92 protein-coding genes, 1 tRNA gene and 1 pseudogene (1 of these 94 only partly in view) are annotated in these 115,343 nt (G+C 51.1%); 49 read left to right on the forward strand and 45 right to left on the reverse strand.

Annotation, left to right across the window (positions count from 1 at the left end):
* Positions 1-298 precede the first annotated feature (298 nt).
* Both HAV38_RS13380 and HAV38_RS13385 read left to right on the forward strand, forming a co-directional pair.
* Positions 299-2,662: a phosphoketolase family protein gene (locus tag HAV38_RS13380; protein WP_168055878.1), complete on the forward strand. Its 2,364-nt coding sequence runs from the start codon at positions 299-301 to the stop codon at positions 2,660-2,662.
* 5 nt (positions 2,663-2,667) lie between these two features.
* Positions 2,668-3,939, forward strand: a complete 1,272-nt coding sequence (locus HAV38_RS13385; RefSeq protein ID WP_168055879.1) for an acetate/propionate family kinase — start codon at positions 2,668-2,670, stop codon at positions 3,937-3,939.
* Positions 3,940-4,026: 87 nt separating this feature from the next.
* Here the strand turns inward: HAV38_RS13385 and HAV38_RS22295 are convergent, their stop codons facing one another.
* From HAV38_RS22295 to mutL, 4 genes are all read right to left on the reverse strand, one after another.
* On the reverse strand, positions 4,027-4,233 hold the full coding sequence (locus HAV38_RS22295) for a DUF927 domain-containing protein (RefSeq protein WP_168055880.1): 207 nt from the start codon (positions 4,231-4,233) through the stop codon (positions 4,027-4,029).
* A 453-nt stretch (positions 4,234-4,686) separates the two neighbouring features.
* Positions 4,687-4,763, reverse strand: a tRNA-Met gene (locus tag HAV38_RS13395).
* An 83-nt stretch (positions 4,764-4,846) separates the two neighbouring features.
* On the reverse strand, positions 4,847-5,839 hold the full coding sequence (miaA, locus tag HAV38_RS13400) for a tRNA (adenosine(37)-N6)-dimethylallyltransferase MiaA (RefSeq protein WP_245182353.1): 993 nt from the start codon (positions 5,837-5,839) through the stop codon (positions 4,847-4,849).
* Between the two features lie 183 nt (positions 5,840-6,022).
* Positions 6,023-7,915 (reverse strand): DNA mismatch repair endonuclease MutL, encoded by a 1,893-nt coding sequence (mutL, locus tag HAV38_RS13405; protein ID WP_168055882.1) that lies wholly within the window; start codon positions 7,913-7,915, stop codon positions 6,023-6,025.
* 294 nt (positions 7,916-8,209) lie between these two features.
* Between mutL and HAV38_RS13410 the strand changes: the two genes are divergently transcribed.
* A complete protein-coding gene (locus tag HAV38_RS13410) occupies positions 8,210-8,860 on the forward strand; it encodes a VTT domain-containing protein (RefSeq protein ID WP_168055883.1) in 651 nt (216 codons plus the stop codon).
* A gap of 228 nt (positions 8,861-9,088) precedes the next feature.
* Here HAV38_RS13410 and HAV38_RS13415 read toward each other — a convergent pair whose 3' ends face one another.
* Both HAV38_RS13415 and tsaE read right to left on the reverse strand, forming a co-directional pair.
* Complete coding sequence (locus HAV38_RS13415) at positions 9,089-10,462, reverse strand: N-acetylmuramoyl-L-alanine amidase (protein ID WP_168055884.1); 1,374 nt, start codon at positions 10,460-10,462, stop codon at positions 9,089-9,091.
* On the reverse strand, positions 10,426-10,911 hold the full coding sequence (tsaE, locus tag HAV38_RS13420) for a tRNA (adenosine(37)-N6)-threonylcarbamoyltransferase complex ATPase subunit type 1 TsaE (RefSeq protein ID WP_168055885.1): 486 nt from the start codon (positions 10,909-10,911) through the stop codon (positions 10,426-10,428). Before tsaE ends, HAV38_RS13415 begins: the two co-directional genes overlap by 37 nt.
* Before the next feature lie 41 nt (positions 10,912-10,952).
* On the opposite strand from tsaE, the gene queG reads away from it, so the two are divergent.
* A complete protein-coding gene (gene queG, locus HAV38_RS13425) occupies positions 10,953-12,080 on the forward strand; it encodes a tRNA epoxyqueuosine(34) reductase QueG (RefSeq protein WP_168055886.1) in 1,128 nt (375 codons plus the stop codon).
* Here the strand turns inward: queG and HAV38_RS13430 are convergent.
* Entirely contained in the window at positions 12,077-12,967 is an 891-nt protein-coding gene (locus tag HAV38_RS13430) for an AEC family transporter (protein ID WP_168055887.1), read from the reverse strand. The genes queG and HAV38_RS13430 overlap by 4 nt on opposite strands.
* Positions 12,968-13,479: 512 nt before the next feature.
* Between HAV38_RS13430 and HAV38_RS13435 the strand changes: the two genes are divergently transcribed.
* Both HAV38_RS13435 and HAV38_RS13440 read left to right on the forward strand, forming a co-directional pair.
* The gene (locus HAV38_RS13435; RefSeq protein WP_245182354.1) at positions 13,480-15,837 is read left to right on the forward strand and encodes a peptidase domain-containing ABC transporter; all 2,358 of its coding nucleotides are present in this window, start codon (positions 13,480-13,482) and stop codon (positions 15,835-15,837) included.
* 95 nt (positions 15,838-15,932) lie between these two features.
* Complete coding sequence (locus HAV38_RS13440; RefSeq protein ID WP_483413862.1) at positions 15,933-16,493, forward strand: beta-barrel domain-containing protein; 561 nt, start codon at positions 15,933-15,935, stop codon at positions 16,491-16,493.
* A 125-nt stretch (positions 16,494-16,618) separates the two neighbouring features.
* Here HAV38_RS13440 and HAV38_RS13445 read toward each other — a convergent pair whose 3' ends face one another.
* Positions 16,619-17,005 (reverse strand): hypothetical protein, encoded by a 387-nt coding sequence (locus tag HAV38_RS13445; RefSeq protein ID WP_168055888.1) that lies wholly within the window; start codon positions 17,003-17,005, stop codon positions 16,619-16,621.
* Between the two features lie 22 nt (positions 17,006-17,027).
* Between HAV38_RS13445 and HAV38_RS13450 the strand changes: the two genes are divergently transcribed.
* The 5 genes from HAV38_RS13450 (at position 17,028) to HAV38_RS13475 (ending at position 22,539) form a co-directional block, all read left to right on the forward strand.
* The gene (locus HAV38_RS13450) at positions 17,028-17,585 is read left to right on the forward strand and encodes a hypothetical protein (RefSeq protein ID WP_168055889.1); all 558 of its coding nucleotides are present in this window, start codon (positions 17,028-17,030) and stop codon (positions 17,583-17,585) included.
* 148 nt (positions 17,586-17,733) lie between these two features.
* Positions 17,734-18,201: a hypothetical protein gene (locus tag HAV38_RS13455; protein ID WP_168055890.1), complete on the forward strand. Its 468-nt coding sequence runs from the start codon at positions 17,734-17,736 to the stop codon at positions 18,199-18,201.
* Between the two features lie 231 nt (positions 18,202-18,432).
* A complete protein-coding gene (locus tag HAV38_RS13460) occupies positions 18,433-18,915 on the forward strand; it encodes a hypothetical protein (protein WP_168055891.1) in 483 nt (160 codons plus the stop codon).
* An 874-nt stretch (positions 18,916-19,789) separates the two neighbouring features.
* Positions 19,790-20,101 carry a hypothetical protein gene (locus HAV38_RS21650; protein ID WP_184013420.1) on the forward strand — a complete coding sequence of 104 codons (312 nt, stop codon included), beginning with the start codon at positions 19,790-19,792 and terminating at the stop codon, positions 20,099-20,101.
* A complete protein-coding gene (locus HAV38_RS13475) occupies positions 20,098-22,539 on the forward strand; it encodes a calcium-binding protein (RefSeq protein WP_168055894.1) in 2,442 nt (813 codons plus the stop codon). The genes HAV38_RS21650 and HAV38_RS13475 overlap by 4 nt, the downstream gene beginning before the upstream one ends.
* 69 nt (positions 22,540-22,608) lie before the next feature.
* Here the strand turns inward: HAV38_RS13475 and HAV38_RS13480 are convergent, their stop codons facing one another.
* Both HAV38_RS13480 and HAV38_RS13485 read right to left on the reverse strand, forming a co-directional pair.
* Positions 22,609-23,226, reverse strand: coding sequence for a response regulator transcription factor (locus tag HAV38_RS13480; protein WP_168055895.1), 618 nt, complete (start codon positions 23,224-23,226; stop codon positions 22,609-22,611).
* Between the two features lie 82 nt (positions 23,227-23,308).
* Positions 23,309-25,351, reverse strand: coding sequence for a sensor histidine kinase (locus tag HAV38_RS13485; protein WP_168055896.1), 2,043 nt, complete (start codon positions 25,349-25,351; stop codon positions 23,309-23,311).
* 397 nt (positions 25,352-25,748) lie between these two features.
* Here HAV38_RS13485 and HAV38_RS13490 point away from each other — a divergent pair, with 397 nt between their 5' ends.
* The 10 genes from HAV38_RS13490 (at position 25,749) to lpdA (ending at position 38,986) form a co-directional block, all read left to right on the forward strand.
* On the forward strand, positions 25,749-26,711 hold the full coding sequence (locus HAV38_RS13490) for a TRAP transporter substrate-binding protein (RefSeq protein ID WP_245182365.1): 963 nt from the start codon (positions 25,749-25,751) through the stop codon (positions 26,709-26,711).
* A gap of 765 nt (positions 26,712-27,476) precedes the next feature.
* Positions 27,477-27,995, forward strand: coding sequence for a methylated-DNA--[protein]-cysteine S-methyltransferase (locus HAV38_RS13495; RefSeq protein ID WP_168055898.1), 519 nt, complete (start codon positions 27,477-27,479; stop codon positions 27,993-27,995).
* Positions 27,992-29,104, forward strand: a complete 1,113-nt coding sequence (locus HAV38_RS21660) for a site-specific tyrosine recombinase XerD (protein ID WP_168055899.1) — start codon at positions 27,992-27,994, stop codon at positions 29,102-29,104. Before HAV38_RS13495 ends, HAV38_RS21660 begins: the two co-directional genes overlap by 4 nt.
* 354 nt (positions 29,105-29,458) lie before the next feature.
* Positions 29,459-29,665 (forward strand): hypothetical protein, encoded by a 207-nt coding sequence (locus tag HAV38_RS13505; protein ID WP_168055900.1) that lies wholly within the window; start codon positions 29,459-29,461, stop codon positions 29,663-29,665.
* A 146-nt stretch (positions 29,666-29,811) separates the two neighbouring features.
* The gene (locus HAV38_RS13510; RefSeq protein ID WP_168055901.1) at positions 29,812-30,306 is read left to right on the forward strand and encodes an aminoacyl-tRNA deacylase; all 495 of its coding nucleotides are present in this window, start codon (positions 29,812-29,814) and stop codon (positions 30,304-30,306) included.
* Positions 30,307-30,466: 160 nt separating this feature from the next.
* Positions 30,467-31,102 carry a glycerol-3-phosphate 1-O-acyltransferase PlsY gene (gene plsY / locus HAV38_RS13515; protein ID WP_168055902.1) on the forward strand — a complete coding sequence of 212 codons (636 nt, stop codon included), beginning with the start codon at positions 30,467-30,469 and terminating at the stop codon, positions 31,100-31,102.
* 636 nt (positions 31,103-31,738) lie between these two features.
* On the forward strand, positions 31,739-34,435 hold the full coding sequence (aceE, locus tag HAV38_RS13520; protein WP_168055903.1) for a pyruvate dehydrogenase (acetyl-transferring), homodimeric type: 2,697 nt from the start codon (positions 31,739-31,741) through the stop codon (positions 34,433-34,435).
* A 200-nt stretch (positions 34,436-34,635) separates the two neighbouring features.
* The gene (gene aceF / locus HAV38_RS13525; protein ID WP_168055904.1) at positions 34,636-36,303 is read left to right on the forward strand and encodes a dihydrolipoyllysine-residue acetyltransferase; all 1,668 of its coding nucleotides are present in this window, start codon (positions 34,636-34,638) and stop codon (positions 36,301-36,303) included.
* A gap of 209 nt (positions 36,304-36,512) precedes the next feature.
* A complete protein-coding gene (locus HAV38_RS13530) occupies positions 36,513-37,082 on the forward strand; it encodes an Ntn hydrolase family protein (RefSeq protein WP_168055905.1) in 570 nt (189 codons plus the stop codon).
* Between the two features lie 104 nt (positions 37,083-37,186).
* Entirely contained in the window at positions 37,187-38,986 is a 1,800-nt protein-coding gene (gene lpdA / locus HAV38_RS13535) for a dihydrolipoyl dehydrogenase (RefSeq protein WP_168055906.1), read from the forward strand.
* Between the two features lie 110 nt (positions 38,987-39,096).
* On the opposite strand, the gene cadR is transcribed toward lpdA, so the two are convergent.
* The gene (cadR, locus tag HAV38_RS13540; RefSeq protein ID WP_168055907.1) at positions 39,097-39,552 is read right to left on the reverse strand and encodes a Cd(II)/Pb(II)-responsive transcriptional regulator; all 456 of its coding nucleotides are present in this window, start codon (positions 39,550-39,552) and stop codon (positions 39,097-39,099) included.
* Positions 39,553-39,698: 146 nt separating this feature from the next.
* On the opposite strand from cadR, the gene HAV38_RS13545 reads away from it, so the two are divergent.
* On the forward strand, positions 39,699-42,056 hold the full coding sequence (locus tag HAV38_RS13545; RefSeq protein WP_168055908.1) for a heavy metal translocating P-type ATPase: 2,358 nt from the start codon (positions 39,699-39,701) through the stop codon (positions 42,054-42,056).
* Between the two features lie 125 nt (positions 42,057-42,181).
* On the opposite strand, the gene HAV38_RS13550 is transcribed toward HAV38_RS13545, so the two are convergent.
* Together HAV38_RS13550 and ypfJ are read right to left on the reverse strand one after the other, a co-directional pair.
* On the reverse strand, positions 42,182-42,415 hold the full coding sequence (locus HAV38_RS13550; protein ID WP_168055909.1) for an RNA-binding S4 domain-containing protein: 234 nt from the start codon (positions 42,413-42,415) through the stop codon (positions 42,182-42,184).
* A gap of 180 nt (positions 42,416-42,595) precedes the next feature.
* Positions 42,596-43,474: a KPN_02809 family neutral zinc metallopeptidase gene (gene ypfJ / locus HAV38_RS13555; RefSeq protein WP_168055910.1), complete on the reverse strand. Its 879-nt coding sequence runs from the start codon at positions 43,472-43,474 to the stop codon at positions 42,596-42,598.
* Positions 43,475-44,003: 529 nt separating this feature from the next.
* Here ypfJ and HAV38_RS13560 point away from each other — a divergent pair.
* A complete protein-coding gene (locus tag HAV38_RS13560) occupies positions 44,004-46,523 on the forward strand; it encodes an acyl-CoA dehydrogenase (RefSeq protein ID WP_168055911.1) in 2,520 nt (839 codons plus the stop codon).
* Positions 46,524-46,813: 290 nt separating this feature from the next.
* A complete protein-coding gene (gene speG / locus HAV38_RS13565) occupies positions 46,814-47,350 on the forward strand; it encodes a spermidine N1-acetyltransferase (protein ID WP_168055912.1) in 537 nt (178 codons plus the stop codon).
* Between the two features lie 165 nt (positions 47,351-47,515).
* Here the strand turns inward: speG and sbcB are convergent, their stop codons facing one another.
* The gene (gene sbcB, locus HAV38_RS13570; protein ID WP_168055913.1) at positions 47,516-48,949 is read right to left on the reverse strand and encodes an exodeoxyribonuclease I; all 1,434 of its coding nucleotides are present in this window, start codon (positions 48,947-48,949) and stop codon (positions 47,516-47,518) included.
* A 467-nt stretch (positions 48,950-49,416) separates the two neighbouring features.
* Here sbcB and HAV38_RS13575 point away from each other — a divergent pair, with 467 nt between their 5' ends.
* From HAV38_RS13575 to HAV38_RS13590, 4 genes are all read left to right on the forward strand, one after another.
* A complete protein-coding gene (locus tag HAV38_RS13575; RefSeq protein ID WP_168055914.1) occupies positions 49,417-49,623 on the forward strand; it encodes a hypothetical protein in 207 nt (68 codons plus the stop codon).
* Between the two features lie 273 nt (positions 49,624-49,896).
* Positions 49,897-50,361 (forward strand): Hsp20/alpha crystallin family protein, encoded by a 465-nt coding sequence (locus HAV38_RS13580; protein WP_168055915.1) that lies wholly within the window; start codon positions 49,897-49,899, stop codon positions 50,359-50,361.
* Positions 50,362-50,394: 33 nt separating this feature from the next.
* The gene (locus HAV38_RS13585) at positions 50,395-50,799 is read left to right on the forward strand and encodes an Hsp20/alpha crystallin family protein (RefSeq protein WP_168055916.1); all 405 of its coding nucleotides are present in this window, start codon (positions 50,395-50,397) and stop codon (positions 50,797-50,799) included.
* A gap of 517 nt (positions 50,800-51,316) precedes the next feature.
* On the forward strand, positions 51,317-51,541 hold the full coding sequence (locus tag HAV38_RS13590) for a DUF3563 family protein (RefSeq protein ID WP_168055917.1): 225 nt from the start codon (positions 51,317-51,319) through the stop codon (positions 51,539-51,541).
* A 276-nt stretch (positions 51,542-51,817) separates the two neighbouring features.
* Here the strand turns inward: HAV38_RS13590 and HAV38_RS13595 are convergent, their stop codons facing one another.
* Positions 51,818-52,120: an antibiotic biosynthesis monooxygenase family protein gene (locus HAV38_RS13595; RefSeq protein ID WP_168055918.1), complete on the reverse strand. Its 303-nt coding sequence runs from the start codon at positions 52,118-52,120 to the stop codon at positions 51,818-51,820.
* Positions 52,121-52,576: 456 nt separating this feature from the next.
* Between HAV38_RS13595 and HAV38_RS13600 the strand changes: the two genes are divergently transcribed.
* Positions 52,577-53,374, forward strand: coding sequence for a transporter substrate-binding domain-containing protein (locus HAV38_RS13600; protein WP_168055919.1), 798 nt, complete (start codon positions 52,577-52,579; stop codon positions 53,372-53,374).
* A gap of 221 nt (positions 53,375-53,595) precedes the next feature.
* Here the strand turns inward: HAV38_RS13600 and HAV38_RS13605 are convergent, their stop codons facing one another.
* Positions 53,596-54,300, reverse strand: a complete 705-nt coding sequence (locus HAV38_RS13605; RefSeq protein ID WP_168055920.1) for a glutathione S-transferase N-terminal domain-containing protein — start codon at positions 54,298-54,300, stop codon at positions 53,596-53,598.
* Positions 54,301-54,485: 185 nt separating this feature from the next.
* Between HAV38_RS13605 and HAV38_RS13610 the strand changes: the two genes are divergently transcribed.
* Positions 54,486-55,127 carry an FMN-binding negative transcriptional regulator gene (locus HAV38_RS13610; protein WP_168055921.1) on the forward strand — a complete coding sequence of 214 codons (642 nt, stop codon included), beginning with the start codon at positions 54,486-54,488 and terminating at the stop codon, positions 55,125-55,127.
* Positions 55,128-55,311: 184 nt separating this feature from the next.
* Positions 55,312-55,830, forward strand: coding sequence for a DUF1269 domain-containing protein (locus tag HAV38_RS13615; RefSeq protein ID WP_168055922.1), 519 nt, complete (start codon positions 55,312-55,314; stop codon positions 55,828-55,830).
* 175 nt (positions 55,831-56,005) lie between these two features.
* Here the strand turns inward: HAV38_RS13615 and HAV38_RS13620 are convergent, their stop codons facing one another.
* On the reverse strand, positions 56,006-57,040 hold the full coding sequence (locus HAV38_RS13620; protein WP_245182355.1) for a catalase family peroxidase: 1,035 nt from the start codon (positions 57,038-57,040) through the stop codon (positions 56,006-56,008).
* 533 nt (positions 57,041-57,573) lie between these two features.
* Between HAV38_RS13620 and HAV38_RS13625 the strand changes: the two genes are divergently transcribed.
* The gene (locus tag HAV38_RS13625) at positions 57,574-58,872 is read left to right on the forward strand and encodes a solute carrier family 23 protein (RefSeq protein WP_168055923.1); all 1,299 of its coding nucleotides are present in this window, start codon (positions 57,574-57,576) and stop codon (positions 58,870-58,872) included.
* 191 nt (positions 58,873-59,063) lie between these two features.
* Here HAV38_RS13625 and HAV38_RS13630 read toward each other — a convergent pair whose 3' ends face one another.
* From HAV38_RS13630 to HAV38_RS13655, 6 genes are all read right to left on the reverse strand, one after another.
* Positions 59,064-59,528 (reverse strand): type IV pilin protein, encoded by a 465-nt coding sequence (locus HAV38_RS13630; RefSeq protein WP_168056005.1) that lies wholly within the window; start codon positions 59,526-59,528, stop codon positions 59,064-59,066.
* A 63-nt stretch (positions 59,529-59,591) separates the two neighbouring features.
* On the reverse strand, positions 59,592-62,987 hold the full coding sequence (locus HAV38_RS13635) for a pilus assembly protein (protein WP_168055924.1): 3,396 nt from the start codon (positions 62,985-62,987) through the stop codon (positions 59,592-59,594).
* Positions 62,988-63,223: 236 nt separating this feature from the next.
* A complete protein-coding gene (locus tag HAV38_RS13640) occupies positions 63,224-63,874 on the reverse strand; it encodes a pilus assembly PilX family protein (RefSeq protein WP_168055925.1) in 651 nt (216 codons plus the stop codon).
* Positions 63,858-64,919, reverse strand: a complete 1,062-nt coding sequence (locus HAV38_RS13645; RefSeq protein ID WP_168055926.1) for a PilW family protein — start codon at positions 64,917-64,919, stop codon at positions 63,858-63,860. Before HAV38_RS13645 ends, HAV38_RS13640 begins: the two co-directional genes overlap by 17 nt.
* Positions 64,916-65,494, reverse strand: a complete 579-nt coding sequence (gene pilV, locus HAV38_RS13650; protein WP_168055927.1) for a type IV pilus modification protein PilV — start codon at positions 65,492-65,494, stop codon at positions 64,916-64,918. The genes HAV38_RS13645 and pilV overlap by 4 nt, the downstream gene beginning before the upstream one ends.
* An 11-nt stretch (positions 65,495-65,505) precedes the next feature.
* A complete protein-coding gene (locus HAV38_RS13655) occupies positions 65,506-66,129 on the reverse strand; it encodes a pilus assembly FimT family protein (RefSeq protein ID WP_168056006.1) in 624 nt (207 codons plus the stop codon).
* Between the two features lie 465 nt (positions 66,130-66,594).
* On the opposite strand from HAV38_RS13655, the gene HAV38_RS13660 reads away from it, so the two are divergent.
* Both HAV38_RS13660 and HAV38_RS13665 read left to right on the forward strand, forming a co-directional pair.
* Positions 66,595-66,834 (forward strand): type II toxin-antitoxin system Phd/YefM family antitoxin, encoded by a 240-nt coding sequence (locus tag HAV38_RS13660; RefSeq protein ID WP_168055928.1) that lies wholly within the window; start codon positions 66,595-66,597, stop codon positions 66,832-66,834.
* Between the two features lie 2 nt (positions 66,835-66,836).
* Positions 66,837-67,223 (forward strand): type II toxin-antitoxin system VapC family toxin, encoded by a 387-nt coding sequence (locus HAV38_RS13665; RefSeq protein WP_184013419.1) that lies wholly within the window; start codon positions 66,837-66,839, stop codon positions 67,221-67,223.
* A gap of 61 nt (positions 67,224-67,284) precedes the next feature.
* Here HAV38_RS13665 and HAV38_RS13670 read toward each other — a convergent pair whose 3' ends face one another.
* Complete coding sequence (locus tag HAV38_RS13670) at positions 67,285-68,685, reverse strand: MATE family efflux transporter (RefSeq protein ID WP_168055929.1); 1,401 nt, start codon at positions 68,683-68,685, stop codon at positions 67,285-67,287.
* A gap of 287 nt (positions 68,686-68,972) precedes the next feature.
* Between HAV38_RS13670 and HAV38_RS13675 the strand changes: the two genes are divergently transcribed.
* Positions 68,973-69,359, forward strand: a complete 387-nt coding sequence (locus tag HAV38_RS13675) for a type II toxin-antitoxin system VapC family toxin (protein WP_245182356.1) — start codon at positions 68,973-68,975, stop codon at positions 69,357-69,359.
* Positions 69,360-69,404: 45 nt separating this feature from the next.
* Here the strand turns inward: HAV38_RS13675 and arsH are convergent, their stop codons facing one another.
* From arsH to HAV38_RS13690, 4 genes and pseudogenes are all read right to left on the reverse strand, one after another.
* Positions 69,405-70,106, reverse strand: coding sequence for an arsenical resistance protein ArsH (gene arsH / locus HAV38_RS21930; protein ID WP_245182368.1), 702 nt, complete (start codon positions 70,104-70,106; stop codon positions 69,405-69,407).
* A gap of 147 nt (positions 70,107-70,253) precedes the next feature.
* Positions 70,254-70,586 (reverse strand): annotated as a pseudogene (arsC, locus tag HAV38_RS21935) (arsenate reductase (glutaredoxin)); the annotation flags it as partial.
* A gap of 258 nt (positions 70,587-70,844) precedes the next feature.
* Complete coding sequence (locus tag HAV38_RS21940; RefSeq protein ID WP_168056008.1) at positions 70,845-79,817, reverse strand: glycoside hydrolase family 94 protein; 8,973 nt, start codon at positions 79,815-79,817, stop codon at positions 70,845-70,847.
* Positions 79,818-80,622: 805 nt separating this feature from the next.
* On the reverse strand, positions 80,623-82,134 hold the full coding sequence (locus tag HAV38_RS13690; protein ID WP_168055932.1) for a leucyl aminopeptidase: 1,512 nt from the start codon (positions 82,132-82,134) through the stop codon (positions 80,623-80,625).
* A gap of 37 nt (positions 82,135-82,171) precedes the next feature.
* Here HAV38_RS13690 and lptF point away from each other — a divergent pair, with 37 nt between their 5' ends.
* The 4 genes from lptF to HAV38_RS22115 all read left to right on the forward strand — a co-directional run bounded on the left by lptF (position 82,172) and on the right by HAV38_RS22115 (position 85,430).
* Complete coding sequence (gene lptF / locus HAV38_RS13695) at positions 82,172-83,305, forward strand: LPS export ABC transporter permease LptF (RefSeq protein WP_168055933.1); 1,134 nt, start codon at positions 82,172-82,174, stop codon at positions 83,303-83,305.
* The gene (gene lptG, locus HAV38_RS13700) at positions 83,302-84,432 is read left to right on the forward strand and encodes an LPS export ABC transporter permease LptG (protein ID WP_168055934.1); all 1,131 of its coding nucleotides are present in this window, start codon (positions 83,302-83,304) and stop codon (positions 84,430-84,432) included. Before lptF ends, lptG begins: the two co-directional genes overlap by 4 nt.
* A gap of 58 nt (positions 84,433-84,490) precedes the next feature.
* The gene (locus tag HAV38_RS13705) at positions 84,491-84,889 is read left to right on the forward strand and encodes a sirohydrochlorin chelatase (RefSeq protein WP_280730152.1); all 399 of its coding nucleotides are present in this window, start codon (positions 84,491-84,493) and stop codon (positions 84,887-84,889) included.
* 409 nt (positions 84,890-85,298) lie between these two features.
* Positions 85,299-85,430 (forward strand): hypothetical protein, encoded by a 132-nt coding sequence (locus HAV38_RS22115; protein ID WP_260326421.1) that lies wholly within the window; start codon positions 85,299-85,301, stop codon positions 85,428-85,430.
* A gap of 276 nt (positions 85,431-85,706) precedes the next feature.
* Here HAV38_RS22115 and HAV38_RS13710 read toward each other — a convergent pair whose 3' ends face one another.
* Complete coding sequence (locus tag HAV38_RS13710; RefSeq protein ID WP_168055936.1) at positions 85,707-85,988, reverse strand: hypothetical protein; 282 nt, start codon at positions 85,986-85,988, stop codon at positions 85,707-85,709.
* 149 nt (positions 85,989-86,137) lie between these two features.
* Between HAV38_RS13710 and HAV38_RS13715 the strand changes: the two genes are divergently transcribed.
* Positions 86,138-86,539 (forward strand): hypothetical protein, encoded by a 402-nt coding sequence (locus HAV38_RS13715; RefSeq protein ID WP_168055937.1) that lies wholly within the window; start codon positions 86,138-86,140, stop codon positions 86,537-86,539.
* 566 nt (positions 86,540-87,105) lie between these two features.
* On the opposite strand, the gene cobA is transcribed toward HAV38_RS13715, so the two are convergent.
* The 7 genes from cobA to HAV38_RS13750 form a co-directional block, all read right to left on the reverse strand.
* Complete coding sequence (cobA, locus tag HAV38_RS13720; RefSeq protein ID WP_168055938.1) at positions 87,106-87,939, reverse strand: uroporphyrinogen-III C-methyltransferase; 834 nt, start codon at positions 87,937-87,939, stop codon at positions 87,106-87,108.
* Between the two features lie 60 nt (positions 87,940-87,999).
* A complete protein-coding gene (locus HAV38_RS13725) occupies positions 88,000-89,331 on the reverse strand; it encodes a sulfate adenylyltransferase subunit 1 (protein WP_168055939.1) in 1,332 nt (443 codons plus the stop codon).
* Positions 89,331-90,266: a sulfate adenylyltransferase subunit CysD gene (gene cysD, locus HAV38_RS13730; RefSeq protein WP_168055940.1), complete on the reverse strand. Its 936-nt coding sequence runs from the start codon at positions 90,264-90,266 to the stop codon at positions 89,331-89,333. The genes HAV38_RS13725 and cysD overlap by 1 nt, the downstream gene beginning before the upstream one ends.
* Positions 90,267-90,336: 70 nt before the next feature.
* Positions 90,337-91,068 (reverse strand): phosphoadenylyl-sulfate reductase, encoded by a 732-nt coding sequence (locus tag HAV38_RS13735; RefSeq protein WP_168055941.1) that lies wholly within the window; start codon positions 91,066-91,068, stop codon positions 90,337-90,339.
* A gap of 4 nt (positions 91,069-91,072) precedes the next feature.
* On the reverse strand, positions 91,073-91,633 hold the full coding sequence (locus HAV38_RS13740; RefSeq protein WP_245182358.1) for a DUF934 domain-containing protein: 561 nt from the start codon (positions 91,631-91,633) through the stop codon (positions 91,073-91,075).
* Positions 91,626-93,320 carry a nitrite/sulfite reductase gene (locus HAV38_RS13745; protein ID WP_168055943.1) on the reverse strand — a complete coding sequence of 565 codons (1,695 nt, stop codon included), beginning with the start codon at positions 93,318-93,320 and terminating at the stop codon, positions 91,626-91,628. Before HAV38_RS13745 ends, HAV38_RS13740 begins: the two co-directional genes overlap by 8 nt.
* Before the next feature lie 45 nt (positions 93,321-93,365).
* The gene (locus HAV38_RS13750) at positions 93,366-94,139 is read right to left on the reverse strand and encodes a sulfite exporter TauE/SafE family protein (RefSeq protein ID WP_168055944.1); all 774 of its coding nucleotides are present in this window, start codon (positions 94,137-94,139) and stop codon (positions 93,366-93,368) included.
* A gap of 332 nt (positions 94,140-94,471) precedes the next feature.
* Between HAV38_RS13750 and HAV38_RS13755 the strand changes: the two genes are divergently transcribed.
* Positions 94,472-95,413, forward strand: a complete 942-nt coding sequence (locus tag HAV38_RS13755) for a CysB family HTH-type transcriptional regulator (RefSeq protein ID WP_168055945.1) — start codon at positions 94,472-94,474, stop codon at positions 95,411-95,413.
* Positions 95,414-95,478: 65 nt separating this feature from the next.
* Here HAV38_RS13755 and HAV38_RS13760 read toward each other — a convergent pair whose 3' ends face one another.
* From HAV38_RS13760 to HAV38_RS13765, 3 genes are all read right to left on the reverse strand, one after another.
* Positions 95,479-95,682: a hypothetical protein gene (locus tag HAV38_RS13760; RefSeq protein ID WP_168055946.1), complete on the reverse strand. Its 204-nt coding sequence runs from the start codon at positions 95,680-95,682 to the stop codon at positions 95,479-95,481.
* A 69-nt stretch (positions 95,683-95,751) separates the two neighbouring features.
* Positions 95,752-95,874: a hypothetical protein gene (locus tag HAV38_RS22120; protein WP_260326420.1), complete on the reverse strand. Its 123-nt coding sequence runs from the start codon at positions 95,872-95,874 to the stop codon at positions 95,752-95,754.
* 267 nt (positions 95,875-96,141) lie between these two features.
* The gene (locus HAV38_RS13765; RefSeq protein ID WP_168055947.1) at positions 96,142-97,737 is read right to left on the reverse strand and encodes an MFS transporter; all 1,596 of its coding nucleotides are present in this window, start codon (positions 97,735-97,737) and stop codon (positions 96,142-96,144) included.
* A 289-nt stretch (positions 97,738-98,026) separates the two neighbouring features.
* Between HAV38_RS13765 and HAV38_RS13770 the strand changes: the two genes are divergently transcribed.
* Together HAV38_RS13770 and HAV38_RS13775 are read left to right on the forward strand one after the other, a co-directional pair.
* Complete coding sequence (locus HAV38_RS13770) at positions 98,027-99,370, forward strand: chloride channel protein (RefSeq protein WP_168055948.1); 1,344 nt, start codon at positions 98,027-98,029, stop codon at positions 99,368-99,370.
* A complete protein-coding gene (locus HAV38_RS13775) occupies positions 99,363-100,019 on the forward strand; it encodes a class I SAM-dependent methyltransferase (RefSeq protein ID WP_168055949.1) in 657 nt (218 codons plus the stop codon). The genes HAV38_RS13770 and HAV38_RS13775 overlap by 8 nt, the downstream gene beginning before the upstream one ends.
* Here HAV38_RS13775 and HAV38_RS13780 read toward each other — a convergent pair.
* The 5 genes from HAV38_RS13780 to HAV38_RS13800 form a co-directional block, all read right to left on the reverse strand.
* Entirely contained in the window at positions 100,011-100,259 is a 249-nt protein-coding gene (locus HAV38_RS13780; RefSeq protein ID WP_168055950.1) for a type II toxin-antitoxin system RelB/DinJ family antitoxin, read from the reverse strand. The genes HAV38_RS13775 and HAV38_RS13780 overlap by 9 nt on opposite strands.
* A gap of 199 nt (positions 100,260-100,458) precedes the next feature.
* Complete coding sequence (locus HAV38_RS13785) at positions 100,459-102,654, reverse strand: mechanosensitive ion channel family protein (protein ID WP_168055951.1); 2,196 nt, start codon at positions 102,652-102,654, stop codon at positions 100,459-100,461.
* Between the two features lie 272 nt (positions 102,655-102,926).
* The gene (locus HAV38_RS13790) at positions 102,927-104,066 is read right to left on the reverse strand and encodes a porin (RefSeq protein ID WP_168055952.1); all 1,140 of its coding nucleotides are present in this window, start codon (positions 104,064-104,066) and stop codon (positions 102,927-102,929) included.
* A gap of 359 nt (positions 104,067-104,425) precedes the next feature.
* Positions 104,426-105,832, reverse strand: a complete 1,407-nt coding sequence (locus HAV38_RS13795; protein ID WP_168056009.1) for a sensor histidine kinase — start codon at positions 105,830-105,832, stop codon at positions 104,426-104,428.
* Positions 105,822-106,496 (reverse strand): response regulator, encoded by a 675-nt coding sequence (locus HAV38_RS13800; protein ID WP_168055953.1) that lies wholly within the window; start codon positions 106,494-106,496, stop codon positions 105,822-105,824. The genes HAV38_RS13795 and HAV38_RS13800 overlap by 11 nt, the downstream gene beginning before the upstream one ends.
* 383 nt (positions 106,497-106,879) lie before the next feature.
* Here HAV38_RS13800 and HAV38_RS13805 point away from each other — a divergent pair, with 383 nt between their 5' ends.
* From HAV38_RS13805 to HAV38_RS13815, 3 genes are all read left to right on the forward strand, one after another.
* Complete coding sequence (locus tag HAV38_RS13805) at positions 106,880-107,860, forward strand: ABC transporter substrate-binding protein (RefSeq protein WP_245182370.1); 981 nt, start codon at positions 106,880-106,882, stop codon at positions 107,858-107,860.
* Positions 107,861-108,111: 251 nt separating this feature from the next.
* Complete coding sequence (locus HAV38_RS13810; RefSeq protein ID WP_168056010.1) at positions 108,112-108,897, forward strand: ABC transporter ATP-binding protein; 786 nt, start codon at positions 108,112-108,114, stop codon at positions 108,895-108,897.
* A gap of 158 nt (positions 108,898-109,055) precedes the next feature.
* Complete coding sequence (locus tag HAV38_RS13815) at positions 109,056-109,910, forward strand: ABC transporter permease (protein ID WP_168055955.1); 855 nt, start codon at positions 109,056-109,058, stop codon at positions 109,908-109,910.
* 160 nt (positions 109,911-110,070) lie between these two features.
* On the opposite strand, the gene HAV38_RS13820 is transcribed toward HAV38_RS13815, so the two are convergent.
* Positions 110,071-111,606 carry a glycosyltransferase family 39 protein gene (locus tag HAV38_RS13820; protein WP_168055956.1) on the reverse strand — a complete coding sequence of 512 codons (1,536 nt, stop codon included), beginning with the start codon at positions 111,604-111,606 and terminating at the stop codon, positions 110,071-110,073.
* Positions 111,607-112,079: 473 nt separating this feature from the next.
* Here HAV38_RS13820 and HAV38_RS13825 point away from each other — a divergent pair, with 473 nt between their 5' ends.
* The 3 genes in view from HAV38_RS13825 to HAV38_RS13835 are tightly spaced (each overlapping or abutting the next) and all read left to right on the forward strand, a layout consistent with a single transcriptional unit that may run on beyond the window.
* Positions 112,080-113,483 carry a TolC family protein gene (locus HAV38_RS13825; protein WP_168055957.1) on the forward strand — a complete coding sequence of 468 codons (1,404 nt, stop codon included), beginning with the start codon at positions 112,080-112,082 and terminating at the stop codon, positions 113,481-113,483.
* Positions 113,480-114,550 carry an efflux RND transporter periplasmic adaptor subunit gene (locus HAV38_RS13830; protein WP_168055958.1) on the forward strand — a complete coding sequence of 357 codons (1,071 nt, stop codon included), beginning with the start codon at positions 113,480-113,482 and terminating at the stop codon, positions 114,548-114,550. The genes HAV38_RS13825 and HAV38_RS13830 overlap by 4 nt, the downstream gene beginning before the upstream one ends.
* Positions 114,547-115,343 carry the start of an efflux RND transporter permease subunit gene (locus tag HAV38_RS13835; RefSeq protein ID WP_168055959.1) on the forward strand. It continues 2,248 nt past the right edge of the window, so 797 of the gene's 3,045 nt are visible here — the first part of the coding sequence; the start codon lies at positions 114,547-114,549; its stop codon lies off the right edge, out of view. Before HAV38_RS13830 ends, HAV38_RS13835 begins: the two co-directional genes overlap by 4 nt.

Genomic DNA, 115,343 nt, shown 5'->3' on the forward strand with positions numbered 1-115,343 from the left:
TCCATCACGCAATTTTTGTTCTTACGGATCAAAAAGAGGTGCTGTTTGTCGATAAGTATGGTCTGCAGTTAGTGAGATTGATGTTGCAGCTGTCAAAGCAGGTATATCATAACTTCAGGTAAATGCCTGGAACGGCCGGGCTTCGTTACGCTAACTATCGTTCCATAAAACAATTTTTAACGCGTTACGCTTTGCTGTGAAGCATGGAAGTGTCGACCGTATCCTCCTCAGACAAATAAACTATCCTTATCGACCCAGTACACGGCGCGCATACGACAAACCATCATGGAGGCTCCTGATGCCCAACTCTTTGTCACCCGATCTGCTTCAAAAAATGCATGCTTATTGGCGTGCGGCAAATTACCTCTCCGTCGGCCAGATCTATTTGCAAGATAATCCGTTGCTTGACTCTCCGCTCAGACTGGAACATATCAAGCCTCGTTTGTTAGGGCATTGGGGCACCACACCGGGATTAAACTTTCTGTATGTCCATCTTAATCGCCTGATCAATGAAAACGATCTGAACATGATGTATGTGATCGGTCCGGGTCACGGCGGTCCGGGAATAGTGGCGCAGACCTACCTGGAAGGATCGTATACGGAGCGTTATCCCGCCATTGAACGTAACCGAAACGGGCTACAAAAGCTATTTCGTCAGTTCTCATGGCCTTCTGGAATTCCCAGCCACGTATCACCAGAAACGCCCGGCTCCATTCATGAAGGCGGGGAATTAGGCTACTCACTGGTCCACGCCTATGGGGCTGCCTTTGATAATCCAGACCTGATCGTGGCCTGCATTATTGGCGACGGCGAGGCAGAAACCGGGGCGCTTGCGGCTAGTTGGCACTCTAATAAATTTTTGAATCCCGCACGCGATGGCGTTGTGCTGCCGATTCTTCACCTGAACGGTTTCAAGATCGCCAATCCAACGGTGCTGGCCCGGATCAGTCGTCAGGAGCTAACGGACCTGATGCGGGGTTACGGTTACGAGCCGCATTTTGTTGAAGGCGACGATCCGGCGCTCATGCATCAATCGCTGGCTGGCACGCTGGATACGGTTCTGGCCAAAATTCGCCAGATTCAGGATGTGGCTTGCTCTCTCGGACCTGCCGAAACTCAAAAACGACCACGCTGGCCCATGATTGTCTTGCGCACACCCAAAGGCTGGACTGGCCCGAAAGTCGTCGACGGCAAGGCGGTCGAAGGCACTTGGCGCGCACATCAGGTACCGATAGCGGACTTCAAAAATCCAGAGCACCTGCGGCAGCTTGAAGAGTGGATGAAAAGCTATAACGTGCATGAGTTGTTCGACGAACAGGGTCAATTTCGTGGAGAGTTGGCCGCACTCGCGCCGACCGGTCATCGCCGTATGGGTTCCAATCCGCACGCTAATGGCGGCGAGTTATTAGAACCTCTGACGATGCCGCACTTCCATGATTACGCCCTGGAAATGCTGCAACCGGGCAGCGTAAAGGCGGAAGCCACGCGCGTCCTCGGGAGCTTTCTGCGAGACGTAATGAAGCACAACCTCGACAAGAAAAATTTCCGGCTCTTTGGCCCGGATGAGACTGCATCGAACCGGTTAGAGGCAGTCTTCGAAGTGTCCGGCAAGGAATGGATGGCCGATATTGAAGCGCTCGATGTTGATCTTAGTGTTGATGGTCGCGTCATGGAAGTGTTGAGCGAACATCTATGCGAGGGCTGGTTAGAAGGTTACCTTCTAACCGGGCGCCACGGTTTATTCTCATGCTACGAAGCTTTTATCCACATCATCGACTCAATGCTCAATCAACATGCAAAATGGTTAAAAGTCAGCAAGGGTATTCCATGGCGCAAGCCGATTGCATCATTGAATTATCTGCTCACGTCGCATGTCTGGCGGCAAGATCATAATGGCTTCTCGCATCAGGACCCCGGCTTTATCGACCATGTCGCCAATAAAAAATCCGACATCGTGCGCATCTATTTGCCGCCCGACGCAAACTGCCTGCTGTCGGTTGCCGATCATTGCTTACGCAGTCGTCACTACATCAACGTGATCGTCGCCGGAAAACAACCGGAGTGGCAATGGCTTGATATGGATGCAGCCGTCCGACATTGCGCTGCAGGTGCCGGTATTTGGCACTGGGCCAGCAACGAGAGCGGCGATCCAGATGTGGTCATGGCTTGTGCCGGTGATGTGCCCACTTTGGAGACGCTTGCGGCTGTAAGCGTGTTACGCACGTACGTCCCTGATATTCGTATCCGGGTCGTCAACGTGGTGGATTTGATGGTATTGCAGCCTGTGTCCGAACATCCTCATGGACTGGAAGATCATGATTTTGATGCGTTGTTTACAATAGATAAGCCTGTAATCTTCGCCTTTCACGGTTATCCCACGATGATTCATAAGCTGACCTACCGACGGCACAATCATCACAATATTCACGTGCGCGGCTACAAGGAGGAGGGCACCACCACCACTCCCTTCGACATGGTTGTGCTGAATAATCTCGATCGCTATCAGCTCGCGCTGGACGCTATCGAACGAATTCCCCGGCTTAACCATGAAGTGGAGACGGCGAGGGCGCGTTACCGGAACACCATTGAGCGGCACAAACGCTATATCGGAGAGCACGGCGATGACATGCCGGAAGTCCGCGACTGGCGGTGGGAATTATGAGTACGATGGCTTCCCCTGACTCACGCAACGCGGAACTTGAACTTGAGCCTGAACCGGAACCTGATTATCATGTGCTCGCCTTGAATAGCGGTTCGTCCTCGCTCAAATTCGGGTTGTATCGCGTCGGCCCATTGCAAGCGGAGGTGATGCTTTCGGGGGAGGCGGACGCGATTGGTGATGAAAAAGGAACATTTTGCGCCCGTGATTCGCGGCAAAATAAGCTGATCTCCGAAACAGTCTGGTTCGCTAGTCAACGCGAAGCCTTTGTACGTATTGCAAAGCTGCTCGCCGAGTCCGACCTGCCGGTGCCGTCTGCGGTCGGACATCGCATCGTGCATGGCGGAGCGCGTCTCCGTCAACATTGCGTCATTGACGATTGGGTCGTGCGGCAACTTGCGGCAGCCGTGTCTTTCGCGCCATTACATATTCCCTCAGCACTGTCGGTCATTCAGTTCGCACAAGAACATTTTCCCGGAATTCCGCAGGTGGCGTGCTTTGATACCACTTTTCATGCTGAGCTAGCGGAAGTGGCGCGGGTTCTTCCCGTCCCCAGGGAGTTGCAAGCAGAAGGCATTCAACGCTACGGATTTCACGGCCTGTCGTGCGAGTCGATCGTGCATCAACTAGTGCACCAACTTGCGCATAATCTGCCCAAACGTCTGGTGATCGCCCATCTTGGCAATGGTGCCAGCGTCACCGCCGTCAGAGACGGTAAATCGATCGATACCAGCATGGGACTGACACCTACCGGTGGCGTGATGATGGGCACCCGTAGCGGCGATCTTGATCCCGGCGTCCTGATTTATCTGATGCGAGAGAAGAAGTTCGATGTTGCTGCGCTTGAAGAGATGGTCGATCATCGTTCTGGTTTGCTGGGAGTGTCGGGTATCGGTAGTGACATGCGCCGTCTGCGTGAGGCCGCATCCGTGAACGCCGACGCGCGTCTGGCCGTTCAAATGTTTTGCTATGCCGTGCGCAAACAGGTGGCAGCAATGATCGCTGCGCTTGATGGCGTTGACCTGATTGTATTCACCGGCGGTATCGGAGAAAACGATTGGGAATCAAGGGCAGAAATCTGTCTTGGTTTGTCGTGGATTGGCGTCACGCTCGATCAGGCGCGGAACCGGTCAGCAAACAAGCCGATCTCCGATGCGCTTCAAAATACGCTTCAAAATACGATCCACGATCCAGCATCACGCTGCGCGGTGCTGGTTCTGGCGTCGGAGGAAGACGAGCAGATCGCACGTCATACGTGGACAATATTGCATCCTGAATAAATTTAACGTGAGGGGATAACTCCTCTCAGCAAAGATAGCGTTTAAAAGTAAAATTTCTTAATTGTAATTTTGCTGATTTATTTACTTTTAAACGAATAACAACCGAAATGAACTTAAGCGATCAATGGGCATAACTAGAAACGTTAATGCCTGGCAACTTTGCAGGATCAGCGCCGCGTCTTTATGTAGGGCGCATGTGCCTTCCAAAGCATTGCCGGTTGCGCGCCAGCTTTGTTTCAAGGAGTGACTGTCATACACGGAGTAATTGCGCAGTACTTTTACCGGTTGAAACACCGACGATTCCCTGTGTTCTCGTTCGCACGGCAAACGTCGGTATTGGAAATGGTGAACCCATACGGCAGGCCGGTTTTTCTCTTCATCTCCTTTCTTGAGTCTGCCTGTAGTACATCAGTCGGGACGTTCACAGTTGCCTTCGACTTGGTGCAGGTCCTTAAAATCCGTGTGCGTCACATCAGCGCCTTGAAATAAAGGAATCGCCGCCGTCCGCTAGCTTATAAGACTTGTCTTTAGATTTTGCGCTTTTAGCCTGCATATCAGTGAGCGGCGTAACGGTTTTAGGCATTTTGGGGACATCCGATTTGGGTTGTTGGGGGCATGCCACCTAGAGTGCCCCAAAAATAGTGGAAGTCAACAGACGTTAAAAGCGCTCAGACAACAAAAAACCCGCATCAGCACTGGGCTAGAAGCGGGTCTCTGTACGTTCCTGTACTACCTAGAACATGTTCGTGGTGGTGATAGGTGGATTTGAACCACCGACCCCAGCATTATGAGTGCTGTGCTCTAACCAACTGAGCTATATCACCAAAGAAGCCCGCTAGTATGATGTATGGTGGCGATTCTTGTCAAGCGTATTGGGGGTCCTATTTGCGCTGAAGTCGATAATTTTTTATTCTCTATCATTCCGAGTCACGATAACAGTATTCAATACCTTTTTAGCAACGCTATCGCCTATGCAATCGATGACGATACGGTCCGGCATTGCGCGTAACCAGGTAAGTTGTCGCTTGGCAAGTTGACGGGTGGCGATGATACCTTTTTCGCGCATTTCTTCGAAATCATATTGGCCGTCGAGATATTCCCATGCCTGGCGATAGCCGACGCAGCGCATTGAGGGTAATCCCGGATGCAGGTCGCCGCGGGCGCGGAGCGATTCTACTTCGGCTATCAGGCCACCGTTTTTGTTTTCCAGCATCAGATCAAAGCGTTGTGCGATGCGGCCATGCAGGACGCTGCGGTCAGATGGTTCCAGTGCGATTGGTAATACATCGAACGGTAGTTGCGGCGGCGCTGGGTTGGTCAACAGCGAAGACATAGTCTGGCCGCTTAGTTCGATGATTTCGAGGGCGCGCTGGATGCGTTGACTGTCGTTGGGTTTAAGGCGCTCTGCGGTAATTGGGTCTAGTAGCGCTAGCTTGGCGTGCATGCCGGGCACGCCAATGATGGCGGCTTCAGCATCTAGTCTGGCGCGCAATGCCGGGTCGGCTTGCGGTAGCGTATCCAGACCGTCGCGTAGCGCTTTGAAATAGAGCATGGTGCCGCCGACCATCAGCGCCAGTTTGCCGCGGGCGTGGATTTGTCCGATCAACGCGAGCGTGTCGGTACAGAACTGCATGGCCGAATACGATTGCGTCGGCTCTATGATGTCGATCAAATGATGTGGCGCTGCGTCGCGTTCGGCGGCGGTGGGTTTGGCCGTGCCTATATCCATGCCGCGATAGACCAGTGCAGAATCAACGGAGATGATTTCAGAAGGAATATGCCGTACAATTTCCAGCGCCGCGGCGGTTTTTCCGGAGGCGGTGGGTCCCATGATGGCGATTACTAATGGTCGTTTTTTTGAATCTTGATTCATGCGTTGTGTGTCGTCGACTTGCGTCATTGTTCAGTTTAAGGCTTCAGTTTAAGGCCATGCCTGGCGGCTGGAAGGCGAAGGGTTCATCATCTCACGCACGGCTTGAAGTAGGGGCTTGGCTTTCGAGGCAAAATTGCGTGCCCTGCATCGGTGGGTGCGCTATATGCCGACGCCGCGGCTCCTCTCACTATCCGCTTATTGGTCGGTCACCTATTGCCCACGCAAAAAAAGTTTATTCAGATCGGACATGGCAAGCTGGCTCCACGTCGGGCGCCCATGGTTGCATTGGTCGGCGCGGTCGGTCGCTTCCATCTGGCGCAATAGCGCGTTCATTTCTGGCACGGTCAAATGGCGATTGGCACGCACGGCTGTGTGACAGGCGAGGGTGCCTAGCAACTCGTTGCGGCGTTCTACCAATACCCGCGATCCGCCGAATTCACGTACATCGCGCAGGACATCTCGGGCTAGCGTTTGGGCGTCGGCATTCTTTAGTAGCGCAGGAACCGCGCGCACGGCTAGCGTGGTCGGCGACATCGCGGCGATGTCGAAGCCTAACGATTGGAGGATTTCTTGATTTTCTTCGGCGGTGCCGACTTCTACGCCGTCTGCATAGAATGTCACGGGGATGAGTAACGGCTGCACTTGCATCGCGTTCTCATCGAGGGCATCTTTTAACTGCTCGTATAAAATCCGTTCGTGCGCGGCGTGCATGTCGACCAGCACGAGACCTTTGGTATTTTGCGCGAGGATGTAGATGCCATGCAATTGCGCCAGCGCGAACCCGAGTGGAAACTCATCGTTAGAACTCGCCTGCTGCGCCGTTGGCATTCCGAAACCGGGGCTGTGGGAGGGCGAGTTTGCTGGAGAGCTTGAGGGAGAGTTAGCATGCGAGTCGGCAAACAACGCGCCATAGTTGGAGGCCGACTGCGCTACGCCAGGATAAGTATTGCCCCTGAATTGCGCGCCGAAGGCAGTTTGATGTTGGGGTTGCTGAGCAGCTTGCGGCTGCAAAATAGCCTGCAGGTGTTCCGCCGATCCTCGCATCCACGGCATAGCGCCGCTGGGCGCGGGCAAAGGCGCTGGCGTCGTGCCAAATGATGTTGCAGAAGTGAGCGCTAACGCGCGATTAACTGCGTGATAAATAAATTGATGAATAGATCGGCTATCGCGAAAACGGACTTCAATTTTGGACGGATGGACGTTCACATCCACCAGCGCCGGGTCTAGATCCAGCGCCAGCACATATGATGGAAAGCGGTCGCCGTGCAGCACGTCCTGATACGCCGCGCGTACCGCATGCATAAGCACTTTGTCGCGGACAAAGCGCCCATTGACATAAAAATATTGCGCATCGCCGCGTGCTTTGGAGGCGGTAGGCAGGCCCACAAAACCGTGCAGTCGCAATGGTCCGGCGCTTTCGTCCAGTGCTAACCGGGCTTCGGCAAATTCTGTCCCAAGTATGCTGGCGCTGCGTTTGGCGCTCTCGGTGACCATCCAGTGATCGACGGTTTTACCGTTATGGGTCAAGGAGAAGGCGACATCCGGGCGTGATAATGCAATGCGACGGACCACCTCGGCGCAATGGCCGTATTCGGTCTGGTCAGACTTCAAAAACTTGCGTCGGGCGGGCGTATTAAAATACAAATCCTGCACATTGACCGTGCTACCTTGCGCGCCGGATGATGGCGTGACGACCAGCGTGCTGCCATCGATTTCGGACGCGTGCGGGGCTTCAGCGGTGCGCGAGGTGAACGTCATTTGTGAGACTGATGCAATCGACGCCAGCGCCTCGCCTCTGAAACCGAGCGTCGCGACGTTCTCAAGATCATACAATGAAGTGATTTTGGAGGTGGCGTGTCGGGCTAACGCCAGTGGTAACTGCTCCGGCGCGATTCCACGGCCATTATCTGTGATCGAGATGCGCTTTATGCCACCTTGTTCAAGGCGGACGGTGATCTGGTTAGCACCGGCATCCAGTGCATTTTCCAATAATTCTTTAACAACGGCGGAGGGCCGCTCGACCACCTCCCCCGCAGCAATTTGCGAAATCAGATTATCTGGCAGGGGCAAAATAGCGCGGAAAGAAGGTATTGGAGCATTCATTTGATGATTATACCGAACGTATGCAAAATCGCCGCAGCGACGTTACGCCTTCCTCACGGTCCCCGTGGCCCGGTACTGGCATGCTGCCTTTGTTGGTAAGGCAAGCCGATATCGGGATTATTTTGGACAGTCCTGATATTTTTAGTCGTTGAATTAATCCCCCTGCAATGAGCGATTTTTGATGTTTCCTTCAGCAATAGTGGTTTACCTACTGTCAGGACTACCTTTTTTATCATTATTGGCTTTTTCTGTGCACGGGGTAGTGTATTATTTCGCGCAACCATTAGGAGAATTATGGACTTTATGCAATTCTTTGACGTGATACTGCACGTCGACAAATCCTTAGGATTCTTGATTAAAGAATACGGTACCTTAATCTACATGGTGCTATTTTTAATTGTTTTTTGTGAGACCGGATTAGTCGTATTTCCGTTCTTGCCCGGGGATACATTGCTGTTCATTGGCGGTGCGTTTTGCGCAATGGGTGAAATGAATATATGGGCGTTGATGGGATTGTTGATCCTGGCAGCGACGACGGGCAATACTTTAAACTATTGGATAGGTAGCAAGATAGGGGAGAAAGTATACTCCCACGATTATCGTTGGCTGGATCAAAAGGCGCTCCAAAGAACGCATGCTTTCTATGAGCATCACGGTGGTAAAACCATCATTTTGTCGCGTTTTATACCGATCGTACGGACCTTTGCGCCTTTTGTCGCCGGGGTATCGAAGATGACTTTTTCCAAGTTTCAGTTTTTTAATATCGCTGGCGCGTTGTTGTGGGTAATCGGTTTGGTATCGGCAGGTTATTTCTTTGGAAATATGCCGATTATCCGTGATCACCTGAACACCATCGTTTTACTTGGGGTTGGCGCTGCGGTCATCCCGGTGGCGCTGGGTGCTATATGGAAACTATATCGCAAGCTCAGAGGGCAGAAGGCTTAACGCCCGCCTCAGTGGCTTGTAAACTGCGGGCGGTCTGCAGGCGAAATAGTAAAAAATTACTGTAATTAAAAAGGGTATGGCGCATAAGATTGCGCCATACCCTTTTTAGTTTTAATGCAAAATCGGTATCAAGTATCGACTAAGCGTCACTATCCAGCGTCAATATCAAGCATCGATATCAATAGCAGCGTCAATATCAAGCGTCGATGTCATAAATCCATGCCGCCATCAGGTCAACGGATTCTTCGATAACGGTGGATTGTGCGAGAAATATTTTTTGATCCCAGCCAGGATCGCATCGGCCATTTTGTCCTGATAGGCATTATCGGTCAGTTTGGCCTCCTCTTCAGGATTGGAGATGAAGGCCGTTTCGATCAAAATACTGGGAATGTCAGGCGCTTTTAGCACTGCAAAACCGGCCTGTTCCACGGCACCCTTGTGTAGTTTGTTGATGCCGCCGATTTCATTGAGGACGGCGCTGGCAAGCTTCATGCTGTCGTTGATTTGTGCGGTGGTCGACAGGTCGAGCAGCACGCTGGCAAGTTGACGATCATGACCCTTGATATTAACGCCACCGATCAAATCGGCCGCATTTTCTTTGTTCGCCATCCAACGCGCAGCCGTCGAGCTGGCGCCTTTTTCGGATAGCGCAAATACCGACGAGCCACGCGCGGTCGGCGTCACAAAAGCATCGGCATGGATCGAGACGAACAAATCAGCCTGTACCTTGCGCGCTTTTTGTACGCGCATGCCTAGCGGGACGAAAAAATCGGCGTCGCGAGTGAGCATGACGCGCATGTTTGGTTGCTGTTCGATTTTACCTTTGAGGCGTTTGGCGATAGAAAGCACGACGTCTTTTTCTCGATTGCCGCCGCGCCCGGTGGCCCCCGGATCTTCGCCGCCGTGACCGGGATCAAGGGCGATGGTAATCATCCGCGTCATGGTCGGCTGTTTGTCAGCTTTATTATCTGCCTTGTTGTCAGCGCGTCTATCCGGCTTAGGTTCCAGGCGTGCCAGCGGCGGGTCCGGCGGTCGCAGCGGGGTCGGCTTGGTCACTGCGACGGGTGGCACGATTTCGCCCGGCTCAGCCGTTGGCCATTCGCCTTTTTGGATCATGATCGCAATCGGATCGGGCGGCACCAGCGGATACAGATCGAACACCAGACGGTATTTGTAGTTACCGATAGGATCGAGCGTAAACACTTGCGGGTTCACCTGATCTTTCAGATCAAATACCAAACGGACCACGTTAGGGCGGTTTTGACCCACCCGTACCTGTTTGATATAAGGATCGTTCGATTGAATTTTGGCGACCAGCTCTTTTAGGGCTGGGTTCAACTCAATACCCTCGATGTCGACCACCATGCGGGCAGGATTTTGTACCAGAAAATGGGTGACTTTTAGTTCGGCATCATTCTCTAGCGTCACGCGGGTATAGTCGTCTGCTGGCCAGACCCGGACCGCAAGAATTTGTGCAGCGCGCGCGGATGGCGAAGCCAACGGTGCGATAATTGAAATAAGGAGCGTTCCGCCTGCTTTGAGCAGAGTACGACGACGTTTGGATTTTATAAGTTTGGTGCAAATTTCAATCGAGCGAGACATTGATGACCTTTTTCTGATACGCCGCACAATTTTACATCACGACCATCACCTGAAACACTCAGGATCACGTTAATGTCAGGTATCGGCAAAACCTTTTCTGCCTTTTCAGGCCATTCGACGATGCATATATTGGTTTCGTTAAAATGCTCGCGGAATCCGGCCTCCAGAAATTCTTCCGCACATCCCATCCGATAGAGGTCAAAATGCATCACTTCTACCGGTTTTTGATTAATATTGACGGTATAAGGTTCCACCAGCGTGTAGGTTGGACTTTTGACGTGACCGGCATATCCTGCTGCATGCAGTAAGGCCCGCGTCAGCGCCGTTTTGCCTGCGCCAAGATCGCCGTGTAAATATATCGTCAGGCCCGGTGCCAACGCCCGCGATAATGCAGCACCAAGGGCCATCGTGCCAGCTTCGTCATGTAGATGGAGCGTAATGTCTTGCATCTCGTAAAATAGTCCTCTGTCATTGATGAATTGATGTTTCCATGTCTCAACCGCATTTAATTGAAACAGATAGTAACCCTACTGCCGAGACTGCGCTCGCTACGCTTGCGTTCACCATTAAGGCGTGGGGGCGGGAGCTTGGGTTTGCCGACGTGCGGATTACAGATGTCGATCTGGCGCAACAAGAAGCCGGGTTTGAGGCCTGGCTTGCCCATGGTTATCACGGTGAGATGGATTATATGGCAGCCCACGGTTTGAAGCGCGCCCGACCTGCCGATTTAGTGCCCGGCGTTATTCGGACCATCAGCGTACGTATGAATTACTTGCCACAAGACAGCGACGCAGCCTGGCGCCAGCGCGAGAAAAATCGGCTTAGTTCAGATGCAGCCTCCACCGCGACAGTCTCGTTGTATGCACGCGGACGCGATTATCACAAGGTGCTGCGCGGGCGCTTGCAGCAACTGGCGGATCGCATCGTGGCTGAAATCGGCCCCTTTGGTTATCGTGTGTTCACCGACTCGGCTCCAGTGATGGAGGTGGCGTTGGCACAAAAAGCCGGACTTGGGTGGCGGGGAAAGCACACCTTATTACTCAATCGAGAGGCAGGTTCGCTGTTTTTTCTGGGCGAAATGTTGACCGATTTGCCACTGCCTGTTGACGCCCCGATAAGCGGGCATTGTGGTCAATGCAGCGCGTGTATAGACGTTTGTCCGACCAAGGCTATCATTGCACCCTATACGCTGGATGCACGACGATGTATTTCTTATTTGACCATAGAGTTAAAAGGCAGTATTCCGCTAGAATTCCGACCATTAATTGGCAATCGCGTCTACGGTTGCGATGATTGTCAGTTATTTTGTCCGTGGAACAAGTTTGCCCAACCTTCCGCGCTGGATGACTTTGATGTACGTAACGGACTGGATCAGGCCACCTTGGTAGAATTATTCGGCTGGACCGAAGACCAATTCAATCTACGGCTGCAAGGTAGTCCGATACGCCGGATCGGATACGAGCGATGGCTGCGAAATATCGCGGTGGGATTGGGTAATACGGCCGCCGCCGGTGCTGGTTCAGCCGAGATTATTGCGGCGTTGCAAGCGCGTGCGGACAACCCTTCCGCGTTAATTCGTGAGCACGTTTTGTGGGCGTTGCAACAACATGTCATTTAATGCGATAGCCACAACCACAATGGCAACGTCAGCATCGACAGCACCGTACCCACAGAAATCAAGAATGCCACCAGCGGACCATTTCCGCCGAGACGGGCCGCCAGAATATATGCACTGGAGGCCGTTGGCAGGCCGCAGAACAACACGACAATTTGCAACTGGCGATCACCCAGACCCACCCAGCGTCCTAACACCAAAGCGACCGCCGGTAACGCCAACAATTTCACAGCAAGAAAAAATCCCGTCATTAACTTAGCCTGATGTACGCCCGCAAGGCGCAATCCCGCCCCGACCAGGAGCAAGCCGATTGCCAGCGCAGCATTACCGAGCCGCGACAATACTGCTCCCGCGACCTCCGGCAGCGGAAGGCCAGACAAGCTATATAACAGTCCGCATGCCGTCGCAATCAGCAATGGATTTCTGGCCAGTTCTTTTAACAAGCCACCATTTTTATGCACCAGCGCATGGACCGCAGCCAAATTGCACAATGGTACGCCAAAACCGATCAACAACGCCATCCAACCGGTGCCTTCCTCGCCCGCCATGCGCGATGCCAGCGCCAACGCCATATAGGAGTTGAAGCGATAGCCAGTTTGCATTCCGGACTCGTAATCCATCGGCGTTGCTTTTAAAAATGGCTTGCCGATCCAGGTCAGCAAAATAGCGGCACCGAGGGACGTCAACCCGACCAGCAACATTTTGCCCGTGGTCTCAAAATGCAGCGGCGTCCGTGCTGTGGAATAAAACAGCAACGCGGGAAATAGCAGGTAATAGACTAGCTTTTCTGCACCGGTCCAGAACGCATCACCCCAATCGGTCATGCGCCGCAAAATGACGCCTAAAAGTATGAGGGTGAAATCGGGGAGAAGCAAGTTGACGATGTACATTTAGGTTTGTATTTCAGGCACGAGGGGTGAATGGCGATAACGGTAATTGATTTGCGCGTTTTCTGCCCTCATTTAAAGATTGTTAAGGCATCTGAAGAATTCTGAACCGGCGCGGTATTCGTCTATGCAGCCCGACCTGTGCGGCTGAAACTATGGGACCCGATTATACCTTCAGCACTCGCCTTGTGAAAATAATAGTGGCTACAGAACATCTTTCTGCCATATTTTTATAAGAATTATCTGAGTGATATATAGATTTATCTGTGCCATTTAGAGAAAAATCTCCTATTAATTGACCTGCACATTTTGTAGAATTACCCACGACTAATACAAATAAATACACAATTTGGAAGACACTTTAATAATCGCGACATGATTGCAGCGAGATGGCCAAGCGATGGTCAAGTGATGGCCGAGCGCGTCAGTATGGCTTCGTGCAACGCTTCAGATTTTGCAGACGAACAAAATAGAGATCGTACTGACGCACAGATATATAAAGAGAGCCGCAATCGATGCGCAATAAGAAGGTCGATACCCATGCGTTTTTCTGGGCTTTAGAAAGTGTCTGCGAACTGCACCGCAAGCCGTTTTCGATGGAATTGGCAACGCAACAATTAGCGGCACCGCATACCGTTCAATCGTTGACTGGCGCAGTCATGGCATACGGATTCAATGCCGAATTAAGTCCATGTGCGACCGACCAGCTTGAGAAAGAAACTTTTCCCGCAGTCGCCTGGTTAGGACCAAAGCCTCCTCCGCAAGAAGATGCAGCATCAGTGGTGGATAGCCAGACTATAGATACCAAAGACGCCGAAGAATACCCCGTCGTGGACACGGGAGGATACCCGGAGAAACCAGCGCTGCGTGCCTCTGCGATTGACGGCGACCTTATCACCACGCCTTCAGTGCCTAGCTCTGCAGGGGCAATTGCCTTGCCAGACCAGACAGCGGAAAATCTGCATCTGCTACCGGCGCTGATCATGCACGCCGATGCACGCCATATCGTACTTCTGCAACATCGTGAAATGGCACCCCAAACGCTATCGCACGCGGATTTCACTGATCGTTATCAGGGCTATCTCACCCGTGTGATCGCCCAAGAAGACGCAGGTCAGGACATCGATAGCGAGGCTGAGGCGCGACAAGCGCGGTCATTTGGATTTCGTTGGTTTATTCCCGAGCTACTGAAGCACAAAAAATTCTGGCAAGAAATCCTGCTGGCCTCGTTAGTGATTCAACTGATAGCCCTCGCCACGCCATTGTTTACGCAAACAATCATCGACAAGGTCGTTGTGCATCGCACCGAGAGCACGCTGATTGTGATTGCCATCGGCATGGCCATTTTTATGTTGTTCTCGGCGATCCTGTCGTGGCTGCGGCAATATCTGGTTTTACACACTGGCAACCGGGTCGATGCGGTGTTGGGCGCATCGGTATTTGAGCACCTGTTTAAGCTACCGCCGGTATATTTTCAGCATCGTCCCACCGGCGTCATTGCGGCGCGCCTGCACGGGGTGGAGATTAACCGTGAGTCCATTGCCGGTGCAGCCGTAACGCTCATACTCGATCTGCCGTTTCTGTTGATTTTTGTGGCCATAATGTTTCATTACAGCGTGATGTTGACGCTGATTGTACTGGCCATTCTGCTACTGATTGCAGGCCTCAGCCTGATCGTTGCACCGATGTTTCAGACCCGGTTGCAACAACAGTTTCAGATGGGAGCGCGCAATCAGGCTTTTTTGACCGAATATGTATCCGGGCTAGAAACAGTTAAATCATTGCAACTGGAACCGCAACTCAACAGTAAATACAGCGACTATCTTGCCAGCTATCTGCAAGCCGGGTTCTCTACCAAACAACTCGCCAACACCTATAACAGCGCAGCCAATTTCCTTGAACATTTGCTCAGCCTGCTGATTCTGGGCATCGGTGCATATACCGTGATGCACTCCAAAGAATTCACTATTGGCATGCTGGTCGCGTTCCAGATGTTTGCAGGCAAACTATCCCAACCGATGTTGCGACTGGTCGGTCTATGGCAACAATTTCAGCAAGCCAGGTTGTCGGTAGCAAGGCTAGGCGATTTGATGAATGCGGTGGCTGAACCTTATTCAGTCATTCCGGCGCGCGACACGGACCGTCATGGCTTTATTCAAATAGAGGAGATCGCTTTTCGCTACGCAGATCATTTGCCGCTGGTTTACCAAAATGTGTCCGTTGCCATTCCCCCGGGACAAACGATCTGCATCATGGGGCCGTCCGGGTGCGGCAAAAGTACTTTGGCTAAAGTGCTGCAAGGATTCTACCAACCTAGCGCTGGCCGTGTACTCGTCGACGGCGTCGATATCCGCTATCTTTCTTCCAATGAACTGCGCTGTTACATGGGCGTCGTGCCGCAAGAAACGACACTTTTTTCCGGCACCATTTACGATAACTTGCTGATGGCCTGTCCTGGTGCCAATTTTGAACGGATCGCCAGGGCCTGCAAAATGGCCGAAATTCACGACGTGATAGACGCGTTGCCGCAAGGCTATCAGACCGAAATCGGCGAGCGTGGCGCTGGCCTCTCGGGTGGGCAAAAGCAACGGATCGCCATTGCCCGCGCCTTATTAAAGCAACCTAAAATTCTCATTTTCGACGAGGCCACCAGCGCCCTTGACGTTGACACCACGGAAAAATTTGCCGCTACCATTAATAGTCTGAAGGGCCAGATCACCATGGTTTTTATCACCCATGGTTTGCCCAAAGGACTTAAGGTCGACGCCATTTTGTCGCTTACCGCCAATGGGATGGAACACCTTCCGATTGATCCTGGCAATCGCAGTGATGATGTGCCGCAATTAACGGACGGTCTATCGTCGCGTCCCTGAACGCCACCATCGCCGCGCAACAACAACGCATCAAGCAATTACGCCACGCCTATCACGCCGACCTGCAAACTGAACTCGCCGATATCCGTGCGCGCTTGTCGCAGTTGCAGCCGACACTGGATAAGTCCACCTACAAGCAAAGCCTGATGGCATTACGCGCTCCTCAGGATGGCGTCATTAATGACCTCGCCACCACTACCGTCGGCGCAGTGGTGCAGCCCGGAACCGTCATCATGACGCTGGTGCCGCAAGACGAACAACTCTACGCCGATGTGTCGGTAAAAAATGAAGACGTCGGCTTTGTACAAGTAGGACAAACCGCGCAAATCAAACTCGCCACTTATCCATTTCAAAAATACGGCATGTTGACCGGCAAGGTAACGCGCATCAGTGCAGACGCAGCCGAGGCCGAGCGGCGCAATAACAACGCCAGCGAAGGTGGCAATGCCAATGACGACAGCAACAGCGTCACGTCAACTTATAAAGCGCGGATAAAATTGTCCGACCAAAGTCTGGTTGGACCGCAAGGTAACCGTTTACACATGACCGCGGGCATGCAGGTCGTTGCCGAAATACATCAGGGCAGGCGCACGGTATGGGAGTATTTATTATCGCCTGTAAAAAAGACCCTGCAAGAATCTGGACGCGAGAGATAAGACCGTGGCGCGGGCTTCGGGTGTCCGCCTACATACCTTAAATTGCGCAAGCGCGACACGCAAAATGACAAATTCAAAAAATATAGAAAAGTCTCGGCGAGAAATAGAATTGTCTGGTATCTATTTTAAAATTCGTGCTGTACGGTTGATGGCAAGCAAATAAAAAAGATAAGTTTGTCCCGCTTGATGGCGGCCCAAACATTAAAAAGACAAAGATCTGATTGTGATTCCAGAGTCATCGACGACTCTCCGCTTCCCTCCAAAATTCTATTGAGATAACCGATGACAGAACTACACAACGCACGATCACGACCAAATATTAACTTGAATTTATTTTTGTTGGCCAACGTGAATATACCTACCCCCGCAAGCAGGGGGCGCAAGAGTTCTGCGGTAAAACCACCATCCTCCACAATCCTCCATAAACTACAAAACAGGCGATCACCAAAGCGCTTATATCTCAGGGTATTGTTGATTACCACGGTGATTACTACGGCGGCTTTTATTCTCACTGCTTGCGGCAGGCATGATCCGATGAAGCAGCTTCACACAACGGATGGCCGCGCCACATTTACTTTGCCATCCAACTACCTGTACAACGATTCCAGCGAGGACATGATTACTTTTGCTTTCCATTATCCCGGGATGCAGTCGATAGCGCCGGGTAAAATTCACGCCGAAGATCAAATCAGAATTTATTTGCGTCCGCTTGATTCCAACAATTTGCCATGGATCACAGCACCTGCCTCCCTGCGCGACAACGCGCTCCAACATTTCGATCCCGATCATCCTGGACGGGTTTATCAGACAGGTCAGCAAGGCTTGTATCGCACCTATCAACAAGGCGATCCCGATATCCCGCGTTTGTTAAGAACGACTTACAGCTTTCAGGCAGCGGATGGGCAGACGGTAACGATCACAGACCCCGCCCCGATAGCCGCAATGTACAGGGCGCATAGAACAATTAAAGATCGCTTCGTTGTGGAATACACCATCGTCAAATCGGTAGGAAGAAATTTTCGTGAAATTGATGATGTTGTAACGAGCTTAATTAATCAACACACAACCACGCGTGGCGTCCCGAAGGAATAGCTGATATTCATTGCAGCAATATTTGACGCAGAACGTGAACGGTTACTCAAACTCAACTCGCTCTAAGGGCCTACTTAGAGAAGCTTAGCGAGCATGTTTCGTGTCTTTTTTTAAGTCAATTTGCTCAACTTCAGACGGAGAAATATTAGTGCCAAATAAAAGAATCGGATCGTTTTTGTTAATCTTTATTTTTATTGATCTGATTGCATGGAATTTTTTTCAGGAAGAAATTTATATCATTGGAGGTTGGGGGACGACTTTTTTGAATATTGATGACCATGCCTCAAACAAAGTTTTAGTGTTTTCTGTTGTGTTAGCTATTCCAATAAAAATATTCAAATTATTGAGCCACTTTAAAACTGAAAGTACCCTCCTGGGAACCGCTATTATTTTAGGAGACCTGGAGATACGCCTCCCCCTGCTCGTAAAAGAATTTACGCTGACGGTAATAGTAGGCGGTGCGATTTTAGCGTTGCTTTCAATCAGCGGTGAGGCAGAACCGCAACTTTCATTGGTGAGATTCATGATAATTACAATGCTGACGTATGGCGTTGTATGCGCATTCCTTGGATTTATAAAGTTTATTCCGTTGCTGCGTGAAGAACGTTTTGATTGACGGGGCCAAATAGTCGATGACGTTTGGTATAGCGGCCTGCGCTATACCACAAGGAAATATCGAAAATCAAATCAAGCTGCAATAATTAATACTGAAAGAAAAAGGCAGATATTTTTGCAACGTCGACAAAGTTGCCAATGTATCGCTTTGCCTAAGTTTGTCATCTACTCGTCCTCAAAGGAGACGACACATGACGATACGTACAGAAATAACCTTTAAGGACCCGATGTGATGACTATAAAAATATTCGTTGAAAAAGCAATTCGCGACATCGGAGGGCCGTGCATTCTTATAGGACCTTGCTGCCTATTCTACTTAGCATTTTTTGTAAGAAATTCTACCGACTGGTTTCCTGTCGAAATAATTTATGCCATAGCGTTCGTATTTTTCGGAACGATTTTATCGATGGTTGCGATCAGCAAAGACAGATTTTCACGCGCAGGGAATTTCTACAGAAAAATAAAAGAAGGCGCGGATGATAAAAATTATTTTAATTGTTTGAAGAGAATCTGGTGGATATGTTTGGGCGTGCTTCTTCTATTAATACCTTACGGTGACGGTGCTTACTTTTCGCTACCTTCACTCGTAGAAAGCAATTTATTTTATTTTTTCTCTCATGCGTTATTTTTATTATTTTTCTGCCTTAGCACCGCAACAGTAACGATCAGCAGATTGGAACGTCAAGAAAATAATGCTGATCAAAAGTTCGAATGAATATCGTTTTCTTTAAAATAAAATTTAATATTTATATTAATTCTTTGACTGTGTTTTCTACGCATTTTGATCAGTCCGAACGGAAGACCGATTCCATGGAAAAGCGTGTAAATGGGGTAAGTGTTGCTCAAAACCCACAATATTTTTTCGAATTCAGAAAATATTTTAACGCGCCCCGATTTACCGACGTGATGGGGCATTAAACCTACTAATCAGAAGGGTCGCTGCATGACGAAAAGCAAACAATTCTGGCTGCGTACTTTTTCTATTTTATTGATGGCAGTACCGCTTTTTATACTGTGCATTTTTTATATGGTGGCGACATTTTTTTAGTCGGTCATTACAGTAAGGACGACTCGGTGAAACAACTGCACTCAAAAGATGGGAAAGCGACGTTTACTTTGCCTGTCAAATACAAACCAAGTACTGCTGATAAAGACCGGATCACTTTTTCATTTCATTATCCGAGTATGGAACCGATAAGGCCAGGAAAAGCGCCGGAAGACGATGAGATAACAATATATTTGAGCCCTACGAAAGCATCTGATCGCTCCAGTGAGAATTACGCAAAAAATTTGGAACATTACGCGATAGATCGCTTTAATCCTGCGCGCCTTGGATTGCAGTATCGGATAGGGCAACAGGGCATTTATCGCATGTATCAAATGGGTAATCCCGACGAACCGAAAGATTTAAGTACGTACTACATCTTTCAGGCAGCGGATGGACAACTCATCTATATCAAAGACCCAGTGCCATTTATTGTTCTTTTTACGGCACATCGCACTATAGCGTATCGCTTCGACGTGCAATATACGATTGCAAAAAAAATAGGAAAAGACTTTGTCAAAATAGATGAAGTCGTCACAGCGCCGTGGAATCCCTCGGCGGTCAGGCCATCACCGATGATGATGCCGGTCGCGCCCTCGTTGCCGCGTGGGAAAAGAAACTCCATATTCTGGAAGCGTTCAACGGGCAATATTATTTTACGATGCAAAATTTGACGGGCGGGAGCCACAACGGCTTCAGGATGATCGAAGGTAAAAACGGTCAGCCCGGCAGCATTACCGTCGTTATGTATCCCGAACAAATCGACAGCCTCAACCAGGCCTATGAGGTGTTGCAGGAATCGGTTTATGGTTCACTATTATTGCAGACGCGACCGACGTTCATGCCGATGCATTGAAAGGTCTGCGCCGTATCGACGACGATCTGATTGTGGATTATGGCGATGGTGACAGCATCACGATCAGTCATTATTTTAATAGCCAGACCTTTCAAATTAATCAGTTTCGTTTCGCTGATGGCAAGACGTTGACCGGTACAGAGTTATTGGTAGCGTATCCGATCGTCTTGCTGAATGCCGGGAGAAAGACATTTACCGACGCGTCAGAAACCATTCATGCCGGTACTGGTAATGACGCCATTTATGGCAAGGGCGGCGATGACGTGATAGATGGTGATGCGGGAGACGATGTCCTTTATGGCGATACAGGCGATGATATGTTGTCCGGCGGGATGGGAAATGACAAACTTGACGGCGGTGACGGTAACGACATCCTGACCGGCGGCAAAGGGAACGATACGCTTGATGGCGGTGCCGGTGACAACATCTATCAGTTCAGTACTGGCGACGGACAGGACACCGTCAGCTATAGTCGGATTGTCGAGGTTGTATTTACCGATGTTCGTGCCGATGCCGTGAAGGGCCTGCGGCGGGTCAACGACGATCTGATTGTGGATTATGGCAATGGCGACAGCATCACGTTCAGTTATTATTTTCCCAGGGAGACCTGTCAAATTCAGTTCCGGTTTGCCGATGGCAAGACGCTAACCGCTACAGAGTTACTGGCGGCGTATCCGATCGTCTTGGGGAATCCTGGGCATAAAAATTTTACCGATGTGTCAGAAACGATTCATGCCGGTATTGGAACTGATATCATTAATGGCGGTGGCGGCGATGACGTGATAGACGGCGATGCGGGAGACGATTTCCTTGATGGCGGTAGGGGCAATGACGTGCTGACCGGCGGAATAGGAGATGACTACCTGGACGGGAGTCGCGGTAACGATACCTATCAGTTCAGCACCGGTGACGGTCAGGACACCATCTGCAACGAAGATTACGGCACCGATGACGATGGCGGAGGTCGTACCGATGTCATTGTTTTTACCGACGTTAATGCCGATGCATTGAACGGTCTGCGATGTGTCGACGATGATCTGATTGTGGATTATGGTAATGGTGACAGCATCACAATCAGTCATTATTTTAGCAGCGCGGTCTATCAAATTAATGAATTCCGGTTTGCCGATGGCAAGACGTTGACCGGTGTGCAGTTGCTGGCAACCTATCCAATCCAATTAACGGACGATGACGACGACCTTCGTTTTACGGCTGCATCTGAAACAATTCATGCCGGTGCTGGCAATGACAGAATTTTTGCAGGCGCTGGCAATGATGTAATTGATGGTGACGCCGGCGATGATCAGCTGTCGGGCGGCGCAGGCAACGACAAGTTGACCGGCGGCGCGGGCGATGATCTCCTCTATGGTGACGTAGGCAATGATTATCTGGAAGGCGGCACCGGCAACGATACCTACCTGCTACGCACCGGCTCCGGTCATGACACTATTTTCAATAACGATTCATCCGCACAACGCTGCGATGGTTTGATGTTTTACGACGTGGCTTCCACCGGATTGACCGCAGTGAAATGGCTTGGCGATGATCTGGTGCTGGAATACGGGACTGCCGACAGCGTGACGGTAAAAAATTATTTTTTCAGTAAAGATTACCAGTTGGATGCTTTTGAGTTTGCCGATGGAGTAACGTTGACTTCTGAGCAATTACTGGCGGCGTATCCGATTCAGTTGGCGGAGAGTGCGGACTTACAACAGGTTACGCGGTCGGCGGTGGCTGGCGTTGGGGATATCACCGCCACTGGTGACAATGAAGTGACCGCGCAACAGGGTGCTGCGGATAAACTTGTTACTGCTGCGCAGGGTGCGGAGGCTGTCGGCGCTGCAAACGTTGCACCAGCTGCCAACCCGGCATTCCATTACGATGGCCTGCGTACCCATGACGGCACGCCGGTTTATATGGACGAGAACAATATGTATTATCCGCGTGGTAATCAGCCGAAGACCGAAGGCAACCTGATTGCGGAGACGTATTTTCCGAAGCGCAAGGCACCTGAGAAGCCTGATTATGACAACTGGTTTACGTGTTCCAAGAACGTCAGACCGTTGGTCGCGCAGCGGGCCGCGGAGGCGGCGGCACACGCTATCCAGGTCGCCCAACGGGCGAACGGCGCACAAGGAATGGGCGCGGCGATGGCGGATCATACGCATGATCCTGATCAGCAAAAAACCGCCGCCACGACCTCCGATCAGTTGGAAAAAAATCCCGTAACGCCGTCATCTAAAGGGTTGATATTAAGCCCATGGCTGATGGCAAAGTATGTGATGGATTACCATTTAAAGCACAGCGATGCGGCGGCCTTGGGGGGAGAAATCGCGGAAATGCATGCGGCGCAATCGTCCGGTGCGTCATTGACGCCAGCGTCAGGAATGCTGGCCGCGCCGCACTTTGACTTGCATGGTAAGAAAACCCGGCATTAAAAATCGTAGTGACTCAGAAGCTTGGCATCGCGAATTTAATCTTGATCCCAATCCTTGCGTGGAATCGCCTTAATCCAGCAACCGCGCAAGTTCAACCGCCGTTTTAACATGCATTTTGTCAAAGATATGCGCGCGGTGGACTTCTACCGTGCGCATGCTGATGCCGAGTTGATCGGCGATGACTTTGTTCATTTTGCCGATCAGGATCAAATCCAGCACGGCCCGTTCGCGGGTAGATAAGCTGTTGAGGCGGCTATCGATAATCCTGCGTCCCATGGCAACGCGGGATGAGAGTAGCGCTTCTTGCACGCGGTCCATCAGCTTATTGTCGTTGAACGGTTTTTCAAAAAAGTCAAACGCGCCGCGCTTGAGGGTATCGACTGCCATCGGCACATCACCGTGCCCGGTGAGAAAAATGACGGGAAAACGCTGCGTTAATTTGCGCGCCGATAGGATATCGAATAGCGCGACCCCGCTCATTCCTGGCATGCGGACATCGAGCAGCAAGCAATCGCCTTCTGCGGCTTGCGCGTCGTTTTTTTGACTGGCCAGATCGCCAGCGCATAGATCAAGCGAGTCCAGAAAATGTTGCCCGCTGGGATAGCACAGCGCGGGGATGGCACGTGATTGGGCTAGCCAGCTTAAGGCGTCCCGGATGACTTCTTCGTCGTCAATGATGTGCAACATGGCGGTCCGATGGTGAGCGTTAAGGCGGATTTTGCGGCAAAATACAGGCGTCGGTAAACGTTAATAGTTAATCCTGAATTAGTTAATCCTTAATAGTTGCTCGCTGGCTGTGTAAAACGTTTGCGGGCAACGAAAACTGAAAGATTGTACCGCCCCCGCCATTGTCGGTGTGGCTGAGCGTGCCGCCATGAAACTCAATGGCCGTGCGACAAATATTGAGCCCCATGCCCATGCCATCGGCTTTGGTCGAGTAGAACGGCGAGAACAGGCCTACCGCAACGGCTTCCGGGATGCCATGTCCCTGATCGATGACCGAGACCATGACGTGCGGCGATTCAGTGTCAAGGCCGAGCGCGGCGGCGTTGATGCGCAGAATGCGTCGGTTGGCGGGATTTTCCGACATTGACTCTATCGCGTTTCTGGTCAGGTTTAGCAGCACTTGCTCCAGCATCATACGGTCGCCCGATATCCACGGCAGTGCTGGCGAAATCTCAACCCGGACGGCGACGTTAAACGCCTGCGCCTGCAATTCTACTAAAGGCATGATGTTATCCACCAACGTCAGAATTGCTAAAGGTTCCCGAATCGATTCACGCTTTTTAACAAACTCGTGCACGCTGCGAATAATCTGGCCGGCGCGCTGGGCCTGCGTGTTGACTTTGCCTAACGCCAGTTTGAGTTGCGGGGCGTTGATAGTCCCCGCTTCGAGCATATTAATCGCGCCGGTCGTATAGCTGGAAATCGCAGCAAGCGGTTGATTGAGCTCATGCGCCAGCGTGGACGCGATTTCACCCATGCTGGCGAGACGCGCGCTGGATTGCAGCTTTTCTTGCTGTTTGCGATGCATTTCCTCGGCGCGGCGTGGTTCGGAAATGTCCAGTATCGATCCCATCCAGCCGGTTTGCTGGCCTTGCGCGTCCACCAGGGCGGACTCGAATACCAGTACCGGAAACCGTTCGCCGTTGGCGCGCAAAAAGACGGTTTCAAATTGCGGCGTGACTTCGCCCTCCAGCACCTTGGTGAAGCGTTCCTGAAACTCTTCGAGTCCTTCGGGTGCCCAGTAGGGCATCGGCGGGAGTTTGCCGACCAGTTGGTCTGCGCCCAGCCCGACCATGGCGCAGAAAGCGGGATTAACGTAGGTCACGCGACCTTGCAAATCGCGCGCGCGCAATCCGGTGACCAGCGAGTTTTCCATAGCGGTACGAAAAGCCACTTGCTGGCGCAGCGCGTCTTCTGCGGCCAGGCGGCGGTGAATATCGCGCCATAACGCGAGCAAACTCCACAACAGGCCAAGCGATAACGCGATGACCGAGCCGACCAGTAAATTGGGCAAGAATTTGGGTGCGCTCTTAGTACTATTGGTGCGTAATATTAGCGAGAGGCCGGGCAAATCAAGCGGGCGACGTTGGGTATAGACATCGTGGCCGCGTCCGCCAGATGCGCGTTTGGCGATCGTGACCTCATCGCTATCGGTGATAGAGATTTCATTATCCTGCGCAAACCACCATGGGACCAGTTCATCGAGAATTGCGCCGACAGAGTAGGTGCTGACCAGGCTGCCAAGGTACCGATGCCTCTGATTGCCGTCGCGCTCGTCATATAGCGGCACGCTATAGTCGAGGTAGGTCGCATTGGCCGTGTCGATCAACTTGTACGGTGGCGCAAATTGGGGAATTTTGGCGTCTTTTACTTGTTGCGCTGATTTAACTGCTTGCGCAATATAGTCTTGACTTGTGCTTCCCAAGCCCTCGGTCGACGCAACAATTTGATTATCGGCATCAAGCCAGGTGATTTTGCGCAGTTCCCTACTATTTTTTAACAATGGCCTTAGCCGGTCGATAAAATCGCCTGCAAGAAGATGGTTTGAAGTGATCTCGCTGGCGATCAGGCGCACGCTTTCAGCATCGCGATTTAGCTGAAAAGTGATCGCCTGCTCAACCCATAGCGTATCGGCGATGAGCTGATCCTGCTTGTCGCTGGCCTCCATTTGCCGCGATTGCCATGGAAGCCAAAATAATACGGCCAGAAATAACAGCACCAAAAAAATCGGAATCAGCCATCGCCAACTGCGTTGCTTTCCCGGGGCGGTGAGAGTGGAGAGCCGCTGTAATGGTGTTTGAGGCATAAGGAAAAATAGTGACAACTTAACGCGTTCTTGCTGCGTAGGTGTGCGTGATGAGTATTAGCGAGAGCGACTAGTGTAGCCGAGCCTCGCTGATCGCAAGGGTTTTGTATTATTTTTGATACGTGAATAGTAGCGGCGCTGGTTTGGGCAGTTTCTTCGCCGACATCTTATAAGTGTCGTTTTCGGCATCACTAACCCTGACCGCCAAGAACATGCAAAGCGCGGGGCAGGCCCTTTTGCCGTCCAATGCGGTTATCCACACTTGTGAGCGCCGTCAGGCTTGTGCACACTGCCGCCACATCAGGCAAATAACGCATTTGGCGATCATCGGATAAGCATGAAACAAACACCTTTTGCCGTAAAAGTAATCATAGCTTTAGTCGCGTGTGGGTTGCTTATGGTTGGTGAAAACGCCTTCGCACAACAAACCATTGTTCTTAAGTTCAGTCACGTGGTGGCCAGTGATGCGCCTAAAGGCAAGGCCGCGCAACGCTTTAAAGAATTGGCAGAAAAGGCCACCAATGGACGTGTCAGGGTCGAGTTATATTCCAACAGCACGTTATATAAAGATAAGGAAGAGCTTGAGGCGTTACAGCTAGGCGTGGTGCAAATGCTGGCGCCGTCCCTGGCAAAATTCGGTCCATTGGGGATGAAGGAGTTTGAGGTATTTGATTTACCCTATATTTTTCCTGATTTGCAGGCTGTACATCGGGTGACTGAGGGCCCGATTGGCAAAAAGCTTTTTAACAAGTTGGAATCGCGGGGAATCATCGGTCTGGCATATTGGGACAACGGTTTTAAGGTGATGTCCGCGAATAAGCCATTGCACCTGCCCAGCGATTTCAAAATGTTAAAAATGCGTGTTCAGTCATCCAAGGTACTGGATGTCCAAATGCGTGCGCTAGGAGCGTATCCGCAGGCGCTGGCTTTTTCTGACGTGGTCGAGGCCTTGAAGACTGGGGCGGTGGATGGGACAGAGAATCCTCCTTCTAATTTGTACACGCAAAAAATGTACGAAGTCCAAAAAAATATCACTGTCTCAAACCATGGATATCTTGGCTACGTCGTCATTGTTAATAAAAAGTTTTGGGATGGTTTGCCGTGGGACATCCGCGCCGCTTTAACGCAGGCTATGGCAGAAGCCACCAAATACGGAAACAAAATCGCACAAGACGAAAACACCGCTGCGCTCGCCAGAATCAAAAAAACGGGTAAAACTGCCATTTATTATCTAAATGACGATGAAGGTGCCGCATGGAAGGCGGCCCTTTTACCCATACAAAAGGGAATGGAAGCACGGATCGGCAAAGAATTGATCGATGCAGTCCACCTTGAAACACTCGGTGCGCAAATTGATTAGCATATTTATAAAGATCCTGCCAATTTAGAGCGGTCTGTGGTAGGTATTGGCATGCGTCAACCAATAATGCTATTTGGCAATATAAGTCGCTAAAAGAGCGCAACTTACGATTAAATATCTCAACCGCAAATCATCGCTAAAAAATTCTGATATTCTTATCGGAAAGTAATTTCCTGGCGGAAAAAAATTTGGATAAAAACTTAGTTCTTGTAGCGAGTTAGGTTAAAACTATCTAATGAGGGTGCATTGATTCGTTAAAATTATTTGTAAAATCTAGTTAAGTCCTGTTAAAGTTCGTCACCCATTGAATTTTGCCCTTTAGCCCCAAATGGGTGCGAAGCGGTAAAATATGTCCGACTTTGGGACAGAATTGAATATAGGTGGTGGTGCATAAAAACGGTATTGATACCGGGGATACTGAGGAGATAGTGCGTTTCAAATGAAGCCGTTTAAACGGCCGGGAATGCATGTAGACGTATTTGGGGCGCATCGTGAGATGCGCCTTTTTTATTGTTCGTTTTCCTTTGTCCCCCCTGCCTTTTGTTGGTGCAGCTGCCATAATTTGGATTGTCACGCATGCTATGTGTTCCAAATCGGATCGTTTCATAAACGTACACTTTATGAATTCACTCTATACCAGCTACACCTTGCGGTGGAGGTGGTGTAGAGTGATAGTCGCTTATATTTGTAACATAGCGAGCAAATAACAAGAGCCCAAAAAGAGCATAAGTGATGACCACTTGACTCTGGGCTTGACCCGAGTACATGAAAAAAAATTCTGATCATTCATTGTCTACGCCGATTTTCGTCGCACCATTTTCTGGCATTGTGGCTGCCCCCTTTGGTGCAGTCGGGATTCGGGTGCAGGGCGCAGCGATAGGCGAACTGGTCTTTTTGCCCGATTCATTTGCCCCGCAGGATCCCGCAGATGCGTTGGCAGCGAAGGCTACGCGGCAAATACTCGCCTATTTTCTTGATCCCAATTTCCGTTTTGATTTGCCATTATTCCGTGCCGGGACCGTATTTCAACGAAAAGTCTGGTCGCAAATTGCTGAAATCCCACGTGGTGACGTGCTTACTTACGGAGAGGTGGCCCGCTTGGTGCAGTCGGCACCGCGGGCGGTGGGACAGGCATGCGGCGCTAACTTGTTTCCACTAGTGATTCCGTGCCACCGGGTGACGGCCGCTGGCGGTCTTGGGGGCTTTGCCAGTCATAATGCTATTGATGGGTTTCATATAGGCGTAAAACGCTGGTTATTGCAGCACGAAGGAGTTTCAATGTGATCGCAGTGCTTAATCCACTACAAGGCGCTGCCGAAAAAGCAACGTCAAGCCAGACGCTGAATGAACCCTTTAAAACCCCCGCTGAAAAGGGGCGGCTAAACCCGGGGAACCAAAGCGCGATCGATACATTTTGCGATACGCTCTGGCTAGAAGACGGGTTGGCGAAAAACTCGTTAGAGGCTTATCGACGCGATATGACGTTGTTTGGGTTGTGGCTGCAAGCGGAGGGGAAAAATTCGGTGTTGACGGTCAAAGCCGAAGACTTGAAAAACTATCTGGCCGCGAAAAGTAAAAACGATACCACCGGCAAAACCGTCAATACAAGCGACGAACAGGACGACAGCCAACTTCTGGTCTCCGCCCAGCAACAGGTGTTAAGTCAAGAGGAGCAAAGCGAGCGCGACCATCAAAGCAAAGTTACGTCATCAAATCGACGTTTGTCAGTGTTCCGGCGGTTTTACATGTTGGCGCTGCGTCAGAATCTCATCTCTGCGGACCCTTGTCTTGCTTTGCGCGCTGCTAAGACACGGCCAAGAAACATAGATACGTTGTCAGAATTGCAAGTTGAAGCGCTGCTGGCGGCCCCTGACGTCAATACTCCGTTAGGCCTGCGCGACCGGACAATGCTCGAACTCATGTACGCGAGCGGATTGCGCGTATCAGAGTTAGTCCTGCTGAAAACGGTCGAAGTAGGCATGAACGAAGGCGTTCTTCGTATTACCGGTAAAGGGGACAAGACGCGACTGGTACCGTTTGGGGAGGAGGCACGCTCGTGGATCGTGCGTTATCTGGCGCGGGCGCGGGCGGTGATTTTATCGGGTCAGATCAATGACGCTTTATTTGTGACTGCGCGCGGTGGTCCTATGACTCGGCAAATGTTTTGGACGCTAATTAAGAAAAATGCGCGCCAAGCGGAAATATACGCGCCTTTGTCGCCACATACTTTACGCCATGCTTTTGCCACGCATTTGCTCAACCATGGTGCGGACTTGCGCGTAGTGCAACTGTTGTTAGGACATACAGATATTTCCACTACGCAAATATATACCCACGTGGCACGCGAACGATTGAAAAAATTACATACCGAACATCATCCCCGAGGGGGGTGATTCATAGGGGTTTGATCCATAAATGTTTGATTCATAGCGTTGGATTCATAGGGTTTGATTACATCCGTGACTGTCACTCCGCTTGGTCCTCTGTTGGCGTTATGATCGTGAAGTAGGTCAACTTTCACCTGGTCGTTGGTCGGTGGTTTTGATAGTGGCTAATTATTGGTGCGGATTGCAGGCTTGTAATCCGCCCATGCCGCACATCCCGATCGGGCACCTGTAGAGGCGTTCAGGCGGAATTCTGCTTCATGGCATTTGTTTCTACTGTATCCTGTGGCTACTAGACACAGTCTATTTAACGGCATCAACAGCATTTATAGCAGTTAATGGCAATTACTTAAGGGGGCCAAATTGGCAAAAACAAATTTTCAGTACGAAAAGCGTCAAAAAGAGCTTGAGAAGAAAAAGAAAAAAGAAGAAAAGCTAAAGCGCAAAGCCGACAAGGGTACTGTCGACGAGGTTACCGGCGAGTTAATCGCTGATGAGTCGGACGAGGATTCCGAAACAGCGGCCGATACACCGCCGGATGCTACGCCAGGATCAATAGCAGCGTCGTAATCTGGATCAGGTCGGACTAATGACTTCTTCAGACGGATTCAATTTCGCAGGAACCATGGTCAATCTAGTCCCCTTCGCACTTGTCATTATTCGATGGTCCGAGTTGTTGTTCGGGCCATTTTTGCGCTTTTAGTCCTTTAATCACTATGGCCAAAAAAGAACATGTATCAGAAACTCCCGCCACGCAGTTCTTGCGTCAGCGCGGCCTGTCTTTCTCAGAGCATCCCTATCCTTATGAAGAGCGTGGTGGCACTGCGTCGTCGGCACTGGCCTTGGGGGTTGATGAACATTCGGTGGTGAAAACGCTAATCATGCAGGACGAAGGCGCGCGGCCTCTAATCGTTTTGATGCATGGGGACTGCAAGGTTTCAACTAAAAATCTGGCCCGGCAAATCGGATGTAAGTTGGTGGAGCCGTGCAAGCCCGAGGTTGCGCAGCGTCATTCCGGCTATATGATTGGGGGAACGTCTCCATTTGGCACGCGTAAAACTATGCCCGTTTATATCGAGCAAAGTATTTTGCAGTTGCCGGTTATATATATTAATGGCGGACGACGCGGATTTCTGATCGGCATCGCGCCCCATATCACTACCCATCACCTTGCCGCGCAGCCAGTGGTATGCGCGCTGAAGGATGCGTGATGTTTTAGCCAAAGTTTTACTAAGACACCGAATGCAACGCCTGTATGTTTGATCAAGCAGGCGAATGCAATGCGTTCATAACAATGTCAGAACCCATTACAGATTACTGAAAGCCGCGCCATACCGCTTCGCTTAATACGAATTAGGAGAAAGAAAAAGCATGAATATTGTTTTATTTGCAGTCGCCGCTTATTTGATTGGTTCAATCTCGTTTGCAGTCGTGGTCAGTAAATTGTTCGGGCTAGGCGACCCCCGCACTTATGGATCAAAAAATCCCGGCGCGACCAACGTACTTCGCAGTGGCAATAAAGTGGCCGCAATCGTGACCTTGATAGGCGATGGCTTTAAGGGTTGGATAGCGGTCTGGTTAGCTCAGAAATTCGGCCCGCAATTTGGGATCGACGACGGCGGAATTGCTCTGGTTGCTATCGCTGTATTTTTGGGCCATTTGTGGCCGATATTTTTTCGTTTTGTAGGCGGCAAAGGTGTAGCAACAATGTTTGGCGTGCTGATTGGCATCAACCCGTGGCTGGGTCTGGGCGCGCTGGCAACCTGGGGAATCATTGCGTACGCTTTCCGGTATTCGTCGTTAGCGGCGCTCGTTACCTGTTTATTTGCGCCATTTTTTTATACCTTGCTAAAAGGTCCGGACATCATTTTGCTAATGATAGTGGTGATGAGCGTGTTGTTGGTTTATCGGCATGCGAAGAACATTGGAAATTTGCTTGCAGGTAAGGAAAGCCGTATTGGCGCCAAAAAAAGTGAGACTAATTCAAAAGCCCCTAAGGCACATTAATAATATGTGAAATACACCTGGCTTGCGCGACGCCTGTTTAGAATTCATTAGCGGATCGCATTGTTCGAGAAAGTAAACAAGGTGACTGTCGGGTGGTTTTTTGATTTCGTGGGCCTGTTAATTTTGACCACTTTGCACTTTTAGTTGTATTTTGTAATTAATTTATAAATGAAAATACCGTTTCGTGGTCGCATTGTTGCAATGCATCACGATTTTTTTTGTCTATTTTTTACTTATATTGCCTATACAGCCACTCTACACTTCTGCAAAAAGTATTTTTTTAATAAAAATTATGCTGCCACGCCGCAAAATTTCATATTATGAAAATGAATATCACCATTTGAAAGTGTAAAAGGTCTCTGTTAGAATTCCGGCATCGCTTATATTTAATGTATGTAGATTGTATTTTTTATCACAGGATTTACGCAAAACCGTCCCGCAACGCCTATCAACGCTATCGCCGAACGCATATGCTAGTACCGGTCCAACTTAGCCGGGAGGCGCAAGGTGCTGGGTAAGGCACAACGCCGCAGGGGATTTTGGGTAGGTCCGACACCAGATTGATGCAAAGCCCGGCCTTCATCCGATACCATAAGATATCGGTGCAAAGCACTTAATTAACTCAGGAGACTCCATATGTCAGCTCAGTTCGATCAGGTTTTGGCGCAAGCCACCAACGATCCCGATGTCATCGAAACCAAAGAATGGTTGGACGCGCTTGAAGCCGTCATTGAAACTGAAGGGCCTGAACGGGCGCATTATCTGATGGAGCGCATGCTGGATCTGGCACGTCGTCGGGGCGCACAGGTACCTTTTTCAAGCAACACTGCCTACGTCAATACTATTCCCGCGCATCTTGGCGAGCATTGTCCGGGCAATCTTGAGATCGAAGAGCGTTTGCGCTCATGGATGCGCTGGAACGCGATGGCGATGGTGGTCAAAGCCAATCGTCTGGATGGCGATCTGGGCGGTCATTTGTCAAGTTTTGCATCGCTGGCAAACATGCTGGGTATCGGCTTTAACCATTTTTGGCATGCGCCGTCCGAGAACCACGGCGGCGATCTGCTATACATTCAAGGCCATTCATCGCCCGGCGTGTATGCACGTGCGTACCTCGAAGGACGTTTAACCGAAGAGCAAATGCTCCATTTCCGTCGCGAAGTCGATGGTAAGGGCTTGTCATCGTATCCGCATCCAAAACTGATGCCGAATTTCTGGCAGTTTCCAACGGTATCGATGGGTTTAGGACCGCTAATGGCGATCTATCAAGCGCGTTTCTTAAAATATTTGCATGCGCGCAGCATTGCCGATACAGCCAACCGTAAGGTCTGGGCATTCTGCGGAGATGGTGAAATGGACGAACCGGAATCGATGGGTGCCATCGGTATGGCCGGTCGCGAAAAACTGGATAATCTGGTCATCGTCGTCAACTGTAATCTGCAGCGTCTAGACGGCCCTGTGCGCGGTAATGGCAAGATTATTCAGGAACTCGAATCCGATTTCCGTGGCGCTGGCTGGAACGTGGTTAAAGTCATTTGGGGTGCTGGTTGGGACGATCTGCTGGCCCGCGACAAAGAAGGTATCCTGCAACAGGTCATGATGGATACCGTCGATGGCGAATACCAGAACTACAAAGCTAAAGATGGCGCGTTCGTGCGTAAGAACTTCTTCGGTAAACACCCTAAATTGCTGGAACTTGTCAGCAAAATGTCCGACGATGACATCTGGCATCTGACCCGCGGTGGTCATGACCCTCACAAGATTTACGCCGCTTTCAAAGTTGCGCAAGAGCACAAAGGTCAGCCGACAGTATTACTGGTCAAGAGTATTAAGGGCTACGGTTTCGGCAAATCAGGCGAAGCACGCAACACGGCACATAACACCAAGAAGCTGGACGATGAAGCGATCAAGGCAATGCGCGACCGCTTCCAGCTGCCGATCCCCGACGATCAGCTGGCCGACGTGCCGTTCTTCAAGCCAGCCGACGACACGCCAGAAATGATTTATCTGCACGAGCGCCGCAAGGCGTTAGGCGGATTTTTGCCGCAACGTCGCATGAAGGCAGACGAAGAGTTGATCGTGCCACCGTTGGAAACGTTTAAGGCAGTGTTGGAGCCAACCGCCGCCGGTCGTGAAATATCGACGACGCAAGCCTATGTGCGGATGTTGACAACATTGTTACGCGATCCTAGTCTGGGTCAGCGTATCGTGCCGATTATGGTCGATGAGTCCCGTACCTTCGGTATGGAAGGCCTGTTTCGTCAAATCGGTATTTTCAGCCAGGTTGGTCAGCTCTACGAGCCGGTCGATAAAGATCAGGTCATGTATTACCGGGAAGATAAAGCCGGTCAGATTCTGCAAGAAGGTATTAATGAAGCCGGTGGCATGAGCTCATGGATCGCCGCGGCGACTTCTTACTCGACCAATAATCGCGTCATGATCCCGTTCTACACTTACTACTCAATGTTCGGTTTCCAGCGTATCGGCGATCTGGCGTGGGCGGCGGGCGATATGCGTGCACGTGGCTTTTTGATCGGCGGCACTGCGGGACGTACGACATTGAACGGCGAAGGCCTGCAGCACGAAGACGGTCATAGCCATATCATTGCGTCGACGATTCCCAATTGCGTACCTTACGATCCGACCTTCTCGCACGAAGTAGCAGTCATCATGCATGATGGTTTGCGTCGCATGGTGACCAATCAGGAAGACGTGTTTTACTACCTGACGCTAATGAATGAAAACTATAGCCACCCAGGTCTGAAGCCGGGCAGCGAAGAAGGCATCATCAAGGGCCTGTATCTGTTGCAAGAAGGTGGAAAGAATAACAAGCAGCGCGTTCAGCTGATGGGTTCCGGCACCATTTTGCGCGAAGTCATCGAAGGTGCCGCTTTGCTGGAACAAGACTGGGGCATTGACGCCGACGTCTGGTCAGCACCGTCGTTCACACTGCTGGCCCGCGACGGTCAGGATATTGAGCGTTGGAACATGCTGCACCCTACCGATGCACCACGCGTGGCACACATCACTGCATGTCTGCAAGACACCAGCGGCCCGATTATTGTGTCGACCGACTATATGCGCACCTATGCAGAGCAAGTCCGCGCGTTTGTGCCAAATGGTCGTACTTACAAGGTGTTGGGCACTGATGGTTTCGGTCGTTCCGATACCCGCGCCAAACTACGTGAATTTTTTGAGGTAAATCGCTACTTTGTCGTGATTTCCGCATTGAAAGCACTCGCCGATGAAGGTAAGATCAAAGCCACGGTAGTTGCTGAAGCCATTACCAAGTATGGTATTAATCCAGAAAAGCTTAATCCGGTCACACAATAAGCACTTCCTGCGCGCCTGCAGACGGTAGCGCAATGGTAAGGTCAGGTGGCAGCTTAACCGCTGCGCCTGATCTTGCGACTGAGCGTCCTCTGCATGCTAGTGTGGAATACCAAACTACAAATTAACTCGTATGCATCGCACGGTCACGCTCCATAGAGCGTGGCGCGATGAGCAGCGAGTAGAACGAATGGAGTTAAGCGATGAGTATGGTGGAAATAAAAGTACCGGATATCGGCGACGTCAAAGACGTGGAAGTCATCGAAGTAATGGTCAAGGTCGGCGATACGATCAAGATCGACCAGTCGCTTGCGACGCTGGAGACTGACAAGGCCAGCATGGAAATCCCGTCGACTCAGGCGGGCGTCGTGAAAGAATTGAAACTCAAAGTGGGCGATAAAGTCAGTGAAGGCTCGCTCATCCTGATCCTGGAAGCTGAAGGCGCTACTGCCGCACCGGTTGCCGCGGCACCAGCGGCACCAGCGGCACCAGCACCAGCACCAGCTATCGCCGCAGCACCGGCTGCTCCCGCTCCTGCTGCAGTCCCGGCCGGACTGGTCAACGTCAACATACCGGATATCGGCGACGTTAAAGACGTGGAAGTCATCGAAGTAATGGTCAAGGTTGGCGATACGATCAAGATCGATCAATCGCTGGCGACGCTGGAAACCGACAAAGCCAGCATGGAAATTCCATCGACTCAGGCTGGTGTTGTTAAGGAAGTAAAAATCAAAGTGGGCGATAAAGTCAGCGAAGGTTCGCTCATTTTGGTAGTGGAAACAGCCGGCGCGGCACCCGCAGCGGTGGCAGCAGCACCGGTGAGTGCGCTAGCCGCAGCGCCAGTCATGAATGCGGCACCGGCGGCTCCAGCAGCAGCACCTGCAGCGGTATCCGCACCGACCGCTTCAGCGCAAGCGACTTCGGGTGGCGCCGTCCCGCATGCATCGCCATCGGTACGTAAATTTGCGCGAGAACTCGGCGTAGAGCTGAGCCGTGTAACCGGCACGGGTCCCAAGGCACGGATTGTTCTGGACGACATACAAAATTACGTCAAGGGTGTCGTCGCCAACGCGATCGCTCAACCGGAGGGTGCTACCAGTGCAGCTAAAAAAGGCAGCGGCATCGGACTAGAATTGTTGCCATGGCCATCACTCGACTTCGCTAAATTCGGCACCACCGAATTGCTGCCTCTGTCGCGCATCAAGAAAATCAGCGGTCCTAATCTGCATCGCAACTGGGTCATGATTCCACATGTGACACAATTTGATGAGGCGGACGTGACTGAGCTGGAAGAGTTCCGCAAAGACGCTAACGCCTCCTATGCGAAGTCCAAATCCAGCGTCAAACTCACCATGCTTGCGTTTGTTATCAAGGCCAGCATCGCGGCCCTGAAGAAATTCCCTGCGTTCAATGCATCGCTGGACGGAGCGGGAGAAAATCTGATACTGAAGCAGTATTACAACATCGGTTTTGCCGCAGACACACCCAACGGTCTGGTCGTTCCCGTCATCAAAAATGCTGATCAAAAAGGCATTGCGCAGATCGCACAGGAGATGGGCGATTTGTCAGCGCAAGCCCGTGATGGCAAATTAAAAGGCCCCGATATGCAAGGTGCCAGCTTCACCATCTCCTCTCTGGGGGGAATCGGTGGGACCGCATTTACACCAATCATTAATGCACCGGAAGTGGCAATTCTGGGCTTGTCCAAGGCGGCTATCAAACCGGTGTGGGATGGCAAACAATTTATGCCGCGGTTGATGATGCCGATGTCGTTGTCTTACGATCATCGGGTGGTAGACGGCGCGATGGGCGCACGCTTTAGCGTGTATCTGGCAGAAGTGCTGGCGGATATGCGTAAAACATTGTTGTAAAAAGTTTAGTATGAAAAATTAGTACGAGAAGTTTAGTACGAGAAGTTTAGTAGGAAAGGGGCAGTACCAGAGGGTCAGTACGATAGGTTGAGTACGGGTATTCACCGTCTATTTACTTAGCAGGCACGGTGACAGTGAGCGGATGACGAGACTGCAACAGCGGCGCGTTGTCCGCTCGCCCTGATGGGCTTTTCAGTTGGAGAACAGACATGACTACCTGTGTTGTTGTTAAGAAAAATAACCAGATTGCAATAGCTTCCGATTCTCTGATGACATTCGGTGATACGCGTCTATCGCATGCCTATGAAGTCAACAATAAAATCTTTCAGGTCGGAGAGTCGTTTATCACCATGGCTGGGACTGCGGCGCATTTTCCTGTGATGCGCAAGCTGATGCTGGCAATGGGAGACGATTGCAAGCTCGATAACCGAGAAGACATTTTCGAAACTTTCTCGCGTATTCATACAATACTGAAAGATCAGTATTTTTTGAATACCAAAGAAGACGAAGATGATCCGTATGAGTCATCCCAGATCACTGCACTAATCGCTAATCCTTCCGGTATTTTTGGGATTTATTCTTATCGGGAAGTGTTCAGTTTTGAACGTTTTTGGGGTATCGGAAGCGGCCGAAATTTTGCATTAGGCGGAATGTACGCGGTCTATGATCAGGATCTTAGCGCGCATGAGATTGCCGAGATTGGGGTGCAGGCTGGCGTAGAGTTTGATAAAAGTTCGGCGGCGCCGGTACGGATTCATAGTTTTTCGATGGTGGATTAATTGCTTTGTCTGCGTAGCAGATTCAGAGAACGCCCGGCTAAAAATAGTGCGAAGTGACACCACCCAATCCCCACGTGGGCAGACAAAATAATGGAGCAATCTTTATGAGTATGGTCGAAGTCAAGGTCCCGGATATCGGCGACTTCAAGGAAGTTGAAATCATCGAATTACTGGTCAAAGTAGGCGATACCGTTAAGGTGGATCAGTCGCTCATCACCGTTGAATCCGACAAGGCCAGCATGGAGATTCCATCAAGCCACGCCGGTGTAGTCAAAGAACTAAAGGTCAAAGTTGGCGAAAAAATCGCCGAAGGATCTATTATTTTGACAGTGGAAGCGAGCGGTGCTGGCCCTAGTCCTGCGGCCGCACCTGCGGCAGCCTCCGTGCCGGCTTCCACGGCACCGACGGCTCCCGCTGCTGCCGCGGCACCGGCTCCTACAAGTGCGCCAGCATCAGCAAGCTTTTCAGGTAATGCCGATATTGAATGCGACACAGTCGTTCTCGGCGCTGGTCCAGGCGGATACACCGCGGCTTTCAGGGCAGCCGATTTGGGTCAAAAAGTCGTGCTGATTGAACGCTACGCTGATCTCGGCGGTGTTTGTCTTAACGTTGGCTGCATTCCATCGAAAGCATTGTTGCACGCTGCCAAGGTTATTACTGAAGCAGAAGAAATGGCCCATTTTGGGGTCAAGATGTCAGCGCCGGAAATCGATATCGATGCATTGCGCGGTTGGAAAGAAAGCATCATCAAAAAGCTGACCGGTGGCCTGACCGGCTTATCCAAAGCACGCAAAGTACAAGTAGTCTCAGGCAAGGGCGAGTTCAGTTCCGCCAATACTATCGTCGTCCAAACAGCAGAAGGTCCGAAAGTTGTAGCGTTCAAAAACGCGATCATTGCCGCCGGATCGTCAGTCGCAAAGATACCCGGATTTCCTTACGATGATCCGCGCCTGATCGACTCAACCGGTGCGCTGCAACTGAGCCAGATTCCAAAGACGTTGTTAGTCATTGGTGGCGGTATTATTGGTTTGGAAATGGCTTGTGTGTATGATGCACTGGGCTCTAAAGTGACCGTCGTAGAATTTGCCGATGGCCTGATTCCTGCCGCTGATCGCGACTTGGTCAAGCCACTACAAAAGCGGATTGAAAAACGTTATGCCGCGATCTATTTAAAAACCAAAGTCACCAAGCTGGAGGCGTTGCCAGAAGGCTTGCGCGCCACTTTTGAAGGTGCGGATGGCAACACTACTGCGCCGACAGAACCACAATTGTTTGACATGGTACTAGTCGCAGTTGGTCGTCGCCCTAACGGCAAAGAATTTGCAGCGGAAAAGGCGGGCGTCATCGTCAATGACCGCGGTTACATCCCAGCCGATAAACAGCAACGCACCAACGTTGCCCATATTTTTGCAATCGGGGATGTGTGCGGTGAACCGATGCTAGCGCATAAAGCCACCAACGAAGCCAAAGTCGCAGCCGAAGTTATTGGCGGGCACAAGGTGGCGTTTGACGCGATGACGATTCCGTCAGTCGCCTACACCGACCCGGAAATTGCCTGGATGGGTTTGACGGAACTAGAAGCCAAGGCCAAGGGTATTCCCTACGAAAAAGCTAATTTTCCATGGGCCGCCAGCGGTCGCGCACTGGCAATGGGGCGTGATGATGGCATGACAAAATTGTTATGGGATCCAAAGACCAAGCGCATTATCGGTGCCGGTATCGTAGGCGTGAATGCGGGTGAATTGTTAGCAGAGACGGTGCTGGCGATGGAAATGGGCGCGGATCTTGAGGATCTTGCGCTGACGATCCATGCGCATCCTACGCTATCCGAGACGCCGATGTTTGCAGCGGAAATGGGTTTAGGGACGATTACGGATTTGTTTATTCCGGCTAAAAAGAAGTAAGTATTATTGGGACCAATTTGGACAAATTGGGATTAATTTGACCTAAGCGTGGCATCGTATCTTGCGGTACGGTGCCACGTTTTACGTTGTACGCCAATCGATGACCGGCCTCAATGACACCCACCCCCATGGCTCCCCAAATTAACCACTCCCTCATCCTTCATATCCGCCAAGCCCTGCAAAATTCCACAATCCTTGGCCGCTTGAGCGCTATGGCATTGTTTCCTCAACACTTTTAACTGCGATTGCAGCGCTTTCAGTTCAGCAATGCGACTTGCTACATGCTCGATATGATGATCCAGCAACGTATTGACTTGTTCGCAATTTTCTTCGGGAAGATCACGAAATTGCAACAAGCTCCGCACTTCATCCAACGTCATATCCAGTGACCTGCAATGGCGGATAAATTGCAGCCGCTCGACGTGACCCGGCCCGTACAGTCGGTAATTACCAAGCGACCGTGCTGCCGCTGGCAGTAAGCCCTCCTTTTCGTAATAGCGAATGGTTTCAATCGGACAACCCGCAAAAGTTGATAATTCGCCGATTTTAAGTGTAGTGGTGGTCATGGATTATTCTCCTCTGGTTGTGAATGTTCCATTCTTATTGGCTAAAAGGCGCTTTAAAGCCTTTTTTACAGCTAACGCTTGACTCTATAGTAGCTACAGGGTTTTAAATACGCAAGATGATTCAATAATCAATTAAGGAGAGCTGCATGGCAAGTTGTGAGCACGACCATAAGCACGACGAAAAACCTGAGCACGCGCACAGCCATGAGGCACAGGGCGATCATGCGTGTAACGACTCTCACGATCATGGCCATTCGCACGCGCATGGACCAGCGCCAGTCGCGGTCCCTTTCCTGAGTGCCCAGATGCCAAATGGCAGCGCTGAAGCGGTCTTCCTGATTCAGAAGATGGATTGCCCCACAGAGGAGAAGTTGATTCGTGATCGATTTAAAAGCATGGCAGGCATCGTCGGGATGCAATTTAACCTGATTCAGCGAGAGTTGACGGTCCAGCATCATCTGGATTCGGTGGCGACCATCATTAGCTCCCTGAAAGCGCTTGACCTTGACCCCGCCCTGAAGTCCGATACGCTCACCGGCACCGCAGGACTGAGCGCTGAATTGGGCGATGGCGTGTTCAAAATTGCGCGTAGCAAGTGGCTGTTGATGGCGGTTTCCGGGGTTGCCGCGATAGGCTCCGAGGTAGTCGCCTGGACTGACGGCAATGAAACCTCATGGCTGGTCATTGGATTGGCGTTGCTGGCGATATTGACGGGCGGTCTGGATACTTTAAAAAAGGGCTGGATTGCGCTTAAAAACCTATCGCTAAACATGAACTTTTTGATGTCGCTGGCCGTGATCGGTGCGGCGATAATCGGTCAATGGCCCGAAGCGGCGGTGGTGATTTTTCTGTTTGCGCTAGCTGAAATGATTGAGGCGCTGTCATTAGACCGCGCCCGCAACGCAATCAAAGGCCTGATGGCGATGGCACCCGATCGGGCGACGGTACAGGCCGCCTCTGGTGAGTGGATTGAGGTCGTCACAGCACAGGTGGTTATGGCGGCGCTGGTGCGGGTCAGACCGGGTGAACGGGTGCCGCTGGATGGGATCGTCATGGATGGTCAAACCACGATTAATCAGGCACCGATTACCGGCGAGAGTATGCCGGTAGTCAAGCAGCCTGGCGATCAGGTGTTCGCCGGTACAATCAACGAACGCGGCGCTTTTGACTATAGAGTGACTGCCCTTCAGGCTAATTCTACGTTGTCACGCATTATCAAAAGCGTGCAACAAGCGCAGGGTCAGCGTGCGCCCACGCAACGCTTTGTCGATCAGTTTGCGCAGTATTACATTCCGGCGGTAGTCCTGATGGCAGTGCTGGTGGCGGTATTGCCGCCATTGGTGCTCGGCACCGGGTTTTATCCATGGCTGTATAAAGCGCTGGTGTTGCTGGTGATTGCCTGCCCTTGTGCATTAGTTATTTCTACCCCGGTGACGGTGGTCAGCGGACTTGCGGCGGCGGCTAAACATGGTCTGCTGATCAAAGGCGGGGTTTATCTGGAAATGGGGCGCAAGATCACGGCGCTGGCGCTGGATAAAACGGGTACCCTGACTATCGGAAAACCTGCAGTTACCGATATTCAGTTAGTGCAACCGGAAGATCCGATAGAAGTCGCCCGCCTGATGGGTTACAGACGCCTTGCGGCCAGTTTGTCACATCGTTCGGATCATCCGGTCTCAACGGCAGTCGGGGTACATTGGCGTGCAAATAGGGGGCAAAGTGCTGAGCCTACTAACAATGACGCCGCCGGTTTGATCGATGTCAGCGATTTTGCCGCACTGACCGGGTTGGGCGTAAAGGGCCGCATTAATGGTCAGCTTTTTTATTTGGGCAATCACCGGATGGTCCACGATATGGCTATTTGCAGTGCCGCACTGGAGGCCCAACTGGAAGCTCTGGAGGTGCAGGGAAAAACCACCATCGTGCTGTGTTCTGCGACCGCGCCATTATTGATTCTGGCAGTTGCAGACACCGTCCGCGACACCAGTGTAGAGGCGATTGCGCAATTGCGCGCAATGGGCATTACGGCATTGATATTAACCGGCGACAACCCGCACACGGCCCAGGCGATTGGTGCCAAAGTCGGCATCACGGATGCCCGCGGCAACTTGCTGCCGGAGGATAAGTTGAACGCTATCAACGAGCTGGTCCGACGCCATGGTTACGTTGGTATGGTGGGGGATGGTATTAATGATGCGCCTGCGCTGGCCAAGGCGAACATTGGGTTTGCCATGGGGGCCGCCGGGACCGACACTGCGTTAGAAACCGCCGATGTCGCGCTGATGGATGATGATTTGCGGAAGATTCCGGACTTCATCCGTCTCAGCAAAAAAACGCATAATGTCTTGATGCAAAATATTGTTCTGGCACTTGGCATCAAGGCAATATTTTTGGTCCTTGCATTAAGCGGCGAGGCAACCTTATGGATGGCTGTATTTGCCGATATGGGTGCCAGTTTGCTGGTGGTATTTAATGGATTGCGATTGTTGCGGGCGCTGCGGTAGGGGCATTTGCGCAGGCGTTGCACCAAAAACCGCCTGACCGCGCCGTCGTTTAGTCATCATCTTTATCCTGTTTTCTACGCAGTATGGCTATAACGATAGCGGCGATTAGCCGTCTCGGCTGTACTTTACTCGGAGGCGGGGTCAGCGGCCAGCACCCGGATTTTGACATCGCCCAGAGTGACGATCTGGCCAGCACGAATCTTACAGGTTTTGCGGAGTTCAACTTTGCCATTGACCGATACGGCACCGCTGGCAACGATCGCTTTGCCCGCGCCGCCGCTGTCGCACACGCCGGTCAGCTTAAGTAGCTGGTTCAGTTCGACGTATTCGCCGTCGATATTAAATTCAAGTTGTTGCATACATATTCCAGTAAATTAAAAAGCTTGACGCGATTGTCGTCCGTCGCAGTTGCGGCATCGTCGCAAAAGTAATCGCTTAAAAGTAACGCTTAAAAGTAACGCTTACTACGCTTGATCGGGACACGTAATGGGCTTTTGCTGCGATGCTTTTGCGATAGCAACCGTCGAGGTTCCGGCAGGTTACAGCATTTGTGCGTCAAACGTATTACAGGATGCAACCTGACCGTTAGCGATGCCTTGCTTGAACCAGCGCACGCGTTGCGCTGAGGTGCCGTGCGTGAAGGAATCAGGCACGATGTGTCCCTGGGCTTTTTGCTGCAGGGCATCGTCGCCGATAGCATTGGCCGCATTCAATGCCGTCTCGACATCGCCTTGTTCCAGAATATTGCGGGCTTTGTTGGCATGGAAGGCCCAGACTCCGGCCAGGCAGTCGGCCTGTAATTCCAGTTTTACGGATAGGGCGTTCGCTTGTGTTGGGCTAGATTGGCGGCGCACTTTGTCGACTTTCGCCATGATGCCCAGCAGATTTTGAACGTGGTGGCCGACTTCGTGCGCAATCACGTAAGCTTGGGCGAAATCGCCCGAGACGTTAAAGCGCTGTTTCATCATCTGAAAAAAAGTCAGATCGATATACACTTTTTTATCTTCCGGACAATAGAAAGGTCCCGAAGCGGTTTGCCCTGTGCCGCAGGCAGTAGGCGTTGCGCCCGAAAAAAGTACTAATTTGGGTACGCTGTAGCTTTTCCCGCCGGAACGAAAAATTTCGGTCCACACGTCTTCCGTATCGGCCAACACCGTAGCAACGAATTTTGCCGTGTGGTCATTGGCCGGGGGCGCGTGAGCGGGGCTTTGCTGCTGGCTTTGGAGTGCCGGTCCGGCGCCCCCGCCGCTAAGCAAGTTGATGACAGTCATCGGATTCACGCCGAAAAAGTAGGACGCTACCAGCGCAATAACGATGGTGCCCAAGCCAATCGACCTGCCACCGAAACCCCCGCCGCCGCTCTCATCGCCGCGCCGGTCCTCGACATTATCGCTTTCTCGATTTCCGTCCCATTTCATGGTGCGCTCCCGTTAGTTTATTTTGATAATTTTAGCGGAATACGGACCAAACGAGTTGTCATAAATGACAGCATTTTGGTCAATGGTCTGGTCTTTAGTACGCAATAACGTCCGATAGATGCGGAAGAAAAGTAACCATTGCTGAGAAGGAGATTGCCTTCCAACCGGTTTCTGAAGAATCGCTAAAAGGCGTAAAAGTGAGGCAGCATCAAATCTTGTTTGCCTCTCGCAGCGAGCCGATCTAGGATGGTTATATCAACAGTTTATTTATTTTTTGATATTTTTTTAAGATTGCGAAGGACGCTGATCGCTAACCTGCAGGCGTCAACAAATGTTGAATAAGAGCCAAAAATGTTCGAAGAATTGTTTATATGCACTGCTTTGATGCACGGATACGCAAACGTTCCTGATTTATACCTCAATTAGTTGAACCTTTGCCTACTAGCAAGTGACCAATGTCTATGAATTCAGTAAATCGCTATCGATTTGCGCAAAGGGACAAGTTATTGAACATTAACAGGGAGTAAGCATGGTTTATTGGATCGCAGCGCTCGTCATCGTTAGTATTGCATTGATGACCTTACGCGTTAGCGCCGGAATTTGGCTGGTCGCCATTGCGCTGTGGATCGCAGCCGGTTTTCAGTATGTTGGGATTGGGCTTTTAGCTACTGTTTTGTTGATATTGCTATTGGTCGTGCCAGCATTGATCATCGCGCTTAAACCGTTGCGGATGCGGTTATTGACCGAGCCTGCTCTACAAGTTTTTAAAAAAATTCTGCCTCGCATGTCGCGCACCGAACGTGATGCAATTGAAGCAGGAACGACATGGTGGGACGCCGAATTGTTTTCAGGCAAGCCGAATTGGCACACACTGTTTTCATTGGCGGCACCGACCTTAACGGAAGAAGAGCAGGCCTTTCTGGAAAACGAAGTACAGCAATTATGTACGTTGATCACTGATTGGGAAACCACTGAAATCTGGCAGGATTTGCCGCCGCAAGCCTGGAAGTTTATCAAGGACAACGGATTTCTTGGCATGATCATACCTAAACATTATGGTGGCAAAGCCTTCTCTGCCTATATGCACTCGCAAGTGATCATGAAGCTATCGTCGCATTGTTCCGCAGCGGCGATTTCTGTGATGGTACCCAATTCGCTCGGTCCTGCAGAATTATTGCTGCAATATGGCACTGACGCCCAAAAAGACCACTATTTACCGCGTTTGGCGGGAGGCCTTGAACTCCCCTGTTTTGCGCTGACCGGCCCGTATGCCGGCTCAGATGCAGCGGCGATTCCCGATGTGGGGGTAGTGTGTCTTGGCACCTATGAGAATAAAGAAACCCTAGGGTTCCGCGTTACATGGGACAAACGCTACATCACTCTGGGACCCGTTGCCACGTTACTCGGCCTTGCATTTCGTGTATTTGATCCGGAGGGATTGCTTTCCTCCGATGGCACCTTTGAAGTCCATGACGACGGCGATCTGGGTATTACCTGCGCATTAATTCCTACCAGTCATCCGGGGGTGGTCATTGGCCGCCGTCACCGGCCGCTGGACGCCACATTTCAGAATGGGCCAACTTCGGGCAAGGACGTGTTCATTCCGCTGGACTGGGTTATCGGAGGACGCGCGCAGGTAGGTAAAGGCTGGCGCATGCTGATGGAATGTCTGGCTGCAGGGCGGGCGATTTCACTGCCGTCGTCAACGGTGGGATATTCCAAGACGGCAGTGCGCGGCACCAGCGCCTATGCGGCAATGCGGAATCAATTCAAAATGCCGATCGGAAAATTCGAAGGCATCCATGAAATGCTGGCATCCATGGGCGGTAATTTATATTTGATCGATGCTACGCGCAGATTATCGGCCATGGCTGTTGATAGCGGCGAGAAGCCATCGGTGATTTCAGCGATCTCCAAATATCACGTGACCGAACGCGGTCGTGTAATTGTAAACGCGGGCATGGATATTCTCGGCGGCAAAGGCATCTGCATGGGGCCGAACAATTTTCTGGCGCGCACCTATCAACAAGTACCGATTGCGATCACTGTCGAGGGCGCTAATATCCTGACGCGCTGCCTGATTATATTTGGCCAGGGTGCCATCCGCTGCCATCCTTATGTGTGGCAGGAAATAACCGCCGCTGGGGAAGAGAATGAGAGTAAGGCGCTGCAGGATTTTGACACCGCATTTTTCGGGCACGTGAGCTTTATTTTTTCCAATTTCGCCAGAACCTTGCTGGGTGGTATTTCGGCGGGTACGTGGCTGGCGGCACCTAAGGCGGCACCCGCCGAGCTGCGCCATTTTTATCGGGCAGTGAATCGTATGTCGACCGCGTTTGCGCTACTTAGCGATGTATCGATGTTCGTATTTGGAGGCTCGCTTAAATTTCGGGAGAGGGTTTCTGCCCGACTTGGCGACATTTTGTCACAACTATATTTGATATCAAGTGTACTAAAGCGCTATGAAGACGAGGGTCGTCAAAAGGACGATTTGCCGTTTGTGTTCTGGGCTATTGAGGACGCCTTGCATCAGGCGCAAGAGGCATATTTTGCAATATTAGCCAACTATCCAGGTCGCGCAATGGCTTTTTTATTGCGCCTGTCAGCGTTTCCCTTTGGGCGATCTTACCGTCAGCCATCAGACGCGCTGGAGAGTACCGTAGCGCGTGCGATGCAGACGGATGGCCCTAGTCGTGACCGCTTGATCGCCGACATCTACTTACCCGATCATACCCAGGCATCGATGGCTTATGGTGAACTGGCGTTCAAGCTGATTCCCGAGGTAAATGCAATTGAAGCCCGTCTGAAGCCAGCGATCAAAGAAGGCCAACTTGCCCCATTACCTCAAAGTCTTATCGACATGCAGCACTGGATAGAGGCGGCGCTGGCGGGGGGATTTATTACAGTGGAAGAACAGCAGCTAATGACGGAATATGCGCATTGTGTGGATATCAGCGTCCAGGTAGACGATTTTCCGCAGGATTTGGGCCGACTGGAGGCAAGGCAAAAAAGACATCAGCTAGTCCAACTTCAGCAGTATCACCGGTGACGGACTTACGCAAAACCGCCCCAGCGGCGTTGTGCTTTCCTTGCCGCACTTTTAGGACTTACGCAAAACCGTCCCAGCGGCGTTGCGCTGTCCTTGCCGCACTCGCGTGCTGTCTGCGTCGGCACGCCTTGCCGGGACGGCTTTGCGTAAGTCCTAAGTGGGAGTTTACTTAATCTTCGCCTGGCGGCGTTTGGTTTTTTTTGCCGCTCATTAACCTACTTAACAGACGAATTACCAAAAATTTTAGCAACATGATCAGCAACAATAACGGAATTGAATAGAAATTTATTATGACCACCTTGACTAAACCCGGCGTCAGATTACGTCCTCTGGAACGGAACGATCTGCATTTCGTTCATCAACTCGATAACAATAGCCATATCATGCGGTACTGGTTTGAAGAGCCTTATGAAGCTTATGTTGAATTGGTGCAGTTATACGATCAACACGTTCATGACCAGGGCGAACGGCGATTTATTTTAGAAAGTGACGCCGGTGAAATGGTCGGTCTGGTTGAATTGGTTGAAATCAATTACATCCACCGCCGCGCCGAATTCCAAATCATCGTGGCACCGGTCGCGCAGGGTAAAGGATACGCAGAACTGGCATCACGACTGGCGATCGAATATGCATTTTGCGTACTCAATCTTTACAAGCTTTATCTATACGTCGATAAAGAAAACCACAAAGCGATTCATATCTACGACAAATGCGGCTTCACATTGGAGAGTGAACTGCGCAGTGAGTTTTTCGTTAATGGTGAATATCGTGACGCGATCAGGATGTGCATGTTTCAACCGGAATATCTGGATAAGCAGCGTCGCTAACATGGCGGCTGACTGGATGCTGGATGGTTTGTAGACGATGAATAAAGACGATGGATATTGATGACGAATGCAACTCATTGATGCAGCCAACGACTGCAGCCGGGAGGTTCGTAGGTGCCACAAAGTACAGTCTTGCGACCACCTTAACGATGGCCGCACAATTGCTCAGTTCCGCTCAGGCGCGATCATTTCCACATAGTCGTACAATTCGCCCAGAATTTCCTCGCCGCGCTCATCCGCTGTCTCTGACAACGCATCAATGGACGCAAAGAAGTCATCAACGTTGCGCGCGCCGCCCTCGCCATCGAACAGCTTCGCCGCGCGATGCTCTTCCCAGCGCTGGCTTTCTTCTTCCGATAAGGTTTCGGGGAAGTTACGAGCGCGATAGCGGAACAGTAATTCTTCCAGGCGCTTATCGTCAAAATTAGGGACGGAAGTGCTAAGCTTTTGTGGAGACATAGTACGACAGTCGTCCAGTTTTCGACGGTCGCCGTTACCGATAAAGCCACCGTACAAATCCTCGTCGACATCGGTAGGACCAGCAGCGGGACGTTCAAATACTTGCCTCCATAGGGCGGTCAAGTCTGGTGCCTGTGCTGCGATATCGCTGTGTTTCAGTGCAAGTTCACGATCAATGCCCCATTTGACTGCCATCTCCGGTGACAAGGTTTTGAGGTTGCCGATAACCATTGGCGACTTGTTCATGTGAATCGACTTTAATGGCAAGCGGGTCACGCCTTCCGGTAAATCGGCGGACTTACTGAACAAGCGGGACCGCACGGTTTCTGGGTCCAGACTAAATAATTCGGTTGGATCGAAAGCCAGATTCCATGCGAGTATTTCGTTCTTATTAGTCGGATGTACGCCCAAAGGCCACATCAGCGCCACACAACCCTGTTCGGCAGGGAACATGCCCGAAATATGTAAAAATGGTTTTTTAGTAACCAGTCCCAATTCAGCGGCGACGCGGTCTTTTTTATGCAAGCCCAGACAGAAGTCGAATAACTTGGGTTGATGCTGACGGATCAATCTTGCCAACGCGATCGTGGCGCGCACGTCGGACAACGCGTCATGCGCTGCCTCGTGACCAAGGCCATTGGCGGCGGTCAGGTGCTCCAGCCGAAAACTAGGGCGTCCTTCGTCATTGGTCGGCCAATGAATGCCTTCTGGACGCAATGCATATGCGGTGCGTACGACGTCGAGGATGTCCCAGCGACCACAATTGTTTTGCCACTCACGCGCATACGGATCGATCAAATTACGCCAAAACATAAAGCGGGTAATTTCATCGTCAAACCGGATGGTGTTGTAACCAACGCCAATCGTGCCCTGTTGCGAGAAGGCACGTTCGATTTCGGCAGCGAATTGATATTCAGGCACGCCACGCTCCAGGCATTGCTGCGGCGTGATATGCGTAATAAGGCAAGACTGGGGATCCGGCAAGAAATCGGGCGCGGGTTTGCAATAGAGCATGATCGGCGCACCGATCTCATTGAGCTCCGCATCGGTACGGATGGCGGCAAATTGCGCGGGCCGGTCACGTCGCGGTTGCGCGCCAAATGTTTCGTAATCGTGCCATAGGTAACTGAATTCACTCATCGGTAAATAACTCTAATTTCTCTTCGGTGAAGTGGTGAAAATGGTGTCGCCATTGTTTTTCTGCTCTTGTGTTCTGGCACTATTTAACCAGCAGATAAACCGCCTGTCAACAATTTCAAAACCGTTAAGGGTGACCGTTAATGGCAGGGCCGGGCGCATGAAAATCGGCGCAGCAGCGTGTCGTGATCGTGAACGCTGCGTCTCGCTGCTTACATGAGACCGACGTGCCATCGCGTGATCTTCGCGTGATCTGCGTGATTTTTATCGTGGCGGGGATCATCCGCCTTCTCATCCGACGGATGCACTCAGCGTTGCCTTAACGGTAGAATTTTCCCTCTCTGCGCAGATGTATATCAGACCATCAATGGGTGCCTGACGAACTGGTACGCTGGCATTCTTGAATCTGCCAATATTATTTGATAAGATATTTATAAAGCAACTTTAGCCAACGCGAAAAGGAGATTGTCATGACATCAGTGAACCCGCTTTTGTGCAAAAATTTAAAAGCCAAGATAGATTTTCGATGCGTCCCCGAATACGCGCAAGCAAAAATCCTGATTACAGAGAAGGGTCTATTACAAGCGCGGCTTAGAGCGATAGATAAATCATTAAGGCAGACAGAAGCACTTTATCCCGGAATTGTGTCGGTCGCAAGATATGACATTGGAGATTAATTGCCTCTCTAATCTGTCTAGCACGCCTACAGGGTCCGCTGCGGTCCTGCAGCGAATGGAGGCTGACCTATCGTCGTTCCAGACGACTCTCAGCATGCAGGAATTGAAGAAACTAACGGTCTTGAAACTGCTTTAGCGTGGTCCTATATTGAGTTCAGGGAGAAAGTATTGCGCTTGGGTCGGTGGAAAAATCTCCCGAAAGGTCGAAGATACTGCCACATGCAACGCGGTCTTTTCGTAGGTCAATCTTACTCATGAAAGGAGTCGTAAATCATGTTCTCATCATCAATCCGTCTTCCCGGGGGATTTTTGGCTGAATTTGGCGATATTCGCCGTCAATTTGAACAGTTATTGGGGACGGTAGGATCGCCATCGAGCATACGTGCCGTAAGGCGGGGTGCGTTCCCTTCAATCAATATGGGAACCACCGACGCCGCAGTGGAGATTTATGCCCTTGCTCCGGGAATTGATCCTTCGCAACTGGAGGTCTCGGTCGATAAGGGGTTACTTATTATTGCAGGATCGCGCAAAAGCGCCGTACCCTCCGAAAAGCAAGAGAAACTAAATGTCTATGCGAGCGAACGCTTCACAGGGGAATTTAAGCGGGTGCTGAGCCTACCCGAGGACGTGGATTCTGAAAATGTATCCGCCACATATAAGAATGGGATTTTGCGTGTCGTAGTACCTAAGCGCGAATCGAGGAAGCCACGTCGCATCGAAGTTAATAACGTCAGTTAAAACACTACTTACGTGGAGAGGAGGGTTCAAAAAATGAATAGCAAACAGGAATTAGCGGAGCTGGAGGCAAGTAGCAACGACGGTAGCAATGACGCTAGCAACGCCGGAGAAACCTACCTTCCCCTCGTGGACATTATTGAGGACGAGAACGGGATTACGTTGTTGGCTGACTTGCCCGGCGTCACAAAAGAAAACCTCGCGATCCGGGTTGACGCCGACATGCTCATCATTGAAGGGACCGTGACGCTCAATGAGGCTGAAAATATACAACCAGTATATGTCGAGACCAGAGCTGCGCAATACAAACGCACTTTTACTTTAAGTCACGAACTGGACGCGTCGCAAATCGCCGCCTCCATCAACGACGGCGTGCTGACGCTCCATTTGCCCAAACTGGAACAGGCCAAACCGCGCAGGATCGAAGTGAACGTAGCTTAACGGTTTTATCGGTATAGCCAATTCAGCGGGACCGGCCTGAGCTTTTTGCTCAGGACCGGTCAGAAGGGGAAGCAGTCACGCATCCCGCTAATTTTATAATCCTGCCGGGTAGGTCTCGCCATTTCATGATTTTTAGAAGGCGTTCAGATTAAGCAGGGGGAGTCGGAATTAAGGTTGGACTCATTAATGTTCCGTGAAAATTGCTCAATAATTATGGGGTAGGACATCTATTGCACAATCTTTAATGCCGAAATGCCACCAATGCGCATATTAGCGTTTTTGCAGGGGTGGCCGCGTAGTGCGCTACCGAGTCTAAATAAAGTAAATATTCTAGTTCTGCAACAATCGGGGAGTTTATTTGCAGCATGGAAAATAGTCCGCTATGCCCCCGGAATTCACATAGATGATAACTGCTATGGGGATTTGAAATTGGTAAAATTCGCTGTAAACGCTATTGTGATGATGCGCCGCAACAAATGTAGGCCGTTTGCGGTAATTATTGTAATAGGAAAATATCATGTCAACATTGACCATTAGTTCTAATCAGGAAGCACATTCATCTGGGTTATTTAGCAGCGTCACGGCGTTCTTCAAACGCATTGGTAACGCATACGAATTGTCGGAAGCCGCGCGCAAAGAAGCGTATTTGTCCGAAGCCGCCGATTTATACGACCTTGAATATCGTATTCGCCAAATGGATCGTGAAACAGTACAGTCAGCCGCATGGATGAAGGGCTATTAATTCATTGTCCCTTGATGCATTATGCCGTTGAATACGCATGTGAATTAAGATCGGGACACGTGTCCTGAAAAAAATCTGACTAACTTAAAACCACCTAAGTTAAAGCTACCTACGTTATCTGCCGGAAAGATCAGTACATCAGTCGGCTCCGTCCGTAAAGACTCTTTGCGCACTGAGATCGTAGTCGCGTATTTTGCAGTTTTAAAATAGACGAAGGCTGATCGTCACGGTGGAGTGCGTATATCTTTAATCCAGCGTGACGATTACGTTAGGATGTTAGTTTGATTTTGCCAACAGCGAGAAATGCTCGACTGTTGGCGGTGCAGCAAAAAATGGCCCCACTATTCCACGCCATACGGCAAACGCCGCAGATTCACGAAAATCGACGGTGTGGTTTTCTAGTGTCTCCCAATAAATCATCAGGATGTAACGCTCTGGTGTATCAATCCCTTTCTGTATCGTAAAGCCGGAAAAGCCTTTCGCAGTGCTGATTGCTTCAGCGATGCCGCGTTGGATCGCTACGTCAAATTCAGCCTGTTTACCGGGTTGAATACGAATGTCGGCGAGTTCAAGAATCATGTGGTCTCCATGTGTCGGGTGATTAAAAATAGTACTTATACCGGGTGTACGCGCTCGCTATCACTGCTGCGCGTAAAGCACGTTCTTACATTGTGCACAGCGCGTTAGCATGCTTACTCCGCTAACAAGTTTGCAAGTGTGCTACGCAGGCGCACACAGTAAGTACTAATAAGAAACCAGATTGTCGCATTTTTGGTGAAGTTTGGAAGATCTGCGTCACATTGTCCGAGCCAAAGTACGCAACAGCCAAGCGTTTTGCAAACCTGGACGCCATCACCTTGCAAAAAGCGGCGCGTATCGTTGGTAGGCCTGATCCGTTCATTGACTGGTTTCTACAAAAATAGCGCACTCTGCGGTAAAGTTGGCATGGATGTTGCATCATAAAATGCGGCTAAAAATGCATCGCATAGCAGCCACAATACGTTGTGTTTCCACTGTTCATTACCGGGGTTTACAATGAAATTAAAAAAAATGTTGTTGCTGTCGTCGCTGTCTGTGGTCGTGATGTCAGCGCAGATTGCGCATGCCGATGCATTGGCCGATATTCAAAAATCGGGTACTTTGCGCATCGCGGTTCCTCAGGATTTTCCGCCATACGGCTCGGTGACATCTGATATGCAACTGCAAGGATTGGACATCGATGTCGCAAAATTGCTCGCCAAAGGAATGGGGGTGAAGGCCGAATTGATTCCTGTCGGCAGCGCGAATCGGATGGCCTATTTGCAGACGCATAAGGCGGACGTTGTGGTATCTTCTCTGGGCAAAAATGCGGAGCGTGAAAAAGTCATCAGCTTCTCGCAACCTTATGCCCCTTTTAACAATAGTCTGTATGGCGCAGCCGACCTCAAAGTGGCGAGCGCGGCGGACCTCGCCAACCAGACGGTGGGGGTCGCACGCGGAACGTTTGAGGATACTTTGTTATCGGACACCGTTCCTAAAAGCACTGTCATGAAGCGCTATGAAGACAACAATACGCTGATCTCAGCCTATGTTTCGGGACAGGTGCGGTTAATCGGGACCGGCGATTTTGTGGCAATCACCATTGGCGAAAAGGATCCAAAACACAAACCGTTCATGAAATACGTCATTCAGGAATCCAGGTGTCTGGTCGGCCTGAATAAAGGCGAACCCGCGCTGATGGCAAAGGTCAATGAGGTCCTGACTAAAGCCAAAAAATCAGGTGAACTCAACGCGATCGTCAAAAAATGGCTTAACGTCCCTTTGCCGGATAAATTGGCTAACGTTTTTGAGTAACTCCGTCAGCCGGCGGGGCGCGGGGCGATATGGCGCTGTGTGCTGATTTGTTGAATACATGCTATGCGGCTATTTGCGGTATGGCGAGGTTTGCCCGCCTTTTACCCACTCTACCTCGACTGGCGCATAAAGACGTAATCAGCTGAGGTAGCTTGTATGTCGACGCGGGGCGCAGAGAGCAACACTGCGCCTGTTCCAGAAGTCTTCAGGTTCTTGACAGCTTAGGTCCGCTTAGGGATGACAAGGCCTCGGGCGACTGCAGGACGTGCAATAAAAAGATCCAGGACGCGCGTGATATGGGGAAAGTCTCTGAATCCCACAATGTCGCCCGCCTCATAAAAGCCGATCAGATTGCGTACCCAGGGAAAGATTGCGATATCGGCGATTGTATAGTCGTCGCCCATAATCCAGTTGCGCCCCGCCAGACGGCGATTCAGCACATCTAACAAGCGCCGTGATTCTGCGACGTAACGATCACGCGGGCGCTTATCTTCATAGTCTTTGCCCGCAAACTTATTAAAGAAGCCAAGTTGTCCAAACATCGGACCGATGCCGCCGATCTGAAACATCAGCCACTGGATAGTCTCGTAACGACCAGCGGCGTCGGTCGGTAAGAACTTGCCAGACTTGTCGGCCAGATAGAGCAAAATTGCGCCGGATTCAAATAGCGCTATCGGCGCGCCATCAGGGCCGTTCGGATCGAGGATGGCGGGAATCTTGTTGTTCGGATTAAGAGAAAGAAACTCCGGCGACATCTGATCGCTGGTGTCAAAGTTGACCAGATGTGCTTCGTACGCCAGGCCGGTTTCTTCCAGCATAATCGACGCCTTTACGCCATTTGGCGTAGGCAGAGAGTACAGTTGGATTCTGTTAGGGTGCTTGGCTGGCCATTTTTTAGTGATAGGAAATGCAGAAAGATCGGCCATGATGAGTCCTTTTAAGAAGTGATGGGCATGTTTATGTGAAAAATGCCATCATTAAGTAAGTTACCTAGCTTCGGAAGCCAAGTAAGTAAGCGTCAATTCAACCACAGCCGTATAGAATATCGGAAATAGCCTTCGTCTGATACTTAACGACGGAAATCGCTCCATCCTCTAACCGACGAGTATCCATGTATCTGCCTAAGCACTTCGAGCAACCGCGGATTGACGTGATGCACGACCTCATCCGCTCGCATCCTTTGGCGACGCTGATCACGATGACCGCCGCTGGTATTGAGGTCAATCATATTCCATTGTTATTATCGGATCAGCCGAGGCCTCTCGGCACCTTGTGCGGGCATGTGGCCAGGGCCAATCCGCTCTGGCGCGATTACCAGAAAGAGGTTGAGGTGGTGGCTGTATTTAATGGCCCTGAAAGTTATATTTCACCCACCTGGTACGCGACCAAAAAACAGCATGGCAAAGTAGTTCCGACCTGGAATTATGCCGTCACGCATGCCTACGGTACTTTGCGTGTAATGGATGACGCCGTTTGGCTACGGACGCATCTGGAGCAACTCACCGCTCATAACGAGGACGGTCGTCCGGCGCCTTGGATGGTAGACGACGCGCCGCGTGAATACACAGAAAAAATGATTATGGCGATTGTGGGGATTGAAATCGTTATCACGCGCTTGATTGGCAAGTGGAAAGTTAGTCAGAATCAGCCTGCGGAAAATCGTGCGAGTGTCATTCATTCTCTAAATAACGGCAGCGAATTGCATGGCACGTCCATGGCTACGCTTATAGCGGATGCGGGCAAAAATTTCTGAACAGGCGTTTCTTTTTGCGCTCAGCGAATATTCGAATAGGACGCAATACCGACCTGGGACTTTAACCTCGATAATAATGCCCCGTTTTAGTGCGTAAACGCATATTGCCCCACATAAAATTTGTCTATTAGCTTCCCATTGCCTATGCTGTAAACATATTCTGTCATCCTTGAAGGAGACCGTTATGTTAGCCCGACAAAGACTTTATTTCATGTTACCGGACGTTGTCAGTGCGCGCGGTATGCTGGATGAATTGCTATTGGCCCGTATAGAAATCCGGCACATGCATTTTTGGGCGGCGGAAGGTGCGCTGCCAGAAGATATGCCCGACGCCAATATCTGGCATAAAACCGATCTGACGCACGGTGCGCAAAACGGCATGATGATGGGCGGCGTGATGGGGTTCCTGGGCGGTATCTGGCTGGTTTACTTTCCCCCCGACTGGGTACATCTTAATATGCTCGCTATAGTAGTGACCACGATTGCCGGTATTATCCTTGGCGGCTGGATGTCGGGTATGGCGGCCGCGGCGCTGCCGAACTCGCGACTAGAAAATTTCCAGAAGGATATCGCTAATGGTAAAGTCTTGTTGCTGGTGGACGTACCGTTCAAAAAAGTGCGGATGATCGAGGATTTGATTGAAAAACGACATCCCGAAGCAAAATTTGGCGGTGTGGAGTCTCATATTCCCGTATTTCCTTGATGGGAGTATCGGGTTGGATTGCCACGCAGGGGAGCAGGAGGGAAGAAACCGGACGATTAGTCCGGTTTTTTTTCAGTGATGCGCTTTCAACGATCCGCATTCCAATATGAATGACCGGTATTAATAACTGGTATTAATAACCAATATTAATCTCGAGCTGGATGAAAAGATTGTCTTAGTTTCCCGAGAGGCGCCGTCTGACGCTAACACTATACGCAAGCGGACGCGCCAGCAGAATTGGATCCGCCGACGGGGCAATGCCATCGACCAATAATAGCGGATTAAACGCCAGCGTCTTCTGGATCGCCAGACTGTCAGCCGCCATGGTGGTTAGCGACAGAACGCCTAGCTCTATCTGAGGCCGATTATCCGGCCAGATAACTGTACCGTCATCGGTCACGTCGCCAGGGGCGGCAAGTTGCGCGCTGATGCGGAATGTGACGGGTGCCTTCTCCAGACGCGTCGGTAATTCATCCATTAAATAATTCGGCGCCGCTTTTGCCAGTTGTTCCTCGTTCAGCGATTGATTGCCCGCCAGAGGTTCTATGCGATACCGCGCATATTGGCTTTCCCCTTTTGCATTGGTGAACTTAAATGCATTCACGCCGTAAAAGCTTAAGGTCCCAAAACTGACCGGTGCTGGCTTCGGCGCGATGACAAATCTCTTTGCAGCAGGATGCGTTGCCAAAAATTGTTCGACCGGGGTCGGCTTTGGCGAGTCCGGTTTGGTGCTTGAAACGGCTGTCAGGAGCGCTAGAAAGTCTTCAGGATTGGCAACTGGAAATCCATTGAACGAGATACTGACAATGTCAGTAATTCCGCCATCGGGCAACTGGAAGCGAATCGCGATACCGTGCGGGCTGGCGTTTGGCGATGCATCCGGTAGCGTCGGAACACCCGTCGGATCAGAGAAGCGCACCGTCACCGGTACGGCGCTCTGGAAATGCGCCGCTTTGCTCAGCGTTGGCGCGGCGGCCGAAGGCGTGAAGGTGCCGGTGACGACTATTCCTTTGGCGTGATTGGCGCGAAATCCTGTGTACGGGCCTTTCGCCAAAACGGTCATCGTATCGACGATTTTTTCATTCACATTTTTTTCAGGAGTGGTCTGATCAGCTGCGATTACTGGTGAGGCGAGTAACAAGAGCACAGCACCGCTGAGCATCTTGCGTGTTGTTGATGCATGGGCATGACGAATGAAAAGGGATTTCACAAATAACTCCGGGAATAAGGTGATTTATTTATTTAGATGGATTCAAAAAATGGTTTAGGCAACTTAAGGCCGATAACTATTAGAATTTTTGGGCCTCGTGGTCCAACTTATGAAGTTGTTAGTAAAGCAAGCGTAGCCTACAGGGGATTTGCTAAACGCGTTGCAAGTGGGCCTTTTTTGCCAATGACGGAGGCCGTATCAAAACGCAGGAAGCGGGCAGCGGAGCGTCTCAGAGACTTCCATCGCCGGGAGAATTATTTTATCGATGGCGGCATTGCGCTGCACCGCTTTGGGGCATCTTCGGGATTACGATCCAGCGCGGCGTTTTTCGCGTGGTGGCGATGCTCATCCCCTTCGGCATGATCGTGAGAAACTATTTTTAGCAGAGCGACGACTATCGATTGTTATTTCGTAGTTGTCTTCGTACACTACGTCCAATCAAAATTCTAATAAATCCTCCGAAATATTACGGTTTTTGCCGAAAATTACAGCGACAAAATATCGTAGCAATCCGGGCTTTCAGGAAAAAATATATGGCGAGTTCTTATTTCCCAAAATGGCGCCTGCGCGCTGCTGCGGCTAACGGTCAGGCGCAGGTAATCGGCACCGACGAACGTCTGCCCGGGCCGCAGACTTTTGCGATGGGTGTGCAGCATGTGGTGGCAATGTTTGGCTCGACAGTTCTGGCACCGTTGCTAATGGGATTCGATCCGAATCTGGCGATATTCATGTCTGGAATAGGGACATTGTTATTTTTTGTATTGGTCGCGGGTCGGGTTCCCAGTTATCTTGGGTCCAGCTTCTCTTTCATCGGTTTGGTGATTGCTGTCAGCGGTTACGGCGGCACTGGTCATAACGCCAATCTGGGCGTGGCGCTGGGTGGCATCATCGCTTGCGGGGTGGTCTACACGCTCATCGGGTTCGTCGTCATGGCGGTCGGTACCCGCTGGATTGAAAAGTTGATGCCGCCAGTCGTCACCGGTGCAGTGGTCGCCGTGATCGGGTTAAATCTTGCGCCGATTGCAGTCAAAAGTGTGAGCGACAACAGCTTTGATGCCTGGATGGCATTGGGCACGGTCATCTGTGTCGGGATCGTTGCCGTATTCGGACGTGGCATGTTGCAGCGCTTACTGATTCTGGTCGGTCTAATGCTGGCCTATGTGATTTATGCACTGCTGACCAATGGTGCCGGCATGGGTAAACCGATTGATTTTTCTATCGTCGCGCAGGCTGCATGGTTTGGGATTCCGCATTTTGCAGCGCCGGTTTTCAAACTGAGCGCGATGGCGTTGCTGGCGCCGATTGCAGTGATTCTGGTCGCCGAAAATCTGGGGCATATAAAAGCCGTCAGCGCCATGACCGGTCAAAATCTGGATAAATACATGGGACGTGCCTTCGTCGGCGACGGTCTCGCCACTATCGTCTCGGGCAGTGTCGGCGGGACCGGTGTCACCACCTATGCAGAAAATATCGGCGTCATGGCCGTGACCAAAATCTATTCGACGCTGGTGTTTGTGGTCGCTGCCGTGATCGCATTGATATTGGGATTTTCACCCAAGTTTGGCGCCGTCATCCAAACGATTCCTTCCGCTGTCCTCGGCGGTGTATCGATCGTCGTATTTGGATTGATAGCCGTTTCCGGTGCGCGTATCTGGGTCGAAAATAAAGTTGATTTTTCCGATAACCGCAACTTGATCGTGGCCGCTGTAACGTTGGTGTTAGGAGCAGGGGATTTTACCCTCAAGTTGGGACAGTTTGCGTTGGGCGGTATCGGTACCGCAACCTTTGGAGCGATTATTTTATACGCGTTGCTGGGGTTGAAAAAGAAGTAATTTGATGTGTACTCGTGCGGACGCTGCTGGACCGCCGCCTGATGTCGGCCAGTTATCATGCATACCCTTGGCAATTCGATAATCGTTGACGCTTTAGAAAGTTACGGCGAAGATTTGCGTTTTAAACCATGACTTGCATTTTTTGAAAAGCATTGCGACAAAACCAAGCCTTAATCCTTGCCGCTGCAATGCTAGTCACTCGATCCACCTGCGCCCCAACACTCTACAATGAGGTCACCATTTCCGGGATACTTGTTGACTAGGTTTCGCTTGCCGGATTGGTCGAGCGTAAAGCTACCGCATTCGTCGTCAGAATCAGGATCGGTCGGACTAGCGTGAAGTACATAGTCGGTATCGCTAGCCCTGAAGATCGTCAACTGATATTTCTGTTCACCTGATTCCGGCGATCTGCTAAGTTCAATCGGTAGTGCCAAATTCGCCGAGCCGTTCATGTAGCTGTTGTTAATGGTGAACTGTTGTTCCAGCCAGTTACTGGCCTTCATTAACGCGATGATCGCTCCTGTACGCTCACTGCGCTGGACGTATTGCCTGTAATTGGGCAACGCAATCGCAGTAAGAATACTAATTATCGCGACCACGATCATTAGTTCCACAATCGTAAATCCATCTTGCCTTGGTGTTTTTTCTGGTCGCATAGCCTACTTTCTGTGAAATTTATAGTGACTTCTCAACGTCATTGCTACGCCTCGTCACGCCGACTAATCCCGACGGCGGATCACTGCGGGGACGGACAATTGCCGCCAGCGTCGCATTGTTTCCGATGAGGCTTTGTAGGGGATGCATTTTGTGGTTCCATCGAGTTGATTAATTGTCAGACAGTCGGTGGCTATACCGGGAATACTGACACCTTCAGAGGAGGTACCCCCGGTCTCGATAGAACTGGCGTTGTTGCCGTTACTATCGGTGATGGGTTTGCCGTCAGCACCGATAAAGACAAAGTTTTTTGCCACGCCACCAATGAGAAAATCGGTCGCCATCGTGAATGATGTTCCGTCACCGCTACAGGCGTTAGCCGCCGGTGCCAGCGTGGTCGATAGCAACACCGTAATTTCTATAATGCGCAGGCGACCAACAAAACGCTCACCATTGTTCAGCATGTCAATGTACCAGCCGTTCTGCGTGGTCCAGTCGACGGTATTATTCGTTAACGTGCGTCCTATGATTACGTTATCTTTGTATAAGGGCGTAAGTGTTTGTGGCTGCAAATGTTTACGTTGTTTTGGTTGGGTTTCACCGGGTTTGTCCCAGACACCGTATAAAGCGTGTATGTCCAAATCGGCTTTATCCCGGAATTCAAGATACTTACCGGTGCCAAATATCACCATGTAACCGCCGGTGGGATGCGGGGCCAGCAATGGTTGCTGCACAATCGGTGCTACTTTGGCGGACTTGGTTGTGGCGGTGAATAGCTTCTTGGAATGCCAGTCGGTAACCGTGGCCGATTGCAGGTCGAACTTCCATAAATTACCCTGAAGGTCGCCTGCATACGCGGCGATTAGTTCACGCTTATTGTTGAATAATAAGCCGGGTGCAGACAGGCCATTAGGCTTATCTACGCTGCCGACTTCGATGTTGAGTGCGCGTATCAAGTTACCGCTGGCGAGATCGACGATATACAACAAAGCCTTGCCTCCGATACTGTCATAGCCATTGCCGTATATCGCTGCCCATTGGCCGTTGGTCAGGCGGGCCACGCTGGCTGTTCCCAACACGTGTCCCATGTCGGCGAAGTCATTTGTGTCGTTTTCTGCGCTGCGTTCCCATAAAATATTTGCGGTACCCATAGTGGCAGGATCGGTGATATCAATCGCAAACACTGCCTTTGATCCGGCACCTGTGCTGCCTAATAAAATGTTCTTCCATTGGAAATTAATATAAGCATCTGCCTCAGTCAACGGGCCATCTACAAAATAATGATGCTGGTATTCCGGTTGGCTTAACGCATACAAATGGGGATAAACGGAATAAGGAACAAAAGCAAATGTCTCTACGCCGCTTGTTGCATTAAAAGCGTGCAACATTCCATCGTTAGCCCCGACATATAACATCGCCGGACGCTGCGGCGAGGATTTTTTCTGAAGAAACGCTGCATAGGAAGCACCGCCATGCTTGTCATCCGATGGCATCGCATAACCGAAATTGGTCCTGCTGACAAACAGCGGTGAAGAGTTAACGATATTGCCGAGCTTGTTTGCGCGATTCCGATATGGACCACCATTTTTATTTTCTTTTTCATCGTTTCCACGCAGGTAATCCACGATTTCGGATGATTTTAGATACACCATCTGCGCTGCGCTAAGGCTGGGTTGCAGGAATTTTTGGCCTCCCTCCGCGCTCCACGTGACAATATTGCGCGATTTCGAATCAGGTATCAGGTCTGCCGCATCCCATTTAAAAAGATCTGGCTTACCGTCTTTTAAGCTATATGCTTTTAGATGGCCGGTCCATTTTTCTGTCTCAAAGCTGGGCAGATAGGTCAGGGCGTTTCCGCTTAGCGAGTTGCCGCTGTAGGCGATGCTGGAACCGGCAGCATTTTGTTGACGAATTTCTTTGAGCATCGCCAAAAATCCACTTTTTAAATCCTGCGGATTTAGAGCACTAAAGTATGTGCCATGACCATTGACCGCTGCGTGCCACACGTCGTCTGCCGCAGATTGGCTGTTCTTGACAGGAAACGGCCAGTTTTTCTTCCCACTTTTTATTTCTGGAAAGTCACCGGTAGTCGCGGTTCGATAATCGGATTGATACTTTAGTTCGCCATCGGCACCCAGAGCGATGGTGTGTGTGACCATGTGTTGCCAGGTCGCCGGGTCGTATTCATTGGGACTGATTAATCCAGCTGTGCTTTTTCCTAGCCGCGACCCGACATCGGTTGCCCAGTATTTCATTGCGGTGTCCGCGAGCGAGCTTTTCGACTTTTTTGGTCCTTCGTGATACGGCGCAGGCCACGGATCAAATGCCGTCAGCGGCGTCCCCGATACCGGATCAAATGCAATGTCTTCGGGCAAGGCCATCACGTTCTTATCCCAATTAGCGATGGTCGATCGAGTTACATTCCATTGACCGTCGGTTGCAAGAATTGCATAGTTAGCCTGACATTGCAGTTTAATCGGGTCGGGAATTCCTTTGGGAAAATCATGTACCTCGTGACCGCTGTAATATTGTCCGACGTTGTCTAACGCTGCGATAAGCGGCGTCGCGCCAATCATGGCGGTGCCGTACAGCTGGTCGTACCATTTTTGCCGTTGGGCGCTGACAAAGGGGGCCACCGGAATAAAATTTTCGTCCGTTCCATTAATGGTTGAAAATCCCACCCGTGCGTTGCCATTAAGCTCGGAAAAAGCAATACCGAGCACGGTTTTGGTCAGTAATTCGCGTGACCGATAATAAGAAAACCAGTTGGCAAAGTTTTGTAGCTCTTGCTCGTACGAGCACCCTATCAACCCGATGCCACAATCGGTACGATTTACATCAGCGGGATATGACCTGTTACTGGGAAGAATATCCCACCGCTCGTATAACAGGTCCTGCGCTTTGCTACCATTTGGCGTTTGCGACTTCGCCAGTGTGTAATAAAAGGCGTACTGCGCAATCTCCGTGTCACCGTTCCGTTTGCAGTTATTAATAGTTTCGTAAGTACTGGGATCGTATAGCGGCAGTGTAAATTTTTTATTAGCTTTTACTTTGCAGATCGCACGTGGATGAATTATGGCCGATTTTGGATTGTAGGCATTGGCTCTGGTGTCGATTGTACTGGCGTTCGGCATCAGTTTTCCAGCGGCGTCAAGGCCCGGTTTATAGCGAATCGAAGGATCATAATAAATACGGTTCCAGCGACTGGAATAAAAAGCGGCCTGATTTTTTTGAGCGTATGGAGAGCAGTAATCCAAACGTCCACAACCCTCCGCGCCGTAATTTTTTACGTTGTTTTTTGCGGACGTGTATTCACTATCCGCATCCTGACCCGTCACAGTGTTGTATTTCATCGAACCAGAGTTGTCCAAAATAAACATGATATTGGGTGGCGGGTGCTGTGGTAAAAATAATGGGGACTGGGCGATCTCTGCCTTAACCTCACTGGCTAATACGAGCATGATTAGACAACTTAGCGCCAGAAAGCCTGTGATCTTATGCGGCGTTGTAAGTTCGCGTGTGAACCTGTCGCTAGTTCCCGCGGACGTGATCGACGCGTGGGCGAATACATGCGGAGAGATATAAGGTGGAGCTGATCGCGTGGCACTTGATCGGGTTGCATTTCTTACGCTCAGGTTTAATAGGGTGACGGCTGGTCGGGGTGGTAAGAGTGGTCGTAGCATCCTGTCCTGTTTCCTTATATTTTAAAGCGCAGCGAACTTTGCAGCATGACGACCGTCAGGTCGGTAGGTCCGGTGCCGCGGGCGGTCACTTGATAGACATGAAGATTTTCATCCTTGCTGACTTCAGTCGGGCCAAGTACCAAACGATCCGAGATATCCATGGCCTTGCAGGCGGGTGCCGTTTTTACGCCTTCCGGCTTAATGGGTATTGGAACAAATTCACTGTGTATATATTCGCTGGTGGTGCCTGCCCTGATGTGGGTTTGCAAGTCAAGTTCACATATTCGCAGCGCCATCTCGGCAGCCTGAAACGCCATCTGCTGACTATGTGCATTGCCCGCCATTTTTTCGCCTGAGGTGACGTTGCGTATGACGGTCACGCCGATAAATGTCATTACCGCCAAAAAAATCATTACCATCGGCAATACAAGGCCAGCTTCGGATGGTAATCGTTTGGTTTCGACTTCTTTTTTCGGCGCTGGCTTATTTTGTTGCGATGCCCGAGCCGTTGTCGGTGTGCCGGTTAGATCAAAAGTAGAAATATTGTTGCTGCCGCAGTCAACGACGTGACCAGCCCTGTAAAACGGGCCATAAAAGAAGCCACAAGGTGGTCCCCAGAGCGCACCGCAACCGCGTTGTTGCACTCGATCATTGCGGGTTTTCATTTTTAGCTTCCATCAAAGTCGGCTGTGCGTGATTGCGCAACGCAAACGTGCGGGTGAAGGTGCGGTAGAGTCTTTTGTCGTTGACCGTCTTGCGCACATTGTGGCAATCAGTGAAGGTTTGATCGCGCGTAGTGATAAGGTTGGTGCTATGTGCCTCCAGGCAGACTTTGACGCTGATGACCTGATCCCAGTTGGTCTTGTTGCCAGCCGAAACGGGTAACGCTTGAACCTGATCCGTATTGGTATAAAACGTTGTCGGTGCGTATTGGCCCTTGGTATCAACGCCAAAGGTGAAACCCATATCGATAACGTTACCCATGATCGGCTGCGCGCCATCCTCGCCCGCGGGTACCTCGCCGTTGCCCTGACAATATAAAGAAGGGGAATCCTCGCCGAAATTTCTCTGCAGAAAAAAGCGGTTGGTCACAATAAGGGGTTTAGAACCTTCTACTTTTTCAGCCAGCGGGAAGAAATTGTTGCAATCGGCATTGTTATAATCTTTAGCATCCTTTGGACGGTCTACGACATAACTAACAAGAAACTCAGGAAGACCATGGGCCTTGCAGGTCAAGTCAGTGGTCAGTGGCATCTTGAAGCCTTTCTGACATGCCTTGAATCCGACGCCACCAAAATCGGTAGTGGTCGTGGTCAGCATATTGCCATAACCGGCTTGCATCAAATTACGGCCAATAGTGGTCATGGCGACGTACCCGTCCTCTTGCATGTTGCCGTTGTCGAAGTTAAGTCGTGCACTGAGTTGCGTGCTAAAGAACAGGCTGGTGACGACGACTATCAGCGCCAAACCAAGTGCCAGCGCTACCATCAGTTCAATTAGCGAGAACCCAGTTTCTTGCCTGTATGCCAGTCCCAGGTTTGAGTGGCCGGACAGCCGAGTTGTAGGTCTGAATAATCGTTGATTAGCCGGAGAGGTGGATTTAATGGGTGGCTCCATCATTAATTGAATCATCGCTGCAATTGCTGCATTCGTTATTATCGCTGGCATCCCTACCAGTTGTCGCGCGTGGAAGATCGGTTGTCTGCTCATGGTAGAAACACCGTTTTAAAACAGCGTATCGATAATTTACCCGCACCTTCGCACTTAATCCCTTTAGCGCCGCCGCCCGCAATATCAGGCTCATAAAAGTACACGGTCAAGATCATTCCGTTGGTGACATCGCCAGTGACGTTGCCCCAACCGCCCGCTATTTTTTGGAGATCGTTGCGCCAGTGGTACAGGTCAGCTGCTGCAATCTCTTGCGCATTACACGGGTCGATAGTTGCCATGCATTGCTTGATCGGTAGCGTGTTTAAGGGGTAGGAATCCTGCGTGAAATAATGGCCGTCCTGAGCGGCATTCACGTTAGCACGTATCCTGTCTGCCATATCGGCGCTGGTCTGGCTTGCCAGCGAGCGGAAGTGCGCGACCGTTTGGTATTTCAGTGAGATCACTTCTAAACCGGCTAAGCCGAGCAAGCCAAATGCAGAGATCAGGAGCGCAATCAGGACTTCTATCATTCCGACGCCGCATTGCTTGCATTGTGGAACGGTGGATTTAATCGTGGATTTATTGGTGGATTTAATGCCGGATCCTTTTGATGCAGGATCGTTGAGATGCGTCATATTGGTACGCCTCATGCGCAAGAGGGCGTGGCGGCGCTAGTTTGCAAAACTACTCGCGAACGACCGGTTTTATCAAAGCACACCCGACGTCCATGATTTTTGTTACATTGAAAATAGAATTTCGGATTGGGGCTACAGGTTTGAGCCACCAATCTGCCGGTCGACGAATAGACCAGATAAGGCTCGGTCGTGACGACGGTCATGCGCTCGGGCGTATCGTCGGCTGTTCTTTTATTTAAACTACTTTGCCGGGATAGGATTCTTTTTTGCTTGCCGTGTTCATCGGCTATCACGAGCCAACCGCTTTCCCACGGCCATTTGGTATATTCCAGATCGCCGGGCTCTGGAGCGTTGCATGCGATCATGTCGTCGATTGTCAGCTTAGTGTGAAAACAGCACGCATCGGGATCTTCTTCCTGCGTTCCTGCGATACATAGGGACACCGGACGCCCACGCTTAATTGCCTCGGAACGCGCTAACTGATTTGCCGCCAGGAACTCGTTTACGTTGCTGGAAATTCGATAGTCCAACACAAAATCTCGCATTGACGGTAGCGCAATCGAGAATATAATCCCGAAAATACCTAGTGTCACAATCAGTTCAATCATTGTAAAACCGTTGTAAGCACCATCCATGTGTCGTTATCTTTATAAAAAGGTGGACAGAGATCAAGGCCAAAGAGGTTCACTGTTGGCCGGTTTTACATGCACGTACATCCAGCACGCTCAGCCCACCAAGTACATCCAGTACATCCAGTACATCCAGTACATCCAGTACATCCAGTACATCCAGTACGTCGAACATAAAGCACGGAAAAAACGATCACCGTTTTCACGCAAAACAGGCACCATCTTTGTTATTGCGAGGAATCATTCTGATCTAAAACAGAGCGAGAAATATCTGAAAATCCCCGAGACTTATCTGTGGACTACAGATAAATCTTAGAACAAATAGACGATTACATAATTGAATGAGGCCAGCCGTCGGGGTTCCCATGCATCCGCTAGCTGATTGGGAGCTTATTGATCGGGCCGTAAATAAGAATTGGTTTGGCGAATATAGTTAGCTAGACTAGACTAATTATGTTGAGGAGTGTCGCTATGCATATTGTCAATATGCTACAAGCCAAATCTAGTTTGTCGCGTCTGGTTGAGGCTATTGAGCAAGGCGCTGAACGGGAAATTATCATTGCCAGAAATGGTCGTCCGGCCGCCAAATTAGTGTCCATCGGTTTAGTTGATAACACTCAGCGAATAGGCGTGGCGAAAAGAGCCTTTAAGGTGCCTGATAATATTGACGCCTGTAACAATGAAGTTGCCACATTATTTCTGGGAATTTGATCTTGAATTTGTTGCTCGATACCCACGTGGCGTTATGGGCTATTACTGACGATCCGAAGCTTTCTGTTAAAGCGCGTGAGTTACTTTCGGCACCACGTAATAACATTTGGATAAGTGCCGTAAATGTGTGGGAAATAGCGATCAAGCACAGTCTTGGTAGAGAGGTCATGCCAATATCAGGCCAAGAAGCATTACAATATTTTCGCCAGGCAGGATACCAATTTCTTGTCGTTGAGGCAGAACATGCGGCCATTATGGGAGAGCTGGCAAACCATCACCAAGATCCGTTCGACCGTCTTTTGGTGGCGCAAGCGCTGGCAGAACCGATGCGTTTGTTGACACACGATGTCACAGTGGCAAAGTATAGCGATACTATCATTTTGATTTGACATATTGGCGTAGTATTTGGCTTAGCTTACTGCGATGTCGATTTCCGCATAACCGCTCCCCTCAAGTCGTCCCCCGTTGCGGCGTTGCCAACATGTGCGCATTGCGCCACGGGCCAAAACGATAATAACTCATGGACATGAGCATTGCCGAGACGGAGCCAACCCCAAAACTCCACCACAATGCATCCGCGCCCCAGCTGTACATCAGCGCCCTAGCAAACGGCAGGCGGATGCACCATAGCGCCAGGAACAAAATAATCAGCGGTGCCATCACCGCACCAGAGGCGCGCATCACGCTCGACAACACAAAGGTAACGCCCAATGCCACAAAGGACCAGGCGACCATGGCGTTGATATGTTGCGCAATCGGTAGCGCGTTAACATGCTCTGGTAAAAAGAAAGACAGCGCCACGTGGTTAAACAGATAGATTAAGGTGACCAGCCCGCCGGTCATCAAAAAGTTGAACATGATGCCGACCTTTGCTATCCGCTGCACCCGATCCAGACGGCGCGCACCGATATTTTGCGCCGCCATCGAAGATACGGCCATGCCGACAGCGAGTGCTGGCATTTGCACATAATTCCATAATTGCAGGCAGGCACCATAGGCGGCCGAGGTCTCCGAGCCAAAATGATTAACCAAAGAAATCATCATGATCATGGATAACGATATGACGATCATTTGCAGCCCCATCGGGCCCCCTTTTAGTATCATGGCTTTTAAAATTGCCGGGTCAGGGCGCAGGTAGCGGCCTTCGCCGATGTGCAGACACAAGAAGTGTTTTTTGTAATAAAGATAGCTGACGAGGGCGCTCAGGCTGACACTTTGGGCGACCAGCGTGGCGAGAGCAGAACCTGCGATCCCTAGCGCTGGGATAGGGCCTAGTCCAAATATAAATAGTGGATTAAGCGCGATATCCAGACCAACCGATAGCATCTGAAATTTCAAAGGCGTCTTGGTGTCGCCCGCACCGCGCAAGATCATCGTCAAAAAAATGGTAGAAAACTGAAATGGTAATGCCAGAAATGTAATGCGCATATACGCGACCGCCAACGGCAGCGCATCCTGCGGCGTATGCATCAGCTCCATCAGGCGGCGGGAAAATATCAGGCCGCACAGTGCCACCAATAAAGATACCGAGAGAAAAAATGTGACGCTGGTGCCGACAACGCGTTTAGCCTGATCTTTATTCTTCGCCCCCAGACTTTGGCCGACCAATATCGTGGCCGCCATGCCGAGACCCAGGACGCTGGTAATCAGAAAGAACAGAATCGCATTAGAATTGGCGGTCGCGGTCAGTGCCGCCTCGCCCAGATAATGGCCGACCCACACCGCATTGACCGATCCGTTCAATGATTGCAATACATTGCCGCACAAAATCGGCAAGGTAAAAAAGAACAAGGTTTTTGCTATCGGACCTTCAATGAGCGAGGGGGTAGAGCGCAGGGCAGTTGGTTTCATCGGACGGGGTCAATAGATGGGAAATTATCGGATTAGCTTACCAATTATTTGTGTAAATTAAAACACCGGACTTATGTATAGTCATTTCAATTGCGTTTTGTTTCTTGTCGCCTGCCCTGCCGGGCCACATACACATCGGCAGGATTGGTAATTCGGTTGCTGGTACGATTTTACGTAAGAGCTTAGGTGACCGCCTTCGAGTCGCGTACTGCTCCGCAATAGAATTGGTAAATATCTTGATAGCAAAATCGCGACCCTTTTGAGGGATGGAGTGAATGAAGCGATACATGCTAGACACTAATACTGTAAGTCGTCTGATTAAATCGCATCCAGTTGTTGCGCGGAATACACTTAAAGTGCCGATGGCGTCCCTGTGTATTTCTGCTATTACTGAGAGTGAGCTGCTTTTTGGATTGTCCAGGCGGCCAGAGGCAAAGCGACTTCACGTGGCTGTCCGAGAATTTTTGCGGCGCGTGGATGTCATGTCTTGGGATAGTGCGGTCGCTAAACATTACGGAATCTTACGGGCGAGGATGGAAGGGCACGGCAAAATACTGGCATCGCTGGATATGCTGATTGCAACGCACGCCCTGAGCACTGGGGCAATCCTCGTAACAAATGAACGTGCGTTCGATCTGGTACCAGACCTGCAGCGGGAAGACTGGACAAGTTAATTGTCGAATTGCGTTGTCGAACTGCGGTCTGGCTTTTCACCGGTGTCAGATCGCGACTTGATTCACCCGTTTACTTAATTCCTCCGCACTTTCCTTGCGTTCGCTATAGCGGTCTACTAACAACGACGAAACGTTGCGAGTGAGTAAGGTAAATTTGAACAGCTCTTCCATTACATCGACCACGCGGTCGTAATAGGCGGAAGGCTTCATGCGCCCTGTATCGTCAAACTCTAAAAAGGCTTTGGCGACCGAGGATTGGTTAGGAATGGTGATCATCCGCATCCAGCGTCCCAGAATCCGCATTTGATTGAGCGCGTTAAACGACTGCGAACCGCCCGAGACTTCCATGACCGCCAGCGTTTTGCCTTGCGTCGGACGCACCGCGCCCATGGACAGCGGAATCCAGTCTATCTGCGCCTTCATGATGCCGGTCATGGCACCGTGCCGCTCCGGCGAACACCACACCATGCCTTCGGCCCATTGCGCCAGCGCGCGTAGTTCTGCTACTTTCGGATGGGTCTCGGGTTCAGCGTCGGGTAATGGCAAACCGCGTGGGTCGAATATTTTGACTTCGCCCCCCATTGCTTCCAAAAGTCGCGCCGCTTCTTCGGTAAGAAAACGACTGTAGGACTTTTCTCGCAACGAACCATACAACAGCAGAAAACGGGGTGCGTGAGAGGACCGCGTAACGCCCGTAAAATCCGCTATCACGGGCTTGTGAAACAGATCAGGCCGAAGGTGGGGCATTATCACGAGCGCTTCCGGCTGGTGTCCGCTAATGTGCTTAACTACTTGTTCAGTCAGATTGGAAACACGTTTTCCCTCCGCATTGATGACGACTTCGCCGTCTTCTTTAGTAAAAGGTGCTGTTTGTGCGGCGGGTAAAATGTCCAGTAATAATTCGGACGGGCGACACAAACGGGTGCCAACAGGCGTCACCACAAACGGGCGGTTTATCAGCGATGGATGCGTCAGCATGGCGTGCAATAACTGGGCGTCCGTCAGCGTTGCATTGTCCAGAGCGAGTTCGGTATATAGCTTCTCTTTCTGGCGCATCGCGTCACGCACGGTGAGACCTGCATCGGCAATCATTTGTGTGAGCGTGGCAAGCGATGGCGGGTGTTTAAGGTATTCAATTACCTCCGGCTCAGCGCCGGTATTGCGTATCAGGGCCAACGTGTTGCGCGATGTTCCGCAGGCGGGATTATGATAAATAGTGATACTCATGGCGTGACTCTCATTAGTGATAAAGTGTCTGTCGTCTACATCGCTTCGTTACCTATACCAACAAGCGACAGATGGCTAGTCGTGAGTCCTTAGTTAGTGCGGCTAAAGGGTCGAGTGCGTTCTAAGCGCGTAGTGCTTTGTAAGATTCAGTTCTATATTTCTATAATATTAGAATTATAGAATTGTAGCAACAGTTTAACCGTCAGGCGCTCGTTAGACCAATCGACTGAAGGATTGCAGCAATCAGTGCCGGACCGGTTATTTTAGAGTTGGTTCGGGCCGCCGCGTCATCCTTATCTCTACGACATGTTCCTTTTCGTCATCAACCAGAGGCACCGAATGGTGGGCGATGAATACGCCGTCGATGGTCATCAGGTTTGCTCCGTCGTCGTGTTGCGTCAGGTTGATCTGATAGTTCGTACTGCGATAACGATACCGTATCGAAAACCTGGTCCATTCAGGCGGTATGCACGGAGTAATCGTAAGCCGGTCGTTTTCTAGTTTCAAACCCAATAAGGACTCAGTGATCAGTCGGTACATCCAACCCGCGGAGCCGGTGTACCAGCTCCAGCCACCGCGTCCCATATGTGGTGCGATGCCATACACATCGGCGGAGATGACATATGGCTCTACCTTGTAGATGGCTATATTTTCTGCACTAAGTCCATGCTTGACCGGATTAATCAGGTCTAATAATTCCCATGCGCGGCGGTGATCGCCCAGGTCGGCAAACGCCATGATGGTCCAGATCGCTGCATGCGTATATTGACCGCCGTTTTCGCGCACGCCGGGTGCGTAGCCGCGAATGTAGCCGGGGTTGAGCGGGGATTTGTCGAACGGCGGATCCAGCAACTGAATTAGTCTTGCCTCGCGCCGGACTAAGCGGTGGTCGACGGAGTCCATGGCTTTTTTGGCGCGCTCAGGGTCGCCCGCGCCGGAGATAACGGCCCAGCTTTGGGAGATAGCATCAATCTGACACTCTGGATTGGTGGCGGAACCGAGCGGTGAGCCATCGTCGAAGTAGGCGCGGCGATACCATTCGCCATCCCAGGCATTGGTTTCAATATTGGTCTGCAATTTTTTGGCTTCGGACCGACAAAGATCAGAAAATGCGATGTCACCATGCCGCGCCGCGATGCCCGCAAAGGTAACCAGGACGTGGTAAAAAAACCAGCCTAACCAGACGCTTTCACCGTGGCCATGCTCGCCCACTTTATCCATCCCGTCGTTCCAGTCGCAGGACCCTATCAGCGGCAGTCCGTGGACGCCAAAGCGCAAACCGTGGGTGATCGCGCGCATGCAATGCTGATATAGCGTCGCGGTTGTAGTGGAATGGGCCGGAAGATCGTAGTAAGAATCCTCATTGTCGCCTACCGGTCGGCCTTCCAGGAAGTGCGCCATTTCATCGAGCACGGTCGTATCTCCCGTCGCGATAATGTAACGGCATGTCGCCAGCGGCAACCATAAGAAATCATCGGAGCATTTGGTCCGTACTCCGCGACCCAAGGGCGGATGCCACCAATGCAGCACGTCACCTTCAACAAACTGATGCGCTGCACAAAGTATAAGATGATCGCGCAATAAATGCGGTTGCGTATGTACCAGCGCCATAACGTCTTGCAGTTGATCGCGGAAACCAAAGGCACCGCCAGATTGATAATAGCCACTGCGCGCCCAAAGTCTGCAAGCAATGGTTTGATACATCAGCCAGCCGTTCGCAAGTACATTGAGCGAGGTATCGGGCGTGTCAATCTGTACGGCCCCGAGGGTTTGATCCCAATACCGATGGACGGCATCCAGAGCGCTATGAGCGGCGGCGCTCCCGCGTAGTTTGCGCACCAGAGCGCTCGCATCCGCGCTGCCATTTTTGGATAATCCCAGCATAAAGACGATTTGCTTGCTTTCTCCATTTGCGAGCGTAAATGGCACCTGTATGGCGGCGCATGGATCAAGCCCCGCGCCTACCTTGCCCGATAAATGCGTCCGTTCCAGCGCCTGCGGTTGTTGCAATGATCCGTTGCGACCGATGAACTCGTTGCGATCTCCCGTCACCGTACGATTTGGATCGTCAACGTCGAAGAAAGCCACCCGCTGGCCGAACTCTGTGTTGTAGGCGTTATGGGCAAACAATGCACCACTATGGGGATCGACTTCCGTGACGACATGCATCATGGATTTTTCGCGCAAATCCCCTAATACCCATTCGACATAACCGGTTGCAGACAACTTGCGGGTATGGCCAGAATCATTGCGTAATTTAAGCACAGAGAACTTCACCGAATCATCGGTGGCAACGTATATCCAGAGTGCGGATGCGATGCCGTTCTCGACATGTTCAAATACGCTATAACCAAAACCGTGACGGGTGACGTAGGGCGTTGCGGAGCTTGAGTGACCATTAGCCGCGCTCCGGGAGATCGCGGCGGCGCTAGAAAAAGGGTTCGACGACGCGTTGGAAAATGCATGGGCAGATGGGGGGGCAGCTGCGTAGGTAGATAAGAGCGGCGTCGGCGACCAGTATTCGGTTGTCTCTTCATCCCGCAGAAAAAAAGCCTCACCGCTGGCAGCGCTGACTGGATCGTTATACCAGGGCGTGAGACGAAACTCATGCGCGTTTTCGCCCCATGTATAGGCGATGCCATTTTCAGAAACGATAGTGCCGAATTCGGCATTGGCCAGCACGTTCACCCATGGCGCAGGGGTTTGTTGATGCGCGCCGGTATTGATGACATATTCGCGACCATCTGGGATGAAGCCACCATACGGATTGGTCAATATCAGATCGCTACGCTGAATTAGCGCATTGACCGGTTGTATTGACGGCGCCTTGCTGGCGCTCAAACGGGGGACGCGGCTTTCCATGGCACCGCGACGATTAAGTTGTTCAGCTAGCGTGCCGCCGCTATCGGTGAGGACGATGCGCGCTACCGAATACAGCAGGGTGCGATCTTCATTGGTAATTTGATCACCGGGACGGACAAAAATACCGCCGGGGCGATCAACGACATGGCCTTCAATCCCCGCGGCAATCAGTCCCATGATCTGGTCCTGCAGCAATTGCCGGTAACCGGCATGGTCTTCGTTCCAGATGACCAGATCAACCGCCAATCCTTTCAGACGCCAATAGGAATGGGCCTGCACCAGTTGCCGAACCAGTTCAATGTTGGCGACATCCTTCATCTGTAGCAGGACAATCGGTAAATCGCCGGAGATAGCATAACTCCACAGGCCGGATTGACCGCGCGTGTTCTTCATCAATATGCTGGCGTCCGCACGCAACGCGTTATTGGCATAAATGATGGAGTTTGCCAATCGCCCGTATAACTGGGCGTCGGTTTCGGTAGCATTTATCTGGCGCAGGATGACCTGACTATGGGTCCATGACAAATCGAACACGCGGTCCGCCAGATGACGATCTTGATATTTATTTATCAGCGTCAGGCCGCCATCGCGCGTCTCACTCACGCCGGTGACGATATCGATGGTGACCGTCTGCTCCGGGGCTAGCGTAATGCGGTAGCGGATTGCTACGACCGGATCCAGCACCGAGCCCTGGCTGCCTGATAGCGCATGGTGACTCAGCATCGCTTGCGGTGCAGCGACGGTACGACCACGTCCGATAAATTGCATGCGATCTGTTTCATAGGACACGACATCGATTTTGGCGCCGTGTGCCGCCATTAAATGAAACATCCACGGCAGTTTTTCATCGATTGAACGTGGTCTGCGGGTGCATAGAATCGCCCGCTGGTCCTCTAATATTTCCGTCTGAACGAACAGATTGCTAAACGCTGGATGGGCGCTGTCGGCCGCTGCCGGTGCCAGTACGACTTCCGAATAGCTGGTGATATCGATGGATCGGCGACTACGTGAGCGATTGGTAATGCGACTGCGGCGCAACTCTATATCGTCCTCCGGCGACACGACGATTTCGGTATGCATCTCGATATCGTAGCCGTCGCCCACATCGCGGCGTCGGAACTCAGCGCGACCCTCGGAAAAGATGACCTCGTAACCTTGCGCCAGTTTGTGGGTAGGCTGAAATGTGCTGGACCAGTAGACGCCAGTGCTCAGATCGCGGATATAACAGAATGCCCCCCAGTTGTCGCAAGTCGTGTCCTCGTGCCAGCGTGAAACCGCCAGATCGCGCCAGCGGCTGGACCCGCCACCGGCATTGCTGACCATCACATGATAGCGACCATTGGAGAGCAACTGCACCTCAGGAATGGCGGTGTGAGCACTGCTTAGTATGCGAACCGGCATTTCTTGCGTGATGGCCGCGACAGTGCGTATCTCCGCCAGTTCAGTGCTATTGGAGTAGAACGCGCTGGCCTTTGGCACGCGCTCGTGCAGCAATAGCATAGTGGCCTGAAATAGCGGGTCCGAAGCAAAACGTCGTTGCATCGGTTTATCGAGCAAGAGGTAAGTCAGCGCCAGCAAGCTCATGCCCTGATGATGCGCCATAAAGGACCGAATCAGCGCGTGCGACTGACCGCGCGGAAGTCGGGCGCGCGTGTAATCGATGGCTTCATACATGCCGTATTTGCCCTGAAAACCATCGGCATGCAGGCGCTGCAAGTTAACGCATGCTTGTTCCGGCGCGACCATCAATGCTAATACCGATGCATAAGGTGCGATCACCTGATCGTCTGCCAGGCCGCGCTTGAGTCCCAGGCCGGGCACGCCGAAGGCACGGTATTGATAATTCAGGCTAGCGTCGAAAGCGTTATAGCCAGACTCTGAGATTCCCCAAGGCATGCCCGTTTGGGTCCCATAGTCGATCTGGCGTTTGACCGCGGAACGATAAGTTTGATCGAGCAGCGTCTTGTGAAAGGTGGGCATCACGAGCAGCGGCATCAGATATTCGAACATCGAACCGCTCCACGATAGCAGAATCGGCGCGCCGCCAGCGGTGGTGAGCTGGCGTCCGAGTGAGAACCAGTTTTCTTGGGGAAGCTGGCCTTGAGCGATGGCAACAAAACTGCATAGACGCGCTTCCGAGGCCAGCAAATCGTAGTAGCTTGCGTCGCGTCGGCGCTCGCTTACGTTATAACCAATCGCCAACAAATGGCTGGCGCGGTCGTATAAAAATCCGTATTCCATCTGCGCTATTTCGCCTAATTCAAGCGTCAGTCGCGCAATAGTTTTGATGTAGGTGGTGGCGCGCTGCGCCGCCATTTCTACACAGGCGTGGATCTCAGCCAGATGATCGCTTTGGTCGGCGCTGCCAAGCAGTGAACTAACGGGGGACGCGGACAGGATTGTAGTAGCCTGATTTTCATTCGCGTCATTATTTACATCCCCAAAATGAGAGTTATTCCGATTGGCGTAATCCATAGCGCTAACCGAATTTGCCACAGTAGCTGCCACAGGATCGGCAACCCTCAGGGTACTTTCAGCGAACGCCCTTTGTTCGGTTTGCTGCATCCTTGCGCTCAAGGCCAGCAAATCGCGCATGGTCGGAATGTGATTCAGATGCGGCAACTCGGTCATCCAGTGCGCATGCTGCGGCAGCATCATCCAGGGTGCCAGCCATGCCAGCGTCGCGCTTGCTTCGCGGCAATGATGTACCAGCGCGCGCGTCCACCATGCGATCTCCGAAGTCGGGCTGATTTGCACAGCGCTTTCAATTTCCAGTGCGCCATAAGTTAGTCGATCGATGACCGTTTGCAACGCCATCAGACTGATCGGCGGCGAGGCGCAGGCTGCCGCCAGCTCCACATGAAAGGCGATACATTCATTGGCCGCTTTAGCCGGTAACGTTTCAGCAGCGTTGATGGCTTCTTGTAAAATTGAAAGCGTATCCTGTAGTCCGACTAGCCATTGTTTGCCAATGATCGGCTGATCGCTCAAGTCGTTGAGTCCGGCCTTCAATGTCAGCAAATGACCAGCCAGATTGCCGCTGTCAACCGTCGATACGTACATCGGCTGTAGCGGTTTTAGATATTGCGTATCGTACCAGTTATAAAAATGACCCCGATGACGCTCCAGCGTGAGTAACGTGCGGATGGTATTATCCGTGCGCTCCAGCAATTGTGCCAACAATATGTAGCCGAAATCATGCGCGGCAAGATTGGCTAGTAGCGCCATCCCGATATTGGTGGGCGAGGTCCGGTGTGCAATGACCGCGACGGGTTGCTCCTGCACGTTATCGGGCGGCAGCCAGTTATCCTCCGGACCGACATAGGTTTCAAAAAAAGCCCACGTTCTGCGCGTCAGGTTGCGTAGAAAACGGTGCTGTTCGTCCGTCAGTTGCGATGGCGGCGGGACCTGCGGACAACTGATGCGCCATGCGATGCCCGGCGCAATGATCCACAAAACGAGTAACGGTGCGGCGATAATCAGCGCCTGCGGTGCTGCCACAAGAATAACGGCCACGATGGCAAGCGCCAGCATCGGTTCCATCCACATGGCGTGGTAGCTGCCGAGCAGATCGTTGGCACCATGACGACTGATCTCGCTGGACGGATTCCACTCCAGCATGCGGCGGCGGGATATCAGCATGCGCCAGCAGGTGCGCACAATCGCGTCCGTACTGAAACTTGCTTCATACGGCAGAAAGGCGAGCACCAGTAATGCCTGGATCAAGTAATTTCCGCTGCTGTCCAGGACCGCTCTTAAATGTTGCCTTAGCAGGACATCGCTGGGCTTGCGCAACAGATCAATCAGCGACCCGATCATGTAGGGCAGAATGATGATCCCCAGGACCGTCATGGTCCAGAAAAACGGTGCGTTGAATAGCGTCCAGCCAAAAATCATTAGTAAGAATAATGCGCCGGGGACCATGCTGCGTCGCAGGTTGTCGAATATCTTCCAGTGCGACAAGGCCGATAAATAATTGTGCTGTCGGGGCTGGCTACTGTCGCCACCGGTTACGCGGGGGCGCAGCCATCCGGCGATTTGCCAATCGCCGCGAATCCAGCGATGGCGACGGCTAATGTCGGTACCAAAACGATTTGGATATTCTTCATACAGCTGAATGTCAGACAGCAAACCAGACCGTGCATAGCAGCCTTCGAGCAGGTCGTGACTCAGAATTTGGTTCTCTGGCAGGCGGTCAGCCAAGGCATGTTCAAAGGCATCGACATCGTAAATGCCTTTGCCTATGAACGATCCTTCTTTGAATAAATCCTGATACACATCGGAGACAGCGCGGGTATAAGGGTCAATTCCGGATTCGCCACCGTATAATCGTGCGAAAAAGGACGTGTCCGCACGCGGCAAACTGTTGGCGACGCGGGGCTGCAAAATGGCGTATCCGGCCGTTACACGCTGTAGCGCCGGATCATAAAACGGTCTGTTAAGCGGATGCGCCATGGCCCCGGAAAGTTGCCATGCGACATCGCGTGGCAATAGCGTATCCGTGTCCAGCGTGATGACATATTTGATATTGGACAGCACTTCGGGCTTGCCCACAATTTTCATGAAGGCATTATCAAAATGGGCGCTTGCAGTCCCACTGCGCAACCAGGCGTTTAATTGCGCCAGTTTGCCGCGCTTGCGTTCATACCCCATCCAGATATTTTCTTGCGGATTCCACCTCCTCGGGCGATGAAACAGGAAAAAAGTGTTGCGGTGTTCAGGGTTATATTTATCATTTAGTTCGTCAATGCGCTGCGCCACCATCTGGAGCAGCAATGTATCCTCAGGCAGGGCTTCACTGGAGGCGTCGCGAAAATCGGTGAGCAGGCAAAAGTGTAGATGCGGATCACGATTAGCTAAAAATCGTACTTCCAGCGCCTCACATAAATCGTCGATTCTCTCCGGGTGTATCAACATGCTGGGCACGACCACCAACGTTCTGGATTCTGCCGGAATACCTTCTGAGTAATCCATTCGGGGAAGGCGTTGCGGCTTCGATAGCATCGTCGCGAGCCAGTTGACCAGCGCCAGCGCCAGGTGGCTGGTGGCGATCAGCGCCAGAACGGTGATAATAGGCAGTTGCCATTTTTGGGTGTGCTGCGGATAAGCGTAGATGTAGACGTGATACAGCAGGCCCGCAGTCAGTAACGAAGTCAGGACGGCAATCCCGCCCAGATACAGTCGTAGCGGTATAGCACTGGCAGATTTTATAAAACGCTCCAGCCCGACGCGCCGCACTGCCGCAATTTTTTCTATTTGGCGTACACCGACATCGACCAGGTAATACCCAATATGCGCTTTACGCGGATCAAGTGTCGCATCACCGGCCCCGAATCCGTGGCTATCCTGCGCTGCCCCGGATAGTTGCGTTGCCGCCTCATGCGCAAACAGGATCGTTTGCTGCGCGATTTCCAACTCGGTAAAGTGTGAGTGTTTAGCGAGATGCTCGACACTATGCCGATACTGATCGCGCGTCGCGAAGTCCATTTTTCCATAGACTTCCGCAGGATCGTTTTGCAGCGTCAGCTCAACGATACTCATGGTTTCAAAAAATTCCCGCCAGTTCATCGTCGCCAGAAAACGCAGGCTGCCGATACTGTTGCTAATTGAAACCTGATCCGCCGCCTGTTGCTGTATTTCAGTCAATACCAGTTGCTCGACGGTCTCGCCTGATTGTAATAATCGCTGTTCGATCCATGTCAACGGTAGCGCCAGCGCCGGTCCTTGCCCCTGCAGACGGCGCGCCAGTTCTGCCACGAACGCTCCCACCATCGGCGGGTCGGAGCGCGCCATGTCGGCAATAATCAGAATCAGGCTGCTGGGATCGGTTTCCAGTATTTCCGTCATCTGGTCAGCCCAAGAGTCAGCCAGATTACGGTGTTGGCTACCGATTGCCAGCCTTGCAGCTACGCGGCGCAAATTATCGATCAGCGCTAAGCGCAGCATGATAGGAATAGCCCACAACTCGCCCATTTTAAGCGGCATAACCTTTTGATATGCGGCAACAAAACGACTGAGATTTTCTGGATCGACGCGCGCATCGCCGTGCGAAATTGTTTCCAGCGCGATATCGTAGACTCGCGGAAACCCCGCAGAGGGTCCGTCAAGTAGTCTCGGCAACTCCATGCTGTAATTTTTTGGAAGATGACGTTTGGCCGTGCGTATTTGCTCTTCGATGAGATAAAAATTATCCAGCAACCACTCTGCGGCAGGGGTGATCTGACGGTTGACCTTTACCGACTCAATGAGCAGAGTGGACGCATGCATCAGCACTCGCTCGTTGTCGGCCAAACGCGGCAACAGCTGGTCTGGGCTCGGTTCAGGATTGATTTTATGATCAGTGGCGAGCAGTTTGCCGTGCTGCTCCATCTGTAATCCGCTAAAAAGCTCTGCCCGCAGTGGACGTTCATCGGCGGCGGTCTTTGAGAGCGTGGTGTTGGCGCTGAAACGGTCGGTAAAGTGGCGGATCGTATGATCCAGTTCACCTAGCAAGTTGTTGAGATATGCTTTCAATTCAGGTGCACCTTTCTGTCTATTTGAGGCGCGACAGCGGGGAGATGCTCCGACTGTTGCATAGAGAGCACGGCGGTAATATTTAATTACAGGGCCGCTTTAGGATTTGATTATCATAGAGGAGGCGACAGAAGAGCAGTGGCCATCGCGACTGTTTATGATCCCGGTTTGCTTGAGCAGAAACGTTTTAACGAGAGATGTGATGCTGTTCCGAAAAAAATGGAGCAGCTAAAATTCTATTAAAAATTGGCGAACGATGCCAGAAAAAAACCAAATAAATCAGTTATTGCATGAGAACGCCAAAAATAAAATTTATATAATGATAATATTTCTACTTATCCTACAGGTATTGAACCGTAATGCAAGTTGCATATTTATCAATTTTTATTGACAGGTTAATTGAGACGAGATAATTAACGATACTGACTTGCGATTCTAAATGCGCGCTGAAAACTAAATCTACGTTCGATGGGATGAGGAAAATTAGTGACTTCAGGAACTCTCTTGCAATGTATTGGCGACAAGAAAGTTATGCTTTACGTGACACGGCGATTAGGAGGTGGACAAATGACGGGCGCAAAAAAATAGGTGAGCAACCTAAATCGTTGCCCACCTATCCTTAATGCAAGTCCTTCAGCTAACGTGCAACGTTAACCGATTATTACTTTGCCAGCGCTGCACGATGGATCAAAAAGCTTGTGAGCAACGGCACTGGTCGACCAGTTGCCCCCTTCGCGGCGCCACTTTTCCAGGCAGTGCCAGCGATATCCAGATGGGCCCATGTGTATTTCTTTGTGTATCGCTCCAGAAAGCACGCGGCGGTAATACTGCCACCAGCAGAGCCGCCGATATTTGCCATGTCGGCAAAGTTCGACTTCAATTGCTCGTTGTAGCTTTCTTCAATCGGCATGCGCCAAGCGGTGTCGCCGGTGGCTTTACCGGCGCTGAGCAATTCATTGGCCAAGGTGTCGTGCGCCTCGTCATGACGGGTAAACAGGCCCGAATTATGATGACCAAGAGCAGTAATGCAGGCGCCCGTGAGGGTGGCAATATCGACTACGGCAGACGGTTTAAAGCGTTCAACATACGTTAACGCATCGCATAAGACCAAACGGCCTTCGGCGTCGGTATTGAGTACTTCAATGGTCTGGCCTGACATGGAGGTCACGACGTCGCCCGGCTTGGTGGCGCTGCCGGATGGCATATTTTCAGTCGCAGCAATGACGCCGATGACGTTTAACTTCAGCTTCATTTCGGCGATCGCGCGCAAAGTACCTAATACGGTAGCTGCGCCACACATGTCATATTTCATTTCATCCATGCTCAGACCGGGTTTGATCGAGATGCCGCCGGAGTCAAACGTAACACCTTTACCAACCAGCACGACCGGAGCATCCTTGGCTTTGCCGCCCATATGTTTTAGCACGATGAATTTGGGAGGCTGATCGCTGCCGCGGGCAACTGATAAAAAGCTGCCCATTTTGAGCGCTTCCAGTTGTTTCCGATCCAGCACCTCAACGTCGAGTTTGAACTCTTTTGCCAACTTCTTGGCGGCGGTAGCCAGGTAAGTCGGTGTGCAAAAATTGCCGGGCAAATTACCCAGATCCTTAGTCAGGTCGGTGCCATTGGCGAGGGCGATAGCTTGTGCCAGCGCTTCTTTCGCGTCAGCAGTTTGTAATGCGGTAGCCAGAAAGGCGAACTTCTTGACGCCGGTTGGTGCAGCGTCTTTTTTGCTTTTCAGGCCATCGCAACGATACTCGCCATCGCGCAAAACTTGCACGGTGGCGCGGATACCCCAGGCTTGATTGCGTTCTTTGATGCTGGCCAAAGGTAGCGCGATAACAGCGTCGTTAGCACCCAGTGTGGTCGCCACGCGTGCAACGCACAGGGCAGCCAATGAAATAATTTTATCTGAAACGTCGCCTTCCGGACCCAGGCCGATTAGTAATATACGCTCGGCGATGGCGCCAGCGATTTTGCGCAACAGGAGTGTAGAGCCCGGTTTACCCGAAATGTCACCCGACTTTAGTGCTGCCGTGATTTCTCCACTTTTGTCAAGTGCTTCTGCTTCTGGCGTGAGTTTTTTGTTTTCGAAGACCCCCACTACGATGCAGCCGGATTTGAGCGTGGCAATTGAGGTTTTTGCGTCGTGTGTTTTTATGCTAAAGTCCATCAGTTACTCCTTATCGATCCTCAATTATAGTCCCCCCATGATTTTTCAGCGCGCTCTTCGACGCGAATTGTTGAGTACGGCAGGCGCCGTGTTCACCACGCTCTTCACAATAACCATCACCGTCATGTTGATCAAGATTCTTGGACAAGCGGCTGGTGGCCAGATCGCATCCGCAGATGTCATCGCTCTCATCGGTTTTCAGGCACTGAATTATTTGCCGGTTATTCTGATCCTGACGGGCTACATTTCCGTGCTGCTGGTGGTCACGCGCAGTTATCAGGATTCCGAAATGGTCGTCTGGTTTGCGTCTGGCCTGAGCCTGACGCAATGGATTAAGCCAGTACTGCTGTTCGGCCTGCCGATAGTCATATTGACGACCCTTCTCAGTTTTGTCGCCACGCCATGGGCCAACACGCAAAGCGCCCAGTATCGCGAGCGCTTTGAAAAGCGCGAAGACCTGTCTAAAGTCTCCCCCGGTAAATTTCAGGAATCGGCTGCGGGCAATCGTATTTTTTTCGTCGAGGGCTTGGAAGGCAACAGTAATAAGGTCAAAAACGTCTTTATTAACACGCAGACCGAGGGCAAGAACAGTATCGTGATCGCGAAAGAGGGAACGATTGAGCTAGATAAGAAAGGCGATAAATTCCTGATTTTGTCGCAGGGACGCCGTTACGACAATACCAGACAGCAAAGCGACTTCCGGATTATGGAGTTTGAGCGTTACGGCACGCTGGTCGCTAGCGAATCGCAAGCGCTCAGCGGCGACAGGTCCGCGCGGGCGCTGCCTACCAGTGAATTATTAAAAACACCGAATAATTTTAATATGGGCGAATTATTGTGGCGGATGTCGTTACCGGTAATGGCCCTGTTTTTGATGTTGCTTGCCATACCGCTGAGCTTTGTGAATCCACGCGTAGGCCGTTCCGCTAGCCTGATCATTGCACTGCTATTATTTGTAACCTATAGCAATATGGTAAGTTTTTTCCAGGCGACCGTGGTTCAAAGCCGATCAACCTTCCTCATGGCCTGGTGGCCCGTACATTTGGTGGTGCTCGGATTGATTGTGTTCTTGTTCTCATGGCGGTTAAAAGTAAATAGCCGCTACCATCCTCTGGTCGTCTGGTCTGCCATCAAGCATGCCCGCCTACTTAAAAAATCGGCGGCAACATGAAAGTCCTGCAACGCTATTTTCTCAATGAGATCGTACGCTCGGTGTTGTTTGCACTGGCCGCATTTTTGGCGCTATTTGCGTTCTTCGATTTAATGAACGAGTTGCAGGCGGTCGGGCGCGGGGGCTACAAGTTACAGCACGCATTCGGTTTCGTTTTACTGGGATTACCTAGTTACGCGTACGAATTGATGCCGATTGCGGTATTGATCGGGACGATCTATACACTTGCACAATTTGCCGCGCATTCCGAATTTACGATCATGCGGGTTTCAAGTATGTCGACCCGGATGTCGGCCATGATGTTGTTTAAAATTGGCGCTTTATTTGTGGTCGCAACAGTCCTCATCGGCGAGTTTGTCGCGCCTAAAAGTGCTGAATTTGCCGAAAAATTAAAGCTGGGTGCCAAAGGTGCATCGTTGTCGCAAGAGTTCAAATCCGGCTTGTGGAGCAAGGATGTTATCAAGAAAGATGGCCTTACCGGCGAGGTAACCGGATCGCGTTTTATTAATATTCACGACATCTTGCCCAACGGCGAGTTACATGGGGTAAAGGTGTATGAATTCGATCAGAACTTCCACCTCACCGCCATTATTTTGGCGGACCACAGTATTTACGCCGGCGCGCACGTATGGCGCTTGAGTAATGTAGTACAGACCGATTTTGTTAATGGCGGATCGACTGACATTAATACTGCGATCGCAACCAAAAATATGCCAGTGAAGGATATGGTGTCGGAAATCACGCCAGGAATTCTGGCCGTTCTTTTTGCCGACCCGGATCGGATGTCCGCTTTTGATTTAAAAGCATACATCAAGCATTTGGCCGAAAATAGTCAACACACCGAGCGTTATGAAATTGCATTCTGGAAAAAAGTCATATATCCGTTATCGATATTTGTAATGATGGCACTGGCGCTGCCTTTTGCCTATTTGCATTTCCGGGCAGGTGGCGTTAGCCTTAAGATATTTACCGGTATTATGATTGGCCTGAGCTTTCAACTAGTGAACAGTCTGTTTTCGCATCTGGGCTTGCTCAATACCTGGCCGCCACTGATTACTGCGGCAGTGCCAAGCGTCTTGTTTATGGTGGTCGCGATCGGGGCGTTGTCGCGTGTCGAGCGGCATTAGCGCTGCAAATTCTTTGCAGGTCAGTCCAACCGTTTCTTCAACTGTTTCTTCAAGCGTTATACAATTTTGTCAGGAGGCTGCGATTCACATGAAAAAACAAGCATTAATCCTATTCGCCCATGGCGCACGCGCCGCCAGTTGGGCAGAACCGTTCGAGCGTTTACAACAGCTCACTCAGGAACAATTGCCGGATGTCCGGGTGGTTTTGGCTTTTTTAGAATTAATGACGCCGCAATTGCCCGAACTCCTCGCCGAATTTTCCGCCAAAGGCATAACGGAAGTCAGCATAGTCCCCGTATTTTTAGGGCAGGGCGCTCACGTGAAAAGTGACTTGCCGCTGCTAGTGGAACAGGCGCGCGGGCAGTATCCCGAAATGGGGATTAAAACTGTTGAAGCGGTGGGCGAGCAGCCAGAGGTGTTGGGCGCGATTGCGCGGTATTGCGTGGCTAGTTTGTAGGGATTGAAAAAGGTGCAGATGGAGAGCGCAAGATGTGCGAAGTCTAAATTGGTCCCTCGATAGCTAAAATGGTTAGTGCTCCGTGGATGCTAGTCGAGGTGGCCCGATAGCCAGTTTTTCTTGGTTCGGTTGATCGATAGCTAAAACGGTTAGCTCTCCGTGGATGCTGGCCGGGAGTGGCCCGGCGGCCAGTTTTTCTTGGTTCGGTTGATCGGTAGCTAAAATGGTTAGTGCTCCGTGGATGCTGATCGGGGGTGGCCCGATAGCCAGTCACTTTTTTTTGCTTGGCTAGGCGCCCCCCGCAAATAAAGTAACCAAAAAAAAGGCGACCGCAACGACGCTGCCCTTCGGGTCCCCAAACGTTTTAGCCATCAGTCGGGTCGAAATACCAACTCGCTAACGCTCAAACATGTATTCCGACAATTCCCGCCTGACGACTAAAACACTTGGCAGCGCCAATGACGGGGTAGGTCAAGGGCCACTTCAACAGCAACAGCAACAGCAACAGCAACAGCAACGTCAAGGACCGCAACCAAGATAATCAGCCATCCAATCAACAAGGCTGCGGCGGTTGCGGTTGTTGTTGACCTGCCCCGTCATAGGTGATGCCGGTTATTTCGGCTGTCAGTCGGGAATTGTCGGAATACATGTTTGAGCGAAGCGAGTTGGTATTTCGGCCCGACTGATAGTCGAAATAATCGGGGACCCGACCAACGGGAGGGCAGCACCTCTGCGGTCGCCTTTTTTTTGGCGAAGCAAAAAAAAGTAACTGGCTATCGGGCCACCCCCGATCAGCATCCACGGAGCACTAACCATTTTAGCTACCGATCAACCGAACTAACCAATCAAACACTACCCCATTTTTCAAATAAGATTTGCGCTCCCGCAAAATCTCCGCTATGGTTTGCTTGTCCCTGAGAAAAAGGGGAACGGGTTTGGCGACCTGAGCACCTACAGCGGACACACCGCGCAATGCGGTTTTTTTACGTCTGCTTACCCTTGGCACTCCTTCAATGGCGAGCTGGGTGGGGATACCTTCGGGTATGCCGGTTGCTGTAGGTGCCGGTTCGCCAACCCTGTCCAGTTCCGCCACCATCATTTGGCGATGATGGGCGGATTACAGCTACCTACGGAGGCCACAATGCCTAACATCGTCACGTCCACTCAATCCCGCTTAAAAATAATTCAACGCCTGACCCCGTACTCTACCGCCATGGTAGCCCTGTCCGCATTCACCGGCGGTGCAACATGACCAAGCCCATCACGCCAAATCAAGCGCCAGTTATACCAAAAACTAATCCCCATTTTCGCGGCGTTGAGCGCGCACCGTATGAGATTGGCTTTCTGCTCAAAGCTATCGATGACGATGTTTCACCCCATGCACCAATCACCGATGATCAGTCACTGGAAGCAGAAGCCATCGCCAGGCACGCAGACAACGCGCAAGAAGTTATTTCTCGCGGACTGGAAGCGATTGGCGAGGTCCTGTCCATTGCTGCGTGTAATGCCGAATGTACGGTCAATGGCAGCACTGTTTCCGCCATAGGAGAAATTATCCGACACCTGACTGTCGAAGCCCAACTGATGCGCGACATGGGCGACTTGATGACAGATACGGTAGCGGCCCACCAAAAAAGGCGGGCGCAATGACTGAGATCACCGGTACAGCAGCCTACACCACAGTCGAGCCGCCCAAAACACAGCAAGGGACACCGTTTTCACGGTATCCCTTTTTTATATATTAGGACCGGTTGACATACTAAAATCGCAGATGACATTCTGCAAAACTACATTTCATCAAGGATAAAGGCTGTTGCTCTTGACCTACCCCGTCATAGGCGTTGCCGGTTATTTCGGCTGTCAGTCGGGAATTGTCGCAATACATGTTTGAGCGTAGCGAGTTGGTATTTCGACCCGACTGATAGTCGAAATAATTGGGGACCCGCCCAACGGGAGGGCAGCACCTCTGCGGTCGCCTTCTTTTTGGTTACTTTTTCTGCGGGGGCGCCTAGCCGAAGCAAGAAAGAAGTAACTGGCCGCCGGGCCGCTCCTGGCCAGCACCCACGGAGTAGAATCCGTTTTATCTAACGACGAACAAACTAAAACCAAAAGCAAAACCAAAACCAAAACCAAAACCAAAACCAAAACCAAAACCAAAACCAAAACCAAAACCAAAACCAAAACCAAAACCAAAACCACAAGCTTAGACCTAAACGCTAAGCCACATCCCGCCGCTCAAGATCACCGTCAACGTCGAGACTATCACCAGTAGCCATAAGACGAACCCGCTCCCTCAACGCCTCCCCAATCATCACCAATACCGGCCCTTCACATTGCGCCAATCCACCTTCCAACCGACCCAATTCCAACCGAAAAATACGCTCATTATCGCGACTACAATTTTCAACCACCACAACCGGCGTGGAAGAGACACGACCCTGGGCCAACAACCGTTGCGCTGTAGTAGCAGCTTCACGACCGCCCATGTACTGAACCAGCGTATCGCAATTCGGAATCGTGGTTTGATCAGCCTCACCCGGCGCTGTGCTCGATGTAAAGAAGGCAACACTACGCGACACACCACGTTTGGTTAACGGCTGTCGCGACGATGCAGCAGCTGCTAAGGCGGCGGTGATACCTGGGATGATTTCGACTTCAATCCCAAGCAGCTCCAATGCCCGCAACTCCTCATCGGCGCGACCGAATAACATTGGATCGCCACCTTTTAAACGGACCACCAATGCATGTTTTTTTGCACTGTCGACCATTTGCTTGTTAATGAATTGCTGTGCGGTGGAGAGCTTGCCGCAGCGTTTCCCCACCAAAATTTTGATCGCCTGAGGACACAACGCCAACATATCGTCGGTGACCAACGCATCATGCAACACCACGTCGGCTTGCGCCAGAATACGCGCACCGCGCACCGTTATCAGGTCCGCAGCACCCGGGCCTGCGCCGATCAGCCAGACCTTGCCAAAATCGCCGGAAGCGGATGGTGGAACGGTCGTCGTATCGGTTGAAGTAGCAGGTACAGCGGCAGTGGATCGCATAGTCAGGTCTAAATCAAAAGTAAAGGTTAAAAAACTGCAAAGCGGAGCGCAAACGTACCATCAGTCGAACCGGATCATACCAGCCGCGACGGTTTGATGCGTCACTTCGTCAATCAGGATAAACGCACCGGTCGCCCGCACAGCTTCATAAGAATCCGCTGCGATAGGTTGTTGCACCGTTAACGATACACGCGCAATATCGTTCAGTTTCAATGTGTCGGCTGGACGGCGGTCTTGCGTATTGATATCGAGCAGCGTATCGACTTTGGTAACGCGAGCGCTAGTTTGCTTGGTTGTATGCTTGATCCAGTATTTGCGACGCAAATCGAGTGCATCTTCAGATAACCAGCAAAGATCGGCACTGAGGGTTTTCAACAAGGTCGGTGCGCGCTCAACCGAGGCCAGCATGTCGCCGCGCGAGATGTCCAGATGCTCCTCTAATAGCAATGTCACGGATTGACCCACGACTGCCGATTCCAGCGAACCTTCTAATACCAAAATTTCTTTTACTGTTGCGCTTTGACCGCTAGGTTGAACTGTTAGCTTGTCGCCCTTGCTAACTTTACCGGCTTCGATACGTCCCATATAGCCGCGGAAATCGTTGGCTTCATGACCGTTGTGGCGCGCGACCAGTTGCACCGGAAAGCGGAATGGCTCGTCGTGGCACTCATCGTACACACTCAGGGACTCCAGCAAGGTGATCAGAGTGGGACCTTTGTTCCACGGCATCTTATCGCCAGCCACTACCACGTTATCACCAGCGAGGGCCGATAATGGAATTGCGTGTATATCACGCAGTCCAAGCTGTTTGGCAAAGTCCATATACGCAGCAACGATGCGGTCATACACGGTTTGATCATAGTTGACCAAATCCATTTTATTCACGGCCACGATGACGTGTTCGATTTGTAGCAGATGCGCAATAGTCGAATGGCGCTTGGTTTGCGTCAGCAATTCCACGCTGCCGTCGTCGCCAAGTTTGACTTTGGAGACGTCAACCAGAATGATCACTGCATCAGCGGTCGATGCACCGGTAACCATGTTACGGGTGTATTGCTCATGACCCGGCGTATCGGCAATGATGAACTTACGCTTTGGTGTGGCGAAGTAGCGGTACGCGACATCGATCGTGATGCCTTGTTCGCGTTCGGCTTCCAGACCATCAGTCAATAATGACAGGTCAATGGTATCGCCCACGGTGCGCTTATGTTTGGCGCGTGACATGGCATCCAGCTGATCGGCAAAGATGCCTTTGCTGTCAAATAACAGACGACCGATCAACGTACTTTTGCCGTCGTCGACCGAGCCAGCGGTAATAAAGCGTAGCAGACCGCGTTCTTGCTGTGGATGTTGTGGTTTCACGAGATTCTTTTCAGACACTACGTCATTCATTAGAAATATCCTTCTTTTTTACGTTTTTCCATCGATGCTTCCGACGTCTGATCGTCCATGCGCGTGGCACCACGCTCAGTAATTTGTGTGATCGCAGTCTCGGCAATGATGGCCTCGACCGTTGTCGCGTCGGAGGCAACCGGGCAGGTGCATGAAATATCGCCCACCGTGCGGAAGCGTACTTCGCGCATTTCAACTACTTCACCGTCCAGAGCCGGGGTCAGATCAGTCAATGGCACGAGTAAGCCATTGCGTGGGATTACCTGACGTTGATGCGCAAAATAAATCGGCGGCAATTCCAGCTTTTCGCGGGCGATGTATTGCCAGACGTCTAGTTCAGTCCAGTTGGAGATCGGGAACACGCGCATGTTTTCGCCCGGATGTACGCGGGTGTTATACAGATCCCACAACTCAGGACGCTGCGCCTTTGGATTCCATTGACCGAATTCATCGCGGAACGAAAAGATACGTTCTTTGGCGCGGGCTTTTTCTTCGTCGCGACGGGCGCCACCGATGCAGGCATCAAACTTGTATTGGGCGATGGTTTCCAGCAAGGTCACGGCTTGTGCGGCATTGCGCGAGTCGGTTAATGGATTACGCAAACGCACGGTGCCGCGTTTGATCGAATCTTCGACCGAACCAACTATCAGGCGCTCGCCCAGTTCGGCCACTTTTTTGTCGCGGAAAGTAATAACTTCGGCGAAGTTATGACCGGTGTCGATGTGTACTAATGGGAACGGAAATTTACCCGGGCGAAAAGCTTTTTCGGCGATCCGCAACATGACCACCGAATCTTTGCCGCCGGAGAATAGCAATGCCGGGTTGCTGCACTCTGCCGCAACCTCACGCATGATATGGATCGCCTCAGATTCCAGCCAGTCAAGATGGCGGTCACTGGCGTTATCGAGAAAAAGTTTTTCTACTGCAGTGTTCATGATGTCTTATCTCTTAAATATTAATTAAGCTTTGCAATGATTGATTGGATCGCTTGTATCTGCTGCGGAGTTACGCTATCGATTTAATCCGAATCAGCTTTCCATCCACTACATGCAAACCACATTCTTTCGAGTCCGGATTTTCCCACCACCAACGGCCAGCGCGGACATCTTCACCGGGTTGAATGGCGCGCGTACACGGCTCACAGCCTATCGATGGATACCCCTTGTCGTGCAACGGGTTGTACGGCACGTTATTGCTGCGAATATATTCCCAAACGTCTTCTTCGGACCAGTCAGCCAACGGGTTGAACTTGGTCATCGCGTGGGCTTCGTCCTGCTCTTGCACGTGCAGCTCGGCGCGTGTTTGCGATTGCGCACGGCGTTGACCAGTTACCCATGATTTTTTGCCCGAAAGCGCCCGATTCAGCGGCTCAATCTTGCGGATCCGGCAGCATTCCTTACGCATCTCGACGCTGTCATAAAACGCATTCAGGCCGTTTTGTTCAACGTAGTTAGCCACCGCTTCAGGTTGGGGACGAAACGGCGTGACATCATAGTCATAGGCTTCCTTGATGCGGTCCAGCATGCCTAAAGTTTCTGCATGCAGGCGACCGGTTTCAAGCGTAAATATTCCAATATCCAATTTGCTGCGGAGGATCAGATCAGTCAATACCATGTCTTCTGCCGCGAGACTGGAGGCAAATACAGCGGGCGTATAGTCGCTCGATATTTTTTCCAGTGTCGCTTTGGTAGCGGCAATCAGATCCGGCAAAGAGATGGTTGAATCGGTAGTGGACATGCGATTATCCTTGCACCACTGGCTGGCGCTTTACGCGACGGAACAAAGGTGTTTTTTCGTCCCATGAGGCTTGGTATTTTTCCGAAAAGTCGGTTAACCCTTTTAATGCATCGTTGATATTTTTATCGGCACGCACTGCATAGGCGTCAAAGCCAACGCGTGACATATAAAATAATTGATCGCGTAAGACATCACCGATGGCGCGTAGCTCGCCTTCATAGCCATAACGGGTACGTAGATTAAAGGCGATGGAATAACCGCGACCATCTGTAAAGATCGGGAAATCGACAGCGATTAATGCAAAATGGTCGAGGTCGTCTTTCAACGCCTCAGGGCGTGCATTGCTGGCCAGCCAGACGCCTAATTGCGCACGACCTTCCAGCGTTGCGCGTTGTGCTTCCCACACGGTGAAAGGCACGATCACCTTGCCAGCGGGAATCTCAACGGTTTCTGGCGTGTCATCGGCAGCTAAACGCAGGACCGTCCAGTCATCTGCGACGACGCTGCGGTTTTTGATGATGTTTGTGGTCAAATTAGTAGCGTACTCAGTATCGGTATTAAACACAAGCGTCCTCCCCAGTTGGTTGTGCAGCTTTGATCGGTGTGGCGTAGACGTATTCTTTGAACGGTGCGACGCCAAGTCGCTGTACCGTGTCAATAAAACGCTCATCTTCAGTGCGTTGTTTTACGTAGACGCTCAGCAGACGTTCAATTACTGTCGGCATCTGATGCGCCGAGAACGACGGCCCGATGATTTTTCCGATGCTGGTGCTGTTGCCTTGCGCGCCGCCGATGGACACCTGATACCACTCGGCACCGTCTTTATCTACACCCAAAATACCGATATTGCCGACGTGATGATGACCGCAGGCGTTGATGCAACCGGAGATGTTTAATTCAATCTCGCCGATGTCGTGCTGGAAATCGATATTGTCGAATTTTTCAGCAATCGCCTGTGCAATCGGGATTGATTTTGCGTTCGCCAGCGAGCAAAAATCGCCGCCTGGGCAGCAAATGATATCGGTCAGCAAGCCAATGTTTGGTGTTGCCAGACCTTGTGCTTTAATCGCTTGCCAGAACGTGAATAGTTCAGAAATCTTGACATCTGCCAGCACCAGATTTTGCTCATGCGTCACCCGCACTTCACCAAAACTGTAGCGGTCCGACAGATCAGCAACGAAGTCAAGCTGGTCTGCGGTGATGTCGCCCGGCGGAACGCCAGTCTTCTTCAGCGACAGAATGACCGCCGCATAGCCGCTAACCTTGTGTGCTTTAACGTTGCGTTTGATCCAGTTTGCAAAAGCTTTGTCGCTGACTTTTAATGCTTCGAATTCTGTATCGGTGGCAGGCAATGTTTCATAAGCAGGTGCCGTGAAATATTGCGCTACGCGTTGTAGTTCTTCGACCGTCAGCGTGCCCGGACCGTCTTTGATGTCCAGCCATTCTGCTTCAACCTGACGCGCAAATTCTTGCGGGCCGAGCGCCTTGACCAAAATTTTGATACGCGCTTTGTAGATATTATCGCGGCGACCATGCTGGTTATACACGCGCAGAATCGCTTCCATGTAGGTCAATGCATGTTGCCAAGGCAGATATTCACGAATCACGCTGCCGATAATCGGGGTGCGGCCCATGCCGCCGCCGACCATGACTTTAAAGCCGACTTCGCCCGACGCGTCTTTGACCATCGTTAAACCGATGTCGTGAACGGCGGTTGCAGCGCGGTCTTCTTCAGAGCCATTGATGGCGAATTTAAACTTGCGCGGCAGATAGGCAAACTCTGGATGGAACGTGCTCCACTCGCGCAAAATTTCTGCGTAAGGACGTGGATCGATGACTTCATCGGCGGCAACGCCAGCCAACTCATCCGAGGTAATATTGCGGATGCAGTTACCGGAGGTCTGAATCGCGTGCATTTCAACCGTTGCCAGATCGGCAAGGATATCCGGTGATTCTTCCAGCTTGATCCAGTTATACTGAATATTTTGACGCGTCGTGAAATGACCGTAACCACGATCATACTTGCGGGCGATATAAGCAAACTTGCGGACCTGCGCGGAAGCCAGCAGGCCGTAAGGCACGGCCACGCGCAACATATACGCGTGACGTTGCATGTACAGACCATTTTGCAGGCGCAGGATGCGGAACTCGTCTTCAGCAAGTTCATCCGACAATCGGCGCTCTACCTGACCGCGATATTGGGCGATGCGTTCTTTGACAATCTGGTGGTCGTATTCATCGTAGCGATACATCTTTTATTCCTATAATCTGTGGTCGTAACTATGTCTCTAAATATTTTAAAAAACCAATTTGATTGCTACGCTGGTCAGCGTCACTGCTAATAAAGCGCGTAAAATTTTCTCGGGCACTTTTCGCGCCGCTAATGAACCTAGTGTAATACCAGGAACAGAACCGAGTAGCAGCGCGCTCAATAATGCCCAATCGATTGAGCCCAACCACCAGTGACCCGCCGCCGCAATCGCCGTCAGCGGCACCGCATAAGCGATGTCGGTACCGGCAACTTCTGCCGGAGTGAGGCGTGGATACAACAGTACGAGTAACGTTGCACCCACGGCGCCAGCGCCGATGGACGAAATAGTCACCAACGTACCCAGCACTAATCCCGCTACAATCGTTGCCGCAGTGAGCTTTGCGCCCTGAAGCTGTTTTTCAGGATGGGCATTTAACCAATGCTGTAGTTTACCTTTAAATAGCAACGCAATGACGGTTAGAAATACAGATACAGCGATTGAATAGCGAATAATTTGGCCCATTTCAGGGCTGATAGTGCCAAAATATTTGAGCGCGAGGGTAGTGATCACCGCGGCTGGCAACGCGCCAGCACATAAGTGGCGGACGATATCCCAACGGATGTTGCCGCTGTAACGATGGGCAAAGGTTCCCGCGACTTTGGTGGCAGAGGCAAACGCGAGGTCGGTGCCGACCGCTACGCTTGGGTGGATGCCGAACAGGAGCGTGAGAAGGGGCGTCATCAGCGATCCGCCGCCTACTCCGGTTAATCCTACCAAGATTCCGACGGCAAAGCCGCTTACTACATAAGAAAGAGTCATATAGCCCCATACAAAACAGTCTGAATCGTAATAAACTTCTTCTTTATTACCAACTACAGAGTATTTATTTGCTTATATGCGGATTTGGTATATCGATACGCAATAAATACGGAAGACATTTTAATCACAAGGCCAAAAGGCTGGCAAATAAGGTAAATCAAAGCAAAAATGGATTGGTTGCAGATTGTTTTGTTGGATTCTAATCATTAAAAGGGTATTAATAGTTATCTAATGATTAAGAGTCGTGCAAATCAAGAAACGAACAACACATTTTGCAGAAGATCGCCCGGACAACCCGCCAGTTTCCGGTCTGGAAAAAAGAAGGGCACGTTATGAATCTTCATCAGTTTCGCTTTGTGCGTGAGGCCGTCCGGCAAAATTTTAATCTGACCGAAGCGGCTAAAGCGTTGTACACGTCGCAGCCCGGCGTGTCCAAGGCAATTATTGAGCTGGAAGAGGAACTCGGCGTAGATATATTTACGCGTCACGGCAAGCGAATACGCGGCCTGACTGAACCTGGGCGTCAGGTGTTGAAGTCGGTTGAGGCCATCATGCAGGAGATTGAAGGCCTCAAACGCATTGGGCAAGAATACGCTGCGCACGATAGCGGTAGCTTTACCATCGCGACCACGCATACGCAGGCCCGCTATTCGTTGCCAAAAGTAGTACAGGCTTTTACGCTTAAATTCCCCAAAGTGCGGTTGTCGCTATTGCAGGGTAATCCGCGCCAGGTAGCAGATATGGTGCGTAACGATCAGGCTGATCTGGCGCTGGCCACAGAGGCAATTGCTAACGCCGATGGATTGATTACGTTGCCATGCTATCAATGGGAGCATATGGTCGTGGTACCACCCGATCATCCATTGTTGCAATCCAAAGCAATTACGCTGGAAGAAATCGCCGCCTATCCTCTGATTACTTATGACAGCGCGTTTGCGGGCCGTAGCAAGATCGATCATGCGTTTTCGTTGCGTAATCTGAAGCCGGATGTGCTACTAGAGGCGATTGATGCCGATGTCATCAAGACTTATGTCGAGCTGGGCATGGGGGTCGGCATTATCGCCGGGATGGCATTTGATGCGGAACGAGACACCGGACTACGGGCGATTAAAGTAGGCCACCTGTTTGGGACCAACGTGTCGCGTGCGGCGGTGAAGCAGGGTGCTTATCTGCGCAGTTATGTGTACACGTTCATCGAATTACTCGCGCCTACCATGAACCGAAAGCTCATTGAACAGGTAATGAGTGGTGAAAAAGACATGTACGAGTTGTAGCAAAGTTATAAATTTACAACAGGATTTTGATTCACATTTGACGCCGCCGCGGTGTCAGCGCGACATCAGATTTCTCCAAGTGGAACTTCGTCGTGGTCCATGACTGACTTATCGCCTGCACGATGGGCGATGAGCCAGTTCGCAATGTCCAGGTCTTGCAAAGCGTGGATGTAAGATGGATGCCGACCCGGTTCAGCGGCGTAAGCCGCCGACATCATTACGCCCGACATAGCGATTGAGGATATTACGAGTTTGTGACTTGGTTTCATAACAATTTACCTGGAGAAGATAAAAAAGCAGCGCCTTATATGGAGGCGCTGCTTTAGATAAGAGGGAATTTAACGGTAACCGTAACCGTATGGGCGTTCATAGTAGCCGCGATGCGATGGCACGATGATGCAACCAGACAACATCGACCCGAGAAGCGTACCGATAATCACCACTTGAATTAGTTTTTTCATTTGCATCCTTCCTGATTGCGTTTCCAGATAATCAGGATGCCACTCGTCTATCTGTCTATGTGCAACCAAGTTGTGTGACTTGTAAGCGCATGTTATGCGAACAACGATATGCAAAACGCGGAATATTTTGTATTAATGGCAACTTTATGGGGCCTGTTAATCCAGGGTTCAAGCGCAGAGTGTGGCCTATAAGCGCCAGCAAATGCAACGCTACTAAACGTCCGCGCACTGAAACGCCCGCTAGTGCAAAATACGCTGATACAAATATTACTCGCCAACGATAACCGGTTCAGTCTGAACCCCTAGTGTCACCTTCGGCACGCGGCGCACCAGTACGACGCCAATAACGGTGACGACTACCGCCAGACTCACGCCCATATGGATGGAACCGATCAAGCCATCGCGCGCTGTTTCTAATAGCAGCTGACCATTGTGTCCTGCGTCCGTCAATTGCTTTAGGACTGTCTCCTGTGTCTCATGGCTGATCAAAATCTGCGGGTCGGCAAAGCTGGGCAACCATTGATCGGCCTTATCGCTCTCCAGTGCTTGCCGCACAGTGCTGGCATACATGTGATTAATTAGGGTCCCGATGAGAGCCGTCCCTATCATACTGCCGATCATGCGCAGTGACTGCATCAGGGCGGTCGCGATGCCCAGATTTTCCCGCCCCGCTTCTTGCTGGATAAAAACGGTCAAATTGGGCAAGATAAAGCCGAGGCCGAGACCGCCCATAATCATAAAGCCAGCGATCACGCCATGCGAAGTCCAGCGATTGGAGATAACGACACCGAGGCACGACAAGGCCAGCAGTATAAAACCGATGTACAACATAATGATCGGGTTTTTGATGCGGATGATGATGCGACCGTTGGAAATGCTGCCAACCATAATAAACGCCACTAGCGGGGTAATCAGCAGACCGGCATCCTGCGGCGACAGGCCGAAACCGCCTTGATATAGTAGTGGCGCAAAAAACATCAATGAAAACATCGAAAAACCGCTCAATAAAGAGAGCAGAAATAACGTCGCCAGCTTGGGGTGAAATAATAGATCAAAAGGTAGTATCGGTTGCGGTGCGTGATGTTCCCATTTCCATAGCGCATAAAAGGACGCAACGCTGCCGACTAATAGTGCCATCATGCCAACAGACAAGCCCTGTTTAGGTAACAATTCAACAAATAGTTGCAGGCATCCTAGTGATGAAGTAATTAGTAGCGCGCCGGGCCAGTCCAACCGAATTTGGGCATCAGGACTCGTATGTCGCAGATGCGGCAGATACTTCCAAACAAAGACCAGTGACAACAGACCCACGGGAAGATTGACAAAAAATACCCAACGCCAGCCCCAATATTGCGTAAGAAAGCCCCCCAGCGATGGTCCGACCGCCGTAGCAATGCCGAACGCGGTACTCATCAGCACTTGCCAGCGAAGTCGCACGTGAGCGCCGGGAAACAAGTCGGGGATGCACGCAAAGGCGGTACCCACCAACATGCCGCCGCCGATGCCCTGCGCGCCACGACCAATGACCAGCCAGAGCATGCTGTCCGCCATCCCGCACAACATGGACGCAACAGTAAATAAAATAATGGAGACAATAACAAAGGGCTTGCGCCCATAATAGTCACCCAAACGACCAAAGATAGGCACGGTGATGACTGATGTGAGCAAATAGGATGTTGCGACCCAGGCGTATAAGTCAAAGCCTTTAAGTTCGGCCACAATGGTCGGCAATGCCGTCCCGACAATGGTAGAGTCCAGCGCCACCAGCATGATGACAAATGCAACACCCAGCATAGCCATCAGTGATTCACGAAAAGGAAGTACTTGGTCGCTTGAGTGAGCGGCGGCAGAATGAAGGGCCATTGTGGTATGTATTGATGAGGCCGATGAATATTATTTATAGCACGAACTAAAGAACGCGGCTTTCGGTAGGTGCAAAATCAGTTATTCAATAGCAACAGTGGAGTTATTTATATGCTCATGATAATACCCGCGTTCTTCAGGTTTCGCTTTCTATCGGAAATTAAGTGCATAAAGTCTCGCCCTGAAGTCAAGTAAGACGCAATAACCGCTAGTAAATGCATCGATATGCACGGATTAATAGTCAATTACCGATACACCCGCCACATTAATTTATAATGCTCCCATTTAAATGAACATCCTCCCATCGAACATCTCAGGACAGACGCAGCGCCATTTGCGACGAGTTTGGCGTAAATTCGGCATTTTATGGTTGGGGGCAGTACTGGTGGGGTTGGTCGCAGTGCTATATGCGCGCCTGATCGATGCAGGTTTTGGTATTTTCAGGGCGATGCAACAAGCGTATTTTTGGCTGCCAATCATTATTACCCCATTGGTGGGAGCCTTGTGTGTATGGCTGACACGGCGCTATTTTCCGGGCGCAGAAGGAAGTGGTATTCCGCAAGTAATCGCGACGCTGGAAGAAGACACCACCCAGCGAGGGCTATCGTTTTTGTCGCTAAAACTGCTGTTCGGTAAGATCGCGGTTTCATTTTTGGCGATAATCGGCGGTTTTACGATAGGACGTGAAGGTCCTACGGTGCAGGTTGGTGCCGCGTTAATGTTCAATTTACGACGACTGTATCCCCGCGCCAGCGCGGCGCTAGAGCGACGTTTGATTCTCGCAGGTGCAGCCGCTGGTTTGTCGGCAGCGTTCAATACACCATTAGCAGGAATCGTATTTGCAATTGAAGAACTGACACGGAGTTTTGAGCATCGCGCCAGTGGTGTTGTAATTACCGTGATTATTTTTGCCGGAGCGGTCGCGTTAGGTTTAAATGGTAATTACACTTATTTTGGGACGATCCAGATTGCTGGCGCGTTGACCAACATGCTCGCCGTGGCAGTAGTCGTGACTGGCGTCGTTACCGGTGTCGCTGGTGGGATTTTTTGCTGGTTGCTACTTAATACCGAGCGTTGGATACCCGCCAAGGTCCGCGTTCTGCGGCGTGAACGGCCGGTCGCGTTTGGTGCATTATGCGGTTTTGTGGTCGCGCTGATTGGTATCATCGCCGCTGGGGCGACTTTTGGAAGCGGTTATGTTGAGGCGCAGAGTTTGTTGGCTGGTGGGCACTTGCCCATTCTGTATCCTTTTTTGAAAATGGCGTCGATGGTTGGCTCTTATTTGCCGGGCATTCCTGGCGGAATTTTTGCCCCATCACTGTCTATCGGCGCAGGTTTTGGGAATTTGTTGCACCTGTTCTTCGGTAATACGTCATTGCAGATGTTGATCGCGCTGGCGATGGTCGGCTATCTGGCGGCGGTGACGCAATCGCCGATTACCGCCTTCGTGATTGTGATGGAAATGATTAACGGACATGCTTTGGTGATCTCGTTGATGGCCACGGCGTTGATCGCCAGTCGCGTATCACGGTTTTTTGCACCCCCACTTTATGATGCACTGTCAGAGCGGTATCGACTCTCCTGTGCGTCGCAGATTGTTTCACCGGATTTAAGAAAGTCAGAAAATGCTTAAAAAAGATATGGCGGAGTATTACGCCAAACGTGCCGCAACTTACGAAGAAATTTATACGCGTCCCGAACGGGAAGACGAGTTGGTAACGCTGCAGGTGCGCGTGCAAGAGTTATTGCAAGGACACGATGTACTTGAGTTAGGTTGCGGTACCGGTTTCTGGACTAAAGAACTTGCGGCTTCTGCCAAATCGGTCACCGCCACCGATATCAATCCGGACGTGATGAAGCTGGCGCAAGCCAAAGGCTTTCCCGCAGATAAGGTCCGCTTTGCTGTGGCTGACGCGCTCAATCTGCAATTGGATCGTCCTTACACTGCGGTGTTTTTCGGGTTCTTGTGGTCACACATCGCGCGCGAAGATCAAAACCGCTTTCTGCTGCACTTGCGCGAGCGCGTGGGGCCGAACACATTCATGGTCATGCTGGACAACAGTTACGTAGAAGGCAGTAGCACGACGATTGCGCGCACTGATTTGCTAGGCAATACGTTCCAGCATCGGCGTTTGCCGGGCGACCCGCACGGCGACAGATATGAGATTTTGAAAAACTTCCCGAGCGATAGCAATTTGCGTAAGCGTCTGGCATCGGACACGCGTGATCTGCGTATCTTGAGGATGGAGCATTATTGGTTGTTGAATTGTCGGTTAAAGTAAATGGCAGTCGTCGGTAGTAGCAAAACGCGCTTGGCTAATTGCACGTGCTTCTTCCATCGCGCGACGTGTTTCAATATTCGGCACTTTGAGCGCAAAGGGAAGTCCTTGGTCCGCGACTACGCGCACAAGAAATACACGCACAGCATCGGAAATAGACAATCCCATTGCCGCCAGTGTTTCCGTCGCTTGCGCCTTGATTTGCTCGTCCACGCGAACGTGAACCATTGTTGTGGTAGCCATAAGGGCCTCCTTTCATCGTAGAGATACATTGTATCTCAAGGCATACTCTCTACGAGAGCAACCCCCATAAGGTCAACTTATCCGACAGGCACATCCATGGCAAACCCTTGTTTTTGGGAGCCTGTGGACTTACCTTTAGATAGCCAGATGATTAGTTCCAGAGTATGGAACAGCACCTCCTCTTCCGAGCGGGCCAGGTTCAACCAGTCGATTGCTCCGCGCTGTCAATATCCTCATGCGGCACCGCCGGTGCCGGAAAATTCGCCCATTCATTAGCAAATGTAATGTTTGGTGCGGCGTCGACTTTTGCTTTGATGCGGAGGTTGAACGCTCGCACGACCTCCGCTTGTGTTTGTGGTCGGGTGCGGAACGCGCCGGTCAGAATCGCGCCGTGCAGGTCAAAACCATTCAGTCCGTAGATATCAATTGGTGCCAGCAATAACCGGCTTAGACGCGCGTCCTCTATCATCTCTGCGCCAGTCTCTCGCATCAGCTTTAACGCATCCTCGATACTGGACTCCAGCGTCACGTGCAATTTCAGCGCCGCGTACGCATATTCACGTGAGTCGTTTTTGACCGCGAGAATTTGCGAGAACGGGACGCTGTGTACCGAGCCGTTGCCGTCACGTAACCGGACGGTGCGAATCGACATGTGTTCTACGGTGCCGATGTGACCGTTGCCGACATCGACCCAATCACCGACGGACATGGAGTCCTCTATGAGAATAAAAATTCCGGTGATGACGTCCTTGACCAACGACTGCGAACCAAAACCGATCGCCAGGCCGACGACGCCGGCCGATGCCAGAAGCGGTGTGACATTCAGTCCTAAATTTGCCAGTGTGGTGATGACCGTTGCGGTGAGGATAATCAGCAGGGCGGCATTGCGCAGTAGCGGTAAGATGGTGCGCATACGGGTGGTAGGATTGCGCCCGTAGCGACCGCTGCGGCTCGGGGTGATGGCTTCCTGGATCGCCGTGTCGAGCACAATCCACGCTAGCCAGGCCACCGTTAAGGTTAATGCTATTTTGCCGATTGCAGCGAGGATAAGATGACCGACTTGCGTCGTGTTGGCAAAGTTAAGCAATGAGTGATCCCAGACCCGAGTCAGCAACTCGAGAAATCCGATCCACATTACGATTTGCAGCAAGCTAAAGATCGCGGCTTTCAGACGCAAAATATAGGGCGATTGCCGACGTAATGAAGTCGGTTTTTTGCCGCGCCCGATACGGTGCAGCAAGGTGCCGATAAAGAACATGCTTACCAGTAGCGCCACACTGCTCAAGGCATGGTTGAGTGCTTCGCCGCTGCTGGCCGGACCGAACACCGTGGACAAACTGACGCCACCCGCAAGCAACAATATAGGGTAATGCCATAGCGAGGCGACAATTTCCAGTGTTTCCATGCGCGCACGATGGCTGCCACGTACCTCTAGCGAGCGGTTACGGATCAGGTGCGCAACCGGCCGGCGAAAGCGTAGTGCAAAGACGCCGCACAAAATAGCGGCAAGCAAGTTGGCCGCAGTCGCCCCGAGACTCGATAGCGCACCGCCAATAATAAAATACAGTTTTGGATTGTTGATAGCATCCCCGAACCAGCCAGCGAAGCCGATCAGGTAAAGTAACTTCCAGGCGCGGCGGTACATTATGTGAATTGCGACATTACGATGGCCGCTTGAGGAGAGCGAAAAAATGATGGCACAAAATGCGCGAAATACGCTGGCACCGATCATTGTGTAAAGCAACAGCGTCGCCAACGCGCGCCCCAAGGAAGGAGGCAAAGTAATGACTACCGCGATTTCTACTAATAAAGCCAGCACCAGCGGGACGATGTGGCGCAAGATGTAAATCAATACTTCCTTGACACTTGGGTCGATGGAGAGCGCTTGTTCCATTTTAAAATGTTGCCGGACGCGTTTGCCTACATATCGAAAAGTAATGGCAACAAAGCCAAATAGCGCCATCATTTCAATAAAATGCAGGAGCACCGTTAGCGGTGTCTCACCTTCTTGTCGCGACAAAATAGTGGAAAGCTCATCGGCGGCCCGCGCAAATTGTTCCTGCCAGTATTTTTGCGGTTTTGCCACCTGAAGCATGTTTGACTGGATAACGTCGAGGCTATCGGAGATTAATCCGATCAATCCCTTTGGTGCCGGTGGCGCTTTATTTTGTTCCACTTTTTGGAGCGCAGCGACGAGGGCGCTGGCGGCCGGGTTTGCCTTGACCGTTTTAGCCAATGCATTCAGCGTCGAGGCCGCCGTAGTTGCGTTCGCTGGATCCGGCGCTGGCGTGAGGCCTGAGGAGGTGCCGGGGTTTGCCGACACCGCGCTGGCGTCTGAGGCAGACCAGGCGGGGCCGAGATTAACAAGCAAGCAGACGATAAGCAATGATCGCATGAAAGATCGCGCAAGCGCACCAGATCGGGGAGTGCTCATAGTGGCAATTTAAAAGTCATAAAGCAGTGATCTTACCGCAGCCTTAGCAACAGATCGAGTGAGAGTTGCCCGATTGGTAAGTCCCTGTACCATCAGAGCGCTCAAATACCGAGATAATAATTTGGGGAAATTTGAGAGTAAATGTATAAAATCGATGCGGCAAAGCTTTGCCGCATCGACTATACATCGTTCAACGATGGGTCAACGATCAGGACTGCAAATCGTCGTATAAGTTAGAAACGTGTACGCATACCGACAGCCAGTTCAGTTTGATTTTTGAAGCCATTGGTAGATGCCACTCGATAGCCATCGGTGAGCTTCATGTAATCGGCGGCCAAGTACAGTTCAGTGCGCTTGGATAAATGGTAGAAAGCGGAACCGAAGATCGTGGATTTCTTGCCGCTTCCTGCCGTAGTTGAAAAGCTGGCGTTCGAATACGCGTTCAAGGTACCAGTGCCCGACACGTTATAGGCAGCGTTCCTGGCTTTCATCGCCTGGTAGCCAATCTCATAATCAAACTGGCCTTGCGGGGTGAACTTGGCCGATACGGTATACGCATCATCTTTACGCTTGCCTAGCGCACCTTGTTCCGCGGTGTAATGGAAGTAACCGGTATTTAATCGGATAAGACTATTAACGAAATAACTGCCTCCCAAGGAATAGGATTTATGCTGTTCCGTTGAACGGTCAAGCGAGTTACCGACGGTGGCTTCATTGTAAAAGCTGGAGACCACAAAATTGCTAGCGTTGTAACCCAGTGCTACCGATTTGGTGCTGTTATTGGCGAACGATCCGGCGACTTCTCCAAACTGATAGCCTAAGCCTGCTACAAGTCCGTTATCAAATATCTTCTTCCACACCACACCATTGTTGTAGCGGGTTCCGGTTGCGCTGCCAGCATAAAAAATCATTTGTTTGAAGTTGTTATTGTTGGTGAAACCACCTTCCTCCAGACCGAGTTTGTCGGAGCCGTACGCATCGCCGTAAACCTGGGCAAAGTCGCGTGCAAGGGTATTTTGACGACCAAGTGTTACGCGGCCCAACGCGTCACTTTGCATGCCGACCCAGGCATCGCGGTTAAACAAGACCCCAGGTGTATCCATTTCACCGGTACCGACAACGAATTCTGCCTCTAATTTAAAAATTGCTTTCAGACCGCTGCCCAAGTCTTCCTGACCTCTAAATCCAAGCCGGTTACCACTGAACCATGCGACCGGGATTTGTGTCAGGCGATCGCCTTTGCTGTTAGCGTTATTGGTAGTGCTGATGGTGGCATCGATTAAGCCATAAATGGTGACATTGGACTGGGCGAGGGCAGTGCCGGAGCATCCTAGTGCGGCTAGGGCAGCCAATGCAAATACTGTTTTTTTCAAAATTGTCTCCTGAGGGCTAAAGTTTTTTGTTTGTTATGCTGAGCAACTACGTGCGCAACTACGTGCGCAACTACGTGCGCAACTACGCAGCGCAACCACACAGATCAATAGGACAGATCAATGTGATCGACAGCGACGCCAAGTATAAAAGCGCTAAGCTTTCTTCTAGCTTTCGAAACATTCGTTTTATCAGGCAGTAGTGCAAGTTTGCAACAGTAATTGCTGAACCACATTTTGCTGCAGAGATGCCCCCGGGCCGCACAGGTATACATTAAAAATGTAGCGTGGTCTTATAACGCGATAATTTATGTAATAATTTTTATTTGCCTTTATACCCTTAAGCAAACTTTAAAAAGATTTCAGCCGAAATTTGTAGATGCTTCAAGCGGCAATTCCACCAATACTGCCAAGCCATTATTTCTTGGTCCTGATTCAAGCGAGATAGTCCCTTCCGCTGCCAGCACAATCTCTTTCACTATGGCGAGTCCCAATCCGGTGCCATGTTGTCCGGGCGCTGCATTGCGATAAAAGCGTTCAAATACCCGGTCGCGTATTTCTGCCGGAATACCGGGACCATTATCGGCCACGACCAACCGCGCCATGGGGACCTTACCCGACACATTGTTAGCGCTGATGCTGACGGTCACCTTGCCATTTTGCGGCGTGTAACGAATCGCGTTGTCAACCAGATTCATGATCATGGCGGAGAACAGCGCTTCGTTACCGATAACCACTGCCTCGGTACAGTCAATCTCGACGCCGAGATCAATATTCTTACGCTGCGCCAGCGGAACGATCTCTTCCAGCACAGCAGTGATGATCTTCACCAGATCGACAGGATGACGCAGTACCGCATGGCTAGTGGCACTTTCTGCCTGTGACAATAAAAGTAGTTTATCTGTGAGATCGGCCATACTGCGGCTGCTTTCTTGCATGGCCTCCAGCACTTCGCTACGGCGCGCCGGATCAGTGATCTTGCGTGCAAACTGGATTTGTGAATCGATTAACGTCAGAGGCGTGCGGAGCTGATGCGCGGCATCTGCAATAAATCGTCTTTGGGCGGCGACTTGTGTATTGTGGCGTTGGATGTACTGGTTAAAAGCGTCCGCAATCGGTCGTAATTCCCCTTGTAACGATGTTATTTTAATCGGTGACAAGGACATCGGGTCGCGGCTCGCGAGGTCGTCTTTAAGGCGCATAATCGGGCGCAGTTCTATGGTGAGGCCGACCACCACCAGTGCGATAGCCAAAATTAGCATCGCGATCTGTCGATGCAAAGATGGTCGCCATAAATCGGCCACCATCAGATCATGCCCCTGCATAGTTTGCGCAACCCGTACCGCAACATTTAGCTGCGTGCCGGCGTCATACAATGGTCGCACCTGACTGGCAATGCGCATCGTCTTCTGATCATATTGCTGCGTGCTGAATTTGGGACCGTTGTTATGAAAATCGATCGTTCCCGGTAAATCCGAGCGACCCGCCATCAACAAGCCCTTGCTGGTAATGACCTGGTAGTAGACATGGTCTTGCTGGGGTGAAGTAAATAACTCAAGCGCTGCCGGATCTACACTCACTTGCGGCATCCCATCGACCCACACAATATCGCTGGCGATCACCTGCGCTGAGGTTAGTAATGCCCGGTCCTGAATCAGATCAGCGGTCTGCTCCGCGCTGCGATACGAAAAAAGTGCGCTCAGCAAAATAAAAATCGCTAGCGGAATTAGTAACCATAAAAGCAGCCGAAAACGCAGGCTAATTATCATCATTTTTTTTAAGCAAGTAACCAAGTCCGCGCAAGGTCATGATGCTTGCCTGTGAATTTTCTAATTTTTTTCGTAATCGATGTACATAAATTTCTATTGCGTCTGGACTTGGCTCATCGCCAAGAGAAAAAATACCATTGACCAGCGCACTTTTGGAAACTGTTTTACCTTGTTTTAGCATGAAAATTTCTAATACGTCGTGTTCACGCGGCGGTAGCGAAAGAATTTTTTCATCAATCGAAAATTGACGGGTGTCACTGTTATAGACCAAATTACCACAATGCATTTCTGTCGACTTATCCGGACTTTGACGTCGAATCAATGCCTTAATACGTGCTACCAGTTCACGGATTTCAAAAGGCTTCACGAGATAGTCGTCAGCGCCGCTACCGAGACAGTCGACCTTTTCATCGATAGAACCACTTGCGGTCAAAATCATTACTGGTACGTTATTGTGACGCTCGCGCAGGCGACGCAAAACATTTTTCCCCGTCATCCTGGGTAGCATCAGGTCGAGTAAGACCGCATCATAGTTTTCACTTTGTAGCACCCGGTCTGCCTCGACCCCATCGATAGCTACGTCGACAGTAAACTTTTCTTCTTTGAGTATTTTGGTGAGCCAAAGCGCCAGGGGCGGGTTGTCTTCAATCAGCAGGAGTTTCATTGAACGGAGTCCCATTTTAATTTTTATGGTGCGCTGCGGAATAAAAAACGCAGAATTGGTAAGCTGGATGAAAGTTAAAAACACCTAGAATACGTTTGCCTTGATAAGCAATAGACTGCTGTGGGAACCAGGTATGTTTCGCGATGAATACGTTGCACGGTACGCACAATTTTCGTGTACTAAAGTACATTCCGGTTGTTGCGCACCGTGCGGCTAGTCTTCACCAGGCTTGCTAATGTTCCAAAAGAAGTCTAATAAAGGAAGGTCGCAGCAATTAACTATTTTGCCGTAGATCATAATCCCAAAATAATGGAGACATAATAATGCGTAAGTTTGTGAGCGGCGCAAGAAAATTAACAAAAATTTCTACCGTGGTATTGGCAATGTCGGCGTGCGCGACGCTGGCGGTACCTACGGAAGTTTCAGCGGCGGATGCCTCGAAAATAATCATCATGGTTGGCGGGATTACCAAAATGATCTATTTGCCCGCAAAATTGACCGAGCAGCTGGGCTACTTTAAGGACGAGGGATTGGACGTTGAGTTGCAATCGCAACCGGCTGGAGTTGATGCCGAAAACGAACTATTGGCGGGCGCAGTGCAGGCCGTGGTGGGGTTTTATGACCACTCGATTGATTTGCAAAGCAAGGGCAAAGAAGTCACCGCCATCGTTGTGTTTGGGCAGGTCCCGGGAGAAGCTGAAATGGTCGCCACCAAATCAGCCGGAACAATTAAGAGCATGGCCGACGTGAAAGGAAAAACGCTTGGTGTCACAGGATTAGGCTCCTCAACCAACTTCCTTACTCAATATCTGGCGGCAAAACACGGCATCAGTTCCACGCAATATTCTGTGCTGCCGGTTGGCGCTGACAATACCTTTATTGCTGCTATCAAGCAGGGACGGATTGACGCCGGGATGACAACCGAACCGACTATTTCACAGTTATTGAAAACCGGGGAAGCGTCAGTTTTAGTTGATATGCGTACGGTGGAGGGCACCGTGAAAGCACTGGGCGGTCTTTACCCAGCTTCGAGTTTATACGTCCAGCGCTCATGGCTCAATACGCACAAGGCAGAGGCGATCAAACTGGCGCGCGCGTTTAACAAGACGCTTAAATATATTAAGACACATGACGCTACCGACATAGCCAGCAAGATGCCCAAGGACTATCAAGGCAAGGACAAAGTCCTCTATGTGCAAGCTATGCAGAACTCACTACCGATGTTTTCTGCCGATGGCCGGATGCCCGTTGGTGGCCCTGAAACCGTGCTGCAAGTATTGGCAGGATTTAATCCAAACGTCAAAGGTAAGCACATCGATTTGTCCAAGACCTATACCAACGAATTTATCCCTCAAAACAAATAGATAGCGCTGCAAAACTGAGCAAGAGGTGTGAGCATGTGCGCATGCTCACATCAATACTTGGCGGTGCATGGGATTTGAAATCGGAGAATTCCAGCTAAGGAACTTCGCCTCGCTTTTTGCCAGGAATGACAGGTGACGTTTGCAGACGCCTGTCCATTTTTTACGCTCATACAACCAGTTTTAAAGAAAGAATGTAAATGATTGCATCCTCAAATGCACTTGCTGCGGAGCGGGTTCCCGCAGCAAATACGATGAATCGGGACACCCCGGCAATTGATATTCGTAACGTGTCCTGCCGCTTTATTTCCCCCGATGGCAAGGCGACGGTAGCGCTGCGGGATTTTACAATGAGCGTTGCCCAAGGCGAATTTTGTGCGATCGTCGGTCCGACTGGTTGTGGTAAGTCCACTACGCTGAGCTTGATCACAGGACTTCTGAAACCGACGGTGGGAGAAGTCAGGATCATGGGTGAACCTGTCAATGGTATCGACCCGCGCATCGGATTTGTGTTTCAGAGTGATGCCGTATTTCCATGGCGAAGTGTCTTACACAATGTCGCCGCAGGACCGCTGTTTAGAGGTAAGCCCAAAGACGCTGCCTATGCCCTGGCCGAGGAATGGGTACGCCGCGTCGGACTCAATAAGTTTAGCAATCATTACCCCCACCAACTTTCTGGTGGCATGCGCAAACGTGTTGCGCTGGCGCAAACGTTTATCAATAGCCCCGAAATTCTGTTAATGGATGAGCCGTTCAGTGCGCTGGACATGCAGACCAGAACCTTAATGCAGGACGAACTATTACAGCTTTGGTCGTCCCAGTCCGGTTCAGTCGTGTTTGTGACGCATGATTTGGAAGAGGCAATCGCGCTGGCCGATAAGGTGTACGTATTAACCGCCCGCCCAGCGACGTTGAAGAGCGTCTATGAAATCGATTTACCACGTCCTCGCGTGATGTCGGAGGTGCGCTATGAACAACGATTCATCGATATTTCTCGCAAGATATGGTCCGATTTAAGGGAAGAAGTGCAGATGACTTGATGCACTTTCAGGCTTTGATCTGATCCTGATCAGCTACCGACAGGGGACACTTGATGTAATGCCCTTTTGAAGGATATTGATTGACGGATGTTGATTGACGGATGTTGATTGATGGATGTTGATTGATACAAGTAACAAATAATGATAAGGAACAAAAAATGACTCAAGCACATTCAATCGACCAGCTAAGTGCGGCCAGCCTGGCGATTGTTGAACAGGCCGCCCAGCGAAAAATCAGGATGCGCTATTGGTTGGTAATTTCTTTGCGAATCGCCATATTAGTCATTGTGCTTGGCGGTTGGGAATTAGGTGCGACGTTACATTGGATAGATCCATTTTTCTTTTCTCAACCTTCATTGATCGTGATCCAGATTTACGACTGGATAATGGAAGGTACTTCGCAAGGCCCTTTGTGGGTGCAGGTGTTAGTGACACTAGAAGAGACCGTGTTAGGCTTTTTGATTGGCGGCGTAGCAGGTGTCATTTGTGGAATTTTGTTAGGCCGCAACAAGCTATTATCGGATGTGTTTAGCATTTATATTCAAATTGCTAATTCGATTCCACGGGTAGTATTAGGATCGATTTTTGTGATTTCGTTAGGGCTGGGCATGGCGTCTAAAGTGGCCCTGGCCGTGGTAATGGTCTTCTTTGTGGTATTCGCTAACGCCTTTCAAGGCGTCCGTGAGGCCGACCGTTACATGATCGCTAATGCTCAAATTTTAGGCGCTTCCTCGCGTCAAGTCACAATGTCGGTCGTGATCCCTTCCGCCCTGAGCTGGATTCTGGCTAGTTTGCATGTCAGTTTTGGTTTTGCGTTGGTAGGGGCAGTAGTGGGTGAGTTCCTCGGCTCCAAGCAAGGCATCGGTTTGCTGATCTCGACCGCCCAAGGTGCGTTCAATGCGAGTGGGGTATTTGCTGCGATGATTGTGTTGGCGGTCGTGGCACTGGCGGCTGATTATCTATTGCTCAGAATCGAGAAACGCTTGCTCAAATGGCGTCCGGCAGCTTTCTAAAGAAAGATTGCTTTAAGGTTAGAGGCGCATGCAGATGCGCCTTTTTTTCGTCTAAATGATTGATAGCCCTTACGCTGCGGCCTGTTACGCTATTTGACACAGCATTTCACTGGCCATGGCAGCTTAGGGTATATCTGTACTTGACGTTTTGCGTTACTGTTTAAGGGGACTCTATCGTCTCCGGCGGAACGAACGCCAAGCCGAGGTGGTGCACCGAAACTTCACCATCCAGTATCACTGGAGGCTGCGGAATGGCATTTGTAAATTGCGTCGCAAGCTCTGCTGGAATAGCATCTCCCTCCTGTGTTGCGTCCCAAATCAGCATGGCACCTGCGCGTTTTATATCTTCTGGATCGATCCATGGACTAAAGCGGCGACCGCCATGCGAAAACATGGTTGACGGCCTTTCTGTGGAATAAAAAGAGACGTTGCCCGCATACCAGGTGTCACCTGCAACATATTTCAGGGGGCTGTCGAAGGTACCGTGCCATCTATCTGTGACGGTTTCCGCAAGTATTGTTCCGGGAAAGTGCGTTCTTTTTTCATTTCCGGTAATTTGCGGCGCATACAGTTGGTCAAGAACAAAAAATGCTATTGGCAGCAACATCGCAATGCTCCAGGCGCGACCAAAATAGCGCAGTTTCTCTATGGTCAGAAACGGGCGTATTGCCATGACAATAAAAAGACCGATAAAGCACCAAAGGGGAGCACCCCACATTACCCTCATTGGCCGTCGCGCGACGATGGATAAGCACAACGAGATAGCGATTGGCCCGAATGCTAAGGCAGTGATATAAGCCTGGTCAAAATTTCCCCATCTAAGTTGCAACCAGTTGCGCGACGATCTCCAGCGCCAAAGCATGATTGCGATCAGTAGCATCGGTAGAAGAGCAAGCAGCTGGGCGCTAATAAATGAAAACAAACTGCTTAAAAAATCTGTTATTTTTGTGATCTCCGGCGCACGCCGCCCCACATACTCGATTGAGACAAAGCCGCTTTCCGCCATCCAATATAAATGCGGAATAAATAACAGCGTTGAAGTCAGCAATAAAAGCCACGGTCCGGGCGACGCCAGGCGACGGCGCGCGACCGGATGAGCGATCATTAATAAGGCGAGTGGCAAAATATAAGCACCCATCGAATAGCGTGACCATAGGCCCAGGCTAGCGACTAGTCCGCTCACGATCCAGATGGTAAGTCGATTTTCCGTAATCGCTTTGTGCAGTACCCAGCCAAATAGTGCCGCAAAAGGCATCTGCAGGACGATATCGTTGAATTCGGGGGTGGGTAAATTAAAGTAATAAACCCCTTCAAGTAGAAGCGCGCCAACCAATGCTTCAGCCTCCGTTGCAATGCGTCGCCCGAGCTGCCACACAGAAAAAAACACGGTCGCGATGCAGAGTTGTCCGGCCAGATAGCTAACCCAAAGTTTTTTGTCGGACCAGGTCGTAATGAGTTCAATCAGCCAGGGAAAGAGCGGTGGATCTTTTTCGTAACCTAGTTGCCATTCGCGGCCCCATGCCAGTCCTTCGATCATATCAAGGGAAGCATTGGTTTGCAGCAGCATTGGCAACAGCGTCCAGACCACCACATGAATGAGCACAGCGCCGGCGAATGAAAAGGTGAGCGTCTGCTTGAGCTTTAGCGCTCCTTTGGCTTGTGAGGTTTTAGAGAATTCAGTCAATACTGCAGTCATATTAAGAGCAATCAATTGCCTTTTTATCGATATTTATTATGATACCGAAACATACGTATTTATAAACAATATGCGTTGCATCATGTACTCCGCCGCCTTTGCTATTGGTATGAATCTCGACCGTTAGCAAGGCTTGCGCCGAGGGGCTAAACGAAGCCGTGTCTGTTACCGCGGCGCACTACGTTGCGGCAACCATGAAGCGTTGAGAGGGATTTTGCCAAAGCAATTTGGTACTAAATAGTGTGCCGGGCTTTTATTAATAACGCAATATGGCAATGTCAACAGTGCCTCAGATCCAATAATAGCCTGCGGGTTTCTGCTGAACAAAACGAACATCGGCTTACGCGCTATGCAACCGCCGATTCATGCACTGGTGATCATTCGGCATTGCAAGTCAGAAACTCCTAATTCGCGGCTAATTAACCCACGTTACAATGGGGCTCTGATGAATTTGGCACGTAGGAACTTTACCCATGATGCTCTGGCAAACGCTAAAAATACCCTCAAACTACCTGCTATCGCTACTCATTCTGCTGGCTATAGGGGGCTGTGCCAGTTATCAGCCCTTGCCGCTGAACGATCAAGCCAATTTTCTTAAGCATATCCCGGCGCTGACGATAGACGCCCACCAGCTGAACTTGCCGGAACTGCCACTGCATTCTTTTGCCGCTGGGCCCGAGGGGTTGGATATGACGGACGTCGCGATATTAGCGGTAGTTAACAATCCGGATTTGAAGTTAGCCCGCAATGATGCACATATTGCGCATGCGCAGGCTTTCTCGGCCTCCCTTTTGCCGAATCCGCAACTCGCTATGATGGCCGATTTCGTGCGCGATCCGGTGGGCGGTTCTACCCCCGCTTTCAGTATCGGGCCGAGTTACGATTTTGGGGCGCTGTTAACACATTCAACATTAAGCAAAGCCGCCCGCGCCGACGCTGACAAGACCGATTTGAGTTTGTTGTGGCAGGAGTGGCAAGTCATTGCGCAAGCCCGTATGGTGTTTATCAAGCTCACGCAGGGTGAAAAGCTGACCCGAATATTGCAACAACAACGGGATGAATTTGCGCAGCGCTCTCAACGAAATCAGGTGGCCTTGCAGCGTGGCCTCATCACCGCCGAGACAGCGACCGTTGCATTAACCTCACTTCAGGATGTGCAGCGTCAAATCAATGAGGGGCAACGTCAGCAAAATCAGGCCAGACATGATTTGAATGCGTTATTAGGATTAGCGCCGGATGTACCTGTGCCGTTAAAGGGGTCTGCGCAATTGCCACCGCTGGCCCGGGACCAGATAGACGCTATCTTGCCGCATCTGGCGCAAAGACGGCCCGATTTAAGGGCGCTGGAATTTGGCTATGCAGCGCAGGACCAACGTTATCGCGCGGCGATTATCGCGCAGTTTCCGTCTCTGGTGATCGGGCTGACGCGCGCACGCGACACCAGCAATGTGTCCACACAGGGGTTTAATATTTCGTTATCACTCCCGGTCTTCAATCACAATCAGGGCAGCATCGCGATCGAACAATCGACTCGCCAAAAGCTGCATGACGAGTATCAGCAGCGCATCAATGTTGCCCACAGCGATATCGACAGAATTTTGACCGAACAGGCTATCAATCAGCAGCAAATGCTACAAATAAATAGCAGTCTGCAGCAACTGACCACGCAACGACAAAAGGTGCAGGCGGCACTAACAGCACGTAACGTTGATGCGCTGGTGCTATCGAATATCGATACCGCGTGGCTAGCAAAACAAACGGAACAGGTTACTTTAGAGCAAGCCATGTTAGAGCAGCGCGTCGCGCTGCAAACGCTGATTGGAGGCGAGTTGCCTACGCAGTTGTCCCAGAAAGCCAAAGAAAGTCATCAACCATGAACAAAAAAATAATCTCTATTGCTGTCGCTAGTGCGATGGTTTTGCTTGGGGCGCTTGCCTATTTTGTCTATAACGGCCACTCGTCGGCGAGTCCGGCAGACGTCGAAGTGCCTATCTCAGCGCAGGTAGTGACGCAGCCACTCAAACAAGGGATGTTGACTAGTACGCTCACCGCTTTCGGCGACGTTTCACCGGAACATACGGTCGCCCTCAGTAGTGCCAATCCGGTGCAGATCACGCAATTGCTAGTGGTGCAGGGGCAAAGCGTCAACAAAGGTAGCCCGCTGGCGCTACTGCGCAGTGATCCCGCGGCGGTTTTAAGCTACCAGCAAGCCCAAAGCGCTAACAATCTGGCGCAAGCCGAATTGAAGCGTATCAAAGAGTTACTTGGCCTGCAAATGGCAACCCAATCACAACTGGATACGGCGCAAAAAAATGCGCAGGACGCGCAAGCAAGTCTGACGGCGCAGCAGAAGCTTGGCGGTGGCACTGCTAGCACCACGTTGTTGGCACCGGCCACTGGCGTGGTGTTGGTGCTGACCGCAGCGCAGGGTGACCGTATTGCGGCAGGCGCACCTATTATGCAGTTTGGCGGTACCGACAGTCTGAAAGTATTGCTGGGTATCGATCCGTCTAACCGCGCAACCATCAACAAAGGGAGCCGCGTTACCCTGGCACCACTATCAAATCCCACGCAAACCACGAAGGCTAGTGTCAGCGAAGTGCAAAATCTGCTGGACCCTAAAACCCAATTGATTAACGTCGTGGTGAAGTTAAACGATGCCGCTGCCAGGCGATTTATTCCGGGGATGCGGGTCCGGGCCGAAATAGCGACCGGAGAACAAGAGGCGTATCAGGTGCCGCGTCAGGCAGTGCTGAGCGACGATCAGGGCAGCTACGTGTTTCAGATCAAACAGCACAAGGCGGTACGCGTTAATGTGCGTAGCTTGATTGATAACGGTGCAACGCTGGGCGTGAGCGGCAAGCTCGACCCTGCTGCACCACTGGTCGTGCAAGGTAACTATGAATTGAAAGATGCGATGTTGGTGCGGGAGTCCAAGCCATGATCGGCCAGTGGACGCAAAATCATCGTCGTTCGATCTTGTTTTTATTGGCGATTCTCGCTGTGGGCGGCATGCTGGCAGCGTTTAAGCTGCCGATTTCATTGTTTCCTACTGTTGATTTCCCCCGCGTCGTGATTTCACTTGATGCAGGCGATCAGCCGCCGGAACAAATGGAGATGTTGGTGACACGGCCGGTAGAAGAGGCGGTGCGCCGCGTACCCGGCGTACGCACCGTGCGCTCCACCACCGCACGTGGTACCGCTGAGGTGTCGATCAATTTCGACTGGGGTTTAGACATGGCGTCGGCCACCTTGCAGGTCAATGCAGCCACCGCGCAAATTATGTCGCAATTGCCCACCGGTACGGTCATGCAGGCGCGCCGCATGGATCCGACCGTTTTCCCTATTATTGCTTACAGCCTGACCTCCAAAACGGTGACGCCAACGCAATTGCGTGACTTGGCCGAATATCAATTACGGCCTTTACTAACCGGAGTGAACGGTGTGGCGCAAGTGCAAACCACTGGTGGCGCGCTGGAGGAGTATCAGGTCAATGTTGACCCGCAAAAATTGCTTGCACGGGGTTTATCGCAAGACGACGTATCACGTGCATTAACATCAAATAACGTCATCAATGTCGTCGGTCGTCTTGAGGATCACTATAAATTATTTTTAGTTATGGCTGATTCCAGACTACAGAATATTGAACAGATTCGTCAGACGATCGTTTCAAGTGGTGGGAATGGTGTCGTACGCGTCGCTGATGTTGCGGAGGTCCTGCATGCCACCGTGCCGCA

This window comes from Glaciimonas immobilis, assembly GCF_011947285.1.
Classification (GTDB): domain Bacteria; phylum Pseudomonadota; class Gammaproteobacteria; order Burkholderiales; family Burkholderiaceae_D; genus Glaciimonas; species Glaciimonas immobilis.

Coding starts and splice junctions, on each gene's coding strand:
- HAV38_RS13380 (WP_168055878.1), top strand. CDS start 299: ATGCCCAACTCTTTGTCACCCGATCTGCTTCAAAAAATGCATGCTTAT.
- HAV38_RS13385 (WP_168055879.1), top strand. CDS start 2,668: ATGGCTTCCCCTGACTCACGCAACGCGGAACTTGAACTTGAGCCTGAA.
- miaA (WP_245182353.1), bottom strand. CDS start 5,839: ATGACGCAAGTCGACGACACACAACGCATGAATCAAGATTCAAAAAAA.
- mutL (WP_168055882.1), bottom strand. CDS start 7,915: ATGAATGCTCCAATACCTTCTTTCCGCGCTATTTTGCCCCTGCCAGAT.
- HAV38_RS13410 (WP_168055883.1), top strand. CDS start 8,210: ATGGACTTTATGCAATTCTTTGACGTGATACTGCACGTCGACAAATCC.
- HAV38_RS13415 (WP_168055884.1), bottom strand. CDS start 10,462: ATGTCTCGCTCGATTGAAATTTGCACCAAACTTATAAAATCCAAACGT.
- tsaE (WP_168055885.1), bottom strand. CDS start 10,911: ATGCAAGACATTACGCTCCATCTACATGACGAAGCTGGCACGATGGCC.
- queG (WP_168055886.1), top strand. CDS start 10,953: ATGTCTCAACCGCATTTAATTGAAACAGATAGTAACCCTACTGCCGAG.
- HAV38_RS13430 (WP_168055887.1), bottom strand. CDS start 12,967: ATGTACATCGTCAACTTGCTTCTCCCCGATTTCACCCTCATACTTTTA.
- HAV38_RS13435 (WP_245182354.1), top strand. CDS start 13,480: ATGCGCAATAAGAAGGTCGATACCCATGCGTTTTTCTGGGCTTTAGAA.
- HAV38_RS13450 (WP_168055889.1), top strand. CDS start 17,028: ATGAAGCAGCTTCACACAACGGATGGCCGCGCCACATTTACTTTGCCA.
- HAV38_RS13460 (WP_168055891.1), top strand. CDS start 18,433: ATGACTATAAAAATATTCGTTGAAAAAGCAATTCGCGACATCGGAGGG.
- HAV38_RS13480 (WP_168055895.1), bottom strand. CDS start 23,226: ATGTTGCACATCATTGACGACGAAGAAGTCATCCGGGACGCCTTAAGC.
- HAV38_RS13485 (WP_168055896.1), bottom strand. CDS start 25,351: ATGCCTCAAACACCATTACAGCGGCTCTCCACTCTCACCGCCCCGGGA.
- HAV38_RS13490 (WP_245182365.1), top strand. CDS start 25,749: ATGGTTGGTGAAAACGCCTTCGCACAACAAACCATTGTTCTTAAGTTC.
- HAV38_RS13495 (WP_168055898.1), top strand. CDS start 27,477: ATGAAAAAAAATTCTGATCATTCATTGTCTACGCCGATTTTCGTCGCA.
- HAV38_RS13510 (WP_168055901.1), top strand. CDS start 29,812: ATGGCCAAAAAAGAACATGTATCAGAAACTCCCGCCACGCAGTTCTTG.
- plsY (WP_168055902.1), top strand. CDS start 30,467: ATGAATATTGTTTTATTTGCAGTCGCCGCTTATTTGATTGGTTCAATC.
- aceE (WP_168055903.1), top strand. CDS start 31,739: ATGTCAGCTCAGTTCGATCAGGTTTTGGCGCAAGCCACCAACGATCCC.
- aceF (WP_168055904.1), top strand. CDS start 34,636: ATGAGTATGGTGGAAATAAAAGTACCGGATATCGGCGACGTCAAAGAC.
- HAV38_RS13530 (WP_168055905.1), top strand. CDS start 36,513: ATGACTACCTGTGTTGTTGTTAAGAAAAATAACCAGATTGCAATAGCT.
- lpdA (WP_168055906.1), top strand. CDS start 37,187: ATGAGTATGGTCGAAGTCAAGGTCCCGGATATCGGCGACTTCAAGGAA.
- cadR (WP_168055907.1), bottom strand. CDS start 39,552: ATGACCACCACTACACTTAAAATCGGCGAATTATCAACTTTTGCGGGT.
- HAV38_RS13545 (WP_168055908.1), top strand. CDS start 39,699: ATGGCAAGTTGTGAGCACGACCATAAGCACGACGAAAAACCTGAGCAC.
- HAV38_RS13550 (WP_168055909.1), bottom strand. CDS start 42,415: ATGCAACAACTTGAATTTAATATCGACGGCGAATACGTCGAACTGAAC.
- ypfJ (WP_168055910.1), bottom strand. CDS start 43,474: ATGAAATGGGACGGAAATCGAGAAAGCGATAATGTCGAGGACCGGCGC.
- HAV38_RS13560 (WP_168055911.1), top strand. CDS start 44,004: ATGGTTTATTGGATCGCAGCGCTCGTCATCGTTAGTATTGCATTGATG.
- speG (WP_168055912.1), top strand. CDS start 46,814: ATGACCACCTTGACTAAACCCGGCGTCAGATTACGTCCTCTGGAACGG.
- sbcB (WP_168055913.1), bottom strand. CDS start 48,949: ATGAGTGAATTCAGTTACCTATGGCACGATTACGAAACATTTGGCGCG.
- HAV38_RS13575 (WP_168055914.1), top strand. CDS start 49,417: ATGACATCAGTGAACCCGCTTTTGTGCAAAAATTTAAAAGCCAAGATA.
- HAV38_RS13580 (WP_168055915.1), top strand. CDS start 49,897: ATGTTCTCATCATCAATCCGTCTTCCCGGGGGATTTTTGGCTGAATTT.
- HAV38_RS13585 (WP_168055916.1), top strand. CDS start 50,395: ATGAATAGCAAACAGGAATTAGCGGAGCTGGAGGCAAGTAGCAACGAC.
- HAV38_RS13590 (WP_168055917.1), top strand. CDS start 51,317: ATGTCAACATTGACCATTAGTTCTAATCAGGAAGCACATTCATCTGGG.
- HAV38_RS13595 (WP_168055918.1), bottom strand. CDS start 52,120: ATGATTCTTGAACTCGCCGACATTCGTATTCAACCCGGTAAACAGGCT.
- HAV38_RS13600 (WP_168055919.1), top strand. CDS start 52,577: ATGAAATTAAAAAAAATGTTGTTGCTGTCGTCGCTGTCTGTGGTCGTG.
- HAV38_RS13605 (WP_168055920.1), bottom strand. CDS start 54,300: ATGGCCGATCTTTCTGCATTTCCTATCACTAAAAAATGGCCAGCCAAG.
- HAV38_RS13610 (WP_168055921.1), top strand. CDS start 54,486: ATGTATCTGCCTAAGCACTTCGAGCAACCGCGGATTGACGTGATGCAC.
- HAV38_RS13615 (WP_168055922.1), top strand. CDS start 55,312: ATGTTAGCCCGACAAAGACTTTATTTCATGTTACCGGACGTTGTCAGT.
- HAV38_RS13625 (WP_168055923.1), top strand. CDS start 57,574: ATGGCGAGTTCTTATTTCCCAAAATGGCGCCTGCGCGCTGCTGCGGCT.
- HAV38_RS13630 (WP_168056005.1), bottom strand. CDS start 59,528: ATGCGACCAGAAAAAACACCAAGGCAAGATGGATTTACGATTGTGGAA.
- HAV38_RS13635 (WP_168055924.1), bottom strand. CDS start 62,987: ATGCTCGTATTAGCCAGTGAGGTTAAGGCAGAGATCGCCCAGTCCCCA.
- HAV38_RS13640 (WP_168055925.1), bottom strand. CDS start 63,874: ATGAAAACCCGCAATGATCGAGTGCAACAACGCGGTTGCGGTGCGCTC.
- HAV38_RS13645 (WP_168055926.1), bottom strand. CDS start 64,919: ATGAGCAGACAACCGATCTTCCACGCGCGACAACTGGTAGGGATGCCA.
- pilV (WP_168055927.1), bottom strand. CDS start 65,494: ATGACGCATCTCAACGATCCTGCATCAAAAGGATCCGGCATTAAATCC.
- HAV38_RS13655 (WP_168056006.1), bottom strand. CDS start 66,129: ATGGATGGTGCTTACAACGGTTTTACAATGATTGAACTGATTGTGACA.
- HAV38_RS13660 (WP_168055928.1), top strand. CDS start 66,595: ATGCATATTGTCAATATGCTACAAGCCAAATCTAGTTTGTCGCGTCTG.
- HAV38_RS13670 (WP_168055929.1), bottom strand. CDS start 68,685: ATGAAACCAACTGCCCTGCGCTCTACCCCCTCGCTCATTGAAGGTCCG.
- HAV38_RS13675 (WP_245182356.1), top strand. CDS start 68,973: ATGCTAGACACTAATACTGTAAGTCGTCTGATTAAATCGCATCCAGTT.
- arsH (WP_245182368.1), bottom strand. CDS start 70,106: ATGCCCCACCTTCGGCCTGATCTGTTTCACAAGCCCGTGATAGCGGAT.
- HAV38_RS21940 (WP_168056008.1), bottom strand. CDS start 79,817: ATGGAGCAGCACGGCAAACTGCTCGCCACTGATCATAAAATCAATCCT.
- HAV38_RS13690 (WP_168055932.1), bottom strand. CDS start 82,134: ATGGACTTTAGCATAAAAACACACGACGCAAAAACCTCAATTGCCACG.
- lptF (WP_168055933.1), top strand. CDS start 82,172: ATGATTTTTCAGCGCGCTCTTCGACGCGAATTGTTGAGTACGGCAGGC.
- lptG (WP_168055934.1), top strand. CDS start 83,302: ATGAAAGTCCTGCAACGCTATTTTCTCAATGAGATCGTACGCTCGGTG.
- HAV38_RS22115 (WP_260326421.1), top strand. CDS start 85,299: ATGTATTCCGACAATTCCCGCCTGACGACTAAAACACTTGGCAGCGCC.
- HAV38_RS13710 (WP_168055936.1), bottom strand. CDS start 85,988: ATGATGGTGGCGGAACTGGACAGGGTTGGCGAACCGGCACCTACAGCA.
- HAV38_RS13715 (WP_168055937.1), top strand. CDS start 86,138: ATGACCAAGCCCATCACGCCAAATCAAGCGCCAGTTATACCAAAAACT.
- cobA (WP_168055938.1), bottom strand. CDS start 87,939: ATGCGATCCACTGCCGCTGTACCTGCTACTTCAACCGATACGACGACC.
- HAV38_RS13725 (WP_168055939.1), bottom strand. CDS start 89,331: ATGAATGACGTAGTGTCTGAAAAGAATCTCGTGAAACCACAACATCCA.
- cysD (WP_168055940.1), bottom strand. CDS start 90,266: ATGAACACTGCAGTAGAAAAACTTTTTCTCGATAACGCCAGTGACCGC.
- HAV38_RS13735 (WP_168055941.1), bottom strand. CDS start 91,068: ATGTCCACTACCGATTCAACCATCTCTTTGCCGGATCTGATTGCCGCT.
- HAV38_RS13745 (WP_168055943.1), bottom strand. CDS start 93,320: ATGTATCGCTACGATGAATACGACCACCAGATTGTCAAAGAACGCATC.
- HAV38_RS13750 (WP_168055944.1), bottom strand. CDS start 94,139: ATGACTCTTTCTTATGTAGTAAGCGGCTTTGCCGTCGGAATCTTGGTA.
- HAV38_RS13755 (WP_168055945.1), top strand. CDS start 94,472: ATGAATCTTCATCAGTTTCGCTTTGTGCGTGAGGCCGTCCGGCAAAAT.
- HAV38_RS13760 (WP_168055946.1), bottom strand. CDS start 95,682: ATGAAACCAAGTCACAAACTCGTAATATCCTCAATCGCTATGTCGGGC.
- HAV38_RS22120 (WP_260326420.1), bottom strand. CDS start 95,874: ATGAAAAAACTAATTCAAGTGGTGATTATCGGTACGCTTCTCGGGTCG.
- HAV38_RS13765 (WP_168055947.1), bottom strand. CDS start 97,737: ATGGCCCTTCATTCTGCCGCCGCTCACTCAAGCGACCAAGTACTTCCT.
- HAV38_RS13770 (WP_168055948.1), top strand. CDS start 98,027: ATGAACATCCTCCCATCGAACATCTCAGGACAGACGCAGCGCCATTTG.
- HAV38_RS13775 (WP_168055949.1), top strand. CDS start 99,363: ATGCTTAAAAAAGATATGGCGGAGTATTACGCCAAACGTGCCGCAACT.
- HAV38_RS13780 (WP_168055950.1), bottom strand. CDS start 100,259: ATGGCTACCACAACAATGGTTCACGTTCGCGTGGACGAGCAAATCAAG.
- HAV38_RS13785 (WP_168055951.1), bottom strand. CDS start 102,654: ATGCGATCATTGCTTATCGTCTGCTTGCTTGTTAATCTCGGCCCCGCC.
- HAV38_RS13795 (WP_168056009.1), bottom strand. CDS start 105,832: ATGATAATTAGCCTGCGTTTTCGGCTGCTTTTATGGTTACTAATTCCG.
- HAV38_RS13800 (WP_168055953.1), bottom strand. CDS start 106,496: ATGAAACTCCTGCTGATTGAAGACAACCCGCCCCTGGCGCTTTGGCTC.
- HAV38_RS13805 (WP_245182370.1), top strand. CDS start 106,880: ATGTCGGCGTGCGCGACGCTGGCGGTACCTACGGAAGTTTCAGCGGCG.
- HAV38_RS13810 (WP_168056010.1), top strand. CDS start 108,112: ATGAATCGGGACACCCCGGCAATTGATATTCGTAACGTGTCCTGCCGC.
- HAV38_RS13815 (WP_168055955.1), top strand. CDS start 109,056: ATGACTCAAGCACATTCAATCGACCAGCTAAGTGCGGCCAGCCTGGCG.
- HAV38_RS13820 (WP_168055956.1), bottom strand. CDS start 111,606: ATGACTGCAGTATTGACTGAATTCTCTAAAACCTCACAAGCCAAAGGA.
- HAV38_RS13825 (WP_168055957.1), top strand. CDS start 112,080: ATGATGCTCTGGCAAACGCTAAAAATACCCTCAAACTACCTGCTATCG.
- HAV38_RS13830 (WP_168055958.1), top strand. CDS start 113,480: ATGAACAAAAAAATAATCTCTATTGCTGTCGCTAGTGCGATGGTTTTG.